The following is a 113,447-nucleotide window of genomic DNA, read 5'->3' as shown; positions in this document are numbered from 1 at the left end:
GGCGTCTGGAGGCGGCGGGCGGGACGGTGGAGACCCGGGTGGCCGACGCCTTCCCCCAGGCACCGGTCGTGGTCAACTGCACGGGTCTGGGCGCCCGTACGCTGGTCCCCGACCCCCTGGTGCGGCCGGTGCGCGGCCAGTTGGTGGTGGTCGAGAACCCCGGGGTGAGCGAGTGGTACACCCACGTCGACCACTCCTCCAGCGACACGACGTACTTCTTCCCCCAGCCGTTCGGGCTGCTGCTCGGCGGCACCGCGACGGACGGCGACTGGGACCTCGTACCGGATCCGGCGGTCGCCGAGGCGATCGTGGCGCGGTGCGCACGGGTGCGTCCCGAGATCGCCGGGGCGCGGGTGCTGGCCCACCGGGTGGGGTTGCGTCCGGTGCGGGAGTCGGGGGTGCGGATCGAGGCGGAGACCACCGCGTCCGGCGGTCTGCTGGTGCACAACTACGGGCACGGCGGCGCCGGGGTCACCGTCGCCTGGGGGTGTGCGCGGGAGGCGGCCGCACTGGCCGCCTCCCGCACTCCCCTCCGGTGAGAACCCGTCTCAGCAGCGCTGTACGGGTTCGGCCGCCGTCAGCCCGTACTGCGCACGGGCGTCGAGCAGCAGGGGCACGAGCGCCCGCAGCGGCTGGCGCAGCGGGACGAACGCACCGTCTCCGGACCGCCCGGCCCGGACGCCGTGCAGGGCCAGCCGGTCCTTCACGTCGGCGTACTGGGCGGCGGTGAGGCGGTAGCCGCACGGCGGGTCGGCGAGGATCTGGGCGGGGGTGGCGGGCTCGTTGTCGGCGCCGCCGAGGTAGACCGGTCCCCGGTCGCGGTAGCCGGCGAGGCGGGCGGCCTTGGTCGCCGCCTCGATGTCTCCCCTGCGCCCGGCCGTGAAGGCCAGCAGTCCGCGCAGCCCGCTCAGTTGCGAGACCACCCGGCGCCGGTTGTTCAGCGCCGGGTCGGCCTCCTCGGCGTCGCTTCCCGGGTCGACGCGGCTCTCGATGAGCAGGCCCACCGCGTGTTTGATGCCCGCCGTGTTGCGCAGGATCCGCTCCTGGCCGTCGCCCGCGACCTGTTTGACGGGCTCGCCGGTGACCGGGTCGGTCCAGATGCCGTAGGTGCCGGTGGAGAAGCCGTCCGCGCGGGCGGCCTGCCGTACGTACGCGCCGGACAGCGTCCTGGCCTCCTCGTGCACCGCCGGGTCGGTGTTGAGGTTGCGCGGCCACAGGTCGAACAGGTCCTTGTCGTAGTACTTGGGGGTGGCCCCGTACTCGTGCAGGTCGTAGACGACGTCGGGCCGTTCGTCGCGCAGGACCCCGGCCACCGCCCGCGCCTCGGCCGTGCGCAGCGCGATGTGGTCGCGGTTGACGTCGACGCCGTCGGCGTTGACGCGGGTGTCGGCGGCCCGGCCGTCCGGGTTGGCGGTCGGCACGACGTAGAGCGTGGTGTGGGCCAGGAGCCGCCGCGTCGCCCGGTCGTTCGCGTAGGCGAGGTCGCGGACGGTGGCCAGACAGGCCTCGCGGCCCGCCGGCTCGTCGCCGTGCTGGCTGCACACCAGCAGGACGCGGTTGGCGGTGTGCCCGCTGCCGACCCGGACCAGCTGGAGCGGGCGGCCCCGGGTGGTGGTGCCGATGCGCGTGACCGAGGCGCGGTCGCTGCCCTGGGCGACGGCCGCCAGGAAGTCCTGCTCCTCCACCTCGCCGGTCCAGCGCGCCCCGGCGCTCACCTCGAATCCGGTACGGGGCGGGCTCGCCGTCGCCCGCGCCGGCACCGTCACCAGGGGCACGGCGAGCGCGGCCCCGAGGACGCCGAGGAGCGCCGTCCGGGCTCTCACCACGCCTCCGGGACCGGGCGCGTCAGGTGCGGGGCCTCGACCCCGGCCGGGTGCGGGACCCTCGGCGCGCTGTGGGGCGGGGCGCCGGAGGTGGCCCGCCGGAACGCCCCCGTACCGCCGAGGAGCGGCAGCTTCGCCGAGGTGCGGGCGAGGTCGAGGGTGAGCGTGGGGCGGCTCGCGGGCGGGTCGATGAGGTCCCTGTCGGTGCCCGCGACGATCAGCGCGAGGCGGTGGCCGGCCGGGACGACGTGGTCGCCGGCGTGCAGGTCGAGGGTGATCGTGTACGGCTTGCCCGGGGTGAGCGGCCGCCCGGTGCCGCCCGCGTAGTTGCCGAGGTCGGCCCAGCCCCGGCTGAACACGGTGTAGTCGACGGCCTTGGTGTCGGCGGCGGTGACCTTGAAACAGGCGCTGTCGCCGGCCGTGCTCTCGCCCCAGCAGGTGCGGGTGGTGCCGGTGAGGATGCCCTCGCCGTCGCCGCCGTAATTGCGGATGGTGTCGGGGCCGAGGTCCACCAGGACCGCCGAGAGGTGTGCGCTGGTGGTGGTCGGGGTCGCGGTGACGGTCACCTTGGAGGAGCCGGAGAGCCGCAGGTCGGCGGCGAGGGGCTGGGTCGTGAACCCGGCCTTGTCCGGGGTGGAGCGGTCCACGGCGGCCGCCCACTTCACCTCGTCCAGCTGGGGGTCGTCGGTGAACGTCTCGGTCGTCCCGGCGGGCGCCGGGCTCAGGGCGAGGCCGCCGACGCCGGGCGCGGAGCCCGCGACCGGGCGCAGCACGGCGTCACGGGTGCCCGCCGGAGGCCAGGTGCGGTCGGTGGACCACTGGTCGGGGTGGCGCTCGACGTCGGCCATCGGCTCGCGCTCGATGCCGTTGTCATAGCCGAGGAGATAGTGGTCGAACCACTTGTGGAGGGTGGGGACCCAGTCGGCGCGGCGGTAGTCGAAGGGGTCGACGTGCCCGGTCTGGGAGAGCCAGATCTTGCGCTCGACGCCCTGCGCCGCCAGCGCGTCCCACCACTGGCCGTAGTTCTTGGGGCGGACGTTCAGGTCCTGCATGCCGTGCACCACGAACACGCTCGCCCTGACGTTGCCCGCGTCGGCCACGTAGTCGCGTCCGCTCCACAGCGGCGTCCAGTCGCCGGTGCGCGGCGCCCCGTCGACCAGCTCGCGCTGCACCGCGTCGCAGTGGGCCTGTCCCGTGGGGCTCTCGACGTAGTGGGAGAGCCAGTCGGGCCCGGAGTCGTAGAGCGGGGCGCCCTTGGCGAAGTAGTAGTCGTACCAGGAGGATATGGAGCTGATCGGGACGATCGTCTTGAGGCCTTCGACGCCGGTGGCGGCCACGCCGTTGGCTATGGTGCCGTCCCAGCTCTTGCCGATCATGCCGGTCCTGCCGTTGCTCCAGCCGGCGTCGGCCCGCCGGGCGCCGGTCCGGGTGGTGTACGCGCGGGCGCGGCCGTTCAGCCAGTCGACGACCGCCTTGGCGGACTGGATGTCGGAGGGGCCGCCGATGTCGACACAGCCGTCCGAGCGATTGGTTCCGGCCAGGTCGACGCCGACGAAGGCGTAGCCGCGCGGCACGAAGTAGTTGTCGTAGAAGAGCGGCATCTGGACGACGTCGCCGTGCGCGTCGTACGTCTTGAGCTGGCTCTCGTTGCCGCGCCCGCAGCAGGCGTAGTACGGCGAGGCGTCCATGATGACCGGAACCCTGCGGCCCTGGCTCGCGGGCTCGCGGGGGCGGACTATGTCGACGGCGACCCGGTCGCCCTTGCCGTCGCCGTCCGCGTCGAGCCGCGTGTCGACCCAGACGGATTCGCGTATCGCGTTCTCGTACGAGTAGACGGGCGTGCTCTCCCTGGCACGGGCCGCCTGGGCGCCCACCGGGGAGAGGAACAGGGCCGTCAGGGCGGCCGCGAGCGCCACCACGAGCAGGCGCGCCCGACCGGGCGACCGGAGCGATCTGAACCTCGTGCGGCTGGGCCGCGCAGGAATCGGCATGGGCGGACGGTACTCCCGTCAACTCCCGTGCAAAAGGGGGCAGGCACGGTCCGGAAGTGGTCCATGGCGAGCAGGTCACCATGTCGGCGCAATGGCGATCGTGTGACAGCAGGGGCCATGGACATGACTTGCCGGAGGGGCGCTGAATAGGGTCCGAAGAGATCGTTCACCCCGACGACTTGGAGCACTCGTGCACCGCAGAATCCTCGCCCCGAGCGTGCTCGCCGCGTCCCTGCTGCTGGCGATCCCGGCATCGGCCACGGACTTCACTCCGGGCGCGCCGGGTATCGGCGACCCCTACTACCCGAGCAGCGGCAACGGCGGTTACGACGTTTCCCACTACGACCTGAGACTGAAGTACCAGCCCGCCACGGACCTCCTGGAGGGCACGGCGACGATCCTCGCCACCACCACGCAGAACCTCTCCCGCTTCAACCTGGACTTCGGGCTCGCGGTGAGCGAGGTCCGGGTCAACGGCACCCTGGCGAAGTACACCAAGTCCGGCACCCAGGAGCTGGAGATCACCCCGGCGGCGCCGCTGGCCAAGGGCCGATCGGTCACGGTGGTGGTGAAGTACGCGGGCAAGCCGTCCGAGCTGAGCATCGACGGGTACACGGCCTGGCACCGCACCCCCGACGGCGGGGTGGCGGCGCAGGAGCCCGACTCGGCCGTGTGGTGGTTCCCCTCCAACGACCACCCGCTGGACAAGGCCACCTACGACGTGTCGGTCCTCGTCCCGGACGGCACGCAGGCGATCAGCAACGGCACGCTCCAGTCGCAGAGTTCGAAGCTGGGCTGGACGCGCTACAACTGGCGCTCCAACAAGCCGCAGGCCAGCTATCTGACGACGGTGGCGATCGGCAAGTTCGACATCACCACCGACACCCTGGCCAACGGGCTGCCGGTGATCAACGCGTACAGCAAGGACCTCGGTGACAACGACGGCGCCGCGCGCGCCAGCATCGAGCGCACCAAGGAGGTCGCCGAGTGGCTGAGCGACCTCTACGGCCCGTACCCGTTCAACTCGGTCGGCGGCTATGTGCCGAACGTGACCTCCGGCTTCGCCCTGGAGACCCAGACCCGCCCGTACTACAGCCCCAAGCAGTTCGCGAACGGCGCCAACGTCTCGGTGGTCGTCCACGAGCTGGCCCACCAGTGGTACGGCGACAGCGTCTCGGTGGACGGCTGGAAGGACATCTGGAACAACGAGGGCTTCGCCCGCTACGCCCAGTGGCTCTGGTCGGAGAAGGAGGGCGAGGGCACCGCGAAGGAGCTCGCGGACTACGTGTACGCGCAGCACCCGGCCGACGACGCGTTCTGGAAGGTCAAGCCGGGTGACCCGGGCCCGGACAACCAGTTCGACCTGGCCGTCTACGACCGGGGCGCGCTCGCCCTCCAGGCGCTGCGCGACACGGTCGGCGACACGAGCTTCTTCGCGCTGCTCAAGGGCTGGCCGACGGCCCACCAGTACGGCAACGCCAAGGTGGGCGACTTCGTGCTGTACGCGGAGAAGGCCACGGGCAAGCCGCTCGCCGGGCTCTTCGACACCTGGCTGTACCAGGCCTCGAAGCCGGCCGCCCCGGCCGCCAAGAAGGCGAAGCTGGCGGCCGGTGTGCCGCTGACGCAGCCGAAGTCCTGGAAGAAGATCGCGGCGACCAACGAGATCCACGACCACCGCTGACACGGTCGGCCGGTGGGCGGGCGCGGCCGCGGAGCCCGCGCCCGCCCACCGGGTTCTCCGAGGCCCGCAAACGAGGCCCGGGAACAAGGCCCAGGAAGATGAAGTAAGCGCTCTCAGCGGCGTGTTGGCACCCGATACGCTGAAGGCGGCGCATCGCCGTCCGCCGCCCGCGAGGAGCACCCGCCGTGACCGAGCAGCACCTGGGGGCCCGCCCCACCCTGGAAGCCGTCGCGGCGCGCGCCGGCGTCTCACGGGCCACGGCCTCCCGGGTCGTCAACGGCGGCACGGGGGTGCGGCCACCGCTGGTCGACAAGGTGCGCCAGGCGGTCGAGGAGCTGGGTTACGTCCCCAACCACGCCGCCCGCACCCTGGTCACCCGGCGCACCGGCGCCGTCGCCGTGATCATCCCCGAGCCGGAGATCAGGATCTTCTCCGACCCGTTCTTCTCGCAGCAGATCCGGGGTATCAGCAGGGAACTGACCGCGCACGACACCCAGTTGGTGCTGCTCCTGGTGGAGGGGCCGGGCGACTACGACCGGATCGCCCGCTATCTGGCGGGCGGCCACGTCGACGGCGCGCTCGCCTTCTCGCTGCACACCGACGACCCGCTGCCCGCGATCGCCCGCAGGACGGGGATGCCCACGGTGTACGGGGGCCGCCCGAGCTGGCCGACGGCGCCGGGCGAGCGGCCCGTGCCGTATGTGGACGCCGACAACCGGGGCGGCGCCAGACAGGCCGTCCGCCATCTGCTCTCGCTCGGCCGCACCCGTGTCGCCCACATCGCGGGCCCCAGCGACCAGACGTCGGCGACGGACCGGCTCGACGGGTTCCACGACGTGCTGCCCGACGCCGACCCCGAGCTGGTCGAGCACGGCGCCTTCACGGCGGAGAGCGGGGCCCTCGCGATGGCCCGGCTGCTGGGGCGGCGCCCGGACCTGGACGCGGTGTTCGCGGCGAACGACCTCATGGCCTCGGGCGCCCTGCGGGTGCTGCGCGAGCGGGGGCGCCGGGTGCCGAAGGACGTGGCCCTGGTCGGCTTCGACGACATGCACGGGGTGGCCGAGAGCACCGACCCGCCGCTGACCACGGTCCGCCAGGACATCGAGGGGATGGGCCGGCTGATGGCCCGGCTGCTGCTGCGGGGCCTGCGCGAAGGCCCGGCGACCGCGCCGACGTCGGTGATCATGGAGACGGCGCTGGTGAAGCGGGCGTCGGCCTGAGAGTCACCGGGGCCGCGGGCCGGAGCTCCCCGTCCTGAACCGCGCCCTCGCCTCCCGGGCGAGCGGGAGGTAGCGCAGCCGCTCGGGCAGTACGGGCACGACGGCCCGCACCACGCGGCCGAACCGGCGCAGTTTCCGCTCCTGTGCGTCGGTCCACTCCAGGCCGAGCGCCTCGCGGGCGTCCGGCGGCAGGAACCCGAGGGTCACGAAGCGCCGGAACCGGGCGATCGGAGGCAGCAGCACCGGCCAGCACAGCCGGAGCAGCAGCCGGACGGGGAGCGGGCCGCGGTCGGGGGCCGGGACCTTCGCGTCGACGGATATGAGTTCCTCGACGACCGCGTTGGAGGCGATCTCGTCGCCCAGCATCTTGCGGTAGTACGGCCAGAACTCCTCGATGGTCTGCGGCATGTCCCGGTCGTGGATGCCCAGGATGCGTCCGACCTGGAGCCACTCCGCGTACATCTGCCGCTCCTGGGCCTCGGTGAGGGGGCGGTTCAGATACTTCTGGGAGTGGGCGAAGACGGGATAGCCGGTGGCGTGCACCCAGGCGTAGTTGGCCGGGGTCAGCGCGTGGTAGCGGCGGCCCCGGGTATCGGCGCCCTGGATGGTCCGGTGCAGCCGGCGCAGCCGCCGCCCCTCCTCGGCCGCCGCCTCGCCGCCGTACACCCACAGCTGGAGGGAGCGCAGGGAGCGCTCGCCGCGCCCCCAGGGGTCGGTCCGGAACACGGAGTGCTCATCGACCCCGGCGCCGACGGCCGGGTGCGCGACCTGGAGGGTGAGTGCGGCGGGCAGCGTGAGCAGCATCCGCACGTCGCCGGCGAGGCTCCACAGGACACCGCCGGGCGGAGGCGGGACGGGGGCGGACGGCGTACGGCTTTCGATCATGTATCCAGGCTTACCAGATGACAGATGACACATTTCCCCCTCTGTCACCCGGGGTCCCGTCCGTCACCCAGGGGCCCGGCGCACCAAGATCGCCCGCTCGTTACGCCCCAGTAAAGAATTGCGCCACCAGATGGTTACCCCAAGGTAACTGTGGCTGATTTGATGTGCGCGCCAGTCCAACCCCCCACTTCACCCACGGGAGTTCCAGTGCCGCACTCCGCGCTTCGCCGTGTCCCCGGCGCGGCCCTCGCCACCGCGCTCGCCGCCGTCACGCTGGCCGCCGCCACCCCGTCGGCCTCGGCCGCCACCGCCGCCGCGGACGCGCCCCGGCTGAAGGTGCTCAGCTACAACACGTTCATGATGAGCACCAACCTCTACCCGAACTGGGGCCAGGAGCACCGGGCCCAGGCGATACCGGCCGCTCCCTTCTTCCAGGGCAACGACGTCGTCGTCCTTCAGGAGGCGTTCGACAACACCACCTCGGACGCGCTGAAGCGGAACGCCGCCGCCCAGTACCCGTACCAGACCCCCGTCGTCGGCCGGAGCAAGGACGGCTGGGACGCGACGAGCGGCTCGTACTCCTCGACGACACCCGAGGACGGCGGTGTCACCGTGCTCAGCAAGTGGCCGATCCTCCGCAAGGAGCAGGTGATCTTCAAGGACGCCTGCGGCGCCGACTGGTGGTCCAACAAGGGCATCGCCTACGTCGTGCTGAACGTCAACGGCACCAAGGTGCACGTCGTGGGCACCCACCTCCAGTCCACCGACTCCGGCTGCGGCGCGGGCGAGGCCGCCAAGGACCGCTCGCTCCAGCTCAAGGCCGTCAAGTCGTTCCTCGACGCCAAGAACATCCCGGCGAACGAGGAGGTCATGCTCGCCGGTGACCTCAACGTCGACTCGCACAGCGCCGAGTACGCCTCGATGCTCAGCGACGGTGGGCTCGTCGGGGCGGACTCGCGCACCGGGCACACGTACTCGTTCGACACCGTCGACAACTCCATCGCCGCCTACCGCTACCCCGGTGAGCCGCGCGAGGACCTCGACTACGTGCTCCACTACCAGGGGCACGCCCGTCCCTCCGGCTGGAACAACGACGTCGTCAAGGAGCAGTCGGCGCCCTGGACGGTGAGCAGCTGGGGCAAGAGCTACACGTACACCAACCTCTCCGACCACTACCCGCTGGTCGCGGGCGGCTGAGCCGGGCGGCCCGTTCCCCGGGTGGGTGACCACGGCGTGGGTGACAACAGTGGTGAGACAGCAATACTGTTGCATCGCAGTCCGCGCACCCGGGGAAACGAGGCACCGCCATGGCGACGGAGACCGAGGAGCCGACCCTGACGGTCGACGAACTGGCCGCGCGGGCCGGGGTCACCGTGCGCACCATCCGTTTCTACAGCACCCGAGGCCTGCTGCCGCCCCCCGCCATCGGGCCCCGACGCGTCGGCCACTACGGCCCGGCGCATCTGTCCCGGCTGGCACTCATCGAGGAGTTGCAGCACCACGGGATGACGCTGGCCGCGATCGAGCGCTATCTGGAGCAGCTGCCGGCCGACCTCAGCGCGCACGACCTGGCCATCCACCGGGCCGTGGTCGCCTCCTGGGCGCCGGACGCCGCCGAGGAGGCGACCCGGGCCGAGCTGGAGCGGCGGGCCGGGCGGCCGCTGTCCGACACGGATCTCGACCGGCTGGCCGCGATGAGCGTCCTTGAGCGGACCGAGGGCAGGGCCGACGCGTTCCTGGTCGACCCCGGACTGCTCGCGCTCGGGGTGCAGCTCCTGGACGTGCCGATCGCGCACGAGACGATCCTGGCGGCGCGGACCGTGCTCCTCGAACACACCCGCTCGGCCGCGCACGAGCTGACACGGCTGTTCCGGGACGAGGTGTGGAACCCGTACCGGGAGCGGGAGTCGGATCCGGACCATGTGGCGGCGATGCGGTCGCTGTCGGCCCATATGCAGCCCATGGTGGTGCAGGCCCTGGTCACCGCGTTCCAGCGGTCGCTCAAGGAAGAGCTGCGGGCGGCGTTCCGCGCCGAGTCGGAGTGACGGGCGGGGGACTCTCCGGTCCCCCGCCCTCACCCCTCGCTCACGCGTCGGTGAACTTCTCGCCCTTCTCCGCCTTCTCCACGAGCAGCGCGGGCGGCAGGAAGCGGTCGCCGTAGCGCTCGGCCAGTTCGCGGGCGCGGGCCACGAAGCCCGGCAGACCACCCTCGTAACCGTTGATGTACTGGATCACGCCGCCCGTCCAGGCCGGGAAGCCGATGCCCATGATGGAGCCGATGTTGGCGTCGGCGACCGAGGTCAGCACGCCCTCCTCGAAGAGGCGGACGGTGTCGAGCGACTCGGCGAAGAGCATCCGCTCCTTCATGTCCTCGAAGGGGACCTCCGCGCCCGGCTGGCCGAAGTGCTCGCGCAGGCCCGGCCACAGCCGTACGCGCTTGCCTTCGCCGTCGTACTCGTAGAAGCCCGCGCCACCGCTGCGGCCGGGGCGGCCGAACTCGTCCACCATGCGGTCGATGACCGCGTCCGCCGGGTGGCCGGGCCAGACGCCGCCCGCCTCCTCGACCGCGCGCCGCGTCTCGTCGCGGATCTTGCGGGGCAGGGTCAGGGTCAGCTCGTCCATCAGCGAGAGCACCTTGGCGGGGTAGCCCGCCTGGCCCGCCGCCTGCTCGATGGAGGCGGGCTCGACGCCCTCGCCGAGCATCGCGACGCCCTCGTTGATGAACTGGCCGATGACCCGCGAGGTGAAGAAGCCGCGCGAGTCGTTGACCACGATCGGGGTCTTCTTGATCTGACGGACCAGGTCGAAGGCGCGGGCCAGCGCCTCCTCGCCGGTGCGCTCGCCCTTGATGATCTCGACGAGCGGCATCTTGTCGACGGGCGAGAAGAAGTGCAGCCCGATGAAGTCGGCCTGGCGGGTGACGCCCTCGGCGAGGCCGGTGATCGGCAGCGTCGAGGTGTTGGAGCAGAGCAGCGCGTCCGGCTCGACGACGTCCTGGATCTCCTGGAACACCTTGTGCTTGAGCTCGGTGTTCTCGAAGACCGCCTCGATCACCGCGTCGCAGCCCGCCAGGTCCTGCGGGGTGGCGGTGGGGGTGATCCGGGCGAGGATCTCGTCCCGCTTCGCCTCGGTGGTGCGGCCCCGCGAGAGCGCCTTGGCGAGGAGCTTCTCCGCGTACTCCTTGCCCTTCTGCGCGGCCTCCGGCGAGACGTCCTTGAGGACGACCTCGATGCCGGCCCGGGCGCACGAGTACGCGATGCCCGCGCCCATCATGCCGGCGCCGAGGACGGCGACCTTGCGGACCGGGCGCGGCTCGATGCCCTTGGGGCGGTTGGCACCGGAGTTGACGGCCTGGAGGTCGAAGAAGAACGCCTGGATCATGTTCTTCGCGGTCTGGCCGGTGACCAGCTCGGTGAAGTAGCGGGCCTCGATGGTCAGGGCGGTCTCGAAGTCGACCTGGGAGCCCTCGACGGCGGCCGCGAGGATGTTGCGCGGGGCCGGGTAGGGGGCGCCGTTCAGCTGCTTCTTGAGGTTGGCCGGGAAGGCGGGCAGGTTGGCGGCGAACTTCGGGTTCGACGGGGTGCCGCCCGGGATCCGGTAGCCCTTGACGTCCCAGGGCTGCTGGGACTCGGGGTTCGCGTCGATGAAGGCGCGGGCCTTGGCGAGCATCTCCTCGGGCGTGGCCGCGACCTCGTGCACCAGGCCGTTCTCCAGCGCCCGCCGAGGGGTGTACTGGGTGCCCTGGAGCAGCACCTTGAGGAGCGCGTCCGCGATGCCCATCAGACGGACGGTACGGGTCACGCCGCCACCCGCCGGGAGCAGGCCGAGGGTGACCTCGGGCAGGCCGATCTTGGAGCCGGGGGCGTCTAGGGCGATGCGGTGGTGGCTGGCGAGGGCGATCTCGTAACCGCCGCCGAGCGCCGCGCCGTTGATGGCGGCGACGACCGGCTTGCCCAGGGTCTCGATACGGCGCAGCGAGTGCTTGATGGCGGTGCCGGTGTCGAAGGCCTGCTGGGCGTTCTCGGGGCCGACCTGGATCATTTCCTTGAGGTCGCCGCCCGCGAAGAACGTCTTCTTGGCGGAGGTGTAGACGATGCCCCGGATGGAGTCCTTCTCGGCCTCGGCGCGGTCGGCGATCGCCGCGATGGAGTCCTTGAAGGCCTGGTTCATCGTGTTGGCGGACTGGTTGGGGTCGTCGAGGACGAGGGTGACGACGCCGGTCTCGTCCTGTTCCCAGCGGATGGTCGTGCTCTCGGTCATGTGATGCTGCTCCGTAACGGGGTTGGCCGGGAAGAGGACGGTCAGAGACGCTCGACGACGGTGGCGATGCCCATGCCGCCGCCCACGCACAGCGTGGCGAGGCCGTAGCGCTGGTCGCGGCGCTCCAGCTCGTCGACGAGCGTGCCGAGGATCATCGCGCCGGTGGCGCCCAGCGGGTGGCCCATGGCGATGGCGCCGCCGTTGACGTTGATCTTGTCGAGCGAGAGGCCCATGTCCCGGGCGAAGCGCAGCACCACTCCGGCGAACGCCTCGTTGATCTCGACGAGGTCGATGTCGTCGATGGTGAGCCCGGCCTTGGCGAGCGCCTTGCGGGTGGCGGGGGCGGGACCGGTCAGCATGATCGTCGGCTCGGAGCCGGAGACGGCCGCCGAGACGATACGGGCGCGCGGGGTGAGGCCGTAGCGCTCGCCGACCTCGCGCGAGCCGATGGCGACCAGGGCGGCGCCGTCGACGATGCCGGAGGAGTTGCCCGCGTGGTGGACGTGGTCGATCTTCTCCACCCAGTGGTACTTCTGGAGCGCCACCGCGTCGAAGCCGCCCATGTCGCCGATGGCGGCGAAGGACGGCTTCAGGGCCGCGAGCGAGTCGGCCGTGGTGCCGGGGCGCATGTGCTCGTCGTGGTCGAGGACGACCAGGCCGTTGCGGTCCTTGACGGGCACGACGGACCGGGCGAACCGGCCGTCCTTCCAGGCCTCTGCGGCCCGCTCCTGGGAGAGCGCCGCGTACTCGTCCACATCGCGCCGCGAGAAGCCCTCGACCGTGGCGATGAGGTCGGCGCCGATGCCCTGCGGGGCGAAGTTGGTGTCGAAGTTGGTCATCGGGTCGGCGAACCAGGCGCCGCCGTCCGAGGCCATCGGCACCCGCGACATCGACTCGACGCCGCCCGCGAGCACCAGGTCCTCCCAGCCCGAACGGACCTTGGCGGCGGCCATGTTGACCGCTTCCAGACCCGAGGCACAGAAGCGGTTCTCCTGGACTCCGGCGACCGTGTCCGGCAGCCCGGCGGCGATCGCCGCGATCCGGGCGATGTCGGAGCCCTGGTCGCCGACCGGGCCGACCACGCCGAGGACGATGTCGTCGATCGCCGCCGGGTCGAGGCCGGGGAAGCGCGCGCGGATCTCGTGGATCAGGCCGACGACGAGGTCGATCGGCTTGGTGCCGTGCAGGGAGCCGTTGGCCTTGCCCCGGCCGCGCGGGGTGCGGATCGCGTCGTACACATACGCTTCGGTGCTCACTGAAAAGCCTTTCAAGGAGGGTTAGCCGAGCAGGGAACGACCGATGATCTCCTTCATGATCTCGGTGGTCCCGCCGTAGATGGTCTGGATGCGTCCGTCCGTGAAAGCCCTGGCGACGCGGTACTCGCTCATATAGCCGTAGCCGCCGTGCAGTTGCAGACAGCGGTCGGCGGTGCGCTTCTGGAGCTCGGTGGCCCACCACTTGGCCATCGAGGCGTGCACGGCGTCGAGTTCCCCGTTCGAGTGATCCACGATGCAGCGGTCGAGGAACGAACGGGTGACGGCGCACTCGGTGGCCATCTCGGCGATCTCGAAGCGGATGTGCTGCTTGGTGGCCAGTGGCCGCCCGAAGGCCTCGCGCTCCTTCACATACCGCGTGGTGATCTCAAGGAGGTGTTCGGCGGCGGCGATCCCGGCGACGGCGATGGCCATGCGCTCCTGCGCGAGATTGGTCATCAGGTGGACGAAGGCGCCGTTGAGCTCGCCGAGGAGGTTCTCCTTGGGAACGCGTACGTCGGTGAAGAACAGCTCGGCCGTGTCCTGGGACTTCTGGCCGATCTTGTCGAGGTTGCGACCGCGCTCGAAGCCGGCCGTGCCCCGCTCGACGACCAGCAGGGAGAGCCCGTGCGCACCGCCCTCGGGCGTGGTCCTGGCGACGACGATCACCAGGTCCGCGAGGATGCCGTTGGAGATGAACGTCTTGGAGCCGTTGAGCAGCCAGTGGTCGCCCTTGTCCTCGGCGTGCGTGGCGATGCCCTGGAGGTCGGATCCGGCGCCGGGCTCGGTCATGGCGATCGCCGTGATCAGGGAGCCGTCGCAGAAGCCCGGCAGCCAGCGCCGCCTCTGCTCCTCGGTGGCGAGCCCGGTCAGATACGGCCCGATGATGTCGTTGTGCAGCCCGATCGCCAGGCCTGCCGCGCCCGCCCTGGTGAACTCCTCGGCGAGCACCGCGCTGTAGCGGAAGTCGGCGTTGCCGCCGCCCCCGTACTCCTCGTCCACGGCGAGCCCGAGCAGGCCCTGGCGGGGGTGGGCGGGGGCCTCACGGAGCGAGAGCACGGGCGCCACACACGCGTCCGACCCCTCGAAGACGGCCGTCCACTCCGCGCGCGTACGGGTGCGGAACCGCTCGGTGATCGCGGTGCGCAGTTCCTCCCAGCGGGCGAGGTCCTTACGGGCCGGGGCGACCGCGTCCAGGCCCAGGAGGCGGATGAACTCGTCGTAGAACTGCTGCTCAAGAGAGCCGACGGCCATGTACTCGCCGTCGGCGGTCTCATAGGTGCCGTAGAAGGGGCAGCCGCCGTCGAGCAGATTGGCGCCGCGCCGGTCCTGCCAGCCGCCGGCCGCCATCATGCCGTGGATCATGGTGGCGAGGTGGGCGGCGCCGTCCACGATCGCGGCGTCCACGACCTGCCCCTCGCCCTTCGTACGGGCGTGCTGGAGGGCGGCGAGGACACCGACGACGAGATAGAGCGAGCCGCCCGCGTAGTCGCCCACCAGGTTGGCCGGGACGGTCGGGCCCTCGTCCGGCTTGCCGATCATGCCGAGGGTGCCGGTGACGGCGATGTACGCGATGTCGTGTCCGGCGCGGGCGGCGAGCGGGCCCTCCTGGCCCCAGCCGGTCATCCGTCCGTAGACCAGCCCCGGATTGCGGGCCAGGCACTCCTCGGGCCCGACGCCGAGGCGCTCGGCGACGCCGGGGCGGTAGCCCTCGACGAGGATGTCGGCCTTCTCGACCAGGTCGAGGACGCGCCGGGGGCCGTCCTCGGACTTCAGGTCGATCAGCACGGAGCGCTTGTTGCGGTTGGTCAGGTCGTACGCCGGGTCGACGGCCAGGCCCGCGCCGCCGGGGCGGTCGACCCGCACCACGTCCGCGCCCAGGTCGGCCAGGAGCATCGCGGCGAACGGGCCGGGCCCGATCCCCGCCAGCTCGACCACGCGCACCCCGGTGAGCGGGCCGTTCCCTGAACCTGTCATCGAGCCCCCAGCACTGTGACACAACTGATGTAACATCAGTGATGCTAAGAACACGTTCCACTTCGCACAAGCCCTCTGCGCGAGCAAGCGCTTGGTTTTTACCGAGTGGTACGCCAGTGTTCCACCGGGCCCCGCTCAGCCGGCGTCGAGCTCCGCGATCAGCTTCTTCGTGGCGATCGCCCGATAGCTCTCCTCCACCCACTCGCACAGCAGATCCGCCCTCGGCGCGCCCTTCTCGGCCAGCGGCACCTGCACCCAGCCCGACTTGCCCAGGCCGTACCCCGAAGGCTGGGCCCCGGGCGAGGACAGGGCGTGCGCGTGCGTGGCCTCGTCCGTCAGCTTGACGCCCATGCCCAGTGGACAGCTGCCGTCGTCCACGCCGAGGAAGACGAAGATCTTCTTGTTGACCTTCACCACGGTCTCGCCCCAGGGGTGCTCCTCGACGGCCCCCGGCAGGCCCAGGGCAAACTCCCGCAGCTTCTCCCATTTCGCCAGCGCGGCCTTCGGCGGTGCTCCCATGTCCGTCCTCCTTGATCACCCGCGACCCGGCTTCTCACGCTAGCCTCAGCCACCGACAACGGCGCGGGAGCGCGACCGGTGCAGATGCGGAGGGCAACACTGTGAAGCGGTCGGAGCGGTCGGCGGAGCAGCGGGCGCGGCGGGCGGCCAGGCCGTACGACATCGTGCTGTTCGGGGCCACGGGGTTCGTGGGCACGCTCACGGCGGAGTATCTGGCCGCGCACGCGCCCCAGGGGTGCCACTGGGCGATCGCGGGGCGGTCGGCCGCCAAGCTGGAGGCGCTGCGCGAGAAGCTGGCCGCCATCGACCCGGCGTGCGCCTCGCTCCCCCTGATCACGGCGGACTCCGCCGACCCCGAGTCCCTGCGCGCGCTCGCCGGGTCCGCGCGGGTCGTGGTCACCACGGTCGGCCCGTACGTCTGGTACGGCGAGGGCCTGGTCGCCGCGTGCGCCGAGGCGGGGACCGACTACCTCGATCTGACCGGCGAGCCGGAGTTCGTGGACACGACGTACGTACGCCATGACGCGCGGGCCCGGGAGACCGGCGCGCGCCTGGTGCACGCCTGCGGCTTCGACTCGGTGCCGTGCGACCTGGGCGTGTACTACACGGTCAAGCAGCTCCCCGAGGGTGTGCCGCTGAGCGTGGACGGCTTCGTGCGCTCGAACGCGATGTTCTCCGGCGGCACCCTGGCCTCCGCGATCACCGCGATGGGGCGCGGCCCGCAGCAGCTCAGGGCGGCCCGGGAGCGGCGGCTGCACGAGCCCCGGCTGGTCGGGCGCCGGGCCCGCGCCCCGCTGGGCGCACCGCACTTCAGCCGGGAGACGGGCGCCTGGGCGCTGCCCCTGCCGGTCCTGGACCCGATGGTGGTGGCCCGCTCGGCCGCCGCGAGCGCCCGCTACGGCCCCGACTTCCGCTACCGCCACTTCGCGGCGGTGCGGCGGCTGCCGATGGCCCTGGGCGCGGTGGCCGGAGCGGGCGCGGCGCTCGGCGTGGCCCAGCTGCCCGCCGCGCGGCGGTGGCTGATCAACCGTTACGAGCCGGGCAGCGGCCCCGACCAGGAGCGCCGCGACCGGAGCTGGTTCTCGCTGCGCTTCGTCGGCGAGGGCGGCGGGCGCCGGGTGTTCACCGAGGTCTCGGGCGGCGACCCGGGGTACGGCGAGACCGCGAAGATCCTCGCCGAGGGGGCCCTGAGCCTCGCCCTCGACGAACTGCCCGATCTGTCGGGACAGTTGACGACGGTCACGGCGATGGGCGACGCCCTGCTGGACCGGATCCAGAAGGCGGGCATCCGCTTCCGCGTGGCAGACGCCCGCTAGGAGGGGGTCATACGGGCCGGAGCGCGGTGCGCAGTGCCTCGCGGCACAGCGCGTCCGCGCGCCGGGTCGACTCCGGAAGGCGGTAGCGCGGGCTCAGCCGCAGGGTGTGGGCGCAGGCGTTGTCCAGGCTCACCCGGTGCCCGACGGAGACGAACACCGGCTTGACGCCTCGCTGGGTGCGCAGCGCCCGGCCGACCTCCTCGCCCTGCCCGTCCACCAGCGCCGAGGCCGCACCACGCCCGGCGCCGGGCTGCTCGTAGGCGAAGGTGAACGGGTTCTTGGCGACGCCGATCACCGGGAGCCCGGTGAGGACGCCGAGGTGGGAGGCGAGGCCGAAGCGGCGCGGGTGGGCGAGCCCGTAGCCGTCGCAGACCACCAGGCCGGGGTCGGCTCGCAGCGCGCCGAGGGCCGCCAGGACCGTGGGGATCTCCCGGAAGGCGAGCAGCCCCGGTACGTACGGGAAGGCGACGCGGCCGACGGCGGTGGACTCCTCGACGACCTTCAGGGTGGCGGCGTCCAGGACGACGGCGGCCGCCGCGACGACGTCCCGCTCGTCGTCGTAGGCCACGTCCACGCCCGTGACGAGACCGGTGCCGGGCGGCGGGCCGGGCTCGTCGAGCTCGACGCGGCCGCGCAGTTCGTCCTGCACGGCCAGCGCCCCGGCCTCGTCGACGGGCCAGCCCTCGGGGATCTCTGTGAGCGTCGCCATTCCCTCAGCCTAGGGGCTGCCCGGAGTAGCCTGACGATCATGTTCATACTCGACCTGAGCTACACGGCTCCCCTCTCCCGCGTCGACGAGCTGCTCGACGCGCATGTCGCCTGGCTGAACGGGCAGTACGAGGCCGGGGTGTTCATCGCCTCCGGGCGCAAGGAGCCCCGCGAGGGCGGGATCATCCTGGCCGTCGGGGACGACCGCGCGGAGATCGAGCGGATCACGGCGACCGACCCCTTCAGCGTCCACGGCGTCTGCGCGTACCGGATCACCGAGTTCTTCGCGACGAAGGTCGCCCCCGGACTCGCCCCGTACCGGCAGGAGTTGCCCGCCCGCTAGGGCCTGCGCGCGAGCCGCGCCACCCTGCCCTTCTCCCCCGCCGCCCAGCAGCCGAGGTCGGGGGCGCAGTCCACGGTGTCGTACGAGCCGGTGTCGACGGTGTGCCAGGTGCGGCCGCCGTCGGTGGTCGCGTCGGTGCCGGTGGGGCCCACCGCGAGCGCGGCCGACCGGCTGTGCGGCAGCCAGGCGACGCCGGAGCGGTAGGCGGCGACCGGGGCCGCCGCGGGGGACCAGCTGCGGCCGCCGTTCCCGGTGACCTCGGCCGCCCGGGGCGAGAGCTGCCCGGCCCGGTAGTCGCCGCCGACCGCGATCCCGTGCGTACGGTCGCGGAAGGCGAGCCCGAAGACGCCGCGCGCCGGGTCACCGGCCGGGATCGTCGAGGTGCTCGCCGTCCAGGTCAGGCCGCGGTCGGCGGAGTGCAGGACGCGCGCGGTGGCGGCGCCGCCGGTGGCGAGCCACACGTCGTGCGCCCCGGAGCTCACCAGGCACTGGCCGCTCGCCGCGAAGGAGGCCTCGCCGGGCTGCGCCTCGGGCATGCCCGCGTTCGGCAGCACCTTCCAGGAGCGGCCGCCGTCGGCGGTGGACAGGACGCGGTACTTCCCGTCGACCGGGTCGCTCACGGCCAGGCCGTGGCGGTGGTCGAAGAAGGTGAGGCAGTCGTAGAACGCCTTGGGGTCCGGGTTGCGGAACGACTCCTTCCAGGTGGCGCCGCCGTCCTCGGTCCGATAGACCCGGGACGCCTCGCCCTCGCCGATGGCGAGCACCACGGCCCGCCGTCCGTCGAAGGCCTCCACGTCCCGGAACTCCAGCCCGCCCGCGCCCGGAGGCGACACATCGCGCCAGGTGCGCCCGCCGTCGGAGGTCCGCAGCACCGTGCCTTTCGTGCCGGCCACCCACGCGGTGCTCCGGCTGACCGCCGCGAGCCCGCGGAACCGGGCGTCCGTACCGGTCGTCGTCTGCTGCCAGGCCGGCGCCGGGCCCGTGTCGTCGTGGCCGTGCGCCTGGGCCGGTGCGGTCAGCGCGGCCGCCAGCGCCACCCCGCCCAGCCCCACCGACAGCATGCGTCTCGTCTTCCCCATGGGCTTCATGGCGCTGGAAGCTAGCCGACCCCGCGAGGGCCGTCCAGAGGGCGAAATTCGACCGTATCGACATCAATCCGGATCCCGTTGAGTACCGCGTGAAGCCGAGCGGTGACACACCGGAAAGTGACGCACACGTAGCGATCAGGTGACACAGCTCACCCCCGGCTCATGTGCACGGAACCGTGTTTTCTGCCGTCTTCGTGAGCAGCAGCAAGAGAAGTACCCGGTCGTGAGGTTAGGGGAACAGGGCCTTGTCCACTGTCATCGAGCAAGCCGTCGAGGCCCGCCTGATCGCGTCCGACCCCCGGGTCCAGACCGTCCCCGCGACGCTGAGCTACGACCGCGAGGACCCCTTCGCCGTGCGGATGGTCTTCCCCGCACCCGCCACCCTCGAAGGGGTGGAGGTCTGCTGGGCGTTCTCGCGCGAACTCCTGGAGAGCGGGGTGGACACCTCGGCGGGGATGGGCGACGTGCGGGTCCGGCCGTACGGGTTCGACCGCACGGTCGTGGAGTTCCACGCCCCGGAGGGGACCGCGATGGTGCACATCCGCACCTCCGAGCTGCGCCGCTTCCTCAAGCGCACCCAGCTGATGGTGCCCCCCGGCCACGAGCACCACTACCTGGACCTCGACGGGGACCTCACCGCCCTGCTCCGCGACGCCTGCTGACCCGCACCCGCGACGGCGCGGATCGTCCCGGGCCGTAAATCGTTTGCACCCGGCCCGCGCCCCGTCGTACGTTCTTCTCGGCCCTGTTGTCGTCGATCGGAGTAGGACGTTGCTCGTCTGAGGCACCTGAGACACCGTTTCGCGCACTCCCTTCCGTGTCGCGCGCGCGGTGTGACCTGCCTCCGAGCCGTCCTCCACGACCAGGGCCTCTTTTCTTCTCTCCTGCTGCCCTGACACCGGTGTCTCAGTTCCCGTTGCCCCCGCCCTTCCCCGCAACAGGGAGACATGTATGTCTACTTACTCCGCGTCCTCGACGCACATCGGCTGCTCCGGCCTCTCCTTCGCCTGGCCCGACGGCACCTCGGTGTTCGACGGCTTCCAGCTGGCCGTCGGCCCCGGCCGCACCGGTCTGATCGGTCTCAACGGCTCCGGAAAGTCCACGCTGTTGCGGCTGCTCGCCGGTGAACTCACCCCCACCGACGGCCGCGTCACCACGGCGGGCGAGATCGGCTATCTGCCGCAGAACCTGACCCTGGCCACCGCGATGCGGGTCGACGAGGCCCTCGGCATCGACCGGGTGCGGGCCGCGCTGCACGCCATCGAGGCGGGCGACACCCGCGAGGAGCACTTCACGGCGGTCGGCGACGACTGGGACGTGGAGGAGCGGGCCCTGGCCGCGCTCGGACAACTCGGCCTCGACGCCGTCGGTCTCGACCGGACCATCGGAGAGCTCTCCGGCGGCGAGTCGGTGCTGCTGCGCCTGGCCGCGCTGCTGCTGCGCCGCCCGGACGTCCTGCTGCTCGACGAGCCGACCAACAACCTGGACCTGCGGGCCCGTCGGCGCCTCCACGACGCCGTCGCCGCCTGGCCCGGGGTGATGGTCGTGGTGAGCCACGACCGCGAACTCCTCGACCGGGTCGACCAGATCGCGGATCTGCGCGACGGCGAGGTCTCCTGGTACGGGGGCAACTTCTCGGCGTACGAGGAGGCACTGGCCGTGGAGCAGGAGGCGGCCGAGCGGATGGTGCGGACCGCCGAGGCCGATGTCCAGCGGCAGAAGCGCGAACTCACCGACGCCCACGTCAAGTTGGCGCGGCGCCAGCGGTTCGCCCAGAAGAGCTATGAGAACAAGCGGGTGCCGAAGATCGTCGCCAACGGCCGCCGGAGCGAGGCCCAGGTGTCGGCCGGAAAGCACCGCATCCTCCAGACCGAGCGCCTCGCCCAGGCCCGGGACCGGCTGAACGAAGCCGTCGACGCGGTCCGGGACGACGACGAGATCCGCGTGGAGCTCCCGTACACCAAGGTCCATCCGGGCCGGGGCGTGCTGACCCTGCGTGACCTCCGGCTGCCCTACGCGGAGCGGGCGTTGGGCAGTCTGGACATCCACGGGCCGGAGCGGATCGCCCTCGTCGGCCGCAACGGGGCCGGCAAGACGACCCTGCTGCGCGCGCTCGCCGGGCAGCTCGCCCCGGCGGCGGGCGAGGCGGAGGCCCTGGTGCCGCTGCGGTTCCTGCCGCAGCGCCTCGACGTACTGGACGACGAGCTGAGCGTGGTGGCGAACGTGGCGCGGTACGCGCCGGGCGCCACCGCGAACGCGATCCGGGCGCGGCTCGCCCGCTTCCTGTTCAAGGGGGCCCGCGCCGACCGCTTGGCGGACACCCTCTCGGGGGGCGAGCGCTTCCGGGCCTCGCTCGCCGCCCTGCTGCTCGCCGAGCCGGCGCCGCAGCTGCTGATGCTGGACGAGCCGACGAACAACCTGGACATGGCGAGCGTACGGCGGCTGACCGACGCGCTGGCCGCCTTCGAGGGGGCGCTGATCGTGGCGAGCCACGACGTGCCGTTCCTGGAGTCGATCGGGATCACCCGCTGGCTGCTGCTCGACGGCGCACTGCGCGACACCACGGCCGAGGAGGTGCGGGAGGGTAGCTGAGGATGTCCGACTTGTCTCTCCGTAACCCACCTTGACCTGGGAGAATAACGGAGAGTAGTGGACTGGAGGGAGGACGGGACTTGGCTGGGGCTTACTGCGCGCTTAACCTACGGTCTCGTAACCTACGTAGCCGTAGGTAGCCCGTCCCCCCTCCCCGTCCCCCTGGAGCACCCTCGTGACGATCACCTCTCCCCACCTCGGCAGTGCGGACGCGTGGACCGACGCCCGACTGCTGTACGCGCTGGAGGAAGTGGTCGAGAAGGAGCTCAACCGGCACCTCAAGGTCGCCAAGGACTGGATGCCGCACGACTACGTGCCGTGGTCGGACGCGCGCAACTTCCCCGGCCTCTTCGAGGACGGCGAGGCCTGGGAGCCGCAGCAGTCCAAGGTCACGGACATAGGCAGGATCGCGCTCGTCGTGAACCTCCTCACCGAGGACAACCTGCCCAGCTACCACCACGAGATCGCCTCCCTCTTCGGCCGCGACGGCGCCTGGGGCACCTGGGTGCACCGCTGGACCGCCGAGGAGGGCCGGCACGGCATCGTGATGCGCGACTACCTGCTCGCCTCGCGCGCGGTGGACCCGGACAAGCTGGAGCAGTTCCGGATGGCGCACATGGCGGAGGGCTTCGAGTCCGACAACCGGCACTCGATGCTCCACTCGGTGGCGTACGTGGCCTTCCAGGAGCTGGCCACCCGCATCTCGCACCGCAACACCGGCCACCAGTCGGGCGACCCGGTCTGCGACCGCATGCTGGCGCGGATCGCGACCGACGAGAACCTGCACATGGTCTTCTACCGCAATCTGCTCGGCGCGGCCTTCGAGCTCGCCCCCGATCTGACCATGCAGGCGGTACGCGATGTGGTCGTCGGCTTCCGGATGCCCGGCCACGGCATGCCCGGCTTCGAGCGGGCCGCCGCGCAGATGGCGATCGGCGAGATCTACAACCTGCGCATCCACCACGACGACGTGCTCCAGCCGGTGCTGCGCTTCCTGAAGGTCATGGAGATCGACGGGCTCGGCCCGGAGGGTCTCCAGGCGCAGGAGGAACTCGGCCTGTACATGGGCGGCCTGGACTCGGAGGCGAGCAAGTTCGACGAGAAGCTCGCCGCCCGCAAGGCCCGGCTGCTGGCCCGCGGCAAGGCCTGACGGTCACCGCACGCCCGACGGCTGCCGCGCACCCTCCCGCACGCCCGACGGCTATCGCGCGTCCTCCCGGATCAGCTCCGCCGCCTTCTCGGCGAGGGCGACGGTCGGGGCGTGCGTGTGGCCACGTGTGATGCGCGGCATGACGGAGGCGTCGACCACCCTCAGGCCCTCGGTGCCGCGCACCCGCAGCCGGGGGTCGGTGACCGAGCCCTCGTCGCCGCCCATCCGGCAGGTGCCCACCGGGTGGTACAGCGTCTCGGCCGAGCCGCGCACCGCCGCCGCGAGCGCCTCGTCGTCCACGACACCCGGATAGGGCGCCAGCGGCCCTGATGTGTGCTCGGCCAGGGCGGGGGTCGCCAGCAGCTGCTCCGCGCGGCGCACCCCCACCATCAGCCGGCGCAGATCGTCCTCCGCGGTGAGATAGCCGGGGTCGATCCGCGGCGGCGTGGTGGCGGCCGTCCCGCCGAGGTCGATACGGCCCCTCCCGTCGGGCTGGAGCAGGACCACCCCGATGGTGAGGCCGTGCTCGGTGGGCGCGGTGAGCCCGTGGTCGACGAACGGCGCCGGGGCGAAGACCAGCTCGATGTCGGGCGCGGGCAGGTCGGGCCGGGTGCGCACGAAGGCGACGGCCTCCCCGAGGTTGGAGGTCAGCGGGCCCCGGCCGCGCAGCAGGAAGCGGCCGAGGTTGGGGAGCGTGTCCGCGCCGGTGAGCGTGACGGGCCGGGGGCAGCGCACGGTCACCGCGTAGGAGAGATGGTCCTGGAGGTGGCGGCCGACGTCCGGCGACGCCACCTTGACCTCGACCCCGGCCTCCCTCAGCCGGTCCGGATCGCCGATCCCGGAGAGCATCAGCAGATGCGGCGAGCCGATGGCGCCCGCGCTGAGGACGACCTCGCGGCGGGCGGTGAGGGTGCCCGGGGCGCCCTGGGTGAGGACTCCGGTGACCCTGTTCCCCTCGAACTCCAGCCCGCGCACCCTGGTGTGGGTGAGGACATCCAGATTGGGGCGGTTGGCGGCCGGTTTGAGGTAGCCGTCGGCGGCGCTCCACCGGCGCCCCTTGCGCTGGTTCACGGGAGTCGTCGCGTACCCGGAGTGGTCCGGGCCGTTGAGCTCCCTGAGCCCGGTGAGACCGCGGTCGTGGCAGGCGGCGAGGAAGGCGAGGGTGAGCGGGCTGGGGTCGCGCAGCGGCGAGATCCACAGCGGCCCTTCCGTGCCGTACACCGAGTCCCGGGGCGTCGGGCCCGTCCAGCGCTCGGCCTTGCGGAAGTACCGGACGAACTGGTCGTACGCCCACTCGGGCCCGGCCGCCTCGCCCCACGCGTCGTAGTCGGCGCGGTGGCCGCGGACCCACATCATGGCGTTGATGGACGAGGAGCCGCCGAGGGTGTGGCCGCGCGGCCAGTAGAGCTCGCGCCCGCCCAGCGCCTCCTGCTTCGCGGTGGTGAAGTCCCAGTCGTACGAGGTCTTGAAGAGCTTGGGGAAGGCGGCGGGGATACGGATCTCGGGCTTGCGGTCACGCGGTCCCGACTCGACGAGCGCGACCTTGACGCCGGGGTCCTCGGAGAGCCGCGCCGCGAGCACACAGCCCGCCGAGCCCGCTCCCACCACGATGTAGTCGTATGTGCGCTCCGCCGTGCCGCCCGCTGTCCTCAACATGCCCCCCAGGCCGTGACGTTGGGTCCTCCACCGCGCCCAGCATGACCGGCCGGGGCCGGACGTGCCAGGGCGTCCCCGGCACCCCGTGCCTAAGGCGACCGGATCCGCGGGGGTGGACCCGGAGCGCGGACGCGCGGCCCGCCCCCGAAACGGGCACGCGCGTCCGCCGGCGGAACCCGGCCGTTCCTGAGGCGGCCGGGTTCGTGGCTCGGTCTTCCTCAGGCCCGGCCGCGGCGGAGCTCGCGGCTGCGCTGGAGCTGGAGTCTCTCCTGCTCGGAGAGGCCGCCCCAGACGCCGAACCGCTCGTCGTTCGCCAGCGCGTACTCCAGGCAGGCCTGGCGCCCCTCGCAACTGCCGCAGAGCTGTTTGGCCTCCCGCGTCGAGCTGCCGGGCGCGGGGAAGAAGAACTCGGGCCCCGCCTGGGCGCACAATGCGGTCTCCTGCCAGGCGAGTTCCTGCCCGGCGATGGTGGTGTTGATCGACATGCCATCCATGCTGGACCGGCCGGATCAACGTCCGGTCAATGATCGTTGAACGTCCCCCGCCGCCCGCGTCAAGCGCTCTCCTCCCCGCGCGCGATCTTTGGCCGATTACCGCTGACCGGCCACTCCCCCGTCGGCGTACCGTCCGCTGCCTCCCGCACGCCCGCACCGGCCACCGACCACACCGGCCCAAGCGGTTCCGGCCGCCTTCGCCGTTGCCCTGAGCGACCAGAACACCCGGCCGTAGTGTGGAGCCCTTCGTCGATCACGAACCGGCAGGGAGCCGATATGACCGAGGCAACCGCGGTGCGCACACCGACCGGCGCGCAGGCCGTGCAGCGCGCCCTGGAGGTGCTGCACTCCTTCCACGACAACGGCCCCGACCTCAGCGCGTCCGATCTCTCCCGGCGGCTCGGGTTACCCGTCTCCACCGCGCACCGGCTGGCCCGCACCCTCGTCGGGGCGGGCTTCCTGGAGCAGGACGTACGGACCGCGCGCTACCGGCTCACCGAGCCGTACTCGGACTGGTTCACCGGTCTTGTCGGCGCCCGGCCCGCGAAGAGCCCGGCCGACGTCCAGCGGGCCGTGGTCGAGGTGGGCGACCGTCGCCATCCGGCCACCGCCGCGCTCCCGCTGGAGTGGAAGCGCCCGGACCGCTGGTTCAACTGGGCCAAGAACCCGTCCGGCCAGGTGCACACGGTGGCCCGGGTGCGCGAGCTGACGTACAAGCCGGGCGAGGGCGCCAACGGCTGGGACCACCCGGTCTCCTGGTGCCGCGACTACGACGGCGGCCGTTCCTTCTACACCGCCATGGGCGGCACGGCCTCCTCCTTCGACGAGACCGACTTCCGCGCCCATCTGCGCGGCGCCCTCCAGTGGACCACCCGCCTCTCCCGCGCGGACTGCAAGGCCACCATCGACGCCAACTACACGGCGGAGCGCGTCACCAGGCCCAACCAGCCGGGGCAGTCCGACCAGATCGGCGAGCCGCACGGTCTGGCGGTCGCGCCCGACGGGCGCGTGCTCTACATCGGCCGGGGCGGCGGCGACGCGAGCGCCCCGGTCGTCACCGACTGGAACAGCCCCGACGTCGGCAAGGGCCAGGGCCAGATCCACGTCTACGACCCGAGGACCGGCAAGGTCACCCTCGCGGGCGCGCTCACGGTCTTCGGCAACAAGGGCGGCGGCGACGAACTGGTCAAGGCCGAGGAGGGGCTGGTCGGCATCGAGCTCGACCCGGCGTTCGAGCGGAACGGCTGGGTGTATCTGCACTACACCCCGCACGCGCGCGTCAACCGCGACACCCGGACGGGCGAGCGCCGCGTCTCCCGCTTCACCCTGGACCTGACCACCGACAAGCTCGACCTGGCCAGTGAGAAGGTGCTGCTCAGCTGGCCCGTCCAGCTCCACAGCTGCTGCCACGCGGGCGGCGGGATGACCTGGGACTCCCGGGGCAACCTCTACATCGCCACCGGCGACAACAACTCCTCGCGGTTCAGCGACGGCTACTCGGGCAACAACCCCGAGCCCGCCTACAAGGGCCTCTCCTTCGCGGACGCCCGCCGCACCGCCGGGAACACCCACAACCTCAACGGCAAGATCCTGCGGATCCACCCCGAGCCCGACGGCACGTACACGCTCCCGGCGGGCAACCTCTTCACCGGACAGGAGCCGGACGAGGGCGGCGGAAAGACACGGGGCGAGATCTATGTGATGGGTGTACGCAACCCGGCACGCATCTTCGTCGACAAGTCGACCGACATCCTGTACGCGGGCTGGGTCGGCCCGGACGCCGGGGAGCCGTCGACGACCTGGGGCCCGGCCAAGTACGACACCTTCGCGGCCATCACCCGCGCGGGCAACCACGGCTGGCCGTACTGCATGGGCAACAAGCAGCCCTATCGCGACCGAAATCTGCCCGACCCCACCAAGCCGCTGGGCTGGTACGACTGCGACCACCCCCGGAACGAGTCGCCCAACAACGACGGCCTGGTCAACCTGCCGCCCGTCACCGGCAACACCATCTGGTACTCGCCGCAGGGCGGCGGCCCCGACTATCCGCGCGACGCGGCCGGTGTGCCGAGCTACCGGACCAGTGAGCAGAAGCTGCTGCTGCCGTGGCTCAAGGGCGGCGGGCAGGCGACCATGAACGGTCCCGTCTACCGGTACGACGCCGCCTCGGCCGGTTCCGGCGCCTGGCCCGCGTACTGGGACGGCAAGTGGTTCGTGGGCGACTTCTACGACGGCGAGCAGCCGCGCCACGCGGTCCTCACCGACCCCAGGACCGTCGGCAGGGGCGGGCTTCCCGTACACGCCGAGTCACTGAAGAAGATCATCCCGGTGGGCGCGGACGGCATCCGCAACCTGATGGACTGGAAGTTCGCCCCGGACGGCTCGCTGTACGTCCTCGACTACGGGCGCGGCTTCTTCACCTCGGACGCCAAGTCGGCGCTGTGGCACATCACCTACCGGGGCGGCGCCGAGACACCGGCCGCCTCCGCACTGGCGAGGAGGGCGGCCCGGTGAGCGCACATCGCAAGGGGCTCTGGGCCGCTGTCCTCGGCGCGCTGCTGCTGGTCGTCGGAGTGAGCCCGGCCGGGGCGCGGGGAACACCGGCCGCCCACCGGGCCGTCGCGACCGACCAGGTCCTCACCTGGACGGCGGGCGACGACATCACCGCTCCCGAGACGGCGGCGAAGGTCGACGGCGACCGGAAAGCGGACGGGGCCTACCTGGGGACGGCCACGGTCACCCTGAGCGCGAGCGACGCGGGCTCGGGCGTCGACCGCATCGAGTACGCCCTGGCCGACGGCGCCTGGCAGCCCTACACCACGGCCTTCATGGTCCATGAGCTCGGCAGCCACGCCGTGCGCTACCGGGCGACGGACAAGGCGGGCAACACCTCGCCGGCCGCGCGGATCGCGTTCACCGTGGCGGAGGGCGGCGGCGCGCCGGGGCGGCACACCGGCTACCGCGACCTGTTCGACGGGACGGCGAAGTCCTTCGCCAAGTGGCAGCAGGTGGGCGGCGGTTCCTTCGCGCTCAGCGCCGACGGCTCGATGACCAGCGGCACCTCCAGGGACGGCCTCGGCATGCTGTGGTTCCCGCAGCGCACCTACGAGGACTTCTCGCTGAAGCTGCGCTGGCGGGACGACGCCCCGGGCACCGGCAACGCCAACAGCGGGGTGTTCGTGCGCTTCCCCTGGGTCCACGACCACCCAGGGGAGCCGCGCCCCGAGTGGGTCGCCATCAAGTACGGCCACGAGGTGCAGGTGCTCGACCGGCCCGACGGCGACATGTACAAGACGGGTTCCGTGTACGGCTTCGACCGGGTGGGTCTGGCCGGTGCGGGCGTCACCCCGAAGGGCACCTGGAACGACTACGAGATCAGGGTGGTCGGCCAGCACTACTCGGTGCTGCGCAACGGTGTGCTGATCAACGAGTTCGACAACACCGGCGGGCAGGTGTTCACCCCGCCCAGGAGCGACGACCCCGGCACGGACGGGCGCCGCTTCGACGCGGGCTACATCGGGCTCCAGGTGCACAGTGCGACGGACGTCGTCTCGTACCGCGACATCCGGATCAAGGAGCTCTAGGACGATCTCTGCCTAGGACTCCTCCTTCTTGGCGCGGCTCGGCTGCACCCGCTTGGGCTCCCCCGGCATCTTGGGGTAGTCCGGCGGGTACGGCATGTCGCCGAGCCGGTGTTCGTGCTCGTCGCGGGCGGCGAGTTCGAGCAGCGGCTCCAGCCCGAAGGCGTGGTCCTCCATGTCCGCGTGGACGTCTCCCACCTCGGCGTACCGCGCGGGCATGGTCTTCAGGTCGAAGTCCTGGGGGTGCACGTCGTCGAGCTCGTCCCAGCGCAGGGGTGCGGAGACCGGGGCGTGCGGCTTGGGGCGGACCGAGTAGGCGGAGGCGATGGTGCGGTCGCGGGCCGTCTGGTTGTAGTCGACGAAGATCCGCTCGCCGCGCTCCTCCTTCCACCACGCGGTGGTGACCTTCCCCGCCATGCGCCGCTCCAGCTCGCGTCCGATGGCGATGGCGCAGCGGCGCACCTCGGTGAAGGTCCAGCGCGGCTCGATGGGGACGAAGACGTGGATGCCCCGGCCGCCGGAGGTCTTGGGCCAGCCCCTGATGCCCGACTCCTCCAGCAGGGCGCGCAGTTCGTGGGCGACCGGGACCGCGTCGTCGAAGTCGGTGCCGGGCTGGGGGTCCAGGTCGATGCGGAGTTCGTCCGGGTGGTCGGTGGCCTCGCGCCGCACCGGCCACGGGTGGAAGGTGAGGCAGCCCAGGTTGGCGGCCCACAGGACGGCGGCGGGCCCGGCCGGGCAGATCTCGTCGGCGTGGCGGCCGCTGGGGAAGGAGATCCGGGCGGTGGGGATCCACTCGGGCAGGTTCTTGGGGGCCCGCTTCTGGAAGAAGGACTCGCCGTCGACGCCGTCGGGGTAGCGCTCCAGGGTGGTCGGGCGGTCGCGCAGGGCGCGGGTGATCCCGTCGGCGACGGCCAGGTAGTACGTGGCCACGTCCAGCTTGGTGTAGCCGTGCTCCGGGAAGTACACCTTGTGGGGGTTGGACAGCCGGACGGCCCGTCCGGCCACGTCCAGCTCGACGGCCTCGCCCTTGCTCGTGCCCATGCAGGCCACGGTAGGCGCGAGCCGCAAATGGCGCATATCGGCACAGTCCGGTGAGAATCGACGGTATGGATCTGCCGGTGATGCCGCCCCTGAAGCCGATGCTCGCCAAGTCGGTCGCCAGGATCCCGCCCGGGATGCAGTACGAGGCGAAGTGGGACGGCTTCCGGGCGATCGTGCACCGCGACGGCGACGAGATCGTCATCGGCAGCCGCAACGGCAAGCCGCTGACCCGCTACTTCCCCGAGCTCGCCCAGGCCCTCAAGGAGCGGCTGCCGCGGCGCTGTGTGGTGGACGGCGAGATCGTCATCGTCCACGAGGGCCGCCTCGACTTCGACCGGCTCACCGAGCGCATCCACCCGGCCGCCTCCCGGGTGAACCTGCTGGCCGAGCGGACCCCGGCCAGCTTCGTCGCCTTCGACCTGCTGGCGCTCGACGACGCCTCGCTGCTCGACACCCCGCTGAGCGAGCGCCGGGCGGCCCTGACGAAGGCCCTGGAGGGCGTCACGGCGCCGGTGCACCTGGCGCCCGCCACCACGGACGCCGAGGAGGCCCAGGAGTGGTTCGAGCGGTACGAGGGCGCCGGGCTCGACGGGGTGGTGGCCAAGCCGCTCGATCTGCGCTACCGCCCGGACGCCCGGCTGATGTACAAGATCAAGCACGAGCGCACGGCCGACGCGGTGGTGGCGGGCTACCGCTTCCACAAGAGCGGCCCGATCGTGGGATCGCTCCTGCTCGGCCTGCACGACGGCGCCGGCGCCCTCCAGCACGTCGGCGTCTGCGCGGCCTTCCCGATGAAACGGCGGGCCGAGCTGGTGGAGGAACTGGCGCCGCTCCTGATGGACGACCCGGTGGGCGGCGGGCACCCCTGGGCGGCCTGGCTGGACGAGGCCGCCCACGAGGGCGCCCGGCTGCCGGGCGCGCAGAGCCGCTGGACCGGCAAGAAGGACCTGTCGTGGGTGGCACTGCGGCCGGAGCGGGTGTGCGAGGTGGCCTACGACCACATGGAGGGCGACCGCTTCCGGCACACCGCCCAGTTCCGCCGCTGGCGCCCGGACCGGTCCCCCGACAGCTGTACGTACACCCAGCTGGAGGAACCGGTCCGCTACGACCTCTCCGAGGTGCTGTCCGGCGGGTGACCGGCGCGTTCACCCGTCGCGGCGGGCGATCACCCGGTACGCGTTGGAGAACCGGGTCCGGCGCACCAGCGGGTTGAGCAGCTGGTCCAGCCCGTACACCGCGATCAGCACCGGCAGCGCCGCCCACACCAGCGTGAACCGGACGGCCCGGGAGGCCCGGCCGGGGCGGCGCGGCAGCCAGGGCGCGTCGTCGCGCGGCAGCAGCCGGTCGAACAGGAACCAGGTCGCGCACACCAGGTCCGCGGGGATGTGGGCGTCGCGCCGCTCGGCCACCTCGACGGTGAAGCCCAGTTCGGTCAGCCGCCGGCACAGGTTGCCCATCGGGACCATGTTGAGGTGCTGGGGCTGGAACCAGGGCAGCCAGCGCCGGCCGAGGAGGCGCCCCGACAGCGACTCGGGGTCGGGGACCTCGATCAGCAGATGCCCGCCGGGGGCCAACGCCGTGTGCGCGGCGGCGAGTTCGCGGTGCGGGTCGAGGGTGTGCTCCAGGTAGTGGAACATGCTGACGGCGTCGTAGCGGCCCGCCATCTCCTCGGCCAGCTCCACGAAGAGGCCCCGGTAGGCCTCCTTGACACGGCCCTCCTTCGCCGCGAGTTCGACGCCCTCGCCCATGTCGAGACCGTCGAACTCGGTGTCGGGCAGCACCTCCTTGGCGGTGGCGCAGAAGTGGCCGAGCGAGGTGCCGACGTCCAGCCACCGGCCGGGCAGGGCGACCCGGCGCAGCGCCCGGGCGCTGCGCCGGAACCGCTTCTTGCTGCCGTTGCCCTCGAACATCTTGGCGGTGGTCTCCGCGCCGAGGCCGTCGTAGAAGTCCCGGTAGTAGAAGTCCAGGCCCTCCTGGCTGAGGCGCGGGTTCTGGAAGACGTGCCCGCAGCCCCGGCACTCGTCGAGGACGAACCGGCCGGGCTTGCCCTGGATGAGGTCGGTGGTACGGAACTTGCGGCGCGGGTCCGTGCCCAGGCACCACGGGCAGTCGGTGCGCGCCGGCAGGAAGAAGCGGGCCGTGCCACGGGCCAGCTCCTCCTGGTAGGACGGGCGGAGCTCGGCGATCCGTTTACTGTCGGGCATGTGCGTCCCTCTCTGTGGGGCTCTGTCAGGGGTGTCCCGCGGCGGCGAGCTTCTCCAGGTGTGCGGCGGCGGCCGACTCGCCGCCCGCGGCGCGGAAGGCGTCCCGGACACGCCGGGCCGCGTCCCGGTGGCCAGGACCGGTCACCACCGCGTCCAGGGCCGCGCCGATCTGCTCGCGCCCGGCCCGCGCGAACTTCACCCGCACCCCGGCCCCGGCGCCCACCACCTGGGCCGCCACGACCGGCTGGTCGTCCCGGATCGGTGCGACCACCAGCGGCACCCCGTGCCACAGCGCCTCGGTGACGGTGTTGTGCCCCGCGTGGCAGAGGACCGCCGACATCCGCTCCAGCAGGGCCACTTGCGGCAGCTGGGCCCTGACGAGCACATCGGGCCCCGGTGGCACCGCCCCGAGCAGCCCGCCCGGATCGCCGACCACCGCCCGCAGCCGCCCGGCGCGGGCGCGGACCGCCGCGACGCTCTCGGCGAGGAAGCGGCCGCCCGCGTCGGTGTTCGCCGTACCCAGCGTGATCAGGACCGCCGGCGTCCCCGGCGCCAGGTCGAGCCACTGCCAGGGGAAGTCCCCGGAGTCGGAGCGCCGGGCGGCCAGCGCCGGTCCGACGAACCGCAGCTCCGTCTGCGGGGTGGTGTACGGGCCGGTCAGCTCGGGGGTGGTGAAGGCGAGGGTCAGCGACGGCGAGAAGCGCGGGTCATGGGTGGCGGCCGGGTCGCCGATGCGCCGGCGCAGCTCCCGGAGCAGCCCGGTGAGCCAGCTGTCCACGCCCGGCATCCCGGCCATGCTGTCGGTGAGTTCGGCCGATGTGGTCGACGAGGTCGCGAAGGGCACCCCGAGCCGCTCCGCCACCAGGGCGCCCGCCACGGTCTGCTGGTCGGCCACCACCACGTCCGGCCGGAAGGCGGTGACCGCCGCCGCCACCCCGGGCGCCATGGCCTCGGCGAGCGGGCCGAGGAACCGCTCCCAGAGGAACTTCAGGGCGGCGACCCCGCGCAGCTCGGGCGGCCGTCCGCCGATGCCGTCGGGACCGGCGCACTCGTACACCCGGGGCCGCTCCCCCGCCAGCCGCCCGACGACCTCCGGGCGGCCCGCCCACGCCACCTCGTGGCCCCGGGCGGCCAGTTCGGCGGCGACCGCCGCGGCCGGGTTGATGTGGCCGGTCAGCGGCGGCACCACGAACAGGAAGCGGCTCACCGGGCGGGACCCGGTTCGCCCGGGCGGGAGGCGGCGTGCTCGGGCAGGGCGCTCGTATGGTCGCGGATCCAGCTGAGGGCCAGCTCCCCCACGGCGTCGGACGCCTCCACGAGGACCGAGTGCTTCTGCCCCGGCACCACCGCGACCCGGCAGCGGGGCAGCAGCGACCGCAGCCGGGCGGCCTCGGCCGCCACCAGGCCCTCCTGGCCGTTGATCAGCAGCACCGGGCAGCGCACCCGGCCGAGCTGCTCGTCGGTGAGGACCCGGCCGCCGGGGATGTCCTCGGCGATGGTGGTGGACCGCACCAGGCGTCCCGCCGCCTGGCCGAGCCGGCGGATGTGGGCGTCGTGGCGGGTGTCGCCGGTCCGGGTCGAGGAGAGCGTGCCGTACTGCTCGGTGAACCAGAGCAGCGCGTCGTCCTCCGCCATGTCCCCGGCGTGCCGCAGCGCCGCCGACATGGTGTCCGACCAGCTGCGGCTGGCGGGCCCCGACTCGATCACGGTGACGGTGGCGACGCGCTCGGGCCGGTGGACGACGTAGTCGAGCGCGACCGTGCCGCCGAAGGAGTTGCCCACGAGGTGGACCGGTCCTTCGATGTCCAGCTCGTCGAGGAGGGCGTCCAGGTCGGCGGTGAAGTGCTCCAGGGTGTAGCCGGACGGCGGGCGTTCGCTGCGGCCGTGTCCGCGCAGGTCGTACATGACGGCGTCGTATCCGGCGGCGGCGAAGACCGGGCCGAGGGTGAAGTAGTAGCTGGCGAGGCTGTCGATGAAGGCGCCGTGGATGAACACGGCCGTTCCACAGGGCCGTTTGTTCCTGGGGGTCAGCCGCTGGACGTGCAGCCCGAGCCCGTTGGCACGGATCATCACCATCGCGCGGCTCCCGGTCCGGGGGTCTCGCCCAGGCACCGCACCACATGCGCGACGAGCTGTCCGACGGTGAGCGCGATGATCTCGTCGATCTCCAGATGGGCGACGAACTCCGCGAAGTTGACCCGCTCTCCGTACCACTCCTCCAGATGCCCGGAGAGCATGACGAGGTCGATGCTCTCCAGCTCCAGGTCGTCCCCGAAGAGGGTGTCGGGGCGGATCTCGGCGGGGTCGGGGGCGTAGTCCCCGAGCACGGTCACGATCAGCTGGACGATCTCGGCCAGGACGGTCTCCTCCAGGGCCCTGGTCTCTGTCGTGACGGTCTCCTCGTCGGGCGGTGCGAGCGGGGCGGGGCCGGGCGGCCGTTCGCTGGTGGTCACTGAGCACTCTCCTTGGGGGGCGGCGCAGACGTGGTCCAGGCCACGACATGGGTGTGGGTGACGAGGGCGCAACGGACGTGGTGGCGGCGGCCGTCGACCGTGACGGTGAGGGCGTCGGGGGCCGCCTCGGTCACCTCGAAGGCGTGCGGGCGCCCGCCGAACCCGGTGCCCTCCGCCTTGGCGGCGGCCTCCTTGGCCGCCCAGAACCGGGTGAACCACAGCGCCTCGGACTCCCCGCCCCCGGCGACGAGCGCGGCGAGGAGGGCGAGTTCGCGGGGGCCGAGCGCTACGCGGTGAGTCCCGGGGGTGCGGTCCGCGATCTCCTCGACGTCGATACCGACGCCACTCGGATACGGGTCCGGTGCGGCCGGGCGTACGAGTGCGACCGCCAGGTCGCCCCGGTGGGCGAGGGAGAGGTCCAGCGCCGGGAGCGCACGGCCGTACGTCCCCACGGCCCTCGGCCGCCCCGACTCCTCGTTCACGATCTCGATCTCGGCCGGGAACACCGCACCCTCGCCGCGCTCCCACAGCCACCGCCGTACCGCGTCCTTGGCGGCGATCCGGCCGAGCAGCCACTGCCGCCGGCCGCGCGGCGGCCGCGCCTCGTACGCCTCCCGCTCGGCGCGGCCCAGTTGCATCCGCATCAGCAGATCGCGGGACGCCGGATCCGGCCACGCGTCCCGCAGCAGGCACCAGCCGCCGGGCTGCGCCTGGGCGAGCGCCAGGTGCTCCGGGTATCCGCCGGACCTGCGCGCGTCGAGCCCGGAGAACCGGCGGTCGCGCCAGCCGGAGAGCTCCGCCCACACCGTCCCGTCGGGCAGGGTGAGCCGGACGTCGGCGAGGAGGGTGTCGTCGGTGAGCGAGGTGATGACGGCATGGCAGTCGACGGGGGTGCCGGTGGGCGGGGGCGGCCCGAAGAAGCGGGCCTGCGCCAGGGCCACGGGGAAGATCACGGTCCTGGTGGGGTGGGTCGACATCAGCCAGTAGCCGAGGAGTTGGCCCACGTTGTCGAGGAGCGCGCCCGGCGCGGGCGGCGTGGTGATCGTGCCCCGGACGTGGCCGGGGCCGATCCCCGACAACGCGGTGACGCCCTGGAAGGCGGGCCCGTGGAACATCCACCGGTCCTCGTACAACTGGGCCGCGAGGAGGTCGGGCGGGCGCTCGTCGGCCGCGTCGAGCGGTGGCGCGGGCGCCGGGTCCGGATAGGCCGGAGCGAGCTCGACGCTCGCGCGGGCGTACGGCTCGAAGGTGACGGCCCACCGGCCGGGTCCCTGCGGCGCGGCGGTGATCGTCACGTCCACGGCCGGGATGGCGTTGACCCACCTCTCCAGCCGCACGTCATGGACGGCGACGGCCCGCTGCCCCGGCGCGGCCCGCTCGGCGGCGGCCATCAGATGGTGCAGCACGGTGGTGGCGGGGACGACCGGATGCCGGTCGGCGGGCTCGGGCCAGCCGGGCCGCTGCGGGAAGAAGCAGTGGTCGAGCAGGTAAGGCATGTCGCTGGTGGAGACGCGGAGCCGGGTGCGGTGCTCGGGGGGCGGGGTGCCCGTCTCCGGTGCGGCCGCGCCCGGCGGGGCCTTCGCGGTCTCCACCGCGCCCGCCGCCTCCAGTACGGCCGTGACGCTGTCCGCCGTCTCCCGCAGCAGCGCGTCGAGCTCGGCGGCGACGGGGTGGCGCCGGGTGACCGCCTCCCCCAACACGCCTGCCGACCTGGGATGTTCGGCAGCTCCTCCGGTACGGGGGCGCAGCTCGGCGCGTAACTCGTCCAGGCGGTGCGGGTCGAGGGGGACCAGCGCGGCTCCGAGGTCGAGGGGGACCGGGGCGGCGGAGGAACGCGGCCGGGCCAGGGAAGCGGCGGGGACGCGCGGCCGGGCGGGCGCCGGCGCGTACCCCTCCGCCCACAGCCCCGTCTCGACCCGCAGCAGCTGCGCGAGTCCGCCGCGCCGGGGCGAGTTGGCGGAGAGGGCGAGGTGGTCGCGCGTCTTGAGGGTGTCGTCGATCAGCGAGGTCAGACGGCCGGTTCCCACCTGGACGAAGGCGCGGAAGCCCGCCGCGTACAGGGCGTCGACGAGCGGCCGGAACCGTACCGGCTCCAGGAGGTGGCGGACGAACAGGGCGCGGACCTCGTCGGGTTCGGCCGGGAAGGGGGCCGCCGTGGTGCCGGACCAGACCGGGATCCGCTGTGGCAGGATCTCCGCCGCGTCCACGCCCCGCCTCATGGGGCCCAGATACGGGGCGAGCATCGGGGTGTGGAAGCCGGAGCGGAACGGGAGCACCTGGCAGATCACGCGCTCGGCCCGCAGCTTCGCGGCGAACTCCTCGACCGGCCGCTCCGGGCCGCACACCATGGACTGGCCGGGCGAGTTGTCGTGCGAGAGGACGAGGCCGGGCCAGTCCGCGAGCACTTCGCTCACCCGGGCCGCCGGTGCGCCGATCGCCGCGAACACCAGGCCGGGCACCCGGAGCGAGTCGGGGTCGACGGAGGCGAAGAAGTCGTCCGCCCTGTCGGCCGCGAACATCCCGCCCGCGATCATCGCGCTCCACTCCCCCACGCTGTGCCCGGCCACCCCGTCGGGCCGGACGCCGAGCGTGCGCAGGGCCTCGTCGAGGACCCGGCCGACGCGCAGCACGCCGAGCCCGTGCCGGGCGACGTCGGTCGCGTCGGTGTACGCACGGCCGGGCAGCCGCAGCCCGTAGTGCTCGGCCACCTCGTCCACCCGGGGCGCGAACTCGGCCTCAAGGCCGGGGAAGACGAACGCCACCTTGCCCCCGCCCGCCTCCCCGAGCAGCGGGCGCGGGGCGAACCACACATCGCCGCGGCCGCGCCACGGGCGCCCCTGGGCCACCGCGCGACGAGCGAGCGCCAGCCGTTTGGCCGTCGGGTCGACGATGCCCAGCCGGGCGGCGGGGGCACCTGAGCCGTACGAGGCGGGTGTGCCCGGCGCGTACGAGGTGGCGGCACTCGGAGCGTACGAGGCAGTACCCCGCGCCCGTACCGCCGCGTCGTCCGTGTCCAGGAGCCGTGCCAGGTCCTCCGGCGTGTCGGCGCTCAGGCGCAGCACCCGCTCCGGCTCGCGCACGGCCGCCCGGCGCGGGGCGGGCGCGGCTCCCGGCGCCTGCTCCAGGACCACATGGGCGTTGATCCCGCCGAACCCGAACGCGTTGACGGCGGCCCGGCGCAGGGGCCCCTCCCAGGGGCGGGCGAGGGCCGCCGGGCGGAACCGGGTGCGGGCGAGGGCGGGGTGCGGGTCCTCGCAGTGCAGGGTCGGCAGCAGCGTCGCGTGGTGCACGGCGAGGGCCGCCTTCACCAGGCCGGCGACGCCCGCCGCGGGCATGCAGTGGCCGATCATCGACTTCACCGAGCCGACGACGGGTGCGGCGGCGCCGTCCGCGCCCGACCCGAACACCTCGGTCAGCGTGGCCAGTTCGGCCGCGTCGCCCGCCGGGGTGCCGGTGCCGTGCGCCTCCAGGAGGCCGAGGGAGTCGGGGGCGCGCGGATCGAGACCCGCCGCCCGCCAGGCCTGGCGGACCGCGCGGGTCTGGCCGCCCGGGTCGGGGTTCATCAGCCCGGCGGCGCGGCCGTCGCCCGCCACGCCGGTGCCCCGGATCACCGCGTACACCCGGTCGCCGTCGCGTTCGGCGTCCGCGAGGCGCTTGAGGACGACGACGCCCGTGCCCTCGCCGATGAGGATGCCGTCGGCCGCCGCGTGGAAGGGGCGGCTGCGCTGGCTCGGCGAGAGGGCGCGCAACTGGGCGAAGACGCTCCACAGGGTGATGTCGTGGCAGTGGTGGACCCCGCCCGCGAGCATCAGGTCGCAGCGGCCCGAGGCCAGTTCGCCCACCGCCTGGTCGACCGCGATCAGCGAGGACGCGCAGGCCGCGTCCACCGTGTACGCCGGGCCCCGCAGGTCGAGGCGGTTGGCGATCCGGGACGCCGCCAGGTTGGGGACGAGCCCGATGGCGGACTCCGGGTGCTCGGGCCCCAGCGTTTCGGTGAAGGCGTCCCGCACCCGGTCGAGCTGGTCCGGGGCGAGGTGCGGCAGCAGTTCGCCCAGGGTGCGGGTCAACTGGTGGGCGGTGCGCACCCGTTGGTCGAGGCGGACCAGGCCCGGGTTGAGGTAGCCGCCCCGGCCGAGGACCACCCCGACCCGGCCGCGCTCGGGCAGCCGCTCCTCGCCGCCCGCGTCCGCGATCGCCCGGGCCGCGACCGAGAGCGCGATGAGCTGGTCGGGCTCGGTGCCCGCGACCGAGCCGGGCATGATGCCGAAGCGGGCGGCGTCGACCTCGGCCAGGCCGTCCACGAAGCCGCCGCGCCGGCAGTAGATCCGGTCGGCGGCGCCGCCCGGGTCCCCGGGCCGGTAGTACACCGGGTCCCAGCGCCCCTCGGGCACCTCCCGTACGGCGTCCACACCGTCGACGAGGTTGCGCCAGTACGCGTCCAGGTCCTCGGCGCCGGGCAGCAGGACGGCCATGCCGACGATGGCCACCGGCACCTGACGAGCACGCACATTCCCTGCGGTCGGCTTCCCGTCGGCCATGTCACCAGCCCGATGCCGTGTAGACGACGGACGTGGCGGACGCGTCGCCCCAGGCCAGCTCCCGCAACAGGGCGAGCGCCCCCTCCTCGCGGTCGATGAGCTCCACCCCTCGCCGGGCGTACTCGCGGGCGAGGTGCGGGGTGACCATCCCGCCGTGCTCCGCCGAGGGCGCCCAGGGCCCCCAGTGCACCGTCAGCGCCCGGCGGCCGGTGCGCCGCGCCCACCGCTCGCCGAGGCCCGCGAGCGCGTCGTTGGCGGCGGCGTAGTCGCCCTGCCCCCGGTTGCCGAGCACGGCGGAGACGCTGCCGAACAGCACCGCCGTGCGGGGACCGTGCGGGAGCTGGGACGCGGCGTCGAGCAGCGCGCGGGCGCCGTCCACCTTCGTCGCGTACACCCGCCGGAACGACTCGGGATCCTTCTCCTCGATGAGCCGGTCCTCGATCACGCCCGCCGCGTACACCACCACGTCGATGCGCCCGTGCTCCGCCTGGATCTCCTTGACGGCCTGGGCCACGGCCGCGCCGTCGCACATGTCGGCGACGCGGTACGCGGCGGGGCTGCCCAGCCGCTCCAACCGGTCGAGCGTGTGGGTGACTTCGCGGCCCGCGAGGACGTTCCTGACCTCGCGCTCGATCGCGGCGGGGGCCAGGTCCCCCCGGGCGGCGAGCAGCGCCCGCAGCGCGCACCCCGCGCCACACCCCCTGGCCCGCCCAGCAGCCCCACAGCAGCAGCGCCCAGCCGCCGGTGAGCAGCGCCAGGAGTGTCGCCCAGGCGAGGACGAGGCCGCAGACGGACCACAGCAGCACGCCCGAGCGGTCACCCGTGCCCGGGGCGCGTCCGCGTCGGCGCGCGTCCAGCGACCACACCTGGGCGCACCGGGTGAAGACGAGGTAGACGGCGGTGATGCGGAAGATCGTGTCACCCGCGTTGAGCACGTTCTCGTTGCGGTGGTCGAGGGAGAGGACGCTGACGAGGAACAGCAGCGAGGCCGTCCGGGTGCGCCAGCCGAGCAGGAGCGCCACCGCGACGGCCGCCGAGAGCACGTAGAACACCTCGAACCACAGCTCGCCGCCGGACCAGCGCAGCACGCTGAACGCATGGCTCCGCTCCAGCGAGTGCTCCGCGAGCCGCCAGCTCCAGGGGGCGTCCGGCCCCCAGATCCGCTCACGCCGCCAGAACTCGTGGACGAGCAGGAGCAGCCAGGCCCCGGCCATCCCGATCCGTACGGCCGCGCTCTGATGGGCCCAGACGCGCACGTCGCACGCCCGCGCGAGCGCCCGGTCGAGCGTCGACTCGGCTCTCTCTCCGGCTGGTTGCGGCTTCATGACGTACGCCCCTCCGCGAAGTCGGCCGCGCCCACCGGCCACCAGGGGTAGAGGCGCGCCACCGGCGCGGTGCGGGTGCCGCGCGCCTTCCACGGCGGGGGCGGGACCGTGGTGTCGGTCGAGCGGAACTGGATGCGTTCGATACGTACGCCGTGCGGGGTGGTGGGCATCCGGGACAGGGCGAGGCGCTTGAGGTACTGCTCGCTGTCGAGACCGGCCGGGCCGACCGGCCGCTGTTCGGCGTCGTGCGAGGCGAGCATCGTCGTCCAGGCGGTGGCGAGTTGCTGGCGGACGCGGCTCGGCAGCGGGTTGCCGCGCAGCTCGGCCAGGTCCTGCGCGGTGAGATCCCGCCAGGGTCCGGTCCGGGTCGTGCCGTCCGCGGCGCGGAGTTCGACGCGGGCGCCGACCGCCGTCATGGTCCGGGTGATGTCGGGCGCGAAGAGCTGCCAGCTCTGTGCGAACTCGGGCGCCATATAGGAGTTGACCGTGTCACCGACGGCGTCGGTGGCCGCGTTGCGCGGGGCGAGGTGCAGGAAGGTCGCGCCGGTGTGGACGAGCAGGCCGAGCGCGACGGCGGACGCAGCGGCGAGGACGGCGAGACGCTGCCCCGGCGAAAGGTCCCGCAGGCTGTCGCGGCGGTCGGCTCCAGGACGGTCGGCGTCAGGACGGTCGGCGTCCCGACCGTCGGCTTCGGGCCGGTCGCGTTCAGGATCCATCGCGCGTCCCCTGTCCGGCCCCGGCGCCGGCCGCCGAGATCGCCTGGGCGCAGTCCGGGTTGTCGTCGAACGCCTTCCTCAGCTGGGGGTCGGCCCGCAGGTCGTCGGCGGGGCCCTTGTACGCGCCCACCTCCTTGAGGGACGAACCCGCCGCGTCCAGCGCCGACTTCAGCGACTCCTCGTCCGTGACCCGGGCCCGGGAGAGCGTGGCGACCGCGTCGCCCACCGACGTACGGGCCTTGTCGAGATGGGCGAGGGCCGTGCCGAACGCGGCCGCGCCGCCGTCGACCGGCGGCGCCCCGTCCTTCTGCATGTCCGCGCGCAGCGACCCGAGCCGCTCGGAGAGCGCGGTGAGGAAGGTGACCAGCTGGCCCTTGGCCCGCACCGGCCGCGTCCGGTCGACCGTGGGCACCGCGAGTCCGGCGCCGCTGTCGGCGAGGTGCGCGCAGACCCCGCCCGCCCAGTCCACCTCGGGCGGCGGCTGCGCCGAGGAGCCGCACGCGGTGGCCGCGAGGCCGACGGCGGCGAGCAGCGCGAGGTGCGCCGCCGCCCGGCCCACTTGTCGAGGAATCACGGCTCTCACTCCTTGCCCTGGTCGGTCGCGGCGCCCGGCGCGCGCTGGAAGGTGTCGAGGGCGGCGATCCGCCAGATGCCGCCCTGGCGGACCGCGTCGACGGCGAACATCGCGGCGGCGACGGTGGTGCCGCCGCCCTTGCCGGTACGGGTGCTGCTCTGGTCCGCGAAGACCAGGACGCGGGCCCGGTCCCCGTCGACGACCTCGACGCCGCTGTCCGTGACGGTGGTGGTCAGCACGAGCTTCTGCCGCGGCCCCTGCTCGCGGACCTGCCCCATCAGGCTCCGGTACTGGCCGACGGCCGCGCCGGTGAGCCGGCGCGCGGCCGCCGCATCGGTCCTTGCGGGGTCGGTGTGGTCGTACGAGAAGATCCCGCGCACGGCCTCCTCCACGGCGCCCTTCACCTCGCTGGTACGGGCGGTGTCGGCCAGTGCCGTGTTGCGCCCGGCTCCGTCCTTGTGTCCGTGTCCGCCCTGGACGTGAGCGAGCACGGAGAACGCGGCGAGCAGGACGGTCAGGGCGGCGAGCGCGGCCGGCCAGGGCAGGAACCGGCTTCGGCCCTGCCGGGTCGCCCGCTTCCGGCGGGCGGTGGGTGCGGCGTGGCGGAGCGCGGGCGCCCGGCGCGGCTCGGGGTCGGCCGGCCGTGCGGAGGGCGGGCGGGCCGCGGCCAGTCGGCGCTGCCGGTTGACGAGGTGGCGGGTGGTCGGCATCGGGGCCTCCGGGTCAGCTGCCGCTGGGAGTGGGCGTAGCGGCGGGAGTGGGCGTACCGGCGGGCGAAGGGGCGGGACCGGCGTCGCCGACGGGTGCCTGGCCGAGGCCGCTGAGCTTCCAGCCCTCCGGGGTGCGGGTGAGTTCGCCGAGCATCCGGCTGTCCTTGGTGCTGCTCCGGTGGTCCGCCGCGACCACCGTGATACGCGTCGCGACCATCACCCGTGCCCGGCCCGCCCGTTCGTCGAGTTCGGTGACCGCGCCGGAGAGCACCTTGGCGGTGGTCGTGGTCCCGGCGCTCGCGACCTGCTGCTCGAACTGCTTCCTGCTGTCCCTGAGTTCCTTCAGCAGGTCGCCGGTGGCCGACTCCTCCCAGAGGTCGAGGCCGTGCGCCAGATCGCCGTGGTCGAGGGTGTTCATGTTCTGCACGCCCTGCTCTCCGGCCTGGAGCACCTCGTCCCTGGTACGGGCGAACGCCCCCCGCTCGTCGTGCGCCACCGCGTACCAGGAACCGCCCGTCCACACGGCGAACGCGCAGGCCAGCGCGGCCGCGAGCCCGGTCGTCGCGGTCGGTGACGGCCGTCTGCGCGCCACCGATGCCCTCCGTGCCATGGCACCTCCCCTCCCGCCCTAACGGGCCTTGATCGCTGTGATCCGCCAGTGCCCGCCATCGCGCCCGGCGGACACCGAGAGCTGCGCGGCCACCGTGGTCCGTCGGCCGCCGCGCCGCACACTGGTCTGGTCGAGGAAGAGCAGCAGCTCGGCGCGGGTGGCCGTGAGCCGGGTGACCCCGGCGCGGGCGACCGTGGTCGTGAGCGTCAACTGCTGTTCCGTTACGCGCAGTTGGACCTGCCCGAAGAGCGCGTCGTACTCCTTCGCCGCCTCTCCCCGCAGCAACGCGCGGGCGCCGTCGCGGGTGCGGGCCAGGGTCTTCGGGTCGTAGCTGAAGACACGGCTCACCGCCGTCCCCACCTCGTCAAGGACCTCGTCGGTCGCCGCGCGGTCGGTCAGGGCGCGGTCGGCGGCGGCCGGGGAGTGCCTCGACTGGGCGGCGAGCAGCAGCAGGACGCCGCTCGCCACCACCAGGGCCACGATGAGCAGCGGCAGCGACAGGCGGCGCGGCCCGCTGCGGGCGACCGGTGCCTCGGCGGCCCGGGCCGTGGCGGCAGGCTCGTCGATCGTGGTCATCGACTCGTCCGTGGTGGCCATCTGCTCGTCGGTCATGGTCGTCGGGTCCTCGGTCGTGGTCATCGCGTCCCTTCCCCTCGGCCCGTCTCGGCCCGTCTCAGCCCGTCCCGACCGCGACGGCGGTCAGGGAGGCGAGCTTCCAGCCACCGCCGGTGCGGGTGAGGCCCGCCTCGAAGCGTTTGCGGTCGGTGGTCGGCCCTCCGGTGCGCGGCTGGGCCTCGATCCGTACGGTGGCGATGAGCCGGGCCGTGCCGGACCGGTCGTCGAGTTCGGTGAGGGCCGCGTCGGTGACCTCGGCGCGGGTGGTGGTGCCCTGCTCCTTGAGGATCCGGGCGCTCTTGTCGCGGGTCGTGCGCAGTTCGTCGCCGAGCGGTCCGGTGGTCGCGTCGAGCCAGGCGGCCAGGCCCTTGTCGACGTCGCGGGCATCGAGGGAGTTCAGCCGGGCGAGGTGGCGGCGCCCGTCGGCGAGCGCCGCGTCACGGCTGTGCGCGTACGCCAGATCGCCGTCGCCCCGGGCGCGTGCGTACGACCACCCGGACACCCCGCACAGGGCCAGGGCGAACACGAGCCCCAGGGCCAGAACCAGTTGCCGGCGCCTCATGGCCTCACTCCCCCAGTCCCAGCAGCCCGGCGAGGCCCGTGGGGCTCCGCGGCGGTACGGAGGGCGCGCCCAGCACGCCGACTCCCCTGCCCGAGCCGGACAGCGAGCCCGGCACGGCCGGGGTGGGCAGCGGGCCTCTGGGCGCGTTGCCCGAGCCGCGGACGTTCTGGCCGCCGGCGGCCGGGGCGGTGCAGCGGGCGGCGGTGTTCGCCCGCGGGCTCCCGGAGGTGTCGAGGCCGTCGCGGTAGCGGGTGCCCTCGTAGCCCGTCGTACAGGGCAGGGGCTTGAAGAAGGTGGTGACCATGCCGAAGTCCACCCCGCCCGGCCCGACGGCGGTGGAGCCCGCGGCGGCCACCCGGGGCAGCCGCACCATCAGCTCCTCGGTGCCGTGCTGCCGGGTGACCAGGAGCTCCGAGGTGGTGGTCAGATTGGCGAGCAGCACGCTCAGACCGGGGCCGGTGTCACGCAGCAGGGCGGTGAACTCGTCCGCGGTGCCCGGGGTTTCGTCGATGACCCGGCGCAGGTCGGAGTCGGAGTCCCGGAGCCGGCGGGCGAGCTGTCGGGCCCCGGTGGCGAAGGAGGTGAGGGCGCGGGTGCTGTCGGCCTGGGTCCTGAGCACGGTCTCCCCGTCGGTGAGCAGTTCGGTGGTGGCGGGCAGTGCCCGGTCGGCGGCGTTGAGGAACTGGCTGCCCGCGTCCAGGAGCACCTGGAGGTTGGTGCCCTGGTTGGCGAAGGCCCTGCCGAGCTCGTCGACGGCCGTGCGCAGCTCGTCCGTCGGCACCGACGCCGCGAGGGAGTCGACGCCGGTGAGGAGGCGGGTGATCGGGGCGGGCGTGCTGGTGTTCTCGCGCGCGACGGTGTCGCCGTCGCGGAGGTAGGGCCCCCGGTCGGTGCGGGGCGCGAGGTCGAGGTACTGCTCGCCCACGGCCGAGAGACCGGCCACCTTGGCGTCCAGGTCGGCGGGGATCGGCGGGGTGCCGTCGTCGATGGCCAGGCGCGCCTCCACCCCGTCACGGGTCAGCGCGATACCGCGGACCCGGCCGACGTCGACCCCCCGGTAGGTGACGTCGGATCCGGTGAACAGGCCGCCGGTCTCGGCCAGTTGGACGCGTACGGTGTACGAGCCCGGCGCGCCGACGAAGCGGCCCAGGTCCGCGTACGTCACCGCGATGTGGCCGAGCACCAGCGCGCCGAGCAGCAGGAAGGCGAGGTTCTTGAGGTGCGTGCCGAGGGTGATCATCGGGCGCCGCCTTCCCCGACCGACGGCAGCGGCAGCGCGCCCCCGGCCGGTGCGGGTGTGCCGTGCGCGGGGAGGACCACGGTGCCGGGGGCGGCGGCGACCTTGAGATAGACGTTCAGGTAGTCGCCCTTGACGCCGCTCAGCACCTCGTCGGTGAACGGGTACGTCATCAGGACCTGGAGCGAGGCGGGCAGGTTCCGGCCCGCGTCGGCCAGGCCCTTCAGCGTGGGCGCGAGCGCCTTCAGATCGGCCACGATGTCGGCCCTGGTGCGGTCGACCGTGCCGACGGCCGCCGTGGAGAGCGTGTCCAGGGACCTGAGCATGGTGACGAGCGAGCCCCGCTGGTCCCGGAGCACCTTGAGGCCGGGGCCCAGCCGGTCCAGTACCGCGCCGACCTCGGCGTCCCGGCCGGCCACGGTGGACGACAGCCGGTCGAGGGCGCCGAGCGCGTCCGTGAGGTCGCCGCGGTGCGCGTCGAGGTCCTTGGCGAAGGTGCCGATCCGGGTGAGGACGGAACGTGCGGTGGACTGCCGGCCGTCGAGGGCGCGGTTCAGTTCGCGCGTGATGGTGTTGATCTGCTGCACCCCGCCGCCGTTGAGCAGCATCGACAGCGCGCCGAAGACCTCCTCGACCTCCGCGTTGCGGTTGGTGCGCGCCGGTGGGATCACCGCGCCGTCCGCGAGTGGCGCGACCTCGCGCGCGGTGGCGTTCCGTAGCCCCGAGTCGTCGTTGAGGTCCGGGCGCGGAGCGAGGTCCTTGGGCGCGACGAGCTGCACGTACTTCTCGCCGAGCAGGCTGGACTGCTCCAGGTTGGCGTAGGCGTCGGAGGGCAGCCGCACCTTGCCGTTGACCTTCATGGTCACCCGGGCCAGCCAGTCGTCCCCGCCGACCGTGATCTTCTCGACGCGGCCCACCACGACGTCGTTGACCTTGACCGAGGACTGCGGGAACAGGCTGGTGACGTCCTTGAAGACCGCGGTGACGCGGTACGGATGGCTGCCGAGGTCGGCGCCGCCGGGCAGCGGCAGGTCCTCGATGCCGTGGAACGAGGGCAGCCCGACGCCCGGCACCAGCGCGAGACCGGTGACGACGGCCGCCGCGCACAGCGCGAGCCCGGCCCGGGCGGCGCCGCGCCTCATCGCCCGGCCCCCGGCGCGCGCTGCCCGTACGTCCCGACGGCGGGCAGCGGCAGCAGACCGAGCTCGTTGAGGTCGGCGCGGCCGTCGATGGTGCGGGTCGCCGGGTCGTAGGCGTTCTCCAGGTTGGACGCGGCGAGCGGCAGCGTGTCCAACGCCTCGCCCAGGGAGGCGCGTTGGTCGACGAGCGACTGGGTGAGCGTGGCCAGCCGGTCGACGTCCTTCTTCAGCTTGCCCCGGTTGTCGCGGATGAAGGTCCTCACCTGGCCGAGGGTGGTCCCGAGTTGGCGCAGCGCGGCGGCGAGGTCGTCCTTCTCTCCCGCGAGGAACGTGGTGACGTCGGAGAGCTGTTGTTCGGTGGTGCGGACCGTGCCGTCGTTCTCCTTCAGCATGGTGACGAACGACTGGAGTTGGCGCACGGTCCTGACCAGGTCGGCGCTGGATCCGCCGAGGACCTTGGCGGCGCCGCCGAGCTGCTGCACGGTACGGCCGACGGCGTCGCCGTTGCCCTTGAGGTTCTTGGCGCCGGTGTCGATGAGGTCGGAGAGCGCGCCCTTCCTGTTGGCGCCGTCGGGGCCGAGCGCGTCGACGAGTGTGCTGACGCTCTTGGCCAGTTCGTCGACCTCCATCGGGGTCGCGGTGCGCTCACGCGGGATGACCGCGCCGTCCGCCAGGGTGGGTCCGCTGCCGCTGTAGGCGGGGCTGAGCTGCACGAATCGGCCGGAGACGACGCTGGGGGCGACCACGACGGCCTGCACGAGCTGCGGGATCCGTACGCCCTTGTCGACGCTCAGACGCACCCGCACCTGTCTGCCCTCGGGGCGGATGCGGTCGACGCTGCCGACCCGTACGCCCAGGACGCGCAGGTCCGACCCTTCGTGCACCCCGACCGTCCGGTCGAAGTACGCGGTGATGTGCAGCGCCCCGTCGTCGCCCAGGACGCGCACGGCGACGGCCGAGACGGTGGCCGCGACCAGCAGGGCGAGGGCGATGCCGAGCACAGGGAGCTTGCGCGGCCGGGGCAGGGTGACTCGCAGGGCTCTCACCTTCCGCTCCCCTTCCCTGGCTTCGGGGGCATACAGCCGTCCGGCGGTGTGCTGCCCGGGGGCAGATACGTCTTGGGGACGAGGCCGCACAGATAGCTGTCCATCCAGTGGCCGTTGCCCAGGGTGTTGCCGACCAGCCGGTAGTACGGGCCCGCCTGGGCGAGGATCCGGTCGAGGCCCGCCTTGTTCCTGGTGAGGACCGCCGTGACGCGGTCCAGCGAGTCGAGTGCGGGGCCGAGCCTGCCGCGGTTGTCCGCGACGACCCCGCTGAGCTGGGCGCTCAGATCGCGGGAGCCGGTGAGCAGCCCGTGGATGGCGTCCCTGCGGTAGCCGACCTCGGACAGCAGCTGACCGCCGTTGACGAGGAGACTTCGCACCCGGTCCTTCTTGCCGTCCAGGGTTCGGGTGACCTGGTCGGTGCCCTTGAGCAGCCGGGTGATCCGCTCGTCGCGGCTCGCGATGGTCAGCGACAGATCGGCCAGACCGGTGACGGCCTTGTGCACGTGCGGCGGGGTGTTCCTGAACGTGGCCGAGAGCGTCTCGAAGCTCTTGGCGAGAGTCCGCGTGTCGAGCTCACCCACTGTTCGGCCCAGCCCGTCGAGCGCGTCGAGCACGTCGTACGGGGAGGTCGTGCGGGTGATCGGGATGCGCCGGTGCGGGTTCTGGGCGGCGGTGCCGCGCGGGTCGACCGCCAGGTACTTGGAGCCGAGGAGCGTCCTGATGGCGATACCGACGGTGCTGCCGTCACCGACCCAGGCGTCCTTGACGGTGAACGCCACCTTCACCTTGGGCCCGTCGAGCCCGACCGCGTTCACCTCCCCGACCTTCACACCCGCGATACGGACCTCGTCGCCGGGGTGGAGCCCGGCCGACTCCTTGAAGTCGGCGGTGTAGCGGGTGCCGCCGCCGAGGAACGGCAGCGCCCTGACGTTGTAGACGAGCAGCCCGACCAGGGTCATGGAGAGCAGCCCGACGACGGCGATCGCCACGGGGTGCCGCTCGGCCAGTGGTCTGCGCACCTGCTTCGGGCGGCGCCGGCCACGTACACGCATCCGTACAGGAGTCATCGGCGGCACCTCTGGTCCTTGATCGTGATGCCGGTGGGGGGCGGGCTGCCGTCGTCGGTGGCGACCCCGGTGACCTTCGCCTCGCAGAGGTACAGGTTGAGCCAACTCCCGTACGAGGCGAGGCGGGTGAGGGCCTGCATCTTGGCGGGGGTGCGCCGCAGGAACTGTTCGAGCAGCGGCCCCTCGTCGGCGAGGCCGGCGGAGACGCGGCCCAGCTGGTCGATACTGCCGCGCAGCGGCTCCCGGCCCTCGTCGAGCAGTCCGGCGGTGCTGGTGGTCAGCGCCGCCAGCGAGCTGATCGCCTGCCCGATGGGCTCGCGGTCGCCGGCGAGGCCCGCCACCAGGTCGTCGAGGGTGTCGACGAGGCCGGTCAGCCGGCTCTCCCGGGTGTTGACCGTCCGCAGCACGGTGGTGAGGTTGTCGACGACCGACCCGATCACCGCGTCCTTCGCCGCGAGCGTGCTGGTGACCGAGCCGATGGTGGTGACCAGGCTCTCCACCGTGGGACCCTCGCCCTGGAGGACCTGGACGACGGAACCGGCCAGCTTGTTGGTCTCGGCCGGGGAGAGCCCCTGGAAGAGCGGCTGGAAGCCGTTGAAGAGCTGGGTGAGGTCGAGCGCGGGCGAGGTGCGGCGCAGCGGGATGGTCCCGCCGGGCCGCAGCGGCGGCTGCCCGACCGGGCCGGTGCCGCGCTCCAGGGCGACATAGCGCTGGCCGACCATGTTGAGGTACTTGATCGCGGCGGTGCTGGAGGCGGGCAGGACCCGGCCGCGCCGCACGGAGAACCGCACCTCCGCGTACCGCCGTTGGACGATGTCGACCGACTCGACCTGGCCGACCCTGACGCCCGCGATCCGGATCGAGTCGCCCTCGGTGAGCCCGGTGGCGTCGGTGAACCAGGCCCGGTACGTGTCCTTGTCGCCCACGCCCGTGTCGCTGATGCTCAGCGCGAGCACCGTGGTGGCCAGCACGGTGACCAGGACGAAGATCGCCGACTTGATCAGCGGCCCGGTGAGCGGCGCGCGGTTCACCCCGCCCTCACCTCCCGGGTCGCCCCGGTCCTCGCCCGCGGCGTCGTCTCGGCCATGTCCCGGCTCACCTCAGCCTCACGTCCGCGCCGCGCAGCACCGGCCCGGCGAGCACGCTCGACCAGTCGGGCAGCGCGTCCGGAGTCCGCTTGTCCCCGGCCGCGAGCACCTCGTTGACCAGGGTGTTCTCCTGGGGCGAGTTGGCCACGCCGAGCCCGCCGCCGACTGTGGCGAGCGGCGCGGAGACCGGGGACGACGCCGGGGAGGCCGGGCCGCCCCCGTACGGGACCGGGTAGCAGGCGGGACCGCCGGTCGCGGTGTAGCTGGGCGTGTCGTGGCCCGGCCGGTAGGCGCCCCGGTCCCGGACCACCGTCACGTCGACGTGCAGCCCCGGCTCGTCGGTGGCCTTGCCGAGCGCCCGGTCCATCGCGGGGACGAAGTCGGCCAGGGTCTTCAGGGTGCAGGGGAAGGCGGGGGCGTACCGGCCGAAGATCTGGAGGGAGGGGCGGCTCGCGGCCGTGACGCGGACGAGGTTGTCCCGGTTCTGCCGGATCCAGGTGGTGAGGTCCCTCGACGAGGTGGTCACCGACGCGTACACCGCCGCCAGGTGCTGCTGCTCGGCGGCGAGCGTGGCGCTGGTGGTGGTCGCGTCGTAGAGCGCGTCGACGATGTCGGGCGCCGCCTGCGCGTACCCCTCGCTCACCCGGACGAACTCCTTGACGTCCCGGTTGAGGACGGGCAACTGGGGGTTGAACTTGCCGAGATACGCGTCGAGTTGGGCCATCGAGGCGCCGATCCTGTCGCCGCGTCCGCGCAGCGCGTCCGAGACGGCCGTCAGGGTCGCGGACAGCTTCTGCGGCTGTACGGCGGTGAGCAGCGGCAGCAGGTGGTTGAGCGCCGTCTCCAGTTCGACGGCCTTGCGGCTGCGGTCCTTCGGGATGACGCTGCCGGGCACCAGCGGCCGCGCGGAGGGCCGCGCGGGCGGTACGAGCGCCACGTACCGCTGGCCGAAGAGCGTGGTGGGCAGCAGCTGGGCCGATACGTCCGAGGGGACCCGGCGCAGTTGCCCCGGCTTCATGGCGAGGGTGAGCCGGGCGGTCTCGCCGTCGGTGTCGATCTTCTCGACCCGTCCGATCACCACACCCCGCAGCTTCACATCGGCCTGCGGGCGCATCTCGTTGCCGACCGAACCGGCCTCCACGACCACCTTGGCGGTGTCCTCGAAGTCGTGGTGGTAGAAGGCGAGCGAGAGCCAGACCAGCGGGACCGGCAGCAGCAGATAGGCGAGCCCGGCCAGTCTGCGGCGGCGGGCGAGCACGGTGTCCGCCCGGCGCCGCTTCGCCCGGACGGCTGTCGGCCGCTCCCGCACGGGCGCGCTCATCCCGCCACCTTCACCGTGGTCGTGGCGCCCCACAGCGCCAGGCTGAGGAAGAAGTCGGTGACGCTGATCAGCACGATGGCGGTCCGCACCGACCGGCCCACGGCCACGCCGACGCCCGCCGGACCGCCTGTGGCGCGGTAGCCGTAGTAGCAGTGCGCCATGATCACCAGGACGCTGAAGACCAGCACCTTGAGGAAGGAGAGCAGCACGTCGGTGGGGGCGAGGAACAGGTGGAAGTAGTGGTCGTAGGTGCCGGTGGACTGGTTGTTGAAGAGGACGGTGACCATCCGGGACGCCAGGAACGACCCGAGCAGCCCGATCCCGTACAGCGGGACGATGGCTACCGCTCCCGCCACGATCCGCGTCGAGACCAGATACGGCATGGACCGCACGCCCATGCTCTCCAGGGCGTCGATCTCCTCGTTGATGCGCATCGCGCCGAGCTGGGCGGTGAACCCGGCGCCCACCGTGGTGGACAGGGAGAGCGCGGCGACCAGCGGGGCGATCTCGCGGGTGTTGAAGTACGCGGAGACGAACCCGGTGAAGGCGTCGGTGCCGATCTGGCTGAGCGCCGCGTACCCCTGGAGGCCCACGACCGTGCCGGTGAAGACGGTGATGCCGATCATCACGCCGACCGTGCCGCCGATGACGCTCAGCCCGCCGGTGCCGAAGGAGACCTCGGCGAGGACGCGCTGGACCTCCTTGGGGTAGCGGCGGACCGCGCGCGGGATCCAGAGCAGGGCGCGGAGGTAGAAGAGCAGCTCGTCGCCGGGCCGGTCCAGCCAGGCGAACAGACGGCTCGGCTCGCGTGCTCCGGCTTCGGTGTCGCCGCGGGCGCGGCCTCGGGCCCGGTCCAGGAGTGCCATGTCACAGGCCCTTCGCCGGGACCAGCTGGAGGTAGAGCGCCGTCAGCACCATGTTGACGAAGAACAGGATCAGGAAGGTGAAGACGACGGACTGGTTCACGGCGTCCCCCACGCCCTTCGGCCCGCCCTTGGGGTGCAGGCCCCGGTAGGCGGCGACCACTCCGGCGATGAACCCGAAGAGCACCGCCTTGAGTTCGCCGATCAGCAGGTCGGAGAGCTGGGCGAGGGCGGAGAAACTGGCGAGGTAGGCGCCGGGGGTGCCGTGCTGCACGACCACGGCGAAGAAGTAGCCGCCGAGCGTCCCGACCACCGAGACCAGACCGTTGAGCAGCAGCCCGACCGACATGACCGCGAGGACCCTGGGCACCACGAGCCGCTGCACCGGCGAGACGCCCATGACCTCCATGGCCTCCAGCTCCTCGCGGATCGTCCGCGCGCCGAGGTCCGCGCAGATCGCCGAGCCCGCGACCCCGGAGATCAGCAGCGACACGATCAGCGGGCTGGCCTGCTGGACGAGGACCAGGACGCTCGCGCCCCCGGTGAAGGACTGGGCGCCGAACTGCTGGATGAGGGAGCCCACTTGGAGCGCGATGACCGCGCCGAAGGGGATCGTCACCAGCATCGCGGGCAGGATGGTGACACTCGCGATGAACCAGAACTGCTCGATGAACTCCCGCAGCTGGAACGGCCGCCGGAACGTCAGCCGTACGACGGTCCAGCCGAGCGCGAAGAGCCTGCCGGTCTCGCGCAGGGGGTTCAGGACGCGCAGCGGCGGCCGTGGCACCGGCGCGACGGGCCCGGTGGGGGCGCTCACAGCGGCCCCCCGCCCTCATAGGTGTGCGGGGGTCCGGTCCGTACGAGCGTGTCGCCCGGCGGCACCTGGCTCAGATCGGCCTCGACGGCCGCGCGGGCGGCGGGCGGGAGCTCGTCGAGCAGCGTGCGCACCCGGGCGCGGCGGCGCTGGACCGCCCGGCGGACCGGCAGGCCGGGGGTGGGTTCGAGCTGCGGGGCGAGTCCGCGCCCTGCCCCACCCCCCGTACAGTGCCCCGGGGCCGTCCGGAGCCCGTCGGACGGGAGGGGTTCAGGTGGGGCAGGTGCGCGCCGCGCGGTGGGGGCGGTTCGCCGTTCACGTGCTGCGGGGGCAGGCTCAGGTCGACTTCGTGCCGAGCGCCGTGACCGGCGCGGTCTTCTCGGTGGGCCTCTTCGTCGCGGGCTGGCACTACGGCCTGTACGGGCTGCTGGGCACCGCCGTCGGCACCGCCACCGCCCGGCTCCTCGGCGTGGAGCGGGGGCGGGTCGCCGCCGGGCTGGAAGGCTTCAACGCCTGTCTGGTAGCCGTCGGCGTCGCGGTCGGCCTGGGGCCGGGACATCTGTCCACCGCGCTGCTCGCGGCCGGTGGCTGCGCGGTGGTCACCGTGGTCGCCGCGGCCACCGCCACCGTGCTGCGCACCTGGGGCCTGCCGTCCCTGACGCTCCCCTTCTGTCTGACGGCGAGCGCCATGACGATCGCGGCGCCGGGCTTTCGCAAGGTGTGGCACCACGGCGACGGCCCGGCCGCGCTCGCCCGCGCCGCCGAGGGGCCGGTCGCCCTGGGGCCGCACGAGGTGGTGCACGGCTTCTTCGCCAACGTCGCCCAGATCTTCCTGGTGCCCCAGTGGTACGTGGGGCTGATCTTCCTCGCCGGGATCTTCGCGGCCGACCGGCTCGCGGGCGCGATGGCCTGCGCGGGCAGCGCCGTCGCGATCCTCACGGCCTGGGCACTCGGCGCCCCGGCCGCGCGGATCGCGGACGGCACGATGGGGTACAACGCCGTCCTCGTGGCGATGGCCCTGTGCGGGGCGCTGCTGGCCGCCGACCGCTGGAGCCTCGGCTTCGCGGTGGCGGGGGCGGCGGCCGCGACCGTCCTGGGCCCGGCGCTGAGCGCACTGTTCGCCCCGGCCGGGGGCCGGGCGTTCACCTGGCCGTTCGTCCTGACCACCCTGGTCTTCCTGGCGTCGGTCCCGGCGCTGCCGAGGCTGCGGCGTACCGAGGTGCGGGCGTCCGTCGAGCCGGACGCGACCGGCGCGGCGGTGCCCGGCTGAGCCTCGCGCCGACTCACCCGCACGGCCTACCGCGCATGCGCCCCACCTGCGGTGGTGTGAGGGTGCGAGTGTGACCACAGCCAGCGACACCGCACCCCCGGCACCCGCCGCGCCGCCCGTGCTGGACGTCCGCCGGCGGAACGTCGTCTTCGGCACGATCATGCTCGGGATGCTGCTGGCCGCCCTCGACCAGACGATCGTGGGCACCGCGCTGCCGACGATCGTCTCGGACCTCGGCGGCGCCGCTCATATGTCCTGGGTGGTCACCTCGTATCTGCTCGCGGAGACCGTCGCGACCGCGCTGGTCGGCAAGTTCGGCGACCTCTTCGGCCGCAAGGTGGTCTTCCAGGTCTCGGCGGTCGTCTTCATCACCGGCTCGTTCCTGTGCGGGCTCGCGACCAACATGTCGCTGCTCATCGCGTGGCGGGCGCTCCAGGGCATCGGTGCGGGCGGTCTGATGGTCACCGCGATGGCGCTGATCGCGGATGTGATCCCGCTGCGCGAGCGTGGCAAGTACCAGGGCGCGATCGGCGCCGTGTTCGGCGTCGCCACCGTCATCGGTCCGCTGCTCGGCGGGCTGTTCACGGACCATCTGAGCTGGCGCTGGGCGTTCTACGTGAACGTGCCCATCGCGGTCCTGGTGGTCATCGCCGCCGCCCGCACCATCCCCTCGATCCGCTCGGTCGCCAAGCCGGTGATCGACTACCTCGGCATCGGGCTCGTCGCGGCCGGGGCGAGCGCCCTGATCCTGGCGACGAGCTGGGGCGGCAACGAGTACGCCTGGTCCTCGCCGACCATCCTCGTCCTCTTCGCGGGCGGGGTGGCGGCGCTGGCCGCGTTCTGCTGGGCGGAGACCCGGGCCGCCGAGCCGATGCTGCCGATGCGGCTGTTCCGCAACCCCGTCTTCACGGTCTGCTCGGTCCTGAGCTTCATCGTGGGCTTCGCGATGCTCGGGGCAATGACGTTCCTGCCGACCTACCTCCAGTACGTGGACGGCGACTCGGCGACCGTCTCGGGCGTGCGCACCCTGCCGATGGTGATCGGTCTGCTGATCGCCTCGGTGTTCAGCGGCAACGTGGTCAGCAAGACCGGCCAGTACCGGATCTTCCCCATCGCGGGCGCCCTGGTGATGGGCGTCGGGCTCTATCTGCTCTCGCTGATGGGGCCGGACAGCGGCGCCTGGCTGGAGTCGCTGTACATGTTCGTGCTCGGCCTCGGCATCGGTCTGTGCATGCAGGTCCTGACGATCGCCGTGCAGAACACCGTCGACTACGCCGACCTCGGCACCGCGACCTCCGGCGTCACCTTCTTCCGTACGCTGGGCAGCTCCTTCGGCACCGCGGTCTTCGGCACCATCTACGCCAACACCCTCAAGCCGAACCTGACGGACGGGATCGCGGCCGCCGCGAAGGCGGGCGGCGCGGACCCGGCGGCGCTCGCCACGGCCGCGCAGTCCCCCGAGGGCCTCAAGTCGCTGCCCCCGGACACGGCCGCGCCGATCGTCCAGGCGTACGCGGACTCGCTCCACACGGTGTTCCTGTGGACCGTGCCGGTGGCGGCCGCCGGGTTCCTGGTGGCGCTCTTCCTCAAGCAGGTCGAGCTGCGCGACACCGCCCGCTCCTCCTCCACCGACATGGGCGAGGGGTTCGCGCAGCCGTCGACCGGCGACTCGCAGAAGGTCCTGGAGCTGTCGGTCGCCAAGATCGTCCGCAGTACGGGCATGGACACCGCGCGCCACATCGTGACCCGCTCCGACTCCCGGCTCGACATCGCGGGCGCCTGGGCGGTGATGCAGGTGGAGTTGTTCACCAGGATGGTCGGGCACGCGAGCCTCGGCCTGATCGCCTCCCGCCGCCATGTGCCGCCGGAGGTCCTGGTGCCGGTCTTCCAGCGGATGGTCGACGAGGGGTTCCTGACCCGCGAGGCCACCTACTTCTCGCTCACCGAGGGCGGGAGCCGGGAGGTCGACGCGATCAGCGCGTCCTGGTCGGACTGGCTCAACGAGCAGCTGGAGCGGGACCGGGGGCGGCCGCGCAGCGCGGAGCTGCGGGCCGCCGCCGACGCCATCGCCAAGCGGCTGCTCGCCGAGGACCTGGCCAACGGCCTGCCCCCGGCCGACCGCCGGACGGTGGGTGCGGCCAGTTCCTGACCCGGCCGCACCCTGCCCCCCCAGGAGAAGGAGCTCCCGTGTCTCAGCCCGAGTGTCCCCCGTGGCCGTCGTGGCCGCCGTGCCCGGCCGCGTGGTCGAACTTGAGCGCCTCCGCGGGCGCCACCACGAACGGCCGCATCATGCCCATGTCCTCGTGCTCCAGCAGATGGCAGTGGTACATGAACCGCCCGTACGCCCCGTCGAAGCGGCCGAGCACCCGCACCAGCTGTCCCGCCGGGACCCGGAAGACGTCCTTGAAGCCGCGCTCGTTGGGCGCGAGCGGGACCGGCCGGGACGCGTCGTAGGCCACCGGCGTCCGGGTGCCGCCCAGCTTCTGGTCGAAGCCGTTCACGGTGTACGCGTCGCGGCCCATCAGCTGGAAGTCGGCGAGGTGGATGTGCATCGGGTGGACGGGGCCGCCCAGGTTGAGGAAGCTCCACTGCTCGAAGACGCCCTCGGCAACGGTGAACCCGAGGCCGTCGTTGAAGGTGCGGGCGATCCGCCGGTACGTCTTCACCTTGCCGTCGGCTCCCCGGAGCTGGATCACACCGTCCGCCGGCTCGGTGGGGGCGTCGGTGACCTCGGCCATCTCCCAGATCTCCGGGTGGCCGCCGCCCCCGACGGTGCCGGGCGGGGTGAGCACGACGAGGCGGTGGCCGTGGTGCAGCTGCGCGTGCTCGTACCGCCGGAACGAGCCGGAGAGCACCTGCGGCAGCACGAAGTCGTCGCGCTCGGCGCACTCGCGCACCCGGAACTCCATCACCTGGGGATAGCGGACGTTGCCCGCCGGGTCGGGCACCCCGGCGGGCTTGCCCGCTCCCTTGTTGACCAGGCGCAGCCGGCGGCCCGCCAGCTCCCGGAAGTCGATCAGCAGGTCCATGCGCTCGGCGGGCGCCACGGTCAGCGTGGGCAGCGCCGCGTCGAAGCCGACCGTGACCGGGGCGGGCAGCAGTCCGCCGTCGCTGCCGATCTGGTGGAGCACTCCGGGCACCGGGTTGTCGTCCTCGTCGAGGAGCACCAGGTCGTAGATGCGCGCGTTGGAGGCGTTGACGAGCCGGAAGCGGTACCAGGCGGCGTCGGTGTCGAGGTAGGGCCAGATGACGCCGTTGACCGTGGTGAACGGGCCGGTGAAGGGGGCCGTGACCGGGCGGCCCGTCTCGGCGTTCTTCGGGTCGACGACGATCGTCTTGTGCAGCAGCCGCCCGTCGAGGCGCCCGTCCTCGTCGGTGTCCAGGTTGCGGTCGATGAGGATCAGCGGCATCTCCCGCTTCCCGTGCGGCAGCCGCAGGGCGTCCTCCTCCTCGTCGCGCACCAGATACGTGCCGACGAGCCCGGCGTACACATTGAACCGGGTGATGTTCATGGCGTGGTCGTGGTACCACCACTGCACGGCCTGGTGGTCGTTCGGGTACTCGGAGAGCTGGGCGTCGCCCTCCCCCAGTGCGTTGTCGGCCCAGCCGTCGTTGCCGCCGCCGGTCTGGGCGCCGTGCAGATGCGTGACGGTCCAGGCGGGCAGCGCGGCCACATCGGCACTGGCCTCGGCGTTCCCGCGGCCGGGCTCGGTGGTGGCGGGCGCGGTGCCCTGCGGGCGCAGCGGCACCTCGACGGCGGTGACGGGGTACTCGCTGCCGCGCGGCACCCGGTTGGTCCAGGCGATCCGGACACGCTGGCCGCGCCGCACCTCGATGGTGGGGCCGGGCACCGTGCCGTTGTAGCCCCACATCAGGGTGGGCGGCAGTTGGCTGTGCAGCCGCACCCAGGTGGGGCGGACGGCGATCTCGGTCTCCCGGCGCACATCGGCCTTGGCGGGCCGCAGTACTTCGGGAATCGGTAAGCGGTCGGTGTACGGGACGAGTTCGTCCCCGGCGATGTCGGACATTTTCTCCCCCTGATCCCGGCCATCACGGCCGTTCACGGGAAAGACGCCGAAAGCCCCGATCCGGTTCAGTCCGTGAAGACGGCGTCCAGATACACCCAGGCACCGTCGTACCGGACGAATCGGCTCCGCTCGTGCAGCGAGCCCTCGTCGCCGCCCTCGGTGTAGTGGGCGCGGAAGGTGACCTCGCCGGTGGTGTGGAAGGCGCTGCCGCCCTCGGTGTCCAGGATCTCCAGCCGGGTCCAGCGCGTCCCCGGGTCGAACTCGACGCCGGCGGGCCGGTGGTCGGGGTGCCAGGTACGCAGCAGATAGGGCTCGTCCCCGACCGCGAAGGCGCTGAAGCGGGAGCGCATCAGGGCCTCGGCGGTGGGCGCCGCCTGCCCGGCGTGGTAGCGGCCGCAGCACTCGGCGTACCGCGCGGGCAGCCCGCAGGGGCAGTCCTCGGGGGGCTGGGGTCGGGGGGTGCGTCGAGCCATGCCCCTATCTGACCACATCCGCGTCGGGCCGCCTCCGCACGGCCGCGCGCAGCCGTGCGGAGGTGGCCGGCAGCTGCCGGCGGCGGACCCGCAACTGCCGTGCGCCCACGGAACACTGGGCTCGATTGTCTCTTCCGGCCTGACGGCCGCATCCGTAAGCTCCTGCGCCGACGTGACCGTTACCACCGGTAATAGGGGGCACCATGGAGCGTTCGGGCAGTACGAGGCGCACGTTTGTCGCGGGGACGGCGGTGGCGGGCGCGGCGACCGCCCTGGGGCTCGACGCGGCGGTCCCCGCCGTCGCGGCGGCGGCAGGTCCGCGGACCGCCCCGGCGGGCGGGCAGTCGGTGGTGGTGCTCGGCGGCGGCGTCGCCGGTCTGACCGCCGCCCACGAGCTGGCCGAACGCGGCTTCCGCGTCACGCTCTACGAGCGCCGGGCGCTCGGCGGCAAGGCCCGCAGCATGGACGTGCCGGACAGCGCCCGGGGCGGCCGCGGCCCGCTCCCGGCCGAGCACGGCTTCCGCTTCATCCCCGGGATCTACCACAACCTCCCCGACACGATGCGGCGGATCCCCTTCCCCGGCAACGCGCACGGCGTCTGGGACAACCTGGTCGCGCCCAAGGAGATGATGTTCGCCCGGACCGGCTACGAGGACCTGCGCCTTCCGCTGCCCTGGTCCGGCACCCCGCAGCAGCTCACCCTGGACGCGCTGCGGCGCGCCCTGACCGGTGTGCTCGGCACCTTCCAGCGGCTGCCCGCACGTGAGGTCGCGTACTTCGCGGACCGGCTCGTCACCTTCCTGACCAGCTGCGACGAGCGCCGCAACGACCAGTGGGAGGCGACGCCCTGGTGGACCTTCACCAAGGCGGGGAAGATGAGTTACGAGTACCAGCGCATCCTCGCCGTCGGCGTCACCCGCAACATCGTGGCCACCAAGGCGGAGGAGGCCAGCACCCGCACGGTGGGCTCGCTGCTTGAGGCGTTCGTCTTCAACGCGCTCGGCCGCGGCGCCGACGGCCCCCTCGACCGCATCCTCAACGCCCCCACCAACGAGGCGTGGATCGACCCCTGGGTCGCCCATCTGCGCACCCTGGGCGTGGAGTTCCAGGTGGGCTGGACCCTGCGGGAGTTCGCGTACGACGGGGCGAAGGTGACGGGGGCGGTGGTCGAGGACCCGGGCGGGGCGCGTCGCACGGTGAGCGCCGACCACTATGTCTGCGCGCTCCCGGTCGAGCACGCCCGGCCCACCTGGAGCGCCGCGATGCGCGCGGCCGATCCGCAGCTGGCCCGCTGCGACAAGCTGCGCACGGACTGGATGACAGGCATCCAGTTCTATCTGACCGAGCGGCCCGACGGGGTGCACGGCCACTTCGACTGCATCGACTCCCCCTGGTCGCTGACCGCGATCGCCCAGGCCGAGCACTGGCCGCACCACGACTTCCGCACCGACTACGGCGACGGCACGGTGGTGGACTGCCTCTCGGTGGACATCTCCGAGTGGGACAAACCCGGGATGCTGTACGGCAAGACGGCCAAGCAGTGCACCCGCGAGGAGGTCGCGCGCGAGGTGTGGGCGCAGCTGAAGGCCTCGGTCAACGACACCGGCAGGACCGTGCTGAGCGACGGCAAGCTGCACTCGTGGTTCCTGGACCCGGGCGTCTCCGGTATCGGCACGCCCGAGCCGAGGAACGAGGACGAGCTGCTCATCCACCCGGTCGGCACCTTCCACCACCGCCCCTCGGCGGGGACGAAGATCCCCAACTTCTATCTGGCGGGCGACTACGTGGCCGTCCCCATCGACCTGGCGACGATGGAGGGCGCCAACACCTCGGGCCGCCTCGCCGTCAACGCGCTGCTCGACCGGGCCGGTTCGGCCGCCCCGCGCTGCTCGGTGACCTCGCTCTACAGCGCCCCGGAGCTCGATCTGCTCAAACGCGACGACCGCTTCCGCTACCGCCTGGGGCTGCCCAACATCTTCGACGTGGGCTGACACGACTCGGCCGCCGCCCCTGCCCCGAGAGGGCTGCGGGCGGCGGCCGTTGAGTGGATCACGTCAGCAGGAAGTCGGCCTGGCCCGACTTGGCGCCGAGGATGAACGCGGCGATCTCGTTGCTGGTGTAGATCAGAGCGGGGCCCTCCGGGTCGGCCGACTGGCGCACCGCGACCCGGCCGTCGGCCAGCTTCATGGCCTCGACGCAGTTGCCGCCGTTGCCGCCGCTCCACGGCTTGTGCCAGCCCTCAGTCCCGAGTTCACGGGCCGGCATGCCGTTGTATATGTGATCCATTCACAGCTCCTCGCGGAGATCCGCGAGGATCTCCTTCGTGCGTTGTGCAGTCGCGGCCTGGGCCGCCATGCGATCCATGACTTCGAGGTGGGTCGCCACCTCGGGGCGCGCGTCCAGATAGACCGCGCCCGTCAGGTACTCGCTGTAGACCATGTCCGGGAGTTCCGGCACGGCGAATCTGAAGAGGACGAACGGGCCGTAGGTCCCCGGGTGATGCCCGGTCGCGAACTCCGCGAGCTGGAGCGTCACATGGGGCAGCTCGGCCGCCTCCAGGAGCCGGTCGAGCTGGCCGCGCATCACCTCGGGACCGCCCACCGGGCGCCGCAGGACCGTCTCGTCCATGATCACCCAGAACCTCGGGGCGTCCTCCCGGGTGAGCAGCGACTGGCGCTCCATGCGCAGCGCCACATGCCGGTCGATGTCGGCGACCTTGGTCTGCCCCAGCGCGCCGCTGACCATCACGGAGCGCGCGTACTCCTCGGTCTGCAGCAGCCCGGGAACGAAGTGCGGCTCGTACGTCCGGATGAGTGAGGCGGCGCCCTCCAGGCTCACGTACATGCTGAACCAGTCGGGCAGGATGTCGTGGAAGCGCTGCCACCACCCCGGCTTGTTCGCCTCCTCCGCGAGCTCGATGAAACGGTCCGTCTCCTCGTCCCCGATGCCGTACGCCTTGAGCAGCAACTGTACGTACGGGATCTTCAGCGAGACCTCGGCCGTCTCCATACGACGGATCGTGGCGGGGGCGACCCGGAGCACCTTCGCCGCCTCTTCGCGCCGGAGGCCGGCCCGCTCACGCAGATCCTGCAGGCGTCTGCCCAGCACGACCTGCCCCACGGTCGGGGCGGACCGGGGTTCACTCACGTCAGACCTCCCCTAACCCTGTTGCCGAGCAGTGTGCCATGCCACCTCAGCCCAGAACACAGCACTCTGCAATTTTCAGAGTGCCCCTTGCCAAGTGTCACGGATGGGTGGAAGGTAGGTCGGTGAACGCCAGCACATGCGGCTGTCGCGCGCGACGCCGCTTCCCCACTGTGAGGAACCGGTCGTGGCCCCTGGTAATGCGCTCGTCCCGCAGCTCATAGGCGCGGCCCCCACGGTGTCCGTCGCCGATGTCCGCCGGTACGCGTTCGATCTCGCGGCCAGGCCCGAGTCCGCCTCGGCGGCCCGCCGCCACACGGCCGAGGTCACCGTCCGCTGGGGGCTCTGCGAGGAGCTGGGTGACGCGGCCGCCCTGGTGATATCCGAGCTCGTCACCAACGCCGTCGTCCACACCGCGGGCACCCGGGTGTCCTGCGAACTCTCCTTCGCCACCGGGCACTTGACCGTCGCCGTCAGGGACCAGGGGTACGGCGCGTGCGGACCCACGCTGTGCGACGCGGCGGACAGCGAGGAGGGCGGCCGGGGGCTGCTCCTCGTCGACGCGCTGAGCGTGGCCTGGGGCGCCCACGACGTGCCGCAGGGCACCGGCCGGATCGTCTGGGCCCGGCTCGGGGCGGACCGTACATGCCGATGAGCCCACACACACTTCTGTCCAGAGGCGGCCGGGAAGAGGCTGGGGGGCCTCGGGGGCCCGGCCCGCAAGGGGGCGCCGGAGCGATCGGCGGCAGCAGACTGGTGCTGCCGCCGACGCTCCCGGCGTCTCTGGGCTGCGACGCGGTCGCGGTACCCGCCTCCTACGGCTTCCGGGTCCTGGCGCGGCTGCCCCGCTCGGGGTGCGTCTTCGCCGACCCGGACCGCTGGTGGTGGATCGTCCCGGCGGGCTCGGACCACGAGCTCGCCTGGCCGTACCCGGCCCGCTACGCCCCGGACGCACGCGTCCCGGAGAACCCGGGCCGAAGGATGATCCACCGTCCCGAGGGCAGCAGCCCTTATACGCCCCCCATCCCGCTGTACCTGGTGGTATGCCAGCTGACTGGAACGGCACCGGCATGGACCTAGCCCGCACGCCCGCCCTTCGCGCCGACCCGGGATGGGACTTCACTCCCCGCCCCCGCCGCAGCCGTCCGACCAGCGCCTGCACGGCCGCGGCCTCGTCGGCGGGCGGGGTGTCGTCGTCGCCCCAGAGCCGGGCGGCCAGCGCCGGTACCGGCACCGCGCGCCCGGCGCCCGCCGCCAGCGCGGCGAGCAGCGCCCTCAGCCGGGCGCCGCCGAGCGGGACCTCACTGCCGTCCGGGCACAGGGCCCGCGTCGGTCCGAGTACGTGGTAGCGGAGTGTCACCCGCCCATTGTGTACGGCGGCCGCGGCGGGTGGCTCCGGCTCAGCTTCCGGCGGGGGCCGGGTCGGTGCGGACGAGGCTCAGATGGCCCCGGCTCCGGGTGATCACGGCGTCTCCCGGCGCGCCCTTCGGTTCGTGGGCGCGGGGTGCGCTCCGGGGTTCGTGGGCGCGGGGTGCGGCGGGCGCGCGGCGCAGGACCAGGGTGACCCGGCGCAGTCCGAGCTCGCCCAGCGTGCCGGAGGACTCGTCCAGGACCCGGCACTCCACGGCGTCCCAGCCGGGGTCGGGGTGGCGCACGGCACGGACGGCCCCGTCGTGGTCCACGGCGGCCGGGCCGACCATGCGCATCCAGTGCGGCAGGCCCTGCTGGTAGGCGGCGCTCATCAGCGGGTCGTCGGCGATCTCCCGGCGCACGGCCCGCAGTTCGGGGTCGTGCGGGTCCCGCTCCAGGGCGGCGGAGAGCTGCGCGAGCATGGGCAGGCACCAGCTCGTCTCGTGCTGGGCCAGCACGGAGCCCGCGTGGGGATGGAAGAGGACGAAGCGCAGGAAGTTGTCGCGCGGCATCGCGGTGGGGTGGGGGCCCACGGCCTTGAAGAGCGTGTCGTACGCGGTGTTGGCGTGCACGACGTTCCAGCTGCGGTCGACGAGGAACGACGGTAAGTCCGTGGCGTCCATCATCGCCATGTGGTCGTCGACGTAGGCGCGCGCCTCGGCGTCCCACTGGCCGGTGGCGGTGGCGGCGGTGCCCCGTACGTTCTCCGGTACGGGGCCGGTTGACCTGTTCACCAACGGTTCTTTCACCATCGAGAACGCGACTCCTCTTGCAGGCACGCGGTGCGCCTGCCGTCCTCCACGTCCTCATCGCACAGAGGTCGATCTTCGCACCGTGTGGCGATCCTGCTCCCGTCGGCAAGAGAATGTCAACCATCGTGGCATTCCGGCCCGAGAACGCCTCAAATACGCCACAGCTGTGGCAAGTTCTGGTTCTCGCTGGCGTGAGCAAGTAGCCTCCGGACATCTTCACTCTGTGTTCGAGCTGTGCGGAGCAACTCGTGTGATCTAGGAGAATTACTGGTGACGGACGGCTTCTCGGATCCGGGACCGGCGGCCGCGGGCCCCCTGGGGGACATCGCCGCCCGCGTCGACGACCTGGCCCGCAAGCTCGGAATGAGCCAGGCAGAGGTCTTTGACGTGCACCAGCTCTCCGATGCCTCGGGGGTTCCGGCCGACGTCGTCCAGGCGCTGCTCGACGGCCGTGCGGCCGGTGAGCCGGACGTCCAGGCCCGGTTCCTCCAGCGGTTCGCGGCACTGCGCCGCTCACGGCTGAAACCCAACGGACGCCCCTACACCCAGCAGGAGATCGCCGACGGCGCCGGGATGTCCCGGCAGCAGGCGGGTGCGCTCATCAACGGCGACCGGCGCCCGACCATGGAGCACTGCGACGCCATCCAGCGCTTCTTCAAGGTCCACGCGGGCTATCTCACCGCCGAGGACAGCGAGGCCCTGGCCGACGCCCTGCTCCGCACCGAGCAGGAGCTGCTGCACGCCTTCGCCGCCCGTGAGCACGACCGCGAGCGCGAGCTCGACGCGCTCGCCCCGGCCGGCGAGGACCCGCTGGAGCGCCTCCTCCAGGACCACGGGGTGCGCGGCATCGCCTGGCGGGCCGCCCAACTCCCCACGGACAAGCACCGGGACAAGGTCACCGAGTGGCTGGACATGCTTCTGGAGAGCGTCAAGCGCGTGGATCCCTGAGGGCCGCCGGGCCCGGCCCCGGCGGAACCGGGCGCCGCACCGCCGGATTCGGGCCCGCTGGATTTGGGCGGTGATCCGATCTTCCATAGGATCCGGCGATGATCACCAGAAAACGGCTGGCGGCCGGGGTGGGCGCGCTGCTCGCCACCCTCGCCACCGGTATCCTCCCGGCCGACGCGGTCGCGGCCGACGGACCGCCCGCGCAGAAGGCCGCCCCCAAGGTCGAGTTGGTGCTCGACGTCAGCGGCTCGATGCGGGCCCGCGACATCGACGGCCAGTCCCGGATCGCCGTCGCCAAGCAGGCCTTCAACGACGTACTGGACTCGGTACCGCCGGAGGTCCAGCTCGGTATACGCACGCTCGGCGCCAACTACCCGGGCAACGACCGCAAGGTCGGCTGCAAGGACACCCGCCAGCTGTACCCGGTCGGCCCGCTCGACCGGACCGAGGCGAAGACCGCCGTCGCCACCCTCGCCCCGACCGGCTGGACGCCGATCGGCCCCGCCCTCCAGGGCGCGGCGCAGGACCTCAAGGGCGGCGAGGCGACCCGCCGGATCGTGCTCATCACGGACGGCGAGGACACCTGTGCCCCGCTCGACCCGTGCGAGGTGGCGCGCGACATCGCCGCCCAGGGCATCCACCTGGTCATCGACACCCTCGGCCTCAACCCGGACGCCAAGACCCGTGACCAGCTGACCTGCATCGCGCAGGCCACCGGCGGCACGTACACCTCGGTGAAGCACAAGGACGAGCTCAAGGACCGCGTCAAGCAGTCGGTGGACCGTGCCGCCGACCCGGTGGTCGTCCCGGTCGCCACCAACGGCGCCGCGAGCTGCGAGAGCGCCCCCCAGCTCAAGCCCGGCCTCTACACCGATCGCGAGACGTTCGGCGAGCACCGCTGGTACAAGGTCGACGTCAAGCCCGGCCAGGAGCTGCGTGCCGCCGTCAGCGTCGGCGCCGACCGCGCCGTCAACAACGACTACGGCGTCCTGATGCGGGCCGTCACCCGGCACGGACGGGAGATCGTCCGCGGCTCGGAGGCGGGCGACGGCCGCACCGACCTGATCTCCACGGGTCTGCGCTATCCCAAGCCGGAGGCGAAGGACGACGACGACAAGGACACCGTCGAGACCGTCTGCCTCCAGGTCAGCAACTCCTTCTCGGCGCCCGCGTCGGTGAAGACCACGCCGGGCATGCCCGTCGAGCTGACCGTGGACGTCGTCGACGGTCCCGACCAGCCCTCCGACGTCGCCGCCTTCGGCCTCGGCCGCGGCTGGTGGCTGCTCGGCGTCCTGGTGCTCACCGGCTTCGTCGCCGGTCTGCTCTGGGGCTGGATCTCGCGCTGGCGCGTGGCTGTCTGGAGGACCAACTGATGCGTACCCCGAGAATGCTGGCCGCGGCGCTGCTCACCGGCGCCGCACTGCTGGCCCCCGCGGCCCCGGCGCTGGCCGACACGCCGTCGCCGAGCCCGAGCAAGTCGAGCGGCGCGCCGACGGAGGCGGGCACCACGTTCCGTACCGCGACGCCCGTCAAGCAGGGCCAGCAGGCCACCGCGACGGCTTCGAGCGGTGACTACCTGTACTGGGTCTTCCCCGCCGACGCCGGGCAGCGCCCCACCGTGGACGCCACGGTGACGCTGCCGTCGGCCGGCCGTCAGGCCACGACGACCTGGCGGATCGACGTGTACGACGGGCTGCGCCGCCGCCAGCCGTGCATGTACGGGGCGCAGTCCCGCTCCGCCGCGCCCGACGCCACCAGCGTGACGCTCTCCTGCACGCTGCGTCCGGTGCACGCCTGGGCCGACGCCTGGGCCGACGACATGCTGCCGGGCAGCTACTACGTACGGCTGACCGCCGTCGGTCTGCCCGCCTCCGAGCGGGGTCTGCCCGTCAAGGCGGAGATGAAGCCCCGGACGGTGAAGGCGGGCGGCGCCCACGCGGTGGGCGGCGGTCTGTCCACCCCGCTGGGGGCCGGCGGCCCGAAGACCGAGCCGGAGGACGGCTGGTCGTCCGGCTGGTGGACCGACCGATGGATCTGGACGGGCATCGGCGGTGTGCTCGCCGCGCTCGCCGGTGTCGGCGGATACGCGCTGACCCGCGGCCGGGGCCGCCCGTCGCACGTCCCGCAGGCCTGACGGTCCGTCACTCCGCCTGCGTCGTGGGCTCGGCCAGCACGCGCTGGGCCACGGCGAAGGCGGAGTTGGCGGCGGGCACCCCGCAGTAGACCGCGGTCTGCAGCAGCACCGCGCCTATCTCGTCCGGGGTCAGCCCACCGCGCCGCGCGGCCCGCACATGGAGAGCGAGCTCGTCCAGGTGCCCCCGGGCCACCAGCGCGGTCAGCGTGATCAGACCGCGCTCGCGCCGGGTGAGCGTCGGGTCGCCCCAGATCTCGCCCCAGGCGTACCGGGTGACGAGGTTCTGGAAGCGGGCGGTGAAGGCATCGGTGCGGGCCTCGGCCCGGTCGACGTACGCGTCCCCGAGGACCTCGCGGCGGATCGCGGCGCCACCGGGCGCGGGCGGCGCGAAGTGGCCCCGCAGCGCGGCCAGTACGGCCTCCGGGCGCTCCACCGGCGCGAGATGGGAGGCGCCCGCGATCTCGACGAGCGAGGTGCCGGGGATGGCGTCCGCGAGTTCCCGCGCGTGCGCGGGCGGTGTGACCGGGTCGGCCCGCCCGGCGACCACGAGCGTCGGCGCCGCGATCTTCTTCAGCTCCGTGCGCAGATCGAACGCGGCCAGCGCGTCGCAGGCCGCCGCGTAGCCGCGCGGGTCGGTGGCGCGCAGGTCCGCGAGCGGGCCCCGGGCCTCGAAACCGGGCGTGAACCACCGCCCGGCGGCGCCCGCCACGACCGGCTCCATCCCCTCCCGGCGTACGACGACGGCACGCTCGTGCCAGGGTTCGCGGCCGCCGAAGTCCGCCGAGGCGCAGACCACGGCGAGGCGGTCCACCCGGTCCGGGTGGTGCGCGGCGAGCCACATCCCGACCGCCCCGCCCAGCGAGACCCCCGCGTACGAGAAGCCGCGCACGCCCAGCGCGTCCGCGAGGCGCAGCACCAGGTGGGCGTAGTCCCCGACGCGGGCGCCGGGGCCGATCGGCCCGGTCGGCGAGCCGCCATGGCCGGGCAGGTCCCAGCGGACGACCCGGTGGGTGGCGGCGAGTCCGGGGGCCACGCCGTCCCACACGGCGGTGGAGGTGCCGAGGGCGGGGCCGAGGATCAGCACCGGGCCGCCCGCCGGGCCTTCGCACCGGTGGTGGAGCGGCTCGGCGTCCCCGGGGTCAGTGGAACTCAAGGAACACCGTCTCCTTCGCGCCCTGGAGGTGGATGTCGAAGCGGTGGCCGCGCGCCCCGGGGTCGGGCGCCGCCACCAGCGTGCGGCGCGCCTCCGGCTCCAGGGAGTCGAGCAGCGGGTCCGCCGCCTCGCTCAGATACACCCGGGTGCGGAGGTGGTCGAGCAGGCCCCGCGCGAAGACCGCGACGCAGAGGTAGGGCACCCCGCCCGGCGCCAGGGTGCGCAGGGTCCAGTGGCCCGCCGCGTCGGTGGGGACGCGGCCGAAGCCGGTGAAGTCGACCCCGTTGCGGCCCAGTGAGCCGGGCTTGCCGGTCCGGGAGCCGTCGGGCCCCGGCTGCCAGAACTCCAGGAGGGCGTCGGGCACCGGCTCGCCCTCGCCGTCGTAGACGTGGCCGTGCAGCGTGAGGGTGCCCGGGTGGCCCGGCGGGGCCATCGCGGCGCCGCCCGCGAAGGGCAGCGCGTGGCCGTAGAAGGGGCCGATGGTCTGGGACGGCGTGGGGTGCCTCACCGCTCCCCCTCCTCGAACGAGGTGGCCGAGGGACCGTCGAGCACGATGTCCCACCGGTAGCCCAACGACCAGTCGGGGACCGAGAGTTCCGGGTCGTACGCCGCCACCAGGCGTCGGCGCGCCCCCTCCTCGGGGACCGCGAGCAGGATCGGGTCGTAGTCCAGGAGCGGGTCGCCCGGGAAGTACATCTGGGTGATCAGCCGCTGGGTGAAGGCGGTCCCGAAGAGCGAGAAGTGGATGTGCGCGGGCCGCCAGGCGTTCTCGTGGTTCTGCCAGGGGTAGGCGCCCGGCCTGATGGTGGTGAAGGAGTAGCGCCCCTGCGCGTCGGTGAGGCAGCGGCCGAAGCCGGTGAAATGCGGGTCGAGGGGCGCGCGGTGCCGGTCGAGCTGATGGGCGTACCGCCCGGCCGCGTTGGCCTGCCAGATCTCGGTCAGCTGGCCCGCCACCGGCCGCCCCCGGCGGTCCAGGATCCGGCCGCTGACGGTGATGCGCTCCCCCAGCGGCTCGCCCCGGTGGTGCGCGGTCAGGTCGTGGTCGAGCGGGCCGACGTCGGTGGCGCCGAAGACCGGCCCGCGCAGCTCGACGGCCTCCGGGTCGCGCACCGGCACCGGCGGGCGCCGGGGATGGCGCAGCCTGCTGCCCACGTACGGAGGGACGTCACGCGGCGGGTGGCCCGCGCCCCGCGCGGCGGCCCGGGCGTCGACCGCCACGGTGTCGATGACCTGCTGATCGACACCTTCGGGTGGTGCCCCGTACTGCTGACGCGATGTCATCCCTACCTCTTTCAGGCCGATGTGAGGGCTCTCAGCTCTCTCAGCTCCGCTTCGCTGGGCGGCGGTGTCACCCCCACCCGGTCCGCGGTCCGCAGCCGCCACCCGGTCGCCCGGCGCACCTGCTCGACGGTGACGCCGGGGTGCACCTCGGTCAGGACCAGTTCGGCGGTCCGCGGGTCCGGGCGCAGCACGCCGAGGTCGGTGATGACGGCGACCGGGCCCCGGCCGCGCAGCCCGTACCGGGCGCGGTCGCCGGGGCCGCTGCCGTGGCCCAGGGTGGTGACGAAGTCGAGGCGCTCGACCAGGGTGCGCGGCGAGTGGCGCAGCGCGATCAGCACCTCGCCGCAGTGCGCGGCGATCTCGGGGGCGCCGCCCGCCCCGGGCAGCCGCCCCGGCGGGCGGCCGGCACCCCGGTCCACCTCGGTCGTGTTGATGTTGGCGTACCGGTCGAGCTGCGCGGCGCCGAGGAAGCCGACGTCGATACGGCCGCCCTGGAGCCAGTAGTTGAACATCTCGGTCACCGGGACCAGTGTGTCGGCGGTCTCGGCGAGCTCGCCGTCGCCGATGGAGAGGGGCAGCCGGGACGGCTTGGCGCCGATGGCGCCCGACTCGTAGATCAGGACCAGGCCGGGGTTGTGGAGGCGGCGGGCGAGGTTGGCGGCCGTGGACGGCAGTCCGATGCCCACGAAGCACGTCCGCGCGCCCGCGAGGGCCCGCGCCGCGCCGACCTCCATCAGCACGTCGCCGCCGAGGCGGCCCCGGCCCGGCCCGTCGCTCATCCGGTCACACACTCCTTGAGCCACTGCTGGAACACGTCGCGGTCCCGCGAGACGAAGTCCCACTCCCGGTAGTAGTCGTTGTCCCGCTCCGAGTACCCCGCGGCGTACGAGGGATGGGCGCCGCCCGGCACCCAGGCGACGGCGTCGACGACCCAGCCCGGCAGCACCACGCCTCCGGGGCGCGGCTCCAGCTGCTCGACGAGTTCCTCGACGGTGACGAGCACCCGCTCGGCCGCGAGGACCGCCTCCTTCTGCACCCCGGCCAGCCCCCAGAGCTGGACGTTGCCCTCCCGGTCGGCCTGCTGGGCGTGGATGACCGTGACGTCCGGGTTGACCGCGGCCACGGCGGCCAGCTCCTGCCCGGTGAAGGGGCAGTCGATGGTTGACAGCGTTGTCGTCCGGCGTCCCAGGTCGCTGCCCCGATAGCCGTTCAGCAGCGCGAACGGTAACCGGGAGGCGCCCGCCGCATAGCGGTTGGCCATGCCCGCGTGGCTGTGCTCGTCCAGCTCCAGCGGACGCGGCCAGCCGTTCTCGACCGCGTCGCGGAAGCGGTGCAGCGAGCCGACGCCCGGGTTGCCGCCCCAGGAGAACACCAGCTTCCTGGCCAGCCCCGCCCCGATGAGCTGGTCGTAGATCACGTCCGGGGTCATCCGCACCAGCGTGAGATCGGTGATGCCCTGCCGGATGACCTCATGGGCCGCCGCGAACGGAATGAGATGGGTGAACCCCTCCATGGCGACCGTGTCCCCGTCGTGGATCAGGTCGGCCACCGCCTCGCGCAGCCCTCGAATTTCGGCCATTGCTTCCCCCTGCCCTTCGCTTCCCCGTAGCGGTAGGGTCAGTGTTTAGTCAGTGCACTGAGTACCTACCGCTTCCGAAGCTAACGGGACGACTCGGACGGGTCAACACCCTTCGGGCGCTGAACACTTGACCGTACGCGGTTGACCGAAAGCGCTCGCCATGAGCGGCAGGACGAGAGGAACACGCCGTGTCCGCAGTCGACTTGAGCGGCCATCCCGGACATCTGGCCCGGCGGCTCCAGCAGGTCCACTATCTGCTCTGGAACACGATGGTCTCCGAGCAGACCACCTCCCCGCAGTTCGCCGTCCTCAACACGCTGGTCGCCTCTCCGGGCCTGGACCAGCGGACCGTCGGCGAGCGGGTGGGTCTCGACCGGTCGACCATCGCCGAGGTCATCAGCCGGCTGACCCGGCGCGGTCTGCTGCGCAAGACGCGCGACCCGCTCGACGGCCGGCGCTCCCGGCTCGCCGTCACCGACGAGGGCCGGGCCGTGCACCGTGAACTCACGGCCCGCACGGCCCGGATGAACGAGGTCTTCCTCGCCCCGCTGGCCCCCGCCGAACAGACCCTCTTCCTCGATCTGCTGCGCCGGGTCGCGGACGCGGCCGAGGGCTTCGGCGGCGTGGCCGAGGCGGCGGAGGCGAGCTGACCGGGGGGCTAGACCCCCTCCCGCCGCATCGGCGGCTCCTGCGGGGTCGGCCGTACGGATCCGAACAGCACCGCCTTGGCGATGCGCGGCGCGAACAGCGCGGACACCGGGTGGGTCAGATACAGCACGTCGCGGAAGACCCTGCCGACCGCCGGATCGCCGGGCGCGCGGGCCTCGACGCGCCCGAGGTACCACCCGGCGACCCGGTCGGCCACGGTGCTGCGCGCCGCGCTGCCCGACGCGGTCGGCATGTTCTTGTCCGACCCGGCCGAGATGTCCCACGCCTGGCGCGAGGCCGCGTACATCGCCTTCTGGACACGCTCTGTGGTCGGCGTACGGCGGTTCTCGCCGAGCGCGTCCCGCAGCGCGAGGGCGCTGAACGCGGCGACCGTCATCCCCTGGCCGTAGATCGGGTTGAAGACGCACTGGGCGTCGCCCGTGGCCAGGAACCCGGCGGGGCGACGGCCCGGGCGGTCGTAGCGGCGGCGGATGTTCGCGGTGGTGCGGTAGGCGAGCGCGGGCGCGTCGGCCTTGGCCGCGTCCAGCCAGTCGCGGGTGATCGAGTGCGGCAGCCGGTCGGCGAACTCCGTGAACCCCCGGTCGTCCAGCGGCGGTTCGGCGCCGCGCAGCCCCGAGAGCGTGACCATCCACCGGTCGCCCTCGGCGGGCAGCACGACCGCGCCGAACGTCTGGCCGGGGTTGGGCACGATGAAGTGGCCCCGCACGTCGCTGTCGCCGGATCCGTCCTCGTCCGCGCGGTAGAAGCGGGTCGCGTAGGCGAGGCCGGTCTCCAGGGTCTCCTCGACGGGCGGTTCGGCGCCGATGGCGGTCAGCCAGTCGGCGGCCTTGCTGCCGCGGCCGGACGCGTCGACCACGAGGTCGGCGGCGAGCCGCTGCGGCTCCCGGCCCACGGCGACGGCCGCCGCCCCCCGCTCGCGCAGCAGCACCCCGCGTACCCGCGAGGCGTCGCCGACCAGGCCCACGGTCTCGGTGCCCTGGACGACCTCGATCCGGGGGTTGGCCAGCACCCGGCGGCGCACCAGCCATTCGAGGAGCGGCCGGGTCGGCGAGATGAAGTGGGCGGTCTCCTCGGTGCGGCGGAACCAGCGCCCCGCCTGCCACTGCACCAGGTCGCTCGGCGCGCCGACGCGGGGCGCGCCGAGCGCCATCAGCTCCTCGCAGAAGCCGGGCAGCAACGCGTCGTACGCGCGTTGACCGCCCGGGATCAGCACATGGGTGTGGCGGCTCTGCGGCACCCCGCCGCGCGGCTCGGGGCCGTCGGGCAGCCGGTCGCGCTCGACGATCGTCACCCGGTCGGCGTGGTCCGCGAGCACATGGGCCGCGAGCAGCCCCGCCAGACTTCCCCCGACGACGACGGCGTGCCGCCCCCCGCCCCGGGACGCGCCCGTCCCGTTCACCGTGTCCACCAACGTAAGTCCCCTTGCTCGGCGCGATATCCGGCCGACCAGTATGACGCGCCGCGGGGCCCGGAACCTGCCTGAGCCATACGATTTGGCCCGATCCGGCCGCTCGCTCGGCAGAGGCCGGCCCAGCGAACGCACCGGCCCGTACACGCGGACCGGGCCGCCCCCGAGGGGACGGCCCGGCCGCACGCGTCGGATCGGTCAGGCCGTCAGGATCGCCGGGTCGCTGACGCCCGCCGCGCCGGTCTCCACATGTCCGGCGAACCGCCGCAGGAACACCGCGTCGGCGCTGGACACCACCGACACGTCGTACCAGCGCCCGCTCGCCGTCAGGTCGACCGTGTACTTGACGGTCGCGCCCGGCTGGACGTTGAGCGCCTGGGACGCGCCGCCGTACCCGTTGGTGACCGTGAGGCGGGCGCTGGAGGTGCCCGCGTTGGTCAGGGTCAGGTCGAGGTTGCCGGTGGCCGCGTTGTGCCGGGCGGTCACCTCGGGACCCGCGGTTTTGCCGGGGTTGCGGAAGGTGCGCAGGAACCCGTTGGGCCCGAAGACCGTGAGGTCGGTGGTGCCCTTGGAGTACGCGGTGTTCCAGGTGTCGGAGAGCGTCTTGCCCGCCTCGGTGGTGTACGTCCACGGCCCGTCGGTCCGGTTCGGGGAGGTCACCAGGAACTGCGCCCCGGCCGAGGCGCCGGCGCCGAAGGTCAGGGTGAACTTGCCGGTGGACACGTTCGCCGCCCCGTCCACGTACGGCGCGTACCGCAGCGGCCGCGTCCTGCGCGCGCCCCGCTCCTGCTTGGGCAGGCTGCCGGTCGCGGGCGGCACCGGCACGAAGTCCGGGTGGCGGTTGTGGTCCGGCGGCACATAGGCGGCGGTGGACGGCAGCGACGCGGGCGCGGTGTTCGACTTGCCGAAGTCGAACGCGGACGTCAGATCGCCGCAGATGGCCCGCCGCCAGGGCGAGATGTTGGGCTCCTGGACACCGAAGCGGCGCTCCATGAACCGGATGATCGAGGTGTGGTCGAAGGTCTCCGAGCAGTTGTAGCCGCCGGTGGACCAGGGAGAGACGACGAGCATCGGGACGCGCTGGCCGAGCCCGTAGGCACCGGCCGCGTGGCTGATGTCACCGGTGTAGTAGTCGGCCGAGGTCGAGACCGTGGAGAGGCCCTGGTTGGCCGAGGAGGGCGGGAACGGCGGCACGACGTGGTCGAAGAAGCCGTCGTTCTCGTCGTACGTGATGAACAGCGCGGTCTTCGCCCACACATCGGGGTTGGAGGTCAGCGCGTCGAGCACCTGGGAGATGTACCAGGCGCCGTAGTTGGCGGGCCAGTTGGGGTGCTCGGTGAACGCCTCGGGCGCGGCGATCCAGGAGACCTGCGGCAGCTTCCCGGCCTTCACATCGGACTTGAGGATGTCGAAGAAGCCCTGGCCCGCCTTGGCGTTGGTGCCGGTGCGCGCCTTCTCGTAGAGCGCGTCGCCGGGCTTGGCGTTGCGGTAGGTGTTGAAGTACAGCAGCGAGTTGTCGCCGTAGTTGCCGCGGTAGGCGTCGTTGATCCAGCCCCAGCCGCCGGCCGCGTCCAGGCCGTCGCCGACGTCCTGGTAGATCTTCCAGGACACCCCGGCCTTCTCCAGCCGCTCGGGGTAGGTCGTCCAGCCGTACCCCTTCTCGTCGTTGCCGAGGACGGGCCCGCCGCCGGTGCCGTCGTTGCCGGTGTACCCGGTCCACATGTAGTAGCGGTTCGGGTCGGTGGAGCCTATGAACGAGCAGTGGTACGCGTCGCAGATGGTGAAGGCGTCGGCCAGCGCGTAGTGGAACGGGATGTCCTCACGGGTGAGGTACGCCATCGTCGTGGACGTCTTGGCGGGCACCCACTTGTCGTACTTGCCGTTGTTGAACGCCGTGTGGCCGCCGGCCCAGTCGTGGTTGAGGTCCTGGATGAACTGGAGACCGAGGTTGTCCGCCTTGGGCCGGAACGGCAGCACTTCCTTGCCGCCGCTCTCCTGGTGCCAGACCGACTTGCCGCTGGGGAGCGTGACCGGCCTGGGGTCGCCGAAGCCGCGCACGCCCTTGAGCGAGCCGAAGTAGTGGTCGAAGGATCGGTTCTCCTGCATCAGGACGACGATGTGCTCGACGTCCTGGATGCTGCCGGTGCTGCCCTGCGCCGGGATGGCGGCGGCGCGGGCGATGCTGTCGGACAGCATGGTGAGGGCCGCGGTGCCGCCGGCGAGCTGCATGAACCGGCGCCGATTGAGTTCAGCCATGAGTGAGATGACCTCTGCAAGGGTGGGGGACAGAGCGACTGGAGTGTTCCAAGAACAGCGAGGAATACGGAAGACCCCGTGGCGTATCCGTGTCGCCCGGCGGTACGGAAGACGAACAGGACCCCGTCGTGGACGACGGGGTCCTGTCGTGTGTACGCGGGGAGTCCTGGCTGTGTACGCGGGGCCGCGAGGTCTCCTGTCTAGCGCGGCCGACGCACCTCCGCCTCCGTCTGCGTCTGCTCCTGCGCCTCGTGCCCGTGGCCCGAGCTCTGGATCTGCTTGTACTCCTCGACGGTGGCCTTGGGCACGTGCGAGCCCGGCCCGTACAGCGCCTTGGCGAGCTTGGCGCGCAGCCGCTGGGAGCGGCTGACCTTGCGGCGTACGCCGTTCCCGTCGACCTCCGGGCCCAGTTCGAAGGGCGCGGGCTGCTCGTGCTGGGTGAGCTTGTAGAGCTGGCCCTGGTCGAGCGGCTCGTGCACCTCCACGTACTCGCCGTGCGGCAGCCGCTTGATGATGCCGCTCTCCCGGCCGTGCAGCGCCTTGTCCCGGTCACGGAGCTGGAGTCCGTGGCAGATGCGCTTGGTGACGATGAAGGTGAGCACCGGCCCGGCGAAGAAGCCGATGCGGACGAACCAGGTGATCGAGTTGATCGAGAGGTGGAAGTGGGTGGCCCACAGGTCGTTGCCGCCGCCGATCAGACACACGAAGTACATGGCCAGCCAGGCCGTGCCGAGCCCGGTGCGGACGGGGTGGTTGCGCGGCCGGTCCGCGATGTGGTGCTCGCGTTTGTCCCCGGTGACCCACGCCTCGATGAACGGATAGGCGCCGATCGCGGCGAGCAGCAGCGGGAAGAGGGTGAAGGGGATGAGGACGCCGAGGGCGAGCGTATGGCCCCAGGCGTTGATCTCCCACCCCGGCATCACCCGGATCAGGCCCTCGGAGAAGCCCAGGTACCAGTCGGGCTGGGCCCCGGTCGAGACGAGGTCCGGCCGGTACGGTCCCATCGCCCACACGGGGTTGATGGTCGCCACCGCGCCCATGATCGTCAGCAGCCCGAAGACCAGGAAGAAGAACCCGCCGGCCTTGGCGGTGTAGACGGGCATCAGGGGCGCGCCGACCACGTTCTTCTCCGACCGGCCGGGCCCGGCGAACTGGGTGTGCTTGTGGTAGAAGACCAGGATCAGATGGGTGACGACCAGCCCCAGGATGAGTCCCGGCAGCAGCAGCACATGCGCCGAGTAGAGCCGCGGAATGATGTCGTGCCCGGGGAACTCCCCGCCGAAGAGGAAGAAGGAGATGTACGTACCGATCACCGGGATCGACAGGATCGCGCCGTCCGCGAACCGGATGCCGGTGCCGGAGAGCAGGTCGTCCGGGAGCGAGTAGCCGGTGAGACCGGTGATGAGGGCCGTGAACAGGATGGTCCAGCCGAACAGCCAGTTCAGCTCGCGCGGCTTGCGGTAGGCACCGGTGAAGAACACACGCATCATGTGCACCAGCAGCCCGGCGCAGAAGACCAGCGCGGACCAGTGGTGGACCTGACGGATCAGCAGCCCGCCGCGCACGTCGAAGCTGAGGTCGATGGTGGACTCGTAGGCCCTGGTCATCCGGACGCCGCTCAGCGGGGTGTACGAGCCGTGGTAGACGACCTCCACACCGCTCGGCTCGAAGAAGAGCGTCAGATAGATGCCGGTGAGAATGAGGACGAGAAAGCTGTAGAGGCAGATCTCCCCGAACATGAAGGACCAGTGGTCCGGGAAGATCTTGCGCATCTGGGTCCTGGCGATCGAGTAGATGCCGAGTCGCCCGTCCGCCCAGTCGGCCAGCTTCTCACCCTTCGCCGGCTCCGCCGGCCGCTCTGTGTCCTCCGTGCCACTCCTGATATCGGTACTCATGCGTCTCCCCCTCAGGCGTTCCATCCCTCAAGGCCTGTAACAGGGTAGACATCCGACCAGCCGGGCCAACAGCCCTTACCCGGCCGCGACTTGAGTGAGCCGGACCACTTGGCCATGGGCGGCGGGCGGTGGTCAGCCGACGGGACGGCCGTCGTGCGCGACGAACTCCCAGGTGGGCTCGGCTGCGAGGCAGCACGTGGGCGTGGATGCGAGCTCGGATGCGGCTGCGGGCATGACGGTGGCGTTCAAGTGTCGCTCCCCTGCGAGGTGTTCTGGATCGGGGTGGGGGTGGGTGACGTAACGACGGCGGCTCGCGACGCGGACCCGAGAATACCAACCGGAGGGTCTACTTCACTAGCGGCACCCCTCACATATCACCGCCACAAACAGGCCATACCACCCAATAGAGGAATCAACCACTGACCAAAAACAAGCAACAAGGTCGGATACTCGCTCCACTCACTCCACCACGGGCAGTGCGGCCAGCCGCTCCGGCGAGAGGGGATACCGCTGGGCGAGGGCGGCGATGATCTGGTGGGCCACGTCCCGGTCGGCCTCCGGGTCGGCCACTTCGAGCGCCGGAGTCCCCACGCCGGGCGCGAGCAGCTCGACGAGCTCGTCCCGTACGGACTGCTCGTGCACCCCGTACGTGCGCGCGTCGGCGAGCTGCTCGTCGACATAGCGGTGAACACGTTCCAGGCTTGCCCTGACCGGCCGCCCGCTGAACTCGGCCTTCACAACGGACTCGACGGACGCCTCCGGCCGCCCGGCGGGCGGCGCCAGCAGGGCGACCACGGCATCCTTCACATCGAGACGGGTCAGAAAGACGCTGACGACGGACATCACTGCTCCTGGCGGGCTCGGCACTGGTCGCGGCGCACGGGTCATGGGGGCGCCGTTCGTAGTCCGTGTGTATCGCACCGGGCTATAGGGAGACTCGCCCACCCGCCCACAGGGGGGGCCATTGGGCACGCGGCTGGTCGCACTGCCGCCCAGAAACGCAGAAAACCCCAGGTCAACTGGGGTTCTCGCTGGTGTCCGAGGGGGGACTTGAACCCCCACGCCCGATAAAGGGCACTAGCACCTCAAGCTAGCGCGTCTGCCATTCCGCCACCCGGACAAGGTGTCTGTCTCGCGGGCTTGTTCCCCGCGGCGACAGAGATAACTCTACCAGGGGTTTGAGGTGGCGTTCACCCGTATATCGCGTGGTCAGGCGGTCGGCGGGCCTTGGCATGAGTGGGGTTTCGGGCGAATCCGCCATTGATCGCGGGATCGGGGGCAGAGGGTGGCCGTCGGTGCACCCAGCGTGAACCTCGCAGGGTGCGCGTGCCGTGAGGGCGCGTCGGTCGGGGGGGCCGTAGCCCGGCCAGGTGATCTCGCGGCCGGGGTTGGCCGCCCGCCAGTCGGCGATCAGGCGGTCCGTGGCGAGCTCGGTGAGGGTGAAGTCCTCGACGATGACGTCCTCGGGGACACCGAGCAGCGTCAGCACGAGCGCGGCCAGCAGACCGGTGCGGTCCTTGCCGGAGGCACAGTGGAAGACGAGCGGCCCGCTGTCGGGTGCGGCGATCGTCCGCAGCGCCTCGCGCAGCTCCTCGACCCCGTCGTGGGCGACTTCCAGGAAGCGGTCGGCGAGGTAGCGGCCGGTCTCCACGTCCGCGCCGAGGCTCGCCTGGTCGTACGGGCGATGCTCGATGCTGAGGTTGCGGTACGTCAGCGAGGCGTGCTCGGGGACGCGTCCCTTGCCCTCGATCTCCCACGGGTAGCGCAGGTCGATGACCGTGCGGACGCCCAGATCCAGGAAGCGGTCCCAGTCCTCGTCCTGGAGCTTGCCCAGCGAGTCGGAGCGGAACAGCCGCCCCCATCGCACGGTCAGGCCGTCCTCGGTGCGGTAGCCGCCCAGGTCACGGAAGTTGTGCAGCCGCTCGAACCCGATGTGTCTGTTCACAAGACCGCACCCTACGGCCGTCCCGGCGGGCCCGGACCGTGGCGTGGATCACTGCGCACACCGCCGGGAATCGGGTGGTGGGGTGCCGCACGGGGTTGAGATCCTCTCGCCATGGCCGACTGGGCAACCTTCGCCGTCGTTCCCGAGAACGGCGACCACGAGCGGTACGAGCTGTACGAGTCCCGCTTCGGGGCAGCCGGGCTCGATCTCGATCTCCTGGCCGGCCCCGACGTCGTGCTGCCGTTCCTGCGCGCCCACGACCCGGCGCGCCACGGCTGGCGCGACGACGCCCGCTGCGAGGGCGCGGTCCTGGTCGACCCGCACCGCCGGGTGCTGCTCGCCTTCGTCTCGGACGGGCCGACCACCTGTATGCGGCACCGGGCCGCCGCGCTCGACCTGCTGCACCACGCCTGGCCCGGCTGGCAGGTGCGCTGGACCTACGACGGCCCGGCGGAGCTGCGCGCCTATCTGGGCCTGGACCCGGCCGCGGTGCGCGATCCACGGGGCGAGGTGAGCGCGGGCGCGGTGCTCGGGCCGGGAGAGGAGGAGCCTGACGAGGACGATCCGCTCGCCACGGTCGTCACCGTGGGCACCGACCGCTGCCATCTGATCGCCGCCACCGGCGACCACCCGGTCGCCGAGGGGCCCGCACTCCTGGACCGTCTCGACTCGGCGCCGGACCACGGCCGTTGCGAGCTGGCCGTGCTCTCCGGGATACACCTCGACCCGGCGCGCCGCCGGGTGGGCTGGTGGCTGCTGGGCGCGCAGGCCGGGGCGTACGAGATGGCGTCCCGCTGGCCGGGCTGGACGGTCGAGTTCTGGCAGGACCGGTGGCAGGAGCAGGTACGGGCGGCGGACGGCCTGTTCGCCCCGCCCCCGGTCGAGCGCGCCCAAGCCCTCGTCGACGTACGGGACGAGGCCCGCGAGCACTGGGCGGGCGGACGGGGTGCGACGGCGGGTGTCTCGGTGCGGGCCGCCGCGGCCGACGGCCCGCTGCTCGGCACCGGCTTCCTGCCCGACGTTCCGGCCGACCTCGCCCCGGCGGCCCTGCTCTCGGTGGACTCGGCCTGGCGCCGGGCCGTGCGGGCGGCGAAGGGGACGGTCTGAGCGGCGGCACACCGGCTGCCGCGGGACCGGTCACCTCGCCCCGGACACCGTTTCCCGGGAGGCCGGTCACCTCGCCCGGACACCGTTTTCCGGAAGTTCGGCCCGCAGGTCGCCGAGCGCGAGGAGCAGTGCGCCGAGGACGAAGGCGACCGACACCAGCAGTCCGTGGTCGTAGGCCGTGGCCCAGTCGCCGTGCGTCAGTTGGGCGAAGAAGACCGCCCCGACGGCCGCGATGCCGATGGCGGAGCCGACGCGCTGGCCGGTCTGGAGGGTGCCGCCCGCGCTGCCCGCCGAGCGGACCGGGACCCGGGAGAGCGTCAGTGTCTGGTTGGGGGCGATGACCAGGCCGCTGCCGAGCCCGGCGAGCAGCAGCGGGGCCGCCATCGCCCACGCCGCCGACCTGCCCGGGGCCAGCTGGACGGCGAGTGCCGTGCCGCCGAGGCCGGTGGCGACCATGACCAGGCCCACCGCGACCAGCCGGCGCCCGAAGCGGGCGACCAGCCGGCCGCCGATGGTGGCGGCGACGCCGGAGCCCACCGCGAACGGCGTGATGGCGAGGCCCGCGAGCAGCGCGCTCAGCTTGAGCCCGGCCTGGAGGTAGAGCGCGGTGATGAAGAAGATCGAGGTGAATCCGCCGAAGTAGAGCAGGATCAGGGCGCAGCCCAGCCAGTAGCCGCGCTCACGGAACAGGGCGAGGTCGACGACCGGGGAGGCACCCCGCGCGCTCTGGCGCCGTTCCCACCCCACGAAGGCCGCGAGCAGCGCGGCGGAGACGGCCAGGAGCAGCCACTTCTCGGGCCCGTGCCACTGCTGCGCCTGGACGAACGGCAGCAGCAGTGCCAGGACTCCGGCGCCGAGCAGCAGCACACCGACCGGGTCCAGGGCACGCAGCGGGACACGGCGGGCGGACGGGGTGTCGGGGAGGAGGCGCCGGGCCAGCACCAGACAGCCGACGCCGATGGGCACGTTGACGTAGAACACCCAGCGCCAGCCCTCGTGCGGGCCCGCCGCGTGGATGAGCAGCCCGCCGAGGAGCGGGCCCACAGCCGTGGAGATGCCGATGACGCTCCCGAGCATCCCGAAGGCGCGGCCGCGTTCGGCGCCGGAGAACATCTGCTGGATCAGGGCCGAGATCTGCGGCGAGATCAGGCCTCCGGCCAGGCCCTGGACGGCGCGGGCGGCCACCAGCCACAGGCTGGACTGCGCCGCCCCGCAGGCCGCCGAGGCGAGGACGAACAGAGCGAGCCCGGTCATGAACACCGCACGCCGCCCCCGGGCGTCCCCGATCCGCCCGGCCGGGACGAGGAACAGGCCGAAGGCGAGCGCGTACCCGGAGAGCACCCACTGCAGATCGGCCTCCGGGGCGTCCAGCGCCACCCGGATCGACGGCAGGGCCACATTGACGATCGACACGTCGAGCAGCGTCATGAACCCCGCCACCAGACACACCGCGAGCGCCCGCCAGCGGACCCGGTCGGCCAGGGTCCCGGCGGCGGCCGTACCGGCACCGCCCGGCCCGCCGTCGCGCCCCCCTTCGGAATGCGGAGCCACCGGCGGCCTTCTTTCTCGCGCCTTCTCACGGACAGTACGCAACGGTACGCATCCGCATGATGACCCAGGGGCACGACCGCCCGCGCCCTCCCGCGCCGCCGCGCCCCGCCCTTGTTACGACCCCTGGCCGTGGCGATCCGCACTCACGGGAGGATCATGGGATCAGGGGAACGACGCGAGGGCACCGCGTCCGGCCGCCGCGCCGCACGGGAACACCGGTGCGCACAGGAGGACCCATGACCGCCGAGCTGAAGACTCCCCGGTCCCGCTATCGGGAGCAGACCCGTGCCGAGATCAAGGCGGCGGCCCTCGACCAGCTCGCCGACGGCGGCGCCCAGGCCGTGGCGCTGACCAGGATCGCCAAGGACATGGGGCTGTCCGGGCCCGCGCTCTACCGCTACTTCGCCAGCCGCGACGAGCTGCTGGGCGATCTGATGCGGGACGCGTACGACGATCTGGCGCACGCCGTCACACACGCCCAGGGCGTCGGTGCGACCGATGCCCGTACCGCGCTGCACACCCTCGCCGACGCCTTCCTCGACTGGGCCACCCTGCAGCCGCACCGCTATCTGCTGATCCAGGGCACCCCGGTGCCGGGCTATGCCGCGCCGCCGGACACGCTGGAGCGCGCGCGGGCCGCCCTCGGCCCCTTCCTCACGGTCTTCGCCTCCGGGAATCCCGCCGAGGCGTTCGGCCCGACGGTCGAGGAGATGGCCGGGTGGCTGCGGGAGGACGCCTCGCTGGCCGCGTGGGTGGCGGAGCGCACCGGTCGCCCGCCGCACGACCCCCGGGCCGCGACGGCGCTGGCGGGCGCGGTGCTCGCCTGGTCGCAGCTGCACGGCACGGTGAGCCTCGCGGTGTCGGGCCAGTACGGCGGGATCGGCCACCGGGCCCGGACCCTCCTCATGGCCCAGGCCGACGCGCTGGCGGACGCGTTCAGGCTCGCGTGAACCGCGATCAACCCGTGGGGGAAGCGCGGCGGTTCGAGGCGGGAAACCCGTCCCCGCGGAGTGACGGGCTCAACCGCAGCGCCCCAGCTCAGAGTTGTTGCGTCTTCGACTAATCAAGGGAAAGAACTCATTGCGGTCTCGTTCATCCTCAACTCCTTGACGCCCCATTCGCCTCCCAGTTGACTTCCAGCCACCTCGGTCGCGAGGACGCGGCCATGTCAGGGAGGTCTCTCGATGAACACCCGTATGCGTCGTGCCGCCATATCCGTGACCGCCACCGCGATGGCCGTCTCTCTCGCCGCGTGCGGAAGCGCCAAGAAGTCCGGGGACGGCGTCAAGGACCCGGGGACGAAGAAGGGCGGAGCCATCAAGATCGGCCTTCTGCTCCCGGAGAACCAGACCGCGCGTTACGAGAAGTTCGACAAGCCGCTCATCGAGAAGATGGTCAAGGACCTCACGGCGGGCCAGGGCAAAGTGATCTACGCGAACGCGAAGCAGGACGCGACGACGCAGACGCAGCAGGTCGACACGATGATCACCAACAAGGTCGACGCGCTGATCGTGGACGCGGTGGACTCGAAGGCGATCGCGGGCGCGGTGAAGAAGGCCAAGGACCAGGGCATCCCGGTCGTCGCCTTCGACCGTCTGGCCGAGGGCCCGATCGACGCGTACACGTCGTTCGACAACGAGCAGGTCGGCCATGTGCAGGGCAAGGCCCTGGTGGACGCCCTCGGCACGAAGGCCAAGGACGGCCAGATCGTGATGATGAACGGCGCGATCACCGACCCCAACGCCGCGTTCTTCAAGAAGGGCGCGCACGCCGAGCTCGACGGCAAGGTGAACATCGGCAAGGAGTACGACACCAAGGAGTGGAAGCCGGAGAACGCCAACGCCAACATGGAGGGCGCGATCACGGCCCTGGGCAAGGACAAGATCATCGGTGTCTACTCCGCCAACGACAGCATGGCCGGCGGCATCATCACCGCCCTCAAGGCGTCCGGCCTGTCCAAACTCCCCCCGGTCACCGGCCAGGACGCGGAGCTCGCCGGTGTGCAGCGCATCGTCATGGGCGAGCAGTTCATGAGCGTCTACAAGCCCTACGTCCAGGAAGGCCCCGTCGCCGCGCAGATGGCCGTCGCCCTGGCCAAGGGCCAGCCACTGACCATCATCACCAAGACCACGGTCGACTCCCCCACGAAGAAGGCCATCCCCTCCGTGATCATCCCGATCGTCTCCCTCACCAAGGCCAACATCAAGGAGACGGTCATCCGCGACGGCGTCTATTCGACCGCCGAGATCTGCACGGCCAACGTCAAGGATGCCTGTGACGCGATGGGCCTGAAGTAGCCGCGAGGGCTCTCGGGCAGCCGCCGCGCCGGGGCCGTCGCCCGGCGCGGGAAGCCGAACCGACGCCCCTCCACCGCCGGCGCGGACCCGCCGCCCTCAGTGCGCCTGGTCCAGGGAAGTCGTGATCCGCCCGAGGAGCCGCTGGAGCGAGAGCACCTCCGCCACCGAGAGACCCGTGGCCGAAAGGATCTTCAGCGGTACGGGCAGCGCCCGTTCCCGCAGCCCGGAGCCTTCCTCGGTGAGCCGGACCGTCACCGAGCGCTCGTCCTCGGCGCTGCGCTCACGGGTCACCAGACCCGCCGCCTCCAGCCGCTTGAGGAGGGGCGAGAGCGTGCCCGAGTCGAGCCGCAGCCGTTCGCCGATCACCTTGACGGGCTGCGGGCCGTGCTCCCACAGGACCAGCATCACGAGGTACTGCGGATAGGTCAGACCGAGGTCCTTGAGCGCGTCGCGGTAGACGCCGCCGAAGGCGCGCGACGCGGCGTGCAGGGAGAAGCAGACCTGGTGGTCGAGGCGGAGGAGATCGACGTCGGACGCCAGGGGCGGGTGCGACGCGGCGGGAGTCGACGAGGAGCTCATGACACCAGGGTAGCTTGTCGACCGCCATTGAGTTGCGCACAATTTAGTTGTGTGCAACTCTTTGAGCACAGGGAGCGGGCGCCGCTCACCACCGGACGGAAGAAGAGGCATCCCATGGACGCGCTGTACACCGCCGCCGCCACCGCCAACGGGCGCGAGGGCCGGGCCGTGAGCTCGGACGGCCGGCTCGACCTGCCGCTGGCCATGCCCCCGGCGCTGGGCGGGAACGGCGAGGGCACCAACCCCGAGCAGCTCTTCGCCGCCGGGTACGCGGCCTGCTTCGCCAGCGCCATGGGAGCGGTCGGCCGCCAGATGAAGGTCGACACCAAGGACGTCTCGGTCACCGCCGAGGTCTCCATAGGCAAGGACGACACCGGCTTCGGCCTCGCGGTCGTCATGCGCATCGAGCTGCCGGACGAGCTCGCGGGCGAGACCGGCCGCCAGCTGGTGGAGGCGACCCACGCCTACTGCCCGTACTCCAAGGCGACGCGCGGCAACATCGAGGTCGAGCTCGTCGTCGAGTAACGACCGACGGCACACAAGAAGCCCGGGCCGACGAGGCGTTCCTCGTCGGCCCGGGCTTCGCCGTATGCACCGCGGCGCGGGCACTCAGCCCGCCGCGGCCTCCGTACGGATGCGGTCGAACTGGGCGCCCATGGCCTCGGCCAGGGCGTGGGCGCCGGACAGCGGACGGACCATCACCGTGAGGTCGTCGATGAGTCCGTCCTCGTCGAAGTGGAGGAAGTCGCAGCCGTTGACTTCCAGCCCGCCGACCTTGGCCGTGAAGACCAGGGCCTGGTCACGGCCGTCGGCGCCGACGATCTCCCGTACATAGCGGAAGTCGGCGAAGACCCGGCCCACACCCCGCAGGATCGCCGCTGTGATCGCCTTGCCCGGGTACGGCTTGAACGCCACCGGACTGGTGAACACCACGTCCTCGGCGAGCAGTTCCTCGATCGCGGCATGGTCGCCGGACTCCACGGCCTTGCGGAAGGCACTCGTCGTCATCAGTCGCCCCCTCCTCGCATACTCAATTTTTTGATTAGGTGCAGGAGACACTAGACACCTTCCCGGCAGCACGTCCAGACCCCGCCCCCACCCTCCTCGTCGAGGGTCGATTTCCAGCCATGACGGACTGTGACAGCCGGTTCACAGCTTGACGCACGACCACCAGGGGCTGCGGAAATCCCTTGGCCGGAAAGCCACTTATCGCTCGGCCCCGGTTCCCCATCCCGCAGACGCATTCAGGTCATTGTGCGGACACCTTCATGACATGTACGCGCCCCACCTGCAACGCTGTGCTCGCACGTGGCACCCGCACCCCCCACCTCCCCCCTCAGAAGGGACGCTCGCGTGACCTCTCGTATACCTCGCTCTACGCGCGTCGCCGGCTCCGTCGCCGCCGCCGCACTGCTCGCCGCAGGCCTCACCGGCCTGGCTTCCGGATCCGCCGGCGCCTCCCCCACGGGCGACGACTCCTCCGCGCAGCCGCTCCGGCTCTCCGCCTCCCAGCGGGCCGAGCTCATCCGCGAGGCGAACACCACCACCGCGAAGACCGCCGCCGAACTGGGCCTCGGCGCCCAGGAGAAGCTGGTCGTCCGCGATGTGATCAAGGACGCCGACGGCGCCGTCCACACCCGTTACGAGCGCACCTACGCCGGGCTGCCGGTCCTCGGCGGCGACCTCGTCGTGCACGAGACCAAGGCGGGCAAGTCGGCGGGCGTGACCCGGGCGACCAGAGCCGCCATCAAGGTCGCCTCCACCACCCCCGCCCTCGGCACGGGCGCCGTCCAGCAGAAGGCGCTCACCGCCGCCAAGGGCGCCGGGGCCCAGAAGGCCACGGCCGACCAGGCACCGCGCAAGGTGGTCTGGGCGGCGAAGGGCACCCCGGTGCTCGCCTACGAGACCGTCGTCGGCGGGCTCCAGGACGACGGCACCCCGAGCCAGCTGCACGTCGTCACGGACGCCACGACCGGCAAGCAGCTCGCCCAGTGGCAGGCCGTCAAGACCGGCACGGGCAACAGCGAGTACAGCGGCAAGGTGACCCTCGGCACCACGAAGTCCGGCTCGACGTACCAGCTCAGCGACTCCGCCCGGGGCGCCCACAAGACGTACGACCTCGGCCACAAGACCTCGGGCAAGGGCACGCTCCTCACCGACGCGGACGACGTGTGGGGCAACGGCCTGGCCTCCGACACCCAGACCGCGGCCGTCGACGCGCACTACGGCGCGGCGGTCACCTGGGACTTCTACAAGAGCGTGCTGGGCCGCAACGGCATCAAGAACGACGGCGTGGCGTCCTACAGCCGCGTCCACTACGGCAAGAACTACGTCAACGCGTTCTGGGACGACGGCTGCTTCTGCATGACCTACGGCGACGGGTCCGGCAACGCCGCCCCGCTGACCTCGCTGGACGTGGCCGGGCACGAGATGTCGCACGGTCTGACGGCGGCCACCGCCAACCTCGAGTACAGCGGCGAGTCCGGTGGCCTCAACGAGGCGACCTCGGACATCTTCGGCACCTCGGTGGAGTTCTACGCGAAGAACACCACCGACGTCGGTGACTACCTCATCGGCGAGAAGATCGACATCAACGGCGACGGCACCCCGCTGCGCTACATGGACAAGCCGAGCAAGGACGGCGGCTCCAAGGACAGCTGGTACTCCGGTCTCGGCAACCTCGACGTGCACTACTCGTCGGGCCCGGCCAACCACTTCTTCTATCTGCTCTCCGAGGGCAGCGGCGCCAAGACCATCAACGGCGTCAGCTACGACTCGCCCACGTCGAACGGCTCCACGGTCACCGGCATCGGCCGCGACAAGGCCGTGCAGATCTGGTACAAGGCGCTCACCACGTACATGACGTCGACGACCGACTACAAGGGCGCCCGCACCGCCACGCTCGACGCGGCGAGCGCGCTCTACGGCGCGAGCAGCGCCGAGTACAAGGCGGTGAACGCGGCCTGGGCCGCGGTCAGCGTCAGCTGATCCGGCTGCCCACCGCACAAAAGGCGGGCGTCCACCCCGGAAAGGGGTGGGCGCCCGCCTCGCTGTGTCAGAGGCCCGCACCCCGCAGCGGCGAGCCACCGAAGAGGCTGCCGAGCACATGCCCCGCGAACTGGAGGCCCGCCTGCTCCCGGGGCGTCAGTTCCGGGGACTCGTCGGAGGAGACGGCGGTCGCGGTCCCCGCGGTGAGGCAGGCCGCGGCGGAGAGGCTGACGAGGACGACGGCGAGACGACGGAGCATGGAAGTTCCTTGGCTGGTGGACGGGCCGGCGTGTGCGGCTGATCGCGTACGACTCTCGCCAACCCGGCACGCCCGGCGCGGTAGGCAGGGCTGGGGGGTGCCCCGATCGGATGAGCGCGCGCGGCCGCCGCGGCCGTCCGCCGGCGCGGGCTCCCCCGGGGGTCGACCTGCCCGGCGCCTGAACCGGGCAGGAAGCAGGGGTGTGGGGAAGGTCTCCTCCGCGGCCGGGCGCCGTGGGCGTACCCTCATGGCATGACTCTTCTCGTGATGCGCCGACACGTGGACTACGTGCGCGTCACCAGCATGAGCTGTCGCCCGCAGGACTGACCCTCGCGGCCTTCGCGGCCACGGCCCCGGCCCGGCTCTCCGCCCGCCCCGGCCCTCGCCCTTCTGCCCCACGGTCCTGTCGCGGTCCCCCGGTTCCGGCGCACCCATACGCCGATCCGTTCCGGCCGTCCTCCCGCCAACCCCGGGAACAGGACCTCCGTACGTCCCGGAACGGAAACGGAAACCGCTCATGTCCAGCACCACCCTGCTTCCCACCTCCCTCCCCGTGGTCGACCTCTCGCAGGCCGACGACCCGGCCACGCGTGACGCCTTCCGCGAGGAGCTGCACCGAGCGGCTCGGGACACCGGGTTCTTCCATCTCACCGGGCATGGCATCGACGCGGCCGAAGTCGCCCGCATACAGCGGCTGACCAGGGAGTTCTTCGCCCTGCCCGAGGCCGATCGGCTCGCCCTGAGCAATCTGCGCTCGCCGCACTTCCGCGGCTACACACGGATCGGCCACGAGCTGACCGGCGGGCGTTCGGACTGGCGCGACCAGCTGGACGTCGGGGCCGAGCGGCCCGCGCCGGTGGTGGGGCCCGAGGACCCCGCGTACCGCTGGCTGGAGGGCCCGAACCAGTGGCCCGACGCGCTGCCGGAGCTGCGCACCGCCGTGCTCGACTGGCAGGACCGGCTCGCGGCCGTCGCACACCGGCTGCTCAAGGAGCTGCTCGCCTCGATCGGCGCCCCGGCCGACTTCTTCGACGCCGCCTTCGCCGAGCGCCCGCATCTGCACACCAAGCTGATCCGCTACCCCGGAAGCGCGCCGGAGGGCGACGGCCAGGGCGTCGGCGCACACAAGGACTACGGCTTCCTCACGCTGCTGCTCCAGGACTCGGTGGGCGGGCTCCAAGTCCGCCTCGGGGACGGCTTCGTGGACGTGCCGCCGCTGCCCGGCGCGTTCGTCGTCAACCTCGGCGAGCTCCTGGAGATCGCGACCGAGGGGTATCTCTCCGCGACCGACCACCGGGTGGTCTCGCCGCCCGGGGCGGTGGAGCGGTACTCGGTGCCGTTCTTCTACAACCCGCGCCTGGACGCGCGTGTCGACACGGTCCCCGGCGGCTATCTGGCCCACGCGCCGGGTGTGGCGCACACCGCCGACAACCCGCTGCACGCCGAGTACGGCCGCAATGAGCTGAAGGGCTGGCTGCGGGCGCACCCGCAGGTGGCGCGGCTGCACCACCCGGAGCTGGTGGACTGAGCGCGTCCGCGGACTCGTTTCGGGGCGCCGTCCTCCCGCGATCGGCGCCCCGGAGGGAGCGGGGCCGTCTGCTCGGGGATAGACGGCCCGGCTCCGATTCCAGCTTGCGCCGTACTTCCGGGAAAAGCACGGGGTGTGCGACCACGTAAAGTGGCCAATTCGGCTGCGCCAGGGCCGCCCTGTGGGCGGTGGGGCGGGTGATGCGCATGCGGTCACGCGGCGTGACCGGGTGAATCGGTCAGGGTGACGGCAGCGTCAAGGCGCCCCGGGCCCGGGCTCGCGCCGGCTACCGCGAGCGACCTACCGCCCCGGTATGAGGCGCCCCCGTGGGCTACCTCCGAAGTTCATACGGGTTCAATCCCACGGTGAATGCGGGGCGGTAGCCGCGATTCCTATGGTGTTCCGCACCCGAGGACATGAGTCCTCCGGGGACACTCAGGAAGGGAACGAGTCCATGACCACGGTACGGGGGAAGTCCAGGTTCGCGTACGGCGCCGTCGTCGCGATGGCCGTCACCGGGATCGGCGTCCTGCCGGCGCACGCCGCGCCGACGCACGCCGAGGCCGCACAGCAGCAGTCGGCCGTGTCGGCCACCAGCGGCAGCACCAAGGCCGCCGCGTCCCGCAGTTACACGTACCTCTCCTTCAAGATCAACCGCAAGGACACCTCCAACTCCCGGCTGAGCCTGGTGTACGTCCAGGTGATCAACCCGGACAAGGTCCGCACGTACACCGTGAAGACCTGGCGCGCCGGGTCGGGGACGGGCAGCACCAACGCGTGCCTCAAGAACCGTGGTGTGCTGCCGAGCGGCGACTACACGATCCGCTCGTTCGAGGCCCACAAGGACGGCGGGCGGGGCGGCATCCACGGCCTCGCCTGGTATGTCGGGGAACGCCCCTGCAAGCCCCACAGCAAGGTGAACCGGGACGCGCTGTTCGTCCACAGCGAGATGCTGCCCAACGGCAAGCAGGGCAAGAGCGAGCCCTACCGCTGGGACGGGAACAGCGACTACAAGTCGAACGGCTGCATAAAGCTCAAGCCGTCCGACGCCCGCGACCTGGCCGGCTTCCGGTCGAACTACCCGCACCCCGGGAAGCTGTACGTGTCGTAGTCAGCGCTCACAGGGGCCCTCGTCGACCGGTGTCGACGAGGGCCCCTGCCCCGCGCTAGCCGCCGACGAACTCCTCGGCTCCGTACCGCACCTCCGCCTTGTTCCAGTCCACTCCCAGTTCGGCCACGAACTTCTTGGCGAGGGGGAGGTCGGCGAGGGGGGCGATCAGGACGAGGCGGCCGTCCCGGGCGGTGACCGAGCCGCCACCGAGTTCGTCCCGGGCCTCGGGGTCCGCCAGGAGCGCGTCGTGCAGCTTGCGCGAGGTCACTCCGCTCGCCTCGATGTCGACCGCGTTGGTCTCGGGCGAGGTACGCGGAAGGTGGCGGAACGTCAGGACGGACTCCTGCTTGTACTCCTTGCGGATGACGTCCGCGATGTGGTGCAGCCCGGCCGCGCTGACGTGGTTGACGTCGAACTCGCGCGAGCGCTCGTACGTCGCCTTCTTGAGGTCCGACGACCAGAAGACGCCGTCCAGGAGCGTCGAGCGGCCGGCCTTCGCTCCCTGGGTGCGGATGATGTTCCGGACCTCGTGGTCGAAGCGGGTCAGCCGCGTCTTGAGGCGGGGGTCCGCGGGATCGGTGATGGTGGCCGTGTTGTTCGTCGCGAAGATCTCCGCCGTCGCCGTGGTGTGACCCGCCGGGAACGGGACCGAGGCCGCCGCCGTGCCCGCGCCGGTCACGCCGAAGGTCAGCGCGCCGACCGCCGCGAGGGTACCCAACCGTCGATTCATTTCCCGCCACTCCCTGGCCCTGGGCCCCGTGGGCCGTGATCTCTCCGCGTCGGCGACACGGCAGAGATCACGGTAGGGGGCGCGAGGGGGCGCCTTCCGGGATATGTACGCGTATGGCCGATAACCGATGTCGACGACCGGCCCCCTGGCCGCCCCTAGAAGAACACCCCGCACCTCAGCAGCACGTTCGCGTACGGCCGCGCCTCCCCGGTCCGTACGACCAGCCGCGCCCCCGCCGACAGCGCCTTCAGCTCGTCGTGCGCGACCAGTTCGAGGCGGGGGAAGCGCGCGGCCAGCAGGCGCGCGGCCGGCGGGTTGGCCTCGCGCACCTCCCGCGCGGCGGTCGCGCCCTCCACCACCAGCTCGGCGAGGAGTCCGTCGAGCACCTCCGCGAACGAGGGCACCCCGGCCCGGAAGGCCAGGTCGACCACGCGCGGGCCGGGCGGGATGGGCATGCCCGCGTCGCACACCAGGACCCCGTCCCCGTGGCCCAACTCGGCCAGCGCGCCGGACAGATGACGGTTGAGGATGCCGGCCTTCTTCACCGGGCGAAGACCTCCTCGGCGGTGGGGAAGGACTCCTGCGCCCCCTGCCGGGTGACGGCGGCCGCGCCGACCCTGGCGGCGAAGGCGGCGGCCTCCGCCAGGCTCTCGCGCAGGCTCAGCCGCCACGCCAGGGCGGCGGTGAAGGCGTCGCCCGCGCCCGTCGTGTCGACCGCGTCGACCCGCGGGCTCTCCACGCGGACGAAGGAGGTCGTGCTGCCGGCCGCGACCAGGGCGCCCGCCGCGCCCAGAGTGATCACCACCGAGCGCGGACCGCGCAGCAGCAGCGCCCGCGCCCAGTCCTCGGGTTCGGGGCCCGCCGAGGAGCCCAGCAGGAAGCGGGCCTCGTGCTCGTTGACGATCAGCGGGTCGCAGGCCGCGAGCACCTCGGCGGGCAGCGGGCCGGGCGGTGAGGGGTTGAGGACGAACCGGCTGTCGAACGCGAGGCTGCGGACGGTCTCGACCACCGTCTCCAGCGGGATCTCCAACTGCGCGGAGACCACCCGCGAGGCCTGGAAGAGGCTGGCGGCGGCGCGTACGTCCTGGGGGGTGAGGCGGGCGTTGGCGCCGGGCGAGACCACGATGCTGTTGTCCCCCGACGGGTCCACGGTGATCAGCGCGACCCCGGTGGGCGCCCCGCCGACCAGCATGCCGACCGTGTCGACACCGGCCGCCCGCTGGGAGTCGAGCAGCAGCCGTCCGTGCCCGTCGTCGCCGACGCGGGCGAGCAGCGCGGCGCGCGCGCCGAGCCGGGCGGCGGCCACCGCCTGGTTGGCGCCCTTGCCGCCGGGGTGGACCACCAGGTCCGAGCCGAGCACCGTCTCGCCGGGGCCGGGGCGCCGGTCGACGCCGATGACGAGGTCGGCGTTGGCGGACCCGACGACCAGGAGGTCGTAGTCGTACATCCGTGTCCTGCTTTCGCTGAGTGGCGGGTGGGCGTCCGTCATGAGAAGTCGGAGACGTTCTGCCGGGTGACGACCTTGACCGGGACCTTCACGGTGCTCTCGACCGTGTCGCCCTTCGCCGCCCGCACCGCGTTGCGCACCGCGATACGGCCGAGTTCGGCGGGCTGCTGTGCGACCGACGCGTACAGCGTGCCCGCTGCGACCGCCTTCAGGCCATCGGGGGTGCCGTCGAAGCCGACCACGGCGACGGAGCTGCCCGCCCGGTCGCCCAGTGCCTTGACCGCGCCGAGCGCCATCTCGTCGTTCTCGGCGAAGACTCCGGTGACGTCGGCGTGGGACTGCAGCAGGTTGGTCATGACGTCGAGGCCCTTGGTGCGGTCGAAGTCGGCGGGCTGGCGGGCCACGACGGTGATGCCGGGGTACGCCTTGACGCCCTCGGCGAAGCCCTGGCCGCGCTCGCGGCTGGCGGAGGTGCCCGCGGTGCCCTGCAGGACGACGATCCTGCCCTTGCCGCCGAGCTTGTCGGCGAGGGTCTTCGCGGCGAGCCTGCCGCCCGCCACGTTGTCGGAGGCGACGAGGGTGGCGGTCTCGGCCTTGTTGACGCCCCGGTCGGCGGCGACCACGGGGATGTCCGCCTTGTTGGCACCGCGCACGGAGGGGCCGACGGCGTCGGAGTCGACCGGGTTGACGATGATCGATTTCACCCCGGCGCCGGTGAAGTTCTGGATCTGGTTGGCCTGTTGGGAGGCGTCGTTCTGGGCGTCGGTGACGGTGAGGTCGATTCCGGCCGCCTTCGCCTCCGCCTTGGCCCCGGCCGCCATCTGGACGAAGAAGGGGTTGTTGAGGGTGGAGAGCGACATCCCCACCTTGGTGGACGAGCCGGACGAGCCGGTGTTGACGAACGAGAGGGCGCCCAGGACCGCCGCCAGGGCGACGGCCGCGGCCGCGAGCCTGGCCGCGCCCCGCCTGCCGCCGAATCCGGGCGCGCCGCCCGAGCCGGGCAGCGCCGACCCGGGTGCGGCTCCGGCGCGGCGGCGCGCCGTGTCGAGCAGCACCGCCAGCGCGATCACGGCACCGATGACGACCTGCTGCCAGAAGGCCGACACCGACAGCAGGTTGAGGCCGTTGCGCAGCACGGCGAGGATCAGCGCGCCGATGAGCGTGCCGGACGCCTTGCCGACGCCGCCGGACAGGCTGGCGCCGCCGATGACGACGGCCGCGATCGCGTCGAGCTCGTACCCCTGGGCGGCCTGCGGCTGCGCGGAGACGAGGCGGGAGGCGAGCACGATGCCGGCGACGGCGGCGAAGAGGCCGGAGAGAGCGTAGATCGCGATCTTCTGCCGCTTGACCCGCAGCCCCGAGAGCCGGGCCGCCTCCTCGTTGCCGCCGATCGCGTACATGGACCGCCCGATGTACGTACGGGACAGGATCAGGGCCGTGAGCAGCCCCATCACGACCATCACGATCACCGGGACCGGCAGATGGCCGCCGAGCGTGTCGCCCACCTTGGAGACGGACTCGGGGAAGGCGATCGGGCTGCCCTGCGAGATGACCAGGGAGAGGCCCCGGCCGATCGAGAGCATGGCCAAGGTGGCGATGAACGGCGGGAGTTTGCCGTACGAGACGAGGGCGCCGTTGACGACGCCGCAGGCCAGGCCCGTACCGATGGCGAGGACGACCGCGAACCAGACCGGCAGGCCCTGCTTGGTCGCCGTCCACGCGAGCACGGTCGCACTGAGGGCGGCCACGGAGCCGACGGAGAGGTCGATGCCGGCCGAGACGATGACGAAGGTGACGCCGAAGGCGAGGATGGCGGTGACGGCGGCCTGGACACCGACGTTGAGCAGGTTCTGCGTGGTCAGGAAGTCGCCGGAGAGCAGCGACATCGCCACCGCCAGGACCACCAGGGCGCTGAGGGCGCCGTTGTCGAGCAGCAGTCGGCGCACCGCCCGGGCGCCGCTCGCGCCCGTGGTGCTCTGGAGCGTGTCAGTGGCCACGGGAGCCCTCCTCTTCGTGCGGTGCCGGGGCGGCGGCGGGGGCCGCGCCGACGGCGAGTTCCATGACGGCTTCCTGGGTCGCCCGGTGGGCGGGGAGTTCGCCGGCGATCCGGCCCTGGGCCATGACGAGCACCCGGTCGCTCATGCCGAGCACCTCGGGCAGATCGCTGGAGATCATGAGGACGGCGTGCCCGGAGGCGGTCAGTTCGTTGATGAGCCGGTAGATCTCGACCTTGGCGCCGACGTCGATGCCCCGGGTCGGCTCGTCGAGGATGAGCACCTTCGTCTCGGCCAGCAGCCACTTGCCGATGACGACCTTCTGCTGGTTGCCGCCGGACAGGGTGCGCACCTGCTGGCCGAGCCCGGCCATGCGTACGCCCAGTTCCTCGGCGATCCGTGCGGCCGCCACCCGCTGTCCCCGGCGGTCCACGAGCCCGGCGCGGGTGGCCGAGCGCAGCGTGACCAGACCGAGGTTCTCCTGCACGGAGGCGTCCAGGACGAGCCCCTGGCCCTTGCGGTCCTCGGGGACCAGGCCGATCCCGGCGCCCATGGCGGCGTTCACGTCGTGCCGGGGCAGCCGGGCGCCCAGCACCTCGACCTCGCCGCTGTCGTAGCGGTCGGCGCCGAAGACGGCGCGGGCGACCTCGGTGCGGCCCGCGCCGACCAGCCCGGCGAGGCCGACGACCTCACCGGCGCGCACCTCGAAGCCGACGTCGTGGAAGACGCCGTCACGGGTGAGTCCGCGCACCGAGAGCAACGGGGCGCCGACGTCGGGGCGTTCGCGCGGGTACTGCTGGTCGATGCCGCGCCCCACCATCAGACGGACGAGTTCGTCCTCGGGGGTGGAGGCAGGCACCTGGTCGACGCTCCTGCCGTCGCGCAGCACGGTGACACGGTCGCCGAGGGCCGCGATCTCCTCCAGGTGGTGGGTGATGAAGACGACGCCCACGCCGTCCGCCCGCAGCGAGCGCACGATCGTGAAGAGCTTGTCGACCTCTTCGGAGGTGAGGACGGCGGTGGGCTCGTCCATGATGAGGACACGCGCGTCGAGGCTGAGGGCCTTGGCGATCTCGACCATCTGGAGCCGGGCGATGCCCAGTTCACGTACGCGCGCGTGGGGCGGGACGTCGACGCCGACACGCGCGAGGAGCACGGCGGCGTCCGCCTCCATCCGTGTGCGGTCGATCAGCCCGAAGCGGCGCGGTTGGCGGCCCAGGAAGATGTTCTCGGCGACGGTGAGGTCGGGGACGAGGGTGAACTCCTGGTGGATGGTGGCGATGCCGAGCCGTTCGGCGTCCTGTGCGCCGTGGATGCGCACCTCGTGCCCGTCGACGAGGATGCGGCCGCTGTCGGGTCGGTGGGCGCCGGAGAGCACCTTGATGAGGGTGCTCTTGCCCGCCCCGTTCTCGCCGAGCAGGACGTGCACCTCGCCCCGGCGCAGGGCGAAGTCGACGCCGTCGAGGGCGAGCACTCCGGGGAAGGCCTTGCGTATGCCTTCGACGCGCAGCAGGTCGTCGGGGCCGCTCACGGGGTGCTCCTCCGGTTCGGGGTGCCCTCGCCGCAGGAGCTGCGGACGACCAGGCGCGCGGGCAGGGTGACGGACTGCGGGGGCCGCCCCTCGATCCGGTCGACGAGGGCGCGGACGGCGGCCCGGCCCAGTTCGCCGGTGGGCTGGGCGATCGCGGTGATCGGCGGATCGGTGTGGACGAACCACGGGATGTCGTCGAAGGCGGCGAGCCCGATGTCGTGCGGTACGCGCAGACCGTGCGCGCGGATCGCGTCGAGTGCGCCGAGCGCCATCAGGTTGTCGGCGGCGAAGACGACCTCGGGCGGCTCGGGGAGCGCCAGGAAGCGCTCGGTGCTGCGGCGGCCGCTGTCGGCCTGGAAGTCACCGTGGCCGATGTAGGCCTCGGGCAGCGCGAGCCGGTGCTCGCGCAGTGCGGCCCGGAAGGCCTCGACGCGCTCGCTTCCGGTGGTGGTGGCGGCCGGGCCCGCGATGATGGCGAGCCTGCGGTGGCCCAGGGCGTGCAGATGGGCGACGAGGTCGCGGATGGCCGCGCGCCCGTCGGCCCGGACGACGGGGACGTCCACGCCGGGGATCCAGCGGTCGACGAAGACCATGGGGGTGCCCGCGCGGGCGGCGTCCAGCATCAGCGGGGAGCCGCCGTCGGTGGGCGAGACGAGCAGCCCGTCGATCCTGCGGTCGAGGAGTGTGCGGACGTGGTGGTCCTGGAGTTCGGGCCGCTCGTCGGCGTTGCCGATGATGACGCTGTAGCCGAGCGCGCGGGCCTCCTCCTCGACGGAGCGGGCCAGTTCGGTGAAGTACGGGTTGAGCACGTCGCTGATGACCAGGCCGAGGGTGCGGGTCTGGTCGGTGCGCAGCGACCTGGCCACCGCGTTGGGCCGGTAGCCGAGCGCGTCGACGGCGGCGAGGACGCGGGCGCGTGCCTCGGGGCTGACGGACGGGTGGCTGTTGAGGACACGGGAGACCGTGGCGACGGACACGCCCGCGCGGGCTGCCACGTCCTTGATGCTCGCCATGCGCCGGACCACCTCCTTGTGAGCCCGTGGAATCGATTACACGGAGGATTGGAATCGATTACAGGCCCCGGGGCAAGCCCCTTCCGGGGCTCCGAGATCCGATCGTGATGAACGCGCGCCCGGATGAGCGGCACGGCGGCCGGTTCGGCGGAGCGGCAAGGACTGGCCGCCGTGCCGCTTCCGATGGCGCCGGGGTCGGGCCCGGTGTCGGGCCCGGTGTCGGGGCCGGTGTCGGGCCCGGTGTCGGGGCCGGTGTCGGGCCCGGTGTCGGGGCCGGTGTCGGACATCACATACGACCCGGTCCACCACCACCTGGCGGCGGCCACCTTCGGACGGGGTTTCCGCAGACTCCTTACCGGTCAGTAGGTTTGACGGCCCGTCAGGCCCCCGTCGGCGCGGCCGGCGGGGGCCTCTCCACGCACGTGCATGGAGAGGTCGGCGGCGGCCGGTTCGGATCGGTCCCTTTTGGCCACTGCACCGTTGCGATCTCGCCATGTACCGTTCAAATACGTGTCGTCCGGCAGCCTCCCAACTGCCGTTCTACGCGCGCAGACTGGGCGCCCGCACCGCCTCTCCCCCACCCCTCATGGAGGTAGCAGGATGCTCCGAACCCGGAGTTCCGCAAGGTCACGGCAGAGACTCACGACCACCCTCGCCGTGTTCGGCATGCTCGGCGCGGGCACCGCCGCGCTGGCCGTGACCGCACCCCCGGCCGCCGCGGCCACCACCCCGCACCGTGTGCTCTTCGACAACTCGAAGGCCGAGACCGCGGGCAACGCCGACTGGATCATCGGCACGAGCCAGCCGGACCCGCTGGGCCAGAAGGCCAGTCCCACGACCGAGAAGGACTGGACCGGAGCCCTTTCGGCCTGGGGCGTCGCGCTCCAGAAGACCGGCGACTACTCGCTCAAGACGCTGCCCTCCGGCAACACGATCACCTACGGCACGTCGTCGGCGCTCGACCTGCAGAACTTCGACACGTTCGTGCTGCCCGAGCCCAACGTCCTGCTGTCGGCGTCCGAGAAGACCGCCGTGATGAAGTTCGTGCAGAACGGCGGTGGTCTCTTCATGATCTCCGACCACATCAACTCGGACCGCAACAACGACGGCGCGGACGCGGTCGAGGTCCTCAACGACCTGATGACCAACAACAGCGTGGACAGCACCGACCCGTTCGGTTTCTCCATCGACTCGCTCAACATCGGCACCGACAACCCGAGGGCCGTCTCGAACACCACGGACCCGGTGCTCAACGGCTCCTTCGGCAAGGTCACCGGCAGCATCATCCGCAACGGCACGACCGCCACGCTGAAGCCCGCGGACAACCCGGCCGTCAAGGGCCTGGTGTACCGCACGGGCTCCTCCGGCAACACCGGCGCGTTCTTCGCGACCAGCACGTTCGGCAGCGGCCGGGTGGCGTTCTGGGGTGACAGCTCGCCGATCGACGACGGCACCGGCCAGTCGGGCAACACCCTCTTCAACGGCTGGGACGACCCGGCCGGCACGGACGCGGCCCTCGCCCTCAACGGCACCGAGTGGCTCGCGGGCGCCGCGGGTTCGAGTGGCGGCGGAGACGGCGGCGGCGGAGGTGGCGGCACCTGCACCGCCGCCCAGCTGCTCGCCAACCCCGGCTTCGAGTCCGGCGCTTCGGCGTGGTCGGGCACCAGCGGCGTCATCACCACCGACTCCGGCGAGGCCGCGCGCACCGGCTCGTACAAGGCATGGCTGAGCGGCTACGGCTCCGCCCACACCGACACGCTCTCCCAGTCGGTGAGCGTCCCGGCGGGCTGCACCAGTGCGAAGCTCAGCTTCTATCTGCACGTCGACACGGCCGAGACGACCACGACGACGGCCTACGACACCCTCAAGGCGCAGGTGGTCGACGGCAGCGGAACGGTGCTGTCCACCCTCGCCACGTACTCCAACCTCAACGCCGGCAGCGGCTACACCCTGCGGACCCTCGACCTCGGCGGGTACGCCGGGCAGACGGTCACCGTGAAGTTCACCGGCACCGAGGGCTCCCAGCTCCAGACGTCGTTCGTCATCGACGACACCTCACTCGACGTGAGCTGACTCCCGGGACCCGACACGGCGGCCGCCGCCCACCCCGTCGGGGGTGGGCGGCGGCCGCCGTGCGTCCTGCGGCTGTCAGTAGCCCGACGTCGAGGGGATGTAGGTGTAGCAGTAGCCGTGACCGGCGTAGCCGTCCTTCGGGTCGTTCGTCAGAAGGGCGTAACCGGTGCGCGGTCCGACGACGCCGTCGGCCTGGTTCGAGGTGAAGGCGTTCTGGAAGTCGATGACCGCCTGCCGCGTCTGCGGACCCCACACACCGTCCTGGGCGATCTGCGGGGCGCCCGGCCCCCAGCTCGCCTTCCAGTTGTTGATGATGTGCTGCACGCACCACACCGCGTTGGTGTTGTTGGCGTAGCCGTCGCCGATGTAGGGCGCACCGGCCCTCGCCTGCGCCGTTCCGGCGAGACCGCTCACCGCGAGGGCCGCCGCCGCGCCCACGACCGCTGCCCTGGCTCCGAACTTCTTCAACACGTCTGCCCCCGATCTCGGGCCCGTCGTACGGGCCGTGCACTGCTGGTGGTGTCGAGCGGCTCGGTGCCGCTCAGGGAACGATCATCCAGCGGCCCGCCAACAGATCTCTAACGGAGGGCGCGGGCACCCGGTATCCGCCGCCGTCATGGCTCTTGTCCGGCTCTTGTCCAGCTCTTGTCCTGGCTCTTGTCTTGTCGGGCGCCGCTCACTACCTTCCGGTAGCCACATCGCACCGTGATTGTCATGTCCCCCCACCGATCATCCGGAGTGACGATGCCCGTGTACCGAACCCTCGGCTCCCTGGCGGCCGTGGTGACCCTGGCCGTGACCGGGTCCTCCGCGACCGCGACCGCCTCCGCGCCCCCTTCGGCCTCCGGCGCCGCGGCGCTGCGGGAGGTGATGTTCGTGGGCAACAACTGGGACGGCACCGCCGACGTCGTGAAGTCCAGCGGCGACCTGGCCCGGATCGGGCGGGTCAACGTCATCCCGGACAAGGACCAGCGGCTGACCGAGATCTACCTCAACCCGATCAAACTGGCCTATTTCTTGGGCATCAGACAGGGCCCGGGTGAGGGCCACGACCAGTTCGTCGACGACATGTACTCCACACCCGACGGCTCCGCCATCGTGGTCTCCCGGCCCAGCTTCGCCGATGTGGTGTCGATCGACCTGGCCACCGGGCACATCAACTGGCGCTTCCCCGTGTCGGGTTACCGCTCGGACCACATGGCCGTCTCCCCCGACGGCACCCGGGTCGCCGTCTCCGCCTCCACGTCGAACACCGTGCACGTCCTCGACATCGCGACCGGGCGGCAGCTCGGCTCGTTCACCACCGGCGACAAACCCCACGAGAACGTCTTCACCGACGGCGGCAAGTACCTGTGGAACATGGCGATCGGCGAGGTGAACACGGCCCTCGACGACCCGGTGTGGGACTGGACGAAGGGCGACCGGCGCATCACGGTCGTGGACGCGCACACCTTCAAGCCCGTCAAGGTCATCGACATGCGCGACCGGCTCGACGCGTTCGGCCGCAAGGACCTCTCCGACGCCGTCCGGCCCGTGGTCTTCACCCCCGACGAGTCCAGGCTCTACTTCCAGGTGTCGTTCTTCAACGGCTTCCTCGAATACGACATCGCCGCCGACCGGATCACCCGCTCCAAGACGCTCCCCAAGAACCCCGCGACCAGCGAGGACCGCACCACCTGGGTCAACGACTCGCGCCACCACGGGCTTTCGATCAGCCCCGACGGGAACAGACTCTGCGTCGCCGGGACGATGGACGACTACGCGACGGTCGTCGACCGCACCACCTTGCGGGAGGGCCCGCTGGTTCCCGCGTCCAAGCCGTACTGGGCGACCGTGAGCGGGGACGGCAAGTCCTGCGTCATCTCCGAGAGCGGGGCGGACCGGATCACCGCGATCGACTTCGCGACCGGGCAGAAGACGGTGTCCGTCGCGGTCGGCGACCATCCGCAGCGGGTCCGCCTCGGCCACGTCGCGGCCGACTGGACCGGCTCCTCGACGGGCTGATCCCACCGGCGTCGGCCGCCCGAGGGGAGTGAGAGAATCACCCCGGCCGACGTGCTTCATCTGCTCGACCCCCTACGTTTCCACCCATACGCAGAGAAACCGCCGTCCGCACACTGTGATCACCAGCACAGTGTGCGGACGGCGCAACCATCTCGGCCGGGTCTGCATCTGGACCGTTGACACGACCTGGGGAACGCGCAGAACACACGGCCGGTGGCTCTCCGTTCACCCACACCGGGGCGATTGTTAAATCTGAGTGCCAAAGGAACATAAGCCGAACAAACGGCTTTACATGGGCATGTCAGGCGTAGCAATGTTCGGTCGGGGCCACACAGTCCCCGCGGTGCCCCCGGGTATCGCGCGTACGGGCGGTTGTAGCCGGCCGCCCCCGCACCACATAAGGACCTCCATAGTGCGTACACCCCACATACGCAGACTGGCGATCGCCCTGGCCGTCACCACGGCCGCGACCATCACGGCAGGGGGCGTGGGCACCGCCTTCGCGACCTCCGCCGTCACCGGGACTTCCTCCGTCGCCGCCGCCAAGTCCGCCAAGTCGGTTGTGGAGACGGCGCGCGCCGCCGCCTTCGCGCACGCGTCCGCCACCGGTGTCTCCAAGGACGACACCCTGACGGCGACCGACACGCTGATCGACCCGGACGGCAAGCAGCACGTCCGGTTCGTCCGCGCCCACAAGGGCCTGCCGGTCCTCGGCGGCGACCTGGTCGTGCACCTGGACGCCAAGTCGAAGTACCTGGACGTCACCCGCGCCTCCCGTCACGAGGTCGCGGTCGCCGCCAAGGCCCCGAAGCTGACGGCGGAGCAGGCCAAGGCGAAGGCGGCCTCGACGGCCAAGGGCGACGCCGGTACGGCCGAGCTGGTCGTCGACGCGCGCGCCGGCCGCACGACGCTCGCGTACCAGATCAAGGTCAGCAACAGCAAGACCACCGAGGCGGGCGGCGTCCGTACGGTCGTCATCGACGCCGCGACCGGCGCCGTGCTCACCGACATCCCGGCCGCGGACTCGTTCATCTCGCCGAGCCTCAAGTCCAAGCTGCGCAAGAGCGGGCAGAAGGTCGCGCCCGTCGCGGGTGCCACCGCCTCGGGTGCTACCGCCGCCGCGGCCGGTGCCAAGCCGTTCAACCCGCCGAAGACCGTGGGTATCCCCTCGGTCGGCTCCGGCTCGTCGATCTTCGTCGGCAACGTTCCGCTGAACACGCTGAAGACCGGCACCTCCTCGTACCTGCTCAAGGACGCCACGCGCGGCAACACGGAGACCCGCGACGCGGGCGGCCGTGAGCTGGAGCAGTTCGCCCAGGGCAAGGCGTTCACCAACACCACCAACAGCTGGGGCAACGGCACCCCCGGCAACCGCCAGTCGGCCGCGGTGGACGCCCAGTACGGCATCGTCAGCACCCTCGACTTCTACAAGAAGGTGCTGGGCCGCAACGGCATCAAGAACGACGGCGCCGGTGCCCGCGCGATGGTGCACTTCGGCACCAACGTGGGCAACGCCTTCTGGTACTCCGAGTGCGGCTGCATGCTCTACGGAGACGGTGACGGCCAGACCTTCACCAAGCCGCTGGTCGTGCTCGACGTGACGGGTCACGAGCTCAGCCACGGTGTCGTCGACGCCACGGCCAACCTGCAGCCGACCCGGGTCGACGCGCAGGGCAACCAGTTCGGTGAGGCGGGCTCGCTCAACGAGTCGCTGGCGGACATCTTCGGCAGCAACGTCGAGTTCCAGACCAACAACCCGAAGAACCCGCCGAACTACCTGCTGGGCGAGAAGCTGGGCCTGGACCAGACGTTCCTGCGCCGTCTGGACAAGCCGTCGCTCGACAAGCTGGAAGGCACGGTCGACTACTGGTCGGCGGCTTCGTACGACACCGAGGTGCACGCCGGTTCCGGTGTCTCCTCGCACGCGTACTACCTCCTCGCCGAGGGCAGCGGCAAGAAGACCATCGGCGGGGTCGACTACGACTCGCCGACGTACGACGGCTCGACCGTGACCGGCATCGGCCGGGACAAGGCGACGCAGATCTTCTACCGCGCCCTGTCCCGCTACATGGTCTCCACCACCGACTTCCACGACGCCCGCACGGCGACGCTGAAGGCGGCGGCCGACCTGTACGGCGCCACCAGCGCCGAGTACAAGACGGTCGACAAGGCCTGGGCCGCGGTCAACGTGACCGCGGCGAACACGCCGAAGCGCTGACGCCCGGCGCAGTGCTCAGGAGGCGCCCCCGCGGGATCCGCGGGGGCGCCTTCGCCGTCGATTGACCGGATTGCATCGCCCCAGCGGCGAAGCCGCGCCATTTTCCCGCCGGGATCCTGCCGTCCCGCGCGCCCCTCCCCCATGCTGCGACCCGGCGCCCGACCGGCGCCCCGAGAGCGAGGCGCCACCGCGCCCGCACCGCCGACCGAGGGGCAGGCACCCGATGCAGCGACAGCGCACCCGCACCACCGGACGCACGCGCACACACCGACGCGGCCGCCCCGCACTCGCGGCGGCCCTCCTCACCGTGTCGGCCGCCGTCGCGGGCCTGACCGGCGCCCCGCACGCCACGGCCGACTCCCCCGCACTGGGCAGCGGCACCGGGGTCTTCGACGGCAAGGTGCCGCTGACGACCACCAGAACGGCGAGCACGTATCTGCTCCAGGACCCGACCCGGGGCAAAACCGACACCGTCGACGGGCAGACCCACGCCATCCTCACCGACGCGGACAACGTGTGGGGCAACGGGCTGCCGACCAACCGCCAGTCGGTGGGAGTGGACGCCCAGTTCGCGGCGGCGGCGGTGTGGGACTACTACAAGTCCTCCTTCAACCGGCTGGGCGTGCGCAACGACGGCAAGGGCGTCCGCAGCGTCGTGCACTACGGCTCCAACTACCCCAACGTCTTCTGGAGCGACGCGTGCGGATGCATCAACTACGGTGACGGGGCGGGCAACGCGCACCCGCTCACCGCGCTCGACATCGGCGCCCACGAGATCACCCATGGAGTCACCTCCGCCACCGCCGGGCTCGGCTACAGCGGTGAGGCGGGCGCGCTCAACGAGGCGACGTCGGACATCTTCGCCACCATGGTCGAGTTCCACGCCGACATCCCGGCCGACGTGCCGGACTACTTCATCGGCGAGAAGCCCGACTTCAACGGCGACGGCACGCCCCTGCGCTACCTGGACCGCCCCTCCCGCGACGGAGTCTCGCCGGACTACTGGTCCCCCTCGCTGCCCACCCTGGACCCGCACTACGGCTCCGGTGTGGCCAACCACTTCTTCTTCCTGCTCGCGGAGGGCAGCGGCCCCCGGGTGATCAACAAGATCGCGTACGACAGCCCCACCGTCAACGGCGCCAAGCTCCTCGGCATCGGCCGTACGAAGGCGGCGGCGATCTGGTACCGCGCCCTGACCCAGTACCTGACCTCCAACGCCGACTACCGCGCCGCCCGCACCGCCACGCTCAACGCCGCCCGCGATCTGTACGGGGTGAACAGCACCGAGCAGGCGGCAGTGGCGGCGGCCTGGAGCGGCGTCAACGTGAACTGATCCGGCCGCGCGCGGGCCGGCTGTCAGGCCCGGCCCAGCGGCCGGGCGTAGGTGACGTACTCGCGGTGGGCGGTGAAGCCCAGCCGTTCGTAGAGGCCCAGGGCGCCGGAGGGGTTGGCGGTGTCGACGGTGAGCGAGGCGCTGTCGTAGCCGTGGGTGAGGGCCGCGTCGAGGGTGGCGGCCATCAGCGCGGGCGCGGCGCCGCGGCCCCGGTGCGAGCGCCGGGTGGCGAGATAGCCGATATGGCAGTCGCGGGTCCCCTCGGCGGCGGTGTCGGCGTCGTACTCCTCGGCGATCAGATACGCCACCACCTCATCGCCGTCCAGGAGCAGCCGCGACAGGGCCGGGCGGAACGAGCGGGCGCCCACGACCCAGGTCCGCCAGTCGGTGCCGTCCATCTCGGTGAAGTCCCAGTGGTCCCGGAAGGCGTCGTTGTGGGCCAGCCGGGTGGGCTCGTCGTGGGCGGCCTCGAACGGCACCAGCCGCAGCCCCTCCGGCACGCCCCCCGTCATCGGGCGGCCCGTGTTGAGGGGGTGGGTCATCTCGAACCACCAGCGGCAGGCGGTGAAGGAGGCGCTCGACGCGAGCGCCTCCAGGTTCGCGTCGCCGGCCTTCCCGTTGATCAGCAGCTCGCCGGGCAGCCGTGCGAAGCCCTCGGCGTACAGCGTGCGGGCCCGGGAGTCCATCCAGGCGACCAGATGGCGCCCGAGGCCCTGGCGCCGCCATTCGGGGCGGACCGCCGCGTCGCCGCGGAAGCGGGCCGCGTCCACGGCACCGTCCGGGGCGTGCACCAGGGCGTAGGCGACCATCCGCGCGCCGTCCCACAGCGTCAGGGTGTCCCGCTCCAGGTCCAGCTTGGGGTTCTCCAGCTCTTCGGCGAGGTCGTCCGCGTCGACGTGGTGGCCGGTCCGGTCGACCCGCTCCGCCTCGCCGCGCAGGCTCAGCCAGGCGGCGACGTCGGCCTTGTCCATCGGCCGCGTCAGAAACCCCCCGGGTGCGATGTGCGACGTGGTGTTCACCGCTCCATAGTCGGCCGCGCGCGAGGGCCCCGCCCGCCGAGCCCGGTGCGTCCGGGGGCCCGCTGGCCCGTCCGGGTGGAGTGCGCGGGGACTCGGCGCCCCCTCGCCATGGGAAATGACAGCGCCTGTCACCGTAGGTCCCCGTGTCCACGACGCGTCCCGCCCCCTCTCCGCACGCTCCCCGCCGGGCTCTGCTGCGCGCCGCCGTGACCGGCGGGCTCGCCGCGCTGGCGGCGCCGCGGCGGGCCAGGGCGCGCCACAGGCGCAGCGCCGGGGCCGCGTCCGGGCCCTCCATCCACTCGGCCGCGCGGTCCCGGGTGGTGCGGTCCTGGAGGCCGAGGAGCAGGGCCGCCGCCTCGTCGTGGGCGATCAGGCCGTCGTCCAGCGCGTCCGCGTCCGGACGGCCCACGGCCGGGGGCGCGCCGGAGAGGCGGCGCATCAGGCATCCCGCCAGGTCCAGGGTCTCCCGTCCGACCCGGAGCCGCTCCTCCTCGTCCAGGATGCGTGGCACCAGCGCCTCCTCCGCCGCCGCGAGCACGCGCTCCTGGTCGGCTGCCGCCGGGCGTCGCCACGGGATCAGCCGTGCCTCCATCTCCCGCAGGGAGCCCCGGACTTGGAGCCCCGCGAAGGTCGCGGCCGCCGCCAGCACCGACGTACCGGGCAGGGCCAGTACGTTTCCCTCCGGCGGGCAGCAGCGCGCGTCCGGGCAGCAGTACGACCAGTACCGTCCGTCCGAGATGCACAGCGCCTCCAGGACCGGCACGTCCAGGGCGCCGCAGGCCGTCCGCAGTAGTTGCGCCAACGGCCTGAGTGTCTCCATCACTTGACTGCTCGTCACTTCACCGGTCAGGTCCGGGTCCTGGCAGAGGAACACGATGATCCCGTCCGGGCGCGGCCCCCGCCGCTCGCTCCCCGCCACCAGGCACTCGGCCAACTGCTCGGCGACATGCGGCCACTCCCCGGGCGCGCGCGGAATGCCGAGCCGGAGCCGCCCGCCGAAGCGGCCCCGGCGACCGTGGAGGGCGACCATCACGATGGAGTCCGTCGGATGGAAGCCCATCAAATACGGCAGTGCGTCGGCCAGTTCGGCCGGGTTGCGCAGGGTGAGCTGCGGGTCGTCGTCGGGCAGACCGTGGGAACCGTGGGATGCGCGGTGCTTGTTCATGCCTCGACGGTCCCGCGCCCGGCCACCCCTCACCACCCCTGTGGAAAACGTTGTCCACAGGCGAAAACAGGCCACCCAAAGGATCTGCATACTGAGGTGCGGTGCGACCGTCGCGTCTCGTCGCACGAGGGCCGTACCGCCCACTCGGTCCGGGCCGAGGTCCGGGTGGAGGTCCCTGTCGAGGCCCCGGTCCTGGCCCGGGCCGGCCGTGCCGAACACCCGCTAGGCCGTGCCTACCACTTCTGGCCGGCCTGCTGCTTCGTCGTGGCGTTGAGGCGGTTGAACAGGTTGCTGACGGCGATGTGCAGGACGAGCGACGCCAGCTCCTGCTCGTTGAAGTGCTGGGCGGCCTCGTTCCACACCGCGTCCGGGACCGGGTCCTCACGGTCGTTCAGCCGCGTGACGTGCTCGGTCAGCGCCAGTGCCGCGCGCTCGGAGTCGGTGTAGAAGGGGGTCTCGCGCCACGCGCCGACGGAGAAGATCTTCTCGTCGCTCTCGCCCGCCTTGCGCGCCTGGCCGGACGCCGACTCCACACAGGGGCCGCAGCCGTTGATCTGGCTCGCACGCAGGTGGCTGAGCGCCAGCAGACCCGCCGGGACGCCGCCCGAGTACGTGGCCTTGTACAGGCTCTGGATGGCCTGCATCGCGTCGGGGAGGACCATCGCCGGGTTCTTCATCCGTGCTTCCATGACTGCTCTCCTTCAGAGATCTACAGCGATCTTTCAGCGGTGACGCTGGCTTGATCCCATCGCTGGAACCCCGCGTCACTGGTCTGACGGGGCCCGGCCCAGGAGTGTGACCGAAGGGGAGGAAGATTTTTCCGACGCCCTGGAGGGCGGCCCGGGTGCGGCCTTCGAGCGGCCCGCCGACCGGCCTCGCCACCGGCTCTGCGGCCGTACGGCGAGCCGTACGACGAAGCGGCCCCGCAAGGCGTCAGGAGCCTTGCGGGGCCGCACGTCACACAACGGTCGGCGAGTCGCCGATCCGCTGATCCCTTCCTGATCCCGGGATCAGGAAGGGATCAGAACAGGGGCGGGACTACTGGTCCGGACTACTCCGTGACCTTGATCAGCTGGCCCTCGGTGCCGACCGAGTTGTTGCTCACGTAGATCTCGTTGTTCGGGCCGACGGCCAGGCCGGTGGACATCGCCAGCTTGCCGTCGGTCGGGATCTCGGTGACCGCCTTGGTCTTGATGTCGATCCGGCTCAGCTTGCCCGGCAGCGGCGGGCCCTGCTGCTGGAAGCCACCGGTCAGCGTCAGCGCGATCAGGTTGCCGTTCTTGTCGGCGGCCAGGTCGGTCACCGCGGTCAGACCGCTGGCGAAGACCTCCGGGCGGTGGCCCGGCAGCATCCGCCAGATGCGCGAGGCACCCGGACGCAGGCCGCCCATGTCCGCGATGTAGAACGCGCCGTCCGCACCCTTGACGATGCCGCTGGGCACCGCCTGGACCTTGACCGTGCCGTCGGCCGCGACCGACTTGGTCTGCGGGGCGAGCGACTCCAGGACCTTCTTCTCCTTGGCCGACGGGGCCGCGGCGCCGCCCGGGGCGGGCAGCTCGTTGTCCGGGAAGATCGCCTCGGTCGTGGTGCGGCCGCCGAAGCCGACGCCGATCAGGTCGTTGGCACCGGCGTCCGTGGCCAGGAAGCCGCGGCCGTTGCGGGCGAAGCGCCACGGGTTGCTGTGGACCGACGCCTCCTCCGGGTTGGCCGGGTGGCCCAGGACCCAGTCGGGGTCGAGCAGCGTCTCGTGCTTGACCAGGTCACCGACGACCCAGCCGCTGCCCGTCTGGAGCGTGCCCTGCTTGGCCGCGTCCGCACCGAGCTTGGCCCGGTCGTCCGTGCTGCCGCCGAAGCCGTTGAGGACGAGGTAACCCGACCCGTTGGCCTCCACGTCGTTGGGGCCGGCGGCCGAGATCGGCTCGTACGGGTTCGTCGGGGCCACCGCGGCGGACGTCAGGCCGGTGACGACCCGGCCCTGCTGGGTGCCCTTGACGCGGTAGATGGAACCGGTCAGCCCGACGCACTTGGTGCCCGCGGCGCAGCCCGGCTTGCCCACGCCCGACTCGGCGACCAGGATCGTCCCGTCCGCCTGGACGGAGAGGCCGCGGGGGTTGTTGAGCTTGCTCGCGATGACCTCAATGTTGGCAGTGGCGGCAGCGGCCTTCGCCTCCTTCGGCGAGGTCGGCGAGGCCTGTGCCGGGCCGGGGATCAGCGTGACAGCCAGGGTGCCCACGGCCGCCGCTGCCACGAAGGCCCCACTCCAAGACCTGCGTATTCTCGACATGTCTCTCCCTCATCATGGCGTGCCCCCGTCATTGGGAGCCGACTCAACCGGCGCCACGATAGACGCTTCTACCTCAACCGTCCTGTATTCGCCGGTAAGTTGTCAGGCCTGTCCGACTGCGGCCTATCCGCAGTTGCACACTTGATTCGCACTCGGAATTCACCAGGGTCGAACTCGCGTAGGGAATTTCGGCCAACTCGGGGCGTGTTCTCGCGCGTTGAGTGGTTGTTCGCCGCCGTGCGCGGCTCTAGAGTCTGCCGGGCGACGCCCATAGTTTCCGGTATCCCGGTAATTGAGACTCTTGATACCGCTGCGCAACCGCCCACGGAGGATACGCATGCCCCCAATTCCGCCCGCCCGAGTCGTCCGCATCGTCGAAGGGTTCCGCGCGCGGGTGCAGCGCTTCGCCCAGCTGATGGTGCCCGCGCCGATCGCCGTCCTCGAACTGGCCCAGGGCGCCTGGGTGTCCCAGGCGATCTACGTGGCGGCCGAGCTGAAGATCGCCGACCAGCTCGCCGACGGCCCGCTGTCCTCGGAGGAGATCGCCAAGCGGATCGAGGCCGACCCGGACGCGGTCCACCGGCTGCTGCGCGCCCTCGCCAGCTACCGGATATTCAGCGAGCAGAGCGACGGCCGCTTCAAGCTGACGCCGATGGCCGACGCGCTGCGCACCGGGACGCCGATGTCGATGCGTGACATGGCCCTGTTGACAGGTCACCCCGCGAGCTGGGAGGACTGGGGCGCGCTGATCCACACCGTGCGCACCGGCCAGCCCAGCCTCGAGAAGAACCGCGGCATGCACGCGTACGAGTACCTGGGCCAGAACCCGGAATTCGGCGAGATCTTCCTCAACGGCATGGGCACGCTCTCGAATATGGAGACCGAGCCCATTCTCGCCGCGTACGACTTCTCCAAGTACAAGACGCTCGTCGACGTCTTCGGCGGCCGCGGCGGTCTGCTGTCGGCGATCCTGAAGAAGACGCCCCAGTCGAAGGGCATCCTCTTCGATTCCCGGGCGGACGAGCTGGGCGCCGACGCGTTTCTCACGGAAGAGGGCGTGGTCGACCGGGTCGAGATCGACAAGGGCGATCTCTTCGGTCCGCTGCCGGCCGGTGCCGACGCCTATCTGCTGAAGCACATTCTGCATGAATGGCCGGAGCCGAAGGCTCTGGAGATCCTCAAGAACGCCCGTGAGGCAATCAGCCCCGACGGCCGGCTGCTCGTCATGGAATTCGTTCCTCCGGAGGGCAACGCGCCGCACGCCGCCAAGCTCGTCGACCTGTGGCTGATGATCCTGGTCGGCGGCAAGGAGCGCACCGCCCGCCAGTACTCGGAGATCCTGCGGGCCACCGGCTTCGAGCTGGACCGCATCGTGCAGACCGCCGCGGGTGTCTCGATCGTCGAGGCGCGCCCGGTCTGACGGACCCGCGTCCCCGTACGGGAAGTTCCTCACGTACGGAGAAGCTCCTCACCTACGAAGAAGCTCCTGGCGGAACGTTTCCGCCAGGAGCTTTCTCCGTGGTCCGCACAGGGCGTCAGGCCAGGCCCGCCAGCCTCAGCAGCAGCCCCTTCACCTCGGTGGCCTCCACCTCGTCGCCCACCGCGTCCGGAGCCGAGCACAGCAGCAGCGGCCCGTCCCGCGGGTCGTCGGGCAGCCGCCCGTGGCTGCCCCGCACCGGCGACGGATCCAGCGGCACGACCGCCATCCGGTAGCGCATCCCCAGCTTCTTGCGGGCCAGCGCCTTCGCGGCCTTGACCTTCACATACGGGTCGAGCGGGTCCATGAACAGCTCGACCGGGTCGTACCCGGGCTTGCGGTGGATCTCGACGAGCTGGGCGAAGTCCGGGGCGCGGTCGTCGTCGAGCCAGTAGTAGTACGTGAACCAGGCGTCCGGCTCGGCGACCGCGACCAGCTCGCCCGAGCGCGGGTGGTCGAGACCGAAGCTCTTCTTGCCCTCGTCGTCCAGGAGCTGGTCGATCCCGGCCACGTCCGCGAGGGCCTCGCGGGTGGCGTCCATGTCCTCGGGCCTGCGGACGTAGATGTGCGCCAGCTGGTGGTCGGCGACCGCGAAGGCGCGGGAGGCCATCGGGTCCAGGTACTCCATGCCGTCCTGGGTGTGGACCTCCAGGAGCCCGGCGCGGCGCAGCGCGCGGTTGATGTCCACGGGCCGGCTGACCCGGGTGATGCCGTACTCCGACAGGACGACCACCGTGCGTCCGGCCGCCTCGGCGTCGTCGAGCAGCGGCGCCATGGCCGCGTCGAGGTCGGCGGCCGCGCGGTAGGAGCGCGGGTCGTCGGGGCCGTACCGCTGGAGGTCGTAGTCGAGGTGCGGCAGATAGCAGAGCGCCAGGTCCGGGTTGCGGGTCGCCAGGATGTGGCGGGTGGCGTCGACGATCCACTGGGAGGAGACGATGTTCGCGCCCGGTCCCCAGAAGTTGAACAGGGGGAACGTGCCGAACTTGTCGTGGAGTTCGTCGTGGAGCGCCGGGGGCCGGGTGTAGCAGTCGGGCTCCTTGCGGCCGTCGGCGTAGTAGACGGGGCGCGGGGTGACCGTGATGTCGGTGTCCGCGCCCATCGCGTACCACCAGCAGATGTTCGCGACCGTGTAGCCGGGGTGGGCGCGGCGGGCCGCGTCCCACAGCTTGTCGCCCTCGACCAGGCCGTTGTGCTGGCGCCACAGCAGGACCTCACCGAGGTCGCGGAAGTACCAGCCGTTGCCGACGATGCCGTGCTCGGAGGGGAGGGTGCCGGTCAGGAACGTGGACTGGGCGGCGCAGGTCACGGCCGGGAGCACGGTGCCGAGCCGGGCCCGGGAGCCGGAGCGGCTGAGCGTCTTGAGCCGGGGCATGTGGTCGAGCAGCTTGGGCGTGAGGCCGACGACGTCCAGGACGAGGAGCGGAGTGGGGGCGGGAGCGTCGGTCATGGCAGTTCCTTGAGGCCGAGGTCGGTCAACAGGTCCCGGGCGAGGGCGAGTTCCCCGGCGATGCCGTCGGCGAGCTGGTCCCGGTCGCGCGGGCGCAGCTCGGCGGGCAGGGCCTGCCAGGTGTACGTCTCGACCTCCAGGTGCCGGGTGCGCGCGACCGGACCGCCGACCAGCGTGGCCAGCGCCTCGCGCAGCACGGGCATGGTGGAGGTCAGCGGCGCGGCGGGCCGCTCGTGCAGCGGTACGTGGAAGTGCGCGCGCCAGGGCGCGGTGTCCGGCAGCACGTTCCCGGCCAGGGCCTCGCCGAGGTCGTCGGTGCCGAGGAGCCCGGCGCCGTCCCTGGTGCGGGTCTGGTGCAGGAAGCGCGGCTCGGCGAACTCGGCGAGAGCGGCGCGCACTTCGGGGCGGTCCGGCTCCTCGGCGTGCAGCGCGGCCGACAGCTGGACCTTGGGGATCGCGATCCCGGCGGCCTCCAGCGCGTCCAGCGCCGTGGCCGGGTCCTCGAAGGAGGTGGCGAGATGGCAGGTGTCGACGCAGACGCCGATCCGCGGTGAGCCGATCGCGGTGAGCGGGGCGATGGCGTCGGCGGTGGTCTCGACCGTGCAGCCGGGCTCCGGCTCCAGGCCGATCCGGACCGACTTGCCGGTCTCCTCCTCCAGCGCGTCCAGGCGCGCGGCCAGCGTGCGCAGCGCGGTGTGCGCCCTCTCGGCCGCGGCAGCGCCGTAGCCGGTGCGCCAGGCGAGCGGGAGGGTGGAGATGGTGCCCTCGGTGATGTCGTCGGGGAGCAGCGCGGCGAGCAGCCGGGCGAGCTCGGCCGTGTGCTCCAGGCGTTCCGGATCGGTCCAGTCCGGCTTGTAGACGCGGTACTTGACCTCCTCGGCGCCGAATCCCTCGTAGGGGAAGCCGTTGAGGGTGACGACCTCAAGGCCGCGTCCGTCGAGTTCGGCGCGCAGGCCGCGCAGCGCGGCCGGGTCGGCGCTCAGCTCCTGGGCCGCGCCCCGGGCCAGCCACAGGCCGATGCCGAGCCGGTCGGTGCCCAGGCGCCGGCGCACCGGCTCGCAGTGGTCGCGCAGCTGGGCGAGGACGCCGTCGAGGGTCTCGGCGGGGTGGACGTTGGTGCAGTACGCGAGGTGGACCGTGGAGCCGTCGGGGTGGCGCAGTCGCATGGACTCACTCTCCGCCGCGGAGGATGGAGTTGCCCTCGTGCAGGGCTTCGGGCGCGGTGAGGTCCAGGTCGAGGCGTCCGCTCAGCCCGTAGAACGCGACCGGGTTGCGCCACAGCACCAGGTCCACCGCGTCCTCGTCGAACCCGGCCTTCAGCATGGCGTCGGCCACCTTGCGGGTCTTCAGCGGGTCGCTCTTTCCCCAGTCCGCGGCCGAGTTGACCAGCACCTTCTCCGGGCCGTACTCGTCGAGGATCGCGACCATCCGGTCCTCGTCCATCTTGGTGTCCGGATAGACGGAGAAGCCGAGCCAGGCGCCGCTGT

Annotated in this window: 98 protein-coding genes, 1 tRNA gene and 4 pseudogenes (2 of these 103 cut by a window edge); 35 read left to right on the top strand and 68 right to left on the bottom strand. The window is 72.2% G+C overall.

Features of this window, described 5'->3' with window-relative positions:
* A protein-coding gene (locus A8W25_RS28405) for an FAD-dependent oxidoreductase (RefSeq protein WP_199831846.1) crosses the window boundary here: on the top strand, positions 1-539 show its 3' portion. The gene continues 394 nt to the left of window position 1, outside the view; the window shows 539 of its 933 coding nt (coding positions 395-933); the start codon falls outside the window, past its left edge; it ends in the stop codon at positions 537-539.
* A gap of 9 nt (positions 540-548) precedes the next feature.
* Here A8W25_RS28405 and A8W25_RS28400 read toward each other — a convergent pair whose 3' ends face one another.
* Together A8W25_RS28400 and A8W25_RS28395 are read right to left on the bottom strand one after the other, a co-directional pair.
* The gene (locus A8W25_RS28400) at positions 549-1,823 is read right to left on the bottom strand and encodes a M14 family metallopeptidase (protein ID WP_067166622.1); all 1,275 of its coding nucleotides are present in this window, start codon (positions 1,821-1,823) and stop codon (positions 549-551) included.
* Entirely contained in the window at positions 1,820-3,814 is a 1,995-nt protein-coding gene (locus A8W25_RS28395) for a Xaa-Pro dipeptidyl-peptidase (protein WP_079126453.1), read from the bottom strand. Before A8W25_RS28395 ends, A8W25_RS28400 begins: the two co-directional genes overlap by 4 nt.
* A 190-nt stretch (positions 3,815-4,004) precedes the next feature.
* On the opposite strand from A8W25_RS28395, the gene A8W25_RS28390 reads away from it, so the two are divergent.
* Both A8W25_RS28390 and A8W25_RS28385 read left to right on the top strand, forming a co-directional pair.
* Entirely contained in the window at positions 4,005-5,495 is a 1,491-nt protein-coding gene (locus A8W25_RS28390; protein ID WP_067166619.1) for a M1 family metallopeptidase, read from the top strand.
* A 185-nt stretch (positions 5,496-5,680) separates the two neighbouring features.
* A complete protein-coding gene (locus A8W25_RS28385; protein WP_067166616.1) occupies positions 5,681-6,715 on the top strand; it encodes a LacI family DNA-binding transcriptional regulator in 1,035 nt (344 codons plus the stop codon).
* A 3-nt stretch (positions 6,716-6,718) separates the two neighbouring features.
* Here the strand turns inward: A8W25_RS28385 and A8W25_RS28380 are convergent, their stop codons facing one another.
* On the bottom strand, positions 6,719-7,600 hold the full coding sequence (locus tag A8W25_RS28380) for an oxygenase MpaB family protein (RefSeq protein ID WP_067166614.1): 882 nt from the start codon (positions 7,598-7,600) through the stop codon (positions 6,719-6,721).
* Between the two features lie 207 nt (positions 7,601-7,807).
* Between A8W25_RS28380 and sph the strand changes: the two genes are divergently transcribed.
* Together sph and A8W25_RS28370 are read left to right on the top strand one after the other, a co-directional pair.
* On the top strand, positions 7,808-8,797 hold the full coding sequence (gene sph / locus A8W25_RS28375; RefSeq protein WP_067166612.1) for a sphingomyelin phosphodiesterase: 990 nt from the start codon (positions 7,808-7,810) through the stop codon (positions 8,795-8,797).
* A 110-nt stretch (positions 8,798-8,907) separates the two neighbouring features.
* On the top strand, positions 8,908-9,645 hold the full coding sequence (locus A8W25_RS28370) for a MerR family transcriptional regulator (RefSeq protein ID WP_067166611.1): 738 nt from the start codon (positions 8,908-8,910) through the stop codon (positions 9,643-9,645).
* A gap of 40 nt (positions 9,646-9,685) precedes the next feature.
* On the opposite strand, the gene A8W25_RS28365 is transcribed toward A8W25_RS28370, so the two are convergent.
* The 5 genes and pseudogenes from A8W25_RS28365 to A8W25_RS28350 form a co-directional block, all read right to left on the bottom strand.
* On the bottom strand, positions 9,686-11,860 hold the full coding sequence (locus A8W25_RS28365; protein ID WP_067166609.1) for a 3-hydroxyacyl-CoA dehydrogenase NAD-binding domain-containing protein: 2,175 nt from the start codon (positions 11,858-11,860) through the stop codon (positions 9,686-9,688).
* 41 nt (positions 11,861-11,901) lie between these two features.
* Positions 11,902-13,116 (bottom strand): acetyl-CoA C-acetyltransferase, encoded by a 1,215-nt coding sequence (locus A8W25_RS28360; RefSeq protein ID WP_067166606.1) that lies wholly within the window; start codon positions 13,114-13,116, stop codon positions 11,902-11,904.
* A gap of 21 nt (positions 13,117-13,137) precedes the next feature.
* Positions 13,138-14,139 (bottom strand): annotated as a pseudogene (locus A8W25_RS34560) (acyl-CoA dehydrogenase family protein); the annotation flags it as partial.
* A 30-nt stretch (positions 14,140-14,169) separates the two neighbouring features.
* Positions 14,170-15,009, bottom strand: a pseudogene (locus A8W25_RS34555) (CaiB/BaiF CoA transferase family protein); the annotation flags it as partial.
* A 216-nt stretch (positions 15,010-15,225) separates the two neighbouring features.
* Positions 15,226-15,609, bottom strand: a complete 384-nt coding sequence (locus A8W25_RS28350) for an MmcQ/YjbR family DNA-binding protein (RefSeq protein WP_067166604.1) — start codon at positions 15,607-15,609, stop codon at positions 15,226-15,228.
* A 101-nt stretch (positions 15,610-15,710) separates the two neighbouring features.
* Here A8W25_RS28350 and A8W25_RS28345 point away from each other — a divergent pair, with 101 nt between their 5' ends.
* On the top strand, positions 15,711-16,925 hold the full coding sequence (locus tag A8W25_RS28345) for a saccharopine dehydrogenase family protein (protein WP_067166602.1): 1,215 nt from the start codon (positions 15,711-15,713) through the stop codon (positions 16,923-16,925).
* 7 nt (positions 16,926-16,932) lie between these two features.
* Here A8W25_RS28345 and A8W25_RS28340 read toward each other — a convergent pair whose 3' ends face one another.
* Complete coding sequence (locus A8W25_RS28340; RefSeq protein WP_067166601.1) at positions 16,933-17,634, bottom strand: endonuclease V; 702 nt, start codon at positions 17,632-17,634, stop codon at positions 16,933-16,935.
* A gap of 39 nt (positions 17,635-17,673) precedes the next feature.
* On the opposite strand from A8W25_RS28340, the gene A8W25_RS28335 reads away from it, so the two are divergent.
* Positions 17,674-17,976: a YciI family protein gene (locus A8W25_RS28335; protein WP_067166599.1), complete on the top strand. Its 303-nt coding sequence runs from the start codon at positions 17,674-17,676 to the stop codon at positions 17,974-17,976.
* On the opposite strand, the gene A8W25_RS28330 is transcribed toward A8W25_RS28335, so the two are convergent.
* The gene (locus A8W25_RS28330) at positions 17,973-19,064 is read right to left on the bottom strand and encodes an oxidoreductase (RefSeq protein WP_079126451.1); all 1,092 of its coding nucleotides are present in this window, start codon (positions 19,062-19,064) and stop codon (positions 17,973-17,975) included. The two genes, A8W25_RS28335 and A8W25_RS28330, sit on opposite strands and share 4 nt — an antisense overlap.
* Before the next feature lie 245 nt (positions 19,065-19,309).
* Here A8W25_RS28330 and A8W25_RS28325 point away from each other — a divergent pair, with 245 nt between their 5' ends.
* The 3 genes from A8W25_RS28325 to A8W25_RS28315 all read left to right on the top strand — a co-directional run bounded on the left by A8W25_RS28325 (position 19,310) and on the right by A8W25_RS28315 (position 22,806).
* A complete protein-coding gene (locus A8W25_RS28325) occupies positions 19,310-19,726 on the top strand; it encodes an SsgA family sporulation/cell division regulator (protein ID WP_067166594.1) in 417 nt (138 codons plus the stop codon).
* Positions 19,727-20,015: 289 nt separating this feature from the next.
* Entirely contained in the window at positions 20,016-21,656 is a 1,641-nt protein-coding gene (locus A8W25_RS28320; protein ID WP_107470808.1) for an ABC-F family ATP-binding cassette domain-containing protein, read from the top strand.
* Between the two features lie 175 nt (positions 21,657-21,831).
* Positions 21,832-22,806, top strand: a complete 975-nt coding sequence (locus tag A8W25_RS28315) for an acyl-ACP desaturase (protein WP_067166592.1) — start codon at positions 21,832-21,834, stop codon at positions 22,804-22,806.
* 51 nt (positions 22,807-22,857) lie between these two features.
* Here the strand turns inward: A8W25_RS28315 and A8W25_RS28310 are convergent, their stop codons facing one another.
* Positions 22,858-24,462: a GMC family oxidoreductase gene (locus tag A8W25_RS28310; RefSeq protein WP_067166590.1), complete on the bottom strand. Its 1,605-nt coding sequence runs from the start codon at positions 24,460-24,462 to the stop codon at positions 22,858-22,860.
* Between the two features lie 218 nt (positions 24,463-24,680).
* Entirely contained in the window at positions 24,681-24,947 is a 267-nt protein-coding gene (locus A8W25_RS28305; RefSeq protein WP_067167353.1) for a WhiB family transcriptional regulator, read from the bottom strand.
* Positions 24,948-25,232: 285 nt separating this feature from the next.
* On the opposite strand from A8W25_RS28305, the gene A8W25_RS28300 reads away from it, so the two are divergent.
* Together A8W25_RS28300 and A8W25_RS28295 are read left to right on the top strand one after the other, a co-directional pair.
* Positions 25,233-27,470, top strand: coding sequence for a ThuA domain-containing protein (locus A8W25_RS28300; RefSeq protein ID WP_079126450.1), 2,238 nt, complete (start codon positions 25,233-25,235; stop codon positions 27,468-27,470).
* A gap of 14 nt (positions 27,471-27,484) precedes the next feature.
* Positions 27,485-28,540: pseudogene (locus A8W25_RS28295) on the top strand (family 16 glycoside hydrolase); the annotation flags it as partial.
* A gap of 12 nt (positions 28,541-28,552) precedes the next feature.
* Here A8W25_RS28295 and ligD read toward each other — a convergent pair.
* The gene (gene ligD, locus A8W25_RS28290; protein ID WP_067166586.1) at positions 28,553-29,578 is read right to left on the bottom strand and encodes a non-homologous end-joining DNA ligase; all 1,026 of its coding nucleotides are present in this window, start codon (positions 29,576-29,578) and stop codon (positions 28,553-28,555) included.
* A gap of 65 nt (positions 29,579-29,643) precedes the next feature.
* Here ligD and A8W25_RS28285 point away from each other — a divergent pair, with 65 nt between their 5' ends.
* Positions 29,644-30,714: an ATP-dependent DNA ligase gene (locus A8W25_RS28285; protein ID WP_067166583.1), complete on the top strand. Its 1,071-nt coding sequence runs from the start codon at positions 29,644-29,646 to the stop codon at positions 30,712-30,714.
* A gap of 9 nt (positions 30,715-30,723) precedes the next feature.
* On the opposite strand, the gene A8W25_RS28280 is transcribed toward A8W25_RS28285, so the two are convergent.
* The 21 genes from A8W25_RS28280 to A8W25_RS35825 all read right to left on the bottom strand — a co-directional run bounded on the left by A8W25_RS28280 (position 30,724) and on the right by A8W25_RS35825 (position 52,594).
* Positions 30,724-31,782, bottom strand: coding sequence for a class I SAM-dependent methyltransferase (locus A8W25_RS28280; protein WP_067166581.1), 1,059 nt, complete (start codon positions 31,780-31,782; stop codon positions 30,724-30,726).
* Between the two features lie 25 nt (positions 31,783-31,807).
* Entirely contained in the window at positions 31,808-32,989 is a 1,182-nt protein-coding gene (locus tag A8W25_RS28275; protein ID WP_067166578.1) for a glycosyltransferase, read from the bottom strand.
* The gene (locus tag A8W25_RS28270) at positions 32,986-33,858 is read right to left on the bottom strand and encodes an alpha/beta fold hydrolase (RefSeq protein ID WP_067166576.1); all 873 of its coding nucleotides are present in this window, start codon (positions 33,856-33,858) and stop codon (positions 32,986-32,988) included. The genes A8W25_RS28275 and A8W25_RS28270 overlap by 4 nt, the downstream gene beginning before the upstream one ends.
* On the bottom strand, positions 33,852-34,235 hold the full coding sequence (locus A8W25_RS28265) for an acyl carrier protein (protein ID WP_107470807.1): 384 nt from the start codon (positions 34,233-34,235) through the stop codon (positions 33,852-33,854). Before A8W25_RS28265 ends, A8W25_RS28270 begins: the two co-directional genes overlap by 7 nt.
* Entirely contained in the window at positions 34,232-38,773 is a 4,542-nt protein-coding gene (locus tag A8W25_RS28260) for a type I polyketide synthase (RefSeq protein WP_079126448.1), read from the bottom strand. The genes A8W25_RS28265 and A8W25_RS28260 overlap by 4 nt, the downstream gene beginning before the upstream one ends.
* A 1-nt stretch (position 38,774) precedes the next feature.
* Positions 38,775-39,872 carry an SDR family oxidoreductase gene (locus A8W25_RS35650; protein WP_079126447.1) on the bottom strand — a complete coding sequence of 366 codons (1,098 nt, stop codon included), beginning with the start codon at positions 39,870-39,872 and terminating at the stop codon, positions 38,775-38,777.
* 222 nt (positions 39,873-40,094) lie between these two features.
* Complete coding sequence (locus A8W25_RS28250) at positions 40,095-40,814, bottom strand: DUF5819 family protein (protein ID WP_079126446.1); 720 nt, start codon at positions 40,812-40,814, stop codon at positions 40,095-40,097.
* Entirely contained in the window at positions 40,804-41,388 is a 585-nt protein-coding gene (locus tag A8W25_RS28245; RefSeq protein WP_158942758.1) for a hypothetical protein, read from the bottom strand. The genes A8W25_RS28250 and A8W25_RS28245 overlap by 11 nt, the downstream gene beginning before the upstream one ends.
* Before the next feature lie 5 nt (positions 41,389-41,393).
* Positions 41,394-42,098, bottom strand: a complete 705-nt coding sequence (locus A8W25_RS28240) for a nuclear transport factor 2 family protein (protein ID WP_067166567.1) — start codon at positions 42,096-42,098, stop codon at positions 41,394-41,396.
* 13 nt (positions 42,099-42,111) lie between these two features.
* On the bottom strand, positions 42,112-42,708 hold the full coding sequence (locus A8W25_RS28235) for a hypothetical protein (protein WP_199831845.1): 597 nt from the start codon (positions 42,706-42,708) through the stop codon (positions 42,112-42,114).
* 18 nt (positions 42,709-42,726) lie between these two features.
* Complete coding sequence (locus A8W25_RS28230; RefSeq protein ID WP_234386603.1) at positions 42,727-43,347, bottom strand: hypothetical protein; 621 nt, start codon at positions 43,345-43,347, stop codon at positions 42,727-42,729.
* Positions 43,348-43,381: 34 nt separating this feature from the next.
* On the bottom strand, positions 43,382-43,885 hold the full coding sequence (locus A8W25_RS28225) for a hypothetical protein (RefSeq protein WP_067166562.1): 504 nt from the start codon (positions 43,883-43,885) through the stop codon (positions 43,382-43,384).
* Between the two features lie 4 nt (positions 43,886-43,889).
* Entirely contained in the window at positions 43,890-45,125 is a 1,236-nt protein-coding gene (locus A8W25_RS28220) for an MCE family protein (RefSeq protein ID WP_067166561.1), read from the bottom strand.
* Positions 45,122-46,264, bottom strand: coding sequence for an MlaD family protein (locus A8W25_RS28215; protein ID WP_067166558.1), 1,143 nt, complete (start codon positions 46,262-46,264; stop codon positions 45,122-45,124). Before A8W25_RS28215 ends, A8W25_RS28220 begins: the two co-directional genes overlap by 4 nt.
* Positions 46,261-47,307: an MCE family protein gene (locus A8W25_RS28210; RefSeq protein WP_234386602.1), complete on the bottom strand. Its 1,047-nt coding sequence runs from the start codon at positions 47,305-47,307 to the stop codon at positions 46,261-46,263. The genes A8W25_RS28215 and A8W25_RS28210 overlap by 4 nt, the downstream gene beginning before the upstream one ends.
* Positions 47,304-48,374, bottom strand: a complete 1,071-nt coding sequence (locus A8W25_RS28205) for an MCE family protein (RefSeq protein ID WP_234386601.1) — start codon at positions 48,372-48,374, stop codon at positions 47,304-47,306. The genes A8W25_RS28210 and A8W25_RS28205 overlap by 4 nt, the downstream gene beginning before the upstream one ends.
* Positions 48,371-49,405: an MCE family protein gene (locus A8W25_RS28200; RefSeq protein ID WP_067166553.1), complete on the bottom strand. Its 1,035-nt coding sequence runs from the start codon at positions 49,403-49,405 to the stop codon at positions 48,371-48,373. Before A8W25_RS28200 ends, A8W25_RS28205 begins: the two co-directional genes overlap by 4 nt.
* A gap of 64 nt (positions 49,406-49,469) precedes the next feature.
* On the bottom strand, positions 49,470-50,783 hold the full coding sequence (locus tag A8W25_RS28195; RefSeq protein WP_079126445.1) for an MCE family protein: 1,314 nt from the start codon (positions 50,781-50,783) through the stop codon (positions 49,470-49,472).
* Positions 50,780-51,649 carry an MlaE family ABC transporter permease gene (locus A8W25_RS28190; RefSeq protein ID WP_079126444.1) on the bottom strand — a complete coding sequence of 290 codons (870 nt, stop codon included), beginning with the start codon at positions 51,647-51,649 and terminating at the stop codon, positions 50,780-50,782. Before A8W25_RS28190 ends, A8W25_RS28195 begins: the two co-directional genes overlap by 4 nt.
* A 1-nt stretch (position 51,650) precedes the next feature.
* Complete coding sequence (locus A8W25_RS28185; protein ID WP_067166551.1) at positions 51,651-52,463, bottom strand: MlaE family ABC transporter permease; 813 nt, start codon at positions 52,461-52,463, stop codon at positions 51,651-51,653.
* The gene (locus A8W25_RS35825; RefSeq protein WP_420708527.1) at positions 52,460-52,594 is read right to left on the bottom strand and encodes a hypothetical protein; all 135 of its coding nucleotides are present in this window, start codon (positions 52,592-52,594) and stop codon (positions 52,460-52,462) included. The genes A8W25_RS28185 and A8W25_RS35825 overlap by 4 nt, the downstream gene beginning before the upstream one ends.
* A gap of 140 nt (positions 52,595-52,734) precedes the next feature.
* Between A8W25_RS35825 and A8W25_RS28180 the strand changes: the two genes are divergently transcribed.
* Entirely contained in the window at positions 52,735-53,730 is a 996-nt protein-coding gene (locus A8W25_RS28180) for an urea transporter (RefSeq protein ID WP_067166549.1), read from the top strand.
* Between the two features lie 70 nt (positions 53,731-53,800).
* On the top strand, positions 53,801-55,879 hold the full coding sequence (locus A8W25_RS28175) for an MDR family MFS transporter (RefSeq protein WP_067166541.1): 2,079 nt from the start codon (positions 53,801-53,803) through the stop codon (positions 55,877-55,879).
* 43 nt (positions 55,880-55,922) lie between these two features.
* Here A8W25_RS28175 and phsA read toward each other — a convergent pair whose 3' ends face one another.
* Both phsA and A8W25_RS28165 read right to left on the bottom strand, forming a co-directional pair.
* Complete coding sequence (phsA, locus tag A8W25_RS28170; RefSeq protein WP_067166538.1) at positions 55,923-57,758, bottom strand: O-aminophenol oxidase PhsA; 1,836 nt, start codon at positions 57,756-57,758, stop codon at positions 55,923-55,925.
* A 65-nt stretch (positions 57,759-57,823) separates the two neighbouring features.
* On the bottom strand, positions 57,824-58,231 hold the full coding sequence (locus A8W25_RS28165) for a YchJ family protein (protein ID WP_067166537.1): 408 nt from the start codon (positions 58,229-58,231) through the stop codon (positions 57,824-57,826).
* Positions 58,232-58,434: 203 nt separating this feature from the next.
* On the opposite strand from A8W25_RS28165, the gene A8W25_RS28160 reads away from it, so the two are divergent.
* Positions 58,435-60,222, top strand: a complete 1,788-nt coding sequence (locus A8W25_RS28160; RefSeq protein ID WP_067166534.1) for a hydroxysqualene dehydroxylase — start codon at positions 58,435-58,437, stop codon at positions 60,220-60,222.
* Between the two features lie 58 nt (positions 60,223-60,280).
* Here the strand turns inward: A8W25_RS28160 and A8W25_RS28155 are convergent, their stop codons facing one another.
* Both A8W25_RS28155 and A8W25_RS28150 read right to left on the bottom strand, forming a co-directional pair.
* Positions 60,281-60,517: a DUF397 domain-containing protein gene (locus tag A8W25_RS28155; RefSeq protein WP_067166531.1), complete on the bottom strand. Its 237-nt coding sequence runs from the start codon at positions 60,515-60,517 to the stop codon at positions 60,281-60,283.
* On the bottom strand, positions 60,518-61,378 hold the full coding sequence (locus A8W25_RS28150) for a helix-turn-helix domain-containing protein (RefSeq protein WP_067166528.1): 861 nt from the start codon (positions 61,376-61,378) through the stop codon (positions 60,518-60,520).
* Between the two features lie 184 nt (positions 61,379-61,562).
* On the opposite strand from A8W25_RS28150, the gene A8W25_RS28145 reads away from it, so the two are divergent.
* Both A8W25_RS28145 and A8W25_RS28140 read left to right on the top strand, forming a co-directional pair.
* On the top strand, positions 61,563-62,030 hold the full coding sequence (locus A8W25_RS28145) for an ATP-binding protein (RefSeq protein WP_067166526.1): 468 nt from the start codon (positions 61,563-61,565) through the stop codon (positions 62,028-62,030).
* A complete protein-coding gene (locus A8W25_RS28140; RefSeq protein WP_079126502.1) occupies positions 62,027-62,455 on the top strand; it encodes a hypothetical protein in 429 nt (142 codons plus the stop codon). The genes A8W25_RS28145 and A8W25_RS28140 overlap by 4 nt, the downstream gene beginning before the upstream one ends.
* Before the next feature lie 320 nt (positions 62,456-62,775).
* On the opposite strand, the gene A8W25_RS28135 is transcribed toward A8W25_RS28140, so the two are convergent.
* Positions 62,776-63,519 (bottom strand): hypothetical protein, encoded by a 744-nt coding sequence (locus A8W25_RS28135; protein WP_067166522.1) that lies wholly within the window; start codon positions 63,517-63,519, stop codon positions 62,776-62,778.
* 288 nt (positions 63,520-63,807) lie between these two features.
* On the opposite strand from A8W25_RS28135, the gene A8W25_RS28130 reads away from it, so the two are divergent.
* The 3 genes from A8W25_RS28130 to A8W25_RS28120 all read left to right on the top strand — a co-directional run bounded on the left by A8W25_RS28130 (position 63,808) and on the right by A8W25_RS28120 (position 66,619).
* Complete coding sequence (locus A8W25_RS28130; protein WP_067166520.1) at positions 63,808-64,485, top strand: helix-turn-helix domain-containing protein; 678 nt, start codon at positions 63,808-63,810, stop codon at positions 64,483-64,485.
* A gap of 98 nt (positions 64,486-64,583) precedes the next feature.
* Positions 64,584-65,858 carry a VWA domain-containing protein gene (locus A8W25_RS28125; protein ID WP_067166518.1) on the top strand — a complete coding sequence of 425 codons (1,275 nt, stop codon included), beginning with the start codon at positions 64,584-64,586 and terminating at the stop codon, positions 65,856-65,858.
* Positions 65,858-66,619, top strand: a complete 762-nt coding sequence (locus A8W25_RS28120; protein WP_067166515.1) for a hypothetical protein — start codon at positions 65,858-65,860, stop codon at positions 66,617-66,619. The genes A8W25_RS28125 and A8W25_RS28120 overlap by 1 nt, the downstream gene beginning before the upstream one ends.
* A gap of 7 nt (positions 66,620-66,626) precedes the next feature.
* Here A8W25_RS28120 and pcaD read toward each other — a convergent pair whose 3' ends face one another.
* From pcaD to A8W25_RS28095, 5 genes are read right to left on the bottom strand one after another with little or no spacing between them, the layout of a single operon-like run.
* The gene (pcaD, locus tag A8W25_RS28115) at positions 66,627-67,772 is read right to left on the bottom strand and encodes a 3-oxoadipate enol-lactonase (RefSeq protein ID WP_067166513.1); all 1,146 of its coding nucleotides are present in this window, start codon (positions 67,770-67,772) and stop codon (positions 66,627-66,629) included.
* Positions 67,759-68,280, bottom strand: a complete 522-nt coding sequence (gene pcaG / locus A8W25_RS28110; RefSeq protein WP_067166510.1) for a protocatechuate 3,4-dioxygenase subunit alpha — start codon at positions 68,278-68,280, stop codon at positions 67,759-67,761. The genes pcaD and pcaG overlap by 14 nt, the downstream gene beginning before the upstream one ends.
* A complete protein-coding gene (gene pcaH, locus A8W25_RS28105) occupies positions 68,277-69,053 on the bottom strand; it encodes a protocatechuate 3,4-dioxygenase subunit beta (protein ID WP_067166508.1) in 777 nt (258 codons plus the stop codon). The genes pcaG and pcaH overlap by 4 nt, the downstream gene beginning before the upstream one ends.
* Before the next feature lie 11 nt (positions 69,054-69,064).
* Positions 69,065-69,832 (bottom strand): CoA-transferase subunit beta, encoded by a 768-nt coding sequence (locus tag A8W25_RS28100; protein WP_067166506.1) that lies wholly within the window; start codon positions 69,830-69,832, stop codon positions 69,065-69,067.
* Positions 69,829-70,632, bottom strand: coding sequence for a CoA transferase subunit A (locus tag A8W25_RS28095; protein WP_067166503.1), 804 nt, complete (start codon positions 70,630-70,632; stop codon positions 69,829-69,831). Before A8W25_RS28095 ends, A8W25_RS28100 begins: the two co-directional genes overlap by 4 nt.
* 188 nt (positions 70,633-70,820) lie before the next feature.
* Between A8W25_RS28095 and A8W25_RS28090 the strand changes: the two genes are divergently transcribed.
* Entirely contained in the window at positions 70,821-71,282 is a 462-nt protein-coding gene (locus A8W25_RS28090; RefSeq protein ID WP_067166500.1) for a MarR family winged helix-turn-helix transcriptional regulator, read from the top strand.
* A gap of 8 nt (positions 71,283-71,290) precedes the next feature.
* On the opposite strand, the gene A8W25_RS28085 is transcribed toward A8W25_RS28090, so the two are convergent.
* The 6 genes from A8W25_RS28085 to A8W25_RS28060 all read right to left on the bottom strand — a co-directional run bounded on the left by A8W25_RS28085 (position 71,291) and on the right by A8W25_RS28060 (position 78,805).
* Positions 71,291-72,712 carry an NAD(P)/FAD-dependent oxidoreductase gene (locus tag A8W25_RS28085; RefSeq protein ID WP_067166497.1) on the bottom strand — a complete coding sequence of 474 codons (1,422 nt, stop codon included), beginning with the start codon at positions 72,710-72,712 and terminating at the stop codon, positions 71,291-71,293.
* Positions 72,713-72,907: 195 nt separating this feature from the next.
* Positions 72,908-74,965 (bottom strand): phosphocholine-specific phospholipase C, encoded by a 2,058-nt coding sequence (locus tag A8W25_RS28080; protein WP_067166494.1) that lies wholly within the window; start codon positions 74,963-74,965, stop codon positions 72,908-72,910.
* Positions 74,966-75,165: 200 nt separating this feature from the next.
* On the bottom strand, positions 75,166-76,860 hold the full coding sequence (locus tag A8W25_RS28075) for a cytochrome b (RefSeq protein ID WP_067166492.1): 1,695 nt from the start codon (positions 76,858-76,860) through the stop codon (positions 75,166-75,168).
* Positions 76,861-77,319: 459 nt separating this feature from the next.
* Entirely contained in the window at positions 77,320-77,703 is a 384-nt protein-coding gene (locus tag A8W25_RS28070) for a hypothetical protein (RefSeq protein WP_067166490.1), read from the bottom strand.
* Positions 77,704-77,892: 189 nt separating this feature from the next.
* Positions 77,893-77,980: transfer RNA gene (locus A8W25_RS28065), tRNA-Leu, on the bottom strand.
* Entirely contained in the window at positions 77,951-78,805 is an 855-nt protein-coding gene (locus A8W25_RS28060) for a tyrosine-protein phosphatase (protein WP_079126442.1), read from the bottom strand. Before A8W25_RS28060 ends, A8W25_RS28065 begins: the two co-directional genes overlap by 30 nt.
* A 111-nt stretch (positions 78,806-78,916) precedes the next feature.
* On the opposite strand from A8W25_RS28060, the gene A8W25_RS28055 reads away from it, so the two are divergent.
* Positions 78,917-79,912: a hypothetical protein gene (locus A8W25_RS28055; RefSeq protein WP_067166487.1), complete on the top strand. Its 996-nt coding sequence runs from the start codon at positions 78,917-78,919 to the stop codon at positions 79,910-79,912.
* 66 nt (positions 79,913-79,978) lie between these two features.
* Here the strand turns inward: A8W25_RS28055 and A8W25_RS28050 are convergent, their stop codons facing one another.
* On the bottom strand, positions 79,979-81,463 hold the full coding sequence (locus A8W25_RS28050) for an MFS transporter (protein WP_079126441.1): 1,485 nt from the start codon (positions 81,461-81,463) through the stop codon (positions 79,979-79,981).
* A gap of 236 nt (positions 81,464-81,699) precedes the next feature.
* Here A8W25_RS28050 and A8W25_RS28045 point away from each other — a divergent pair, with 236 nt between their 5' ends.
* Both A8W25_RS28045 and A8W25_RS28040 read left to right on the top strand, forming a co-directional pair.
* Positions 81,700-82,413 (top strand): TetR/AcrR family transcriptional regulator, encoded by a 714-nt coding sequence (locus A8W25_RS28045; RefSeq protein WP_067166484.1) that lies wholly within the window; start codon positions 81,700-81,702, stop codon positions 82,411-82,413.
* A 234-nt stretch (positions 82,414-82,647) separates the two neighbouring features.
* The gene (locus A8W25_RS28040) at positions 82,648-83,760 is read left to right on the top strand and encodes a sugar ABC transporter substrate-binding protein (RefSeq protein ID WP_067166483.1); all 1,113 of its coding nucleotides are present in this window, start codon (positions 82,648-82,650) and stop codon (positions 83,758-83,760) included.
* Positions 83,761-83,856: 96 nt separating this feature from the next.
* Here the strand turns inward: A8W25_RS28040 and A8W25_RS28035 are convergent, their stop codons facing one another.
* On the bottom strand, positions 83,857-84,339 hold the full coding sequence (locus A8W25_RS28035) for a MarR family winged helix-turn-helix transcriptional regulator (RefSeq protein ID WP_067166480.1): 483 nt from the start codon (positions 84,337-84,339) through the stop codon (positions 83,857-83,859).
* 114 nt (positions 84,340-84,453) lie between these two features.
* On the opposite strand from A8W25_RS28035, the gene A8W25_RS28030 reads away from it, so the two are divergent.
* Entirely contained in the window at positions 84,454-84,864 is a 411-nt protein-coding gene (locus A8W25_RS28030; RefSeq protein ID WP_067166478.1) for an organic hydroperoxide resistance protein, read from the top strand.
* 84 nt (positions 84,865-84,948) lie between these two features.
* Here A8W25_RS28030 and A8W25_RS28025 read toward each other — a convergent pair whose 3' ends face one another.
* Positions 84,949-85,347, bottom strand: coding sequence for a nuclear transport factor 2 family protein (locus tag A8W25_RS28025; protein WP_067166476.1), 399 nt, complete (start codon positions 85,345-85,347; stop codon positions 84,949-84,951).
* Positions 85,348-85,692: 345 nt separating this feature from the next.
* Here A8W25_RS28025 and A8W25_RS28020 point away from each other — a divergent pair, with 345 nt between their 5' ends.
* Entirely contained in the window at positions 85,693-87,327 is a 1,635-nt protein-coding gene (locus A8W25_RS28020; RefSeq protein WP_067166473.1) for a M4 family metallopeptidase, read from the top strand.
* Between the two features lie 67 nt (positions 87,328-87,394).
* Here A8W25_RS28020 and A8W25_RS28015 read toward each other — a convergent pair whose 3' ends face one another.
* Entirely contained in the window at positions 87,395-87,586 is a 192-nt protein-coding gene (locus A8W25_RS28015) for a hypothetical protein (protein WP_067166471.1), read from the bottom strand.
* Positions 87,587-88,103: 517 nt separating this feature from the next.
* Between A8W25_RS28015 and A8W25_RS28010 the strand changes: the two genes are divergently transcribed.
* Positions 88,104-89,114: an isopenicillin N synthase family dioxygenase gene (locus tag A8W25_RS28010; RefSeq protein ID WP_067166468.1), complete on the top strand. Its 1,011-nt coding sequence runs from the start codon at positions 88,104-88,106 to the stop codon at positions 89,112-89,114.
* Between the two features lie 454 nt (positions 89,115-89,568).
* A complete protein-coding gene (locus tag A8W25_RS28005; protein ID WP_067166466.1) occupies positions 89,569-90,225 on the top strand; it encodes a L,D-transpeptidase family protein in 657 nt (218 codons plus the stop codon).
* Between the two features lie 55 nt (positions 90,226-90,280).
* Here A8W25_RS28005 and A8W25_RS28000 read toward each other — a convergent pair whose 3' ends face one another.
* The 6 genes from A8W25_RS28000 to A8W25_RS27975 all read right to left on the bottom strand — a co-directional run bounded on the left by A8W25_RS28000 (position 90,281) and on the right by A8W25_RS27975 (position 96,940).
* Entirely contained in the window at positions 90,281-90,955 is a 675-nt protein-coding gene (locus A8W25_RS28000; protein WP_067166464.1) for a hypothetical protein, read from the bottom strand.
* A gap of 155 nt (positions 90,956-91,110) precedes the next feature.
* On the bottom strand, positions 91,111-91,500 hold the full coding sequence (gene rbsD, locus A8W25_RS27995) for a D-ribose pyranase (protein WP_067166461.1): 390 nt from the start codon (positions 91,498-91,500) through the stop codon (positions 91,111-91,113).
* The gene (locus A8W25_RS27990; RefSeq protein WP_067166458.1) at positions 91,497-92,402 is read right to left on the bottom strand and encodes a ribokinase; all 906 of its coding nucleotides are present in this window, start codon (positions 92,400-92,402) and stop codon (positions 91,497-91,499) included. Before A8W25_RS27990 ends, rbsD begins: the two co-directional genes overlap by 4 nt.
* Before the next feature lie 38 nt (positions 92,403-92,440).
* Positions 92,441-94,399 (bottom strand): substrate-binding domain-containing protein, encoded by a 1,959-nt coding sequence (locus A8W25_RS27985; protein WP_067166456.1) that lies wholly within the window; start codon positions 94,397-94,399, stop codon positions 92,441-92,443.
* Entirely contained in the window at positions 94,389-95,927 is a 1,539-nt protein-coding gene (locus A8W25_RS27980) for a sugar ABC transporter ATP-binding protein (RefSeq protein WP_067166454.1), read from the bottom strand. Before A8W25_RS27980 ends, A8W25_RS27985 begins: the two co-directional genes overlap by 11 nt.
* Complete coding sequence (locus A8W25_RS27975; protein WP_067166451.1) at positions 95,924-96,940, bottom strand: LacI family DNA-binding transcriptional regulator; 1,017 nt, start codon at positions 96,938-96,940, stop codon at positions 95,924-95,926. Before A8W25_RS27975 ends, A8W25_RS27980 begins: the two co-directional genes overlap by 4 nt.
* A gap of 123 nt (positions 96,941-97,063) precedes the next feature.
* Between A8W25_RS27975 and A8W25_RS34550 the strand changes: the two genes are divergently transcribed.
* Both A8W25_RS34550 and A8W25_RS27965 read left to right on the top strand, forming a co-directional pair.
* Positions 97,064-97,306, top strand: coding sequence for a hypothetical protein (locus tag A8W25_RS34550; RefSeq protein ID WP_067166449.1), 243 nt, complete (start codon positions 97,064-97,066; stop codon positions 97,304-97,306).
* Between the two features lie 300 nt (positions 97,307-97,606).
* Positions 97,607-99,013, top strand: coding sequence for a hydrolase (locus A8W25_RS27965; RefSeq protein ID WP_420708535.1), 1,407 nt, complete (start codon positions 97,607-97,609; stop codon positions 99,011-99,013).
* Between the two features lie 75 nt (positions 99,014-99,088).
* Here A8W25_RS27965 and A8W25_RS34545 read toward each other — a convergent pair whose 3' ends face one another.
* Complete coding sequence (locus A8W25_RS34545; RefSeq protein ID WP_199831844.1) at positions 99,089-99,481, bottom strand: peptidoglycan-binding domain-containing protein; 393 nt, start codon at positions 99,479-99,481, stop codon at positions 99,089-99,091.
* Between the two features lie 276 nt (positions 99,482-99,757).
* On the opposite strand from A8W25_RS34545, the gene A8W25_RS27955 reads away from it, so the two are divergent.
* The 3 genes from A8W25_RS27955 (at position 99,758) to A8W25_RS27945 (ending at position 104,568) form a co-directional block, all read left to right on the top strand.
* Positions 99,758-101,017, top strand: coding sequence for a YncE family protein (locus A8W25_RS27955; RefSeq protein WP_107470806.1), 1,260 nt, complete (start codon positions 99,758-99,760; stop codon positions 101,015-101,017).
* Positions 101,018-101,429: 412 nt separating this feature from the next.
* Positions 101,430-103,235, top strand: a complete 1,806-nt coding sequence (locus A8W25_RS27950) for a M4 family metallopeptidase (RefSeq protein ID WP_067166443.1) — start codon at positions 101,430-101,432, stop codon at positions 103,233-103,235.
* Positions 103,236-103,458: 223 nt separating this feature from the next.
* Positions 103,459-104,568 carry a M4 family metallopeptidase gene (locus tag A8W25_RS27945; protein ID WP_067166440.1) on the top strand — a complete coding sequence of 370 codons (1,110 nt, stop codon included), beginning with the start codon at positions 103,459-103,461 and terminating at the stop codon, positions 104,566-104,568.
* 23 nt (positions 104,569-104,591) lie between these two features.
* Here A8W25_RS27945 and A8W25_RS35820 read toward each other — a convergent pair whose 3' ends face one another.
* The 4 genes and pseudogenes from A8W25_RS35820 to A8W25_RS27925 form a co-directional block, all read right to left on the bottom strand.
* Positions 104,592-105,587, bottom strand: coding sequence for a GNAT family N-acetyltransferase (locus A8W25_RS35820; RefSeq protein WP_079126440.1), 996 nt, complete (start codon positions 105,585-105,587; stop codon positions 104,592-104,594).
* 199 nt (positions 105,588-105,786) lie between these two features.
* A pseudogene (locus A8W25_RS35815) lies at positions 105,787-106,752 on the bottom strand (DUF4192 domain-containing protein); the annotation flags it as partial.
* Between the two features lie 233 nt (positions 106,753-106,985).
* A complete protein-coding gene (locus A8W25_RS27930) occupies positions 106,986-107,441 on the bottom strand; it encodes a carboxymuconolactone decarboxylase family protein (protein ID WP_067166436.1) in 456 nt (151 codons plus the stop codon).
* A 362-nt stretch (positions 107,442-107,803) separates the two neighbouring features.
* Positions 107,804-109,000 carry a ScyD/ScyE family protein gene (locus A8W25_RS27925; RefSeq protein ID WP_158942754.1) on the bottom strand — a complete coding sequence of 399 codons (1,197 nt, stop codon included), beginning with the start codon at positions 108,998-109,000 and terminating at the stop codon, positions 107,804-107,806.
* A gap of 373 nt (positions 109,001-109,373) precedes the next feature.
* Here A8W25_RS27925 and A8W25_RS27920 point away from each other — a divergent pair, with 373 nt between their 5' ends.
* Positions 109,374-110,456 carry a methyltransferase gene (locus tag A8W25_RS27920; protein ID WP_107470804.1) on the top strand — a complete coding sequence of 361 codons (1,083 nt, stop codon included), beginning with the start codon at positions 109,374-109,376 and terminating at the stop codon, positions 110,454-110,456.
* Between the two features lie 115 nt (positions 110,457-110,571).
* On the opposite strand, the gene A8W25_RS27915 is transcribed toward A8W25_RS27920, so the two are convergent.
* The 3 genes in view from A8W25_RS27915 to A8W25_RS27905 are tightly spaced (at most 4 nt apart) and all read right to left on the bottom strand, a layout consistent with a single transcriptional unit that may run on beyond the window.
* The gene (locus A8W25_RS27915) at positions 110,572-111,960 is read right to left on the bottom strand and encodes a nucleotide pyrophosphatase/phosphodiesterase family protein (protein ID WP_067166430.1); all 1,389 of its coding nucleotides are present in this window, start codon (positions 111,958-111,960) and stop codon (positions 110,572-110,574) included.
* Positions 111,957-113,126, bottom strand: a complete 1,170-nt coding sequence (eboE, locus tag A8W25_RS27910) for a metabolite traffic protein EboE (protein WP_067166426.1) — start codon at positions 113,124-113,126, stop codon at positions 111,957-111,959. Before eboE ends, A8W25_RS27915 begins: the two co-directional genes overlap by 4 nt.
* Positions 113,127-113,130: 4 nt before the next feature.
* Positions 113,131-113,447 carry the 3' end of a TatD family hydrolase gene (locus A8W25_RS27905; protein ID WP_067166423.1) on the bottom strand. Its footprint extends 532 nt past the window's final position, so the window shows 317 of its 849 coding nt (coding positions 533-849); its start codon lies off the right edge, out of view; its stop codon occupies positions 113,131-113,133.

This window comes from Streptomyces sp. ERV7, from assembly GCF_001653515.1.
Taxonomy (GTDB): Bacteria; Actinomycetota; Actinomycetes; order Streptomycetales; family Streptomycetaceae; genus Streptomyces.
The sequence above is the reverse complement of the archived record's forward strand: the minus strand, read 5'-3'. Positions and strand labels throughout refer to the sequence as shown.

Excerpts from the sequence above, each read along its gene's own strand:
- A8W25_RS28395 (WP_079126453.1), bottom strand. The coding sequence starts at position 3,814 with ATGCCGATTCCTGCGCGGCCCAGCCGCACGAGGTTCAGATCGCTCCGG.
- A8W25_RS28380 (WP_067166614.1), bottom strand. The coding sequence starts at position 7,600 with ATGATCGAAAGCCGTACGCCGTCCGCCCCCGTCCCGCCTCCGCCCGGC.
- A8W25_RS28370 (WP_067166611.1), top strand. The coding sequence starts at position 8,908 with ATGGCGACGGAGACCGAGGAGCCGACCCTGACGGTCGACGAACTGGCC.
- A8W25_RS28365 (WP_067166609.1), bottom strand. The coding sequence starts at position 11,860 with ATGACCGAGAGCACGACCATCCGCTGGGAACAGGACGAGACCGGCGTC.
- A8W25_RS28350 (WP_067166604.1), bottom strand. The coding sequence starts at position 15,609 with ATGGGAGCACCGCCGAAGGCCGCGCTGGCGAAATGGGAGAAGCTGCGG.
- A8W25_RS28340 (WP_067166601.1), bottom strand. The coding sequence starts at position 17,634 with ATGGCGACGCTCACAGAGATCCCCGAGGGCTGGCCCGTCGACGAGGCC.
- A8W25_RS28335 (WP_067166599.1), top strand. The coding sequence starts at position 17,674 with ATGTTCATACTCGACCTGAGCTACACGGCTCCCCTCTCCCGCGTCGAC.
- A8W25_RS28330 (WP_079126451.1), bottom strand. The coding sequence starts at position 19,064 with ATGAAGCCCATGGGGAAGACGAGACGCATGCTGTCGGTGGGGCTGGGC.
- A8W25_RS28320 (WP_107470808.1), top strand. The coding sequence starts at position 20,016 with ATGTCTACTTACTCCGCGTCCTCGACGCACATCGGCTGCTCCGGCCTC.
- A8W25_RS28310 (WP_067166590.1), bottom strand. The coding sequence starts at position 24,462 with ATGTTGAGGACAGCGGGCGGCACGGCGGAGCGCACATACGACTACATC.
- A8W25_RS28305 (WP_067167353.1), bottom strand. The coding sequence starts at position 24,947 with ATGTCGATCAACACCACCATCGCCGGGCAGGAACTCGCCTGGCAGGAG.
- A8W25_RS28300 (WP_079126450.1), top strand. The coding sequence starts at position 25,233 with ATGACCGAGGCAACCGCGGTGCGCACACCGACCGGCGCGCAGGCCGTG.
- ligD (WP_067166586.1), bottom strand. The coding sequence starts at position 29,578 with ATGGGCACGAGCAAGGGCGAGGCCGTCGAGCTGGACGTGGCCGGACGG.
- A8W25_RS28285 (WP_067166583.1), top strand. The coding sequence starts at position 29,644 with ATGGATCTGCCGGTGATGCCGCCCCTGAAGCCGATGCTCGCCAAGTCG.
- A8W25_RS28280 (WP_067166581.1), bottom strand. The coding sequence starts at position 31,782 with ATGCCCGACAGTAAACGGATCGCCGAGCTCCGCCCGTCCTACCAGGAG.
- A8W25_RS28270 (WP_067166576.1), bottom strand. The coding sequence starts at position 33,858 with ATGGTGATGATCCGTGCCAACGGGCTCGGGCTGCACGTCCAGCGGCTG.
- A8W25_RS28260 (WP_079126448.1), bottom strand. The coding sequence starts at position 38,773 with ATGGCCGACGGGAAGCCGACCGCAGGGAATGTGCGTGCTCGTCAGGTG.
- A8W25_RS35650 (WP_079126447.1), bottom strand. The coding sequence starts at position 39,872 with ATGCGTTCAGCGTGCTGCGCTGGTCCGGCGGCGAGCTGTGGTTCGAGG.
- A8W25_RS28250 (WP_079126446.1), bottom strand. The coding sequence starts at position 40,814 with ATGGATCCTGAACGCGACCGGCCCGAAGCCGACGGTCGGGACGCCGAC.
- A8W25_RS28240 (WP_067166567.1), bottom strand. The coding sequence starts at position 42,098 with ATGCCGACCACCCGCCACCTCGTCAACCGGCAGCGCCGACTGGCCGCG.
- A8W25_RS28235 (WP_199831845.1), bottom strand. The coding sequence starts at position 42,708 with ATGGCACGGAGGGCATCGGTGGCGCGCAGACGGCCGTCACCGACCGCG.
- A8W25_RS28230 (WP_234386603.1), bottom strand. The coding sequence starts at position 43,347 with ATGACCACGACCGAGGACCCGACGACCATGACCGACGAGCAGATGGCC.
- A8W25_RS28225 (WP_067166562.1), bottom strand. The coding sequence starts at position 43,885 with ATGAGGCGCCGGCAACTGGTTCTGGCCCTGGGGCTCGTGTTCGCCCTG.
- A8W25_RS28220 (WP_067166561.1), bottom strand. The coding sequence starts at position 45,125 with ATGATCACCCTCGGCACGCACCTCAAGAACCTCGCCTTCCTGCTGCTC.
- A8W25_RS28215 (WP_067166558.1), bottom strand. The coding sequence starts at position 46,264 with ATGAGGCGCGGCGCCGCCCGGGCCGGGCTCGCGCTGTGCGCGGCGGCC.
- A8W25_RS28205 (WP_234386601.1), bottom strand. The coding sequence starts at position 48,374 with ATGACTCCTGTACGGATGCGTGTACGTGGCCGGCGCCGCCCGAAGCAG.
- A8W25_RS28195 (WP_079126445.1), bottom strand. The coding sequence starts at position 50,783 with ATGAGCGCGCCCGTGCGGGAGCGGCCGACAGCCGTCCGGGCGAAGCGG.
- A8W25_RS28190 (WP_079126444.1), bottom strand. The coding sequence starts at position 51,649 with ATGGCACTCCTGGACCGGGCCCGAGGCCGCGCCCGCGGCGACACCGAA.
- phsA (WP_067166538.1), bottom strand. The coding sequence starts at position 57,758 with ATGTCCGACATCGCCGGGGACGAACTCGTCCCGTACACCGACCGCTTA.
- A8W25_RS28165 (WP_067166537.1), bottom strand. The coding sequence starts at position 58,231 with ATGGCTCGACGCACCCCCCGACCCCAGCCCCCCGAGGACTGCCCCTGC.
- A8W25_RS28160 (WP_067166534.1), top strand. The coding sequence starts at position 58,435 with ATGGAGCGTTCGGGCAGTACGAGGCGCACGTTTGTCGCGGGGACGGCG.
- A8W25_RS28155 (WP_067166531.1), bottom strand. The coding sequence starts at position 60,517 with ATGGATCACATATACAACGGCATGCCGGCCCGTGAACTCGGGACTGAG.
- A8W25_RS28140 (WP_079126502.1), top strand. The coding sequence starts at position 62,027 with ATGAGCCCACACACACTTCTGTCCAGAGGCGGCCGGGAAGAGGCTGGG.
- A8W25_RS28125 (WP_067166518.1), top strand. The coding sequence starts at position 64,584 with ATGATCACCAGAAAACGGCTGGCGGCCGGGGTGGGCGCGCTGCTCGCC.
- A8W25_RS28120 (WP_067166515.1), top strand. The coding sequence starts at position 65,858 with ATGCGTACCCCGAGAATGCTGGCCGCGGCGCTGCTCACCGGCGCCGCA.
- pcaH (WP_067166508.1), bottom strand. The coding sequence starts at position 69,053 with ATGACATCGCGTCAGCAGTACGGGGCACCACCCGAAGGTGTCGATCAG.
- A8W25_RS28100 (WP_067166506.1), bottom strand. The coding sequence starts at position 69,832 with ATGAGCGACGGGCCGGGCCGGGGCCGCCTCGGCGGCGACGTGCTGATG.
- A8W25_RS28095 (WP_067166503.1), bottom strand. The coding sequence starts at position 70,632 with ATGGCCGAAATTCGAGGGCTGCGCGAGGCGGTGGCCGACCTGATCCAC.
- A8W25_RS28080 (WP_067166494.1), bottom strand. The coding sequence starts at position 74,965 with ATGGCTGAACTCAATCGGCGCCGGTTCATGCAGCTCGCCGGCGGCACC.
- A8W25_RS28075 (WP_067166492.1), bottom strand. The coding sequence starts at position 76,860 with ATGAGTACCGATATCAGGAGTGGCACGGAGGACACAGAGCGGCCGGCG.
- A8W25_RS28070 (WP_067166490.1), bottom strand. The coding sequence starts at position 77,703 with ATGTCCGTCGTCAGCGTCTTTCTGACCCGTCTCGATGTGAAGGATGCC.
- A8W25_RS28055 (WP_067166487.1), top strand. The coding sequence starts at position 78,917 with ATGGCCGACTGGGCAACCTTCGCCGTCGTTCCCGAGAACGGCGACCAC.
- A8W25_RS28045 (WP_067166484.1), top strand. The coding sequence starts at position 81,700 with ATGACCGCCGAGCTGAAGACTCCCCGGTCCCGCTATCGGGAGCAGACC.
- A8W25_RS28040 (WP_067166483.1), top strand. The coding sequence starts at position 82,648 with ATGAACACCCGTATGCGTCGTGCCGCCATATCCGTGACCGCCACCGCG.
- A8W25_RS28035 (WP_067166480.1), bottom strand. The coding sequence starts at position 84,339 with ATGAGCTCCTCGTCGACTCCCGCCGCGTCGCACCCGCCCCTGGCGTCC.
- A8W25_RS28030 (WP_067166478.1), top strand. The coding sequence starts at position 84,454 with ATGGACGCGCTGTACACCGCCGCCGCCACCGCCAACGGGCGCGAGGGC.
- A8W25_RS28025 (WP_067166476.1), bottom strand. The coding sequence starts at position 85,347 with ATGACGACGAGTGCCTTCCGCAAGGCCGTGGAGTCCGGCGACCATGCC.
- A8W25_RS28015 (WP_067166471.1), bottom strand. The coding sequence starts at position 87,586 with ATGCTCCGTCGTCTCGCCGTCGTCCTCGTCAGCCTCTCCGCCGCGGCC.
- A8W25_RS28010 (WP_067166468.1), top strand. The coding sequence starts at position 88,104 with ATGTCCAGCACCACCCTGCTTCCCACCTCCCTCCCCGTGGTCGACCTC.
- A8W25_RS28005 (WP_067166466.1), top strand. The coding sequence starts at position 89,569 with ATGACCACGGTACGGGGGAAGTCCAGGTTCGCGTACGGCGCCGTCGTC.
- A8W25_RS28000 (WP_067166464.1), bottom strand. The coding sequence starts at position 90,955 with ATGAATCGACGGTTGGGTACCCTCGCGGCGGTCGGCGCGCTGACCTTC.
- A8W25_RS27990 (WP_067166458.1), bottom strand. The coding sequence starts at position 92,402 with ATGTACGACTACGACCTCCTGGTCGTCGGGTCCGCCAACGCCGACCTC.
- A8W25_RS27975 (WP_067166451.1), bottom strand. The coding sequence starts at position 96,940 with ATGGCGAGCATCAAGGACGTGGCAGCCCGCGCGGGCGTGTCCGTCGCC.
- A8W25_RS34550 (WP_067166449.1), top strand. The coding sequence starts at position 97,064 with ATGAGCGGCACGGCGGCCGGTTCGGCGGAGCGGCAAGGACTGGCCGCC.
- A8W25_RS27965 (WP_420708535.1), top strand. The coding sequence starts at position 97,607 with ATGCTCGGCGCGGGCACCGCCGCGCTGGCCGTGACCGCACCCCCGGCC.
- A8W25_RS27955 (WP_107470806.1), top strand. The coding sequence starts at position 99,758 with ATGCCCGTGTACCGAACCCTCGGCTCCCTGGCGGCCGTGGTGACCCTG.
- A8W25_RS27945 (WP_067166440.1), top strand. The coding sequence starts at position 103,459 with ATGCAGCGACAGCGCACCCGCACCACCGGACGCACGCGCACACACCGA.
- A8W25_RS27930 (WP_067166436.1), bottom strand. The coding sequence starts at position 107,441 with ATGGAAGCACGGATGAAGAACCCGGCGATGGTCCTCCCCGACGCGATG.
- A8W25_RS27920 (WP_107470804.1), top strand. The coding sequence starts at position 109,374 with ATGCCCCCAATTCCGCCCGCCCGAGTCGTCCGCATCGTCGAAGGGTTC.
- A8W25_RS27915 (WP_067166430.1), bottom strand. The coding sequence starts at position 111,960 with ATGACCGACGCTCCCGCCCCCACTCCGCTCCTCGTCCTGGACGTCGTC.
- eboE (WP_067166426.1), bottom strand. The coding sequence starts at position 113,126 with ATGCGACTGCGCCACCCCGACGGCTCCACGGTCCACCTCGCGTACTGC.